Below are 114,155 nucleotides of genomic sequence, written 5' to 3' on the forward strand. Positions count from 1 at the left end.
TTTTCACCCCCCCCTCCCCCGCCCCCCCCCCCCCCCCCCCCCCCCCCCCCCCCCCCCCCCCCCCCCCCCCCCCCCCCCCCCCCCCCCCCCCCCCCCCCCCCCCCACCCCCCACCCCCCCCCCCCCCCCCCCCCCCCCCCCCCCCCCCCCCCCCCCCCCCCCCCCCCCCCCCCCCCCCCCCGCGCCCGGCGTATGCGGGCTCTCGTAAGCGGGACCTGTCGCATGCGGGCCCGCTCCTGCCCGGGGTCAGGACGTGCAGGTCCTGCCGTTCTGCGGGACCTTGCCGTCGAGCAGATACGCGTCCACGATCTCCGTCACACACCGTCCGGTGCCGTACGCGCCGTGCCCCTCGCCCTTGTTGGTGATCAGCACGCCCACGCCGGAGCCGAGCTCGTCGGCCATCTTCCGCGCGCCCTCGTACGGGGTCGCCGGGTCGCCCGTCGTGCCGATCACCAGGATCGGGGCCGCACCCTTCGCCGAGACCTCCGGCGTCTCCGACTCGCCCGGCACCGGCCAGTTCGCGCACCAGCCGGCCAGGTCCCACGCCAGGTACGGGCCGAACACCGGGGAGATGCCGGTGAACTCGGCGAGATGACGGGAGCGCACCTCCGCCGGTGACACCCGGCCCTTGGCGTCCGCGCAGGAAATGGCGCGCTGCGAGTGGTTCTGCGTGCCGTAGTGACCGTTGTCGTCCCGGTCGTTGTACGCGTCGGCCATCAGCAGCAGCCCGGTGCCGTCGCCGTCCTCGGCGGCTTCGAGCGCCTGGGTCAGATACTTCCAGCTGTCCTGGGAGTACAGCGGCTGGATGATCCCGGTCAGTGCCAGTCCCTCGGTGAGGGGGCGGCCGTCGTCCGTGGGCAGCGGCTTGCGGTCCAGCTCGGCGAGCAGCTTCACGATGCTCCCGGTGCCCTTCTTCGCGCTGATGCCCCGGCTCTCGAAGTAGTTCTCCAGGGCGCGCTGGAAGCCGCGTGTCTGGTTGCGCGAGTGCCCGGCGTAGTCGGCGGAGGGGTCGACCACGGCGTCGAGGACCAGCCGTCCGACGTTCTTCGGGAACAGGTGGGCGTAGACGCCGCCGAGCTCGGTCCCGTACGAGAAGCCCAGGTAGTGCAGTTTCCCGTCGCCGAGGACCTGCCGTATCAGGTCCATGTCGCGTGCCGCGTTCGCCGTGCCGACGTGCGGGATGATCCGGCCGGACCGCTCGGCGCAGCCCTGGCCGAAGGCCGCCGAGTCGTCCATGTAGCTCTTCTCCTCCGCCGGCGTGTCCGGAGTGGAGTCCAGAGCGATCGACTTGGCGGTCGCCTCGTCTCCGCGGCAGACCACGGCGGAGCTCTCCGCCACGCCGCGCGGGTCGAAGCCGACCAGGTCATAGCGGCTGTGCAGAGTGCCGTAGCCCTGAGCCGCTCCCGGCAGCGCGGCCACACCGGAGCCGCCGGGGCCGCCGAAGTTGAAGAGCAGCGAGCCGATGCGTTTTCCCGGGCCCTCGGCCTTGGAGCGGATCAATGCGATGCCGACGGTTTCCCCCGTCGGCTCGCGGTAGTCCAGCGGGGCGTCGAGGGTGGCGCACTGCCACTCGCTGCCCGGCGCCTTCGCATAGCTCCCGTACGCCTTGGTGGGCGCCTCGCAGGTCTCCCAGTTCAGCTTCTGGCCCGTCAGAGCGGTCGGGAGCGCGGACTCCGCAGCGCCGGGCGTACCGGTCGTGTCCGGCATGGCGGAGGGAGAGGGGGCACCGCCCTTGCGGTCGTCGCCGGTCCCCTCGTCCCCGCTGCCGCATCCGGCGGCCGCGCCGGCCACGAGGAGCGTCGTCGCGGCCAGGGCGGCCACTCTCACGGGAAGTCTCATCTCACGCCCCCAGGGCTTCGAAGACATTTTCGACATCCTATGGCGGGGGCTACTTGCACACCGTTCCGTCGGCGGGCGCCTTGCCGCTGAGCAGGTAGGTGTTCACGGCCCGCTGCACACAGGTGCTGCTGCTGTACGAGCCGTGCCCCTCGCCCCGGTATGTGATCTGGACGCCGACGCCCTTGCCCAGCGCCTCGGCCATGGCCTTCGTGCCCTTGTAGGGCGTTGCGGGGTCGCCGGTGTTGCCGACCACCACGATCGGGGGCGCGCCGGGAGCGGAGACGTCGGGGTGGTCCCAGGTGCCCGGTACCGGCCATGCGCTGCAGCTCGCCTGCCCCCAGGCGAGGTACTCGCCGAAGACGGGGGAGGCCCTGTGGAATTCGGGCAGCATGGCCTTCGCCTGTTCCATCGTGTAGCGCGCCTTGGTGTCGACGCAGCCGATGGCCGCGCCGGCCGCCTGGATGTTGCTGTAGGTGCCGTTCTCGGAGCGTCCGTTCAGCGCGTCGGAGAACGCCATCAGCAGTGCTCCGTCGCCGCCTTCGGCCTCGTCGAGGGCCTGTTCCAGCAGCTCCCAGTACTCCTGCGAGTAGAGGGCCTGGATGATGCCGTTCGCGGCCTGGCCCTCGGTGAGCATCCGCTCCCCGATGCCGGGGATGGGCTTCTTGTCGAGGCGGTCGAGGAAGGCGGTGATCCAGTCCTGGATCTCCTTGACGGTGGAGCCGGGGAGCAGACAGGCGTCGCCGCGCTCCAGGCAGTCCTCGGAGAAGTTGGTGAGCGCCTGCTGGAAGCCCTTCACCTGGCCGAGCGCGCTCTGCACGGTGTCCAGCGTCGGGTCGACGGCGGCGTCGAAGACGGCCCGTCCGACGTTCTCGGGGAACAGGTGGGCGTAGACGCCGCCGAGTTCGGTGCCGTAGGAGATGCCGAAGTAGTGCAGCTTGTCGTCGCCGAGGACCTGGCGCATCAGGTCCATGTCCCGGGCGGCGTTGAGGGTGCCGACGTAGGGCAGCTCGTTGCCGGAGTTCTCCTCGCAGGCGCGGCTGAACTTCTCGATGCCGTCCTGGTACGCCTCCTCCTCCGCCGCGTCGTCGGGCGTCGGGTCCTCGGTGGCCTGTTCGTCGAGCTGCTTGTCGTCCAGGCACTCCACGGGGACGCTGCGGCCGACTCCGCGCGGGTCGAAGCTGACGAGGTCGTACCGGGCGCGCAGCTTCTCGTAGTCCTGGGCGAGGGCGGGCAGGGTGTGCACGCCGGAGGCGCCGGGGCCGCCGAAGTTGAAGACGAGGGAACCGATGCGGTTCTTCGTGTCACGGGCCCTGGCCCGGATGAGGGCCAGCTCCATGGTCTCGCCGTCGGCCTTCGCGTGGTCGAGCGGTACATCCATGAACGAGCACTCCCACTGCGTACCCCCGGGCAGCGGCGACGGCTTCGGCCCGCCGCCCTCCGCTTCCGAGGGGGCGGGACACGGCTGCCAGTCCAGCTGCTGGGCAGCCAGATCCTTGGGCCGGTCCTCGTCCCCGTCCCCGCTGCCGCCGTCGGAGCACCCGGCGGCCAGCAGTACGGCTGTGGCGGTGGCGGCCGCCGCGGCGCGGGCGGCGGAGGAAGTTGTCGGCATGCCGCCATCGTGCGCCGCCCGCGCTTGCTCCGCATGGGCGACGGTCCATGCGGGTGGAGGTGACAGTGCTGGGCCGTACGGGTGACTTCCGGTCGGATCGTGCGTCAGCGGCCGGATCGTGCGTCCCTCCCCGCCGGGTCGCGTGGGTCCCTGGTCGGCTCGCGCGTCGGTTTGCGGCCGGTGGCCGCCCGGGTCGTGCGCCGGTCGCCGGCCGGGTCCCGCCCCGGCGCGCGTCAGCTTCCGGCCGGGCTCCGCATCACAAGTAACCCTTGCGTGTGAGGTGCGTAAAGGCGAACCAGCCCGGCAGCACCGGCAGCCAAAGCGTCATCGTCCGGTACAGCAGCACCGCGGGGGTAGCGACCGCATAGGGCACCCCCACCAGCACCAGACCGCCGATCAGTGCGCCCTCGACGGCGCCCACACCGCCCGGCGTCGGCGCGGCGGAGCCCAGCGCGTTGCCCGCGAGGAACACCACGGCGATGCTCGCGTAGCTCACCGGCTGGTTGCCGCCGTCGAACGCCCGGACGGAGGCGTCCAGGCAGAGCACGAACACGAACGTCAGCAGCAACATCCCGCCGATGCCGGTGAGCAGCTTCACCGGCCGCTGCAGCACGTCGAGCATGCGCGGCACCACACCGGCGAACAGCGAGCGCAGCCTGGTCGCCACGAACTTCCGCATGAACGGGATCGCCGTGACCACCAGCACCAGCACGGCGACCGTCAGCAGTCCCGCGATCACCGTCCTGGACGGGGTGAGCGACGCCGTCTTCTCCGTACCGGTCAGATAACCGAACGAGAGCAGCAGCAGGATGTGCGCGCCGAGACCGAAGAGCTGCGAGGCGCCGACACTGGCCACGGCCAGACCGGGCCGGACCCCCGACCGCTGGAGGAAGCGGGTGTTCAGTGCGACACCGCCGACCGCCGCCGGAGCGACGATCTTGACGAACGACCCGGCGACCTGCGCGAGCACGGTACGCAGGAACCCGATCCGCTCCGGCACGAACCCCAGCAGGCTCATCGCCGCGGCGAAGTAGCTGAGCACGGAGAACAGGACAGCGGCCGCCACCCAGCCCCAGTGGGCGTCGGCGAACATCGTGCCGAAGTCGAAGTCGGCGATCTGCGACAGCAGGAAGTACGCGGCGACGGCGCCGGCGATGAAGCTGACGAGCGTCCGCGGTCTGATCCGCTCCAGACGGACCGGCTCGACGGGGGCCTGCGGCCTGATCAGCAGTACCTGTCCGCGGATCTGGGAGAGCAGGTCCTCCTCACGGGCCTCGTCCATGGCCTCGTCCAGGGCACGCTTGTCGGCCTGCTTCTCCGCACGCTCCACCTTGCGGGCGGTCTTGCGGTCGTCGGCCGGCGGCTCCTCGTTGCGCGCCCGCCTCGCGGCCTCCGACGCCTCCAGCACCGCTTCTCGTTCGCGGTGGGCCCGTTCGCGCGCCTGCTGGCGGAGGGTGGCCCGGGTGGAGCGGCTCAGCGCGATCGGCTGGAGCAGGGGCAGGCAGTCGGCGACCTTGTCGGGGCCGAGCACCTCGACGGCAGCGGCCACCGCGCGTTCCGCACCCACGCGCAGCCCCAGGGTGGTCAGGAGCTGGGCGATGTCCATCCGGAGCACCACGTCGCCGGCGGCGATCTCGCCGCCGCGCAGATCCGTGAGGATCACCTTGCAGTCCGGGTCCACGAGGATCGCGTCCCCGGCGAGCCGGCGGTGGGCGATGCGCCGTGACTGGAGCGACTTCACCTGCCGCCAGGCGCCGCGCACGACGTCGTCCGTGATCTCCTCGTCGGGCAGGGAGTCGAGGGAGCGGCCGCCGGAGTGCTCGTACACGAGCATCACGGCGTCCGGGCCGAGCTCGGAGGTGGCGATCAGTTTGGGGGCGTTGGCGCCGGCGGCGATCGCCGCGTACGCCAGCAGGGCCTCCTGCTCCAGCGCCTGACGCAGCGACTGGATGGAGCGGCGGGTGGTGATGGAGCGCAGTGTCAGCCGGCGCCAGACCCGGTAGAAGAAGCCCTGCGCCTGCTGCTCGCGGTCGACGACGGTGACATCGAGGGGCGGCCCGTCCTCCAGCGACACCAGGTAGCGGCGGCCGCGGTCCGTGTCGGCGTTCTCCGGGGCGTCCTCCTCCGCACGCATGGCGCTCACCGGCCGGAAGCCGACATGACGCAGGCCGGCAAGCAGGTTCTGGCCGGTGGGCCGGACGTTCGGAGAGCCGACGGCGTAGAGGGTGCCGTAGGCGACGGTCCAGCCGAGCAGCACGGTGAGGATGATCGAGAACGGGGTGGTGTAGCCGGCGACCAGCATCGCGAACGCGTCGAGCAGCAGGACCACCCACAGCACCACGCGCCAGCGGGGTCTGCGGGCCATGCCGACGGCGGTCATGTAGGCGATGACCGGCGCGAGATACCCGTGCACCGGATCGGTGAGCGCACCGCCGGTCTGCGCCTGGGTCAGAGCGTCCTGGAGGCTGCCGGGCGCGCTCTTGGCGACCCAGAGATCGGTGGCGAGGGTGACCCCGTGGGCGAGGACCGCGGCGAGCACGCCGTCCGCGATCCGCAGTCCGTCCCGTTTGACGAGCCGCTCGATGGCGAAGGCGACCGGGACGAGCAGCACGGCGATGCTGGACGCCAGGCCCGCGATCTTGACCAGCAGGTCCGGGGCCTGGCCGGTGCCCTTGTTGATGTCCTGCTCGAGGCCCGTCGTGGTGCCCTGCGCGAACGCGGCGACGGCCAGGACGATCGCGATCATCATGATGCCGATCAGCAGCCGCATCAGGTCCGACGGACGGTGGACGCGCGCGGCGAGCAGCGGCTCGTCCCCGGAGACCCGGTCCGCGTGGGCCACTTCGGCGGCCGTTCCCGCAACCGGCTTCTTCGGGCCCGGCTCCGGGTCAGGGGTGCCTGCCGCCTTCGAAGGCTGCACGCCCCGCTCCTTCGCCGTCTCGGTCTCTTCTTGATCTCGTATCACCAGTCACCGCCCGCACGATGGTGGCACGACCGGACGACAGAGGGGGGCATCAGGGTGCATCGCGGCGACGCGAGGCGCGTACCGTACACCTCTTTGGGCCTTGTGCGCCGATTCACCCGCTGTGTATCGCGGACTTCTCGGCCACGGCGTTGTCGGTGCCGTGCGGCAGGATGGATCGGATGGACGAACTGCCTGAATACGCCGAGCGGGTTCTGGAGGTCGCCGAGCAGATCCCGCCGGGCCGGGTCATGACCTACGGGGACGTCGCCGAGTGGCTCGGCGAGTCCGGGCCCCGTCAGGTCGGCCGAGTGATGGCGCTGTACGGCGGCGCCGTGCCGTGGTGGCGTGTCGTGCGCTCCGACGGAGTGCTGCTGCCCGGCCACGAGCTGCGCGCCCTGGAGCACTACCGCGAGGAGGGGACGCCGCTGCGCGGGGCATCCCGCAGCGCCGAGGGGCACATGCCGCGCCTCGACATGAAACGCGCTCGCTGGGACGGCGTCGGGCCGCACGGCGACGGAGCTCACATATGACAGCTTCCGCCAAGCGGCACCTGCGCGGCGAGTGCGGAGACCGTACGGGGTACGGGACGCAGTTGCCGCCCGCACGCGACGCCCTGGCGTAGCGTCGTCGGCGCGCGGTACCCACCGCGACCTCACCACCAGCACACCCACCAGGACCGGCGAACCACGTGAGCTCCTCCTCCACCACCGGGCGTACGGCGTACCCGCAGCAGGTACGCCGGGGGTCCACGGGTGCGTACCGGCTGGTGCGAACCCCTCCGGGCCGTGTGGATCCCCCTGTGCTGGACGCAGCTCAGCGTGCGGTGGTTGACCACCGCCAGGGGCCGCTGCTGGTACTAGCCGGGCCCGGCACCGGGAAGACGACCACGCTGGTGGAGGCCGTGGCCGCGCGCATCGCGCGAGGCGTGGACCCGGCACGCATCCTGGTCCTCACCTTCAGCCGCAAGGCGGCGGTCGAGCTGCGGGACCGGATGGCGCTGCGCCTGGGGGGCACGCGCGGGCCGCAGGCGACGACGTTCCACTCGTTCTGCTACGCGCTGGTCCGGGCGAACCAGGACGCCGATCTGTTCTCCGAGCCGCTGCGGTTGCTGTCCGGACCCGAGCAGGACGTCACCGTGCGCGAACTGCTCGCCGGGCAGTTCGGCCTGCCGGGTGTGAAATGGCCCGACGAGCTGCGGGCCTGCCTCACCACGCGCGGCTTCGCCGACGAGGTGCGCGCGGTACTGGCCCGCAGCCGGGAACTGGGCCTCGGCCCGGACTCCCTCGCCCGTTTCGCTGCCCGCACCGGCCGGCCGGACTGGGCGGCGGCCGCGTCGTTCCTCGCCGAATACCTGGACGTCCTGGACCTGCAGGGCGTGCTGGACTACGCGGAACTCGTGCACCGCGCCGTGCTGCTGGCGGAGGAGGTGGCCCTGCCCGCCTACGACGCGGTCTTCGTGGACGAGTACCAGGACACCGACCCGGCCCAGGTGCGGCTGCTGCGGGCGCTCGCGGGCGGCGGGCGGACGCTGGTCGCCTTCGGCGACCCCGACCAGTCGATCTACGCCTTCCGCGGCGCCGACGTGAACGGCATCCTCGACTTTCCCGACACCTTCCCGAAGGCGGGCGGCAGCCCGTCGGACGTGGCGGTGCTCACCACCTCCCGGCGCAGCGGGGCGACCCTGCTGGAGGCGACGCGCCTCCTCACGCGCCGGATGCCGCTGACACGGCTGCCGTCCGAGAAGGTGCGGGCGCACCGCGAGCTGTCGGCGGTCCGCAAGGGCGGCCACATCGAGGCGTACACCTATCCGACGGCCTCGACCGAGCTGGACAACATCGCGGACATCCTGCGCCGCGCGCACCTCGAGGACGGCGTCCCCTGGCACGACATGGCGGTCCTCGTCCGGGCGGGCGGCCGTACGATCCCGTCGATCCGACGCGCCCTGACGTCGGCCGGCGTCCCGCTCGAGGTCGACGGAGACGATGCGGCACTCCGCCACGAGCCCGCGGTGGCGCCTCTGCTGACGGCTCTCCGCACGGTGGCCACGGCGGCCGTGCGCCGCAGGGCGGAGACGGGGGCGCGCGTGCCGGATCCGGGGACGGGAGCGGCCGAGACGGGGCCCGCGTCCGGCACGGACGCGGAGCAGCCCGGTGCGGGGGGCCGGGATGCCGGGTCCGCGGACGGGGCGAGCGGCGGGGAACGGGGGGCCCGCGAGGCCGGCTCCACCCCCCTGGACGGGTCGGTGGACGGCGTGGCATCCGCGGCCGAATCCGTGTCCGTAGCCGAATCCGCCTCTGAGGCCGAATCCGTGGCCGTAGCCGAATCCGCCTCTGAGTTCGAACCCGCCTCCGGGGCCGAAGCCACCTCCTGGATCGACACGGACACCGCGCTCACCCTCCTCGGTTCGCCCCTCGGCGGCATGGACTCCGCCGACCTCCGCCGGCTCGGCCGGGCGCTGCGCGACGAGGAACGGGCCGGGGGCAATCCGCTGCCCCCGCCGTCCGACCAGCTCCTCGCCCGCGCGCTCGCCGAGCCGGAGCGCCTGGTCGCACACGACCCCGCGTACGCCCGGGGCGCCCAGCGGCTCGGTGCGCTCCTGCGCACGGCGCGCGAGCTCCTCGAGGGCGGCGGCACGGCGGAGCAGGCCCTGTGGCACCTGTGGGACGGCACCCCCTGGCCGCAGCGTCTGGAACGCGCCGCGTTCCGCGGGGGCGCGGCCGGACGTAACGCCGACCGGGACCTCGACGCCGTCTGCGCACTCTTCGAGACGGCGGCCCGGGCCGAGGAGCGCACCGGCGGCCGCGGTGCGCTCAACTTCATCGAGGAGCTCCAGGCACAGGACATAGCGGCCGACACCCTCGCCAAGCGCGAGGTCCGCCCCGGCGCCGTACGGCTGATGACCGCGCACCGCTCCAAGGGCCTGGAGTGGAGTCTCGTCGTCGTCGCCGGAGTACAGGAAGGACTGTGGCCCGACCTCCGGCGACGGGGCTCCCTGCTGGAGGCCGACCGCATCGGGTGCGACGGTCTCGCGGAACCGCTCACGCCCGGTGCCCTGCTCGCCGAGGAGCGCCGCCTCTTCTACGTGGCCACCACCCGGGCCCGCGACCGGCTCGTCGTCACCGCGGTCAAGGCCCCGGCCGACGACGGCGACCAGCCCTCCCGCTTCCTGGCCGAACTCGGCGCGGAGCCGCGTGACATCACGGGCCGGCCCCGCCGCCCGCTCGCCGTCGCTCCGCTCGTCGCCGAGCTGCGGGCGACGACCGTGGACCCGGACGCGTCCCCCGAGCTGCGGGAGGCGGCGGCCCGCCGGCTCGCCCGGCTTGCCGCGCTGAGCGACGACGACGGTCAGCCGCTGGTGCCGGCGGCGCACCCCTACCGCTGGTGGGGCCTGTACGACGTCACGCACAGCGCGAAGCCGCTGCGCGACCGCGACCAGCCCGTCACCCTCTCCGGGAGCGCACTGGACCAGCTGGCCAACAGCTGTGCTCTCCAGTGGTTCCTGGGCCGTGAGGTGAAGGCCGACGCCCCCGCGACCGCCGCCCAGGGCTTCGGCAACGTCGTGCACGTCCTCGCCGACGAGGTGGCCTCCGGTCGCACCGCCGCCGATCTCGACGTCCTCATGGAGCGCCTCGACTCGGTCTGGAACGCGCTGGTCTTCGACGCCCCCTGGAAGTCGCAGCAGGAGAAGGGGCACGCCCGCGTCGCGCTCGAACGTTTTCTGCGCTGGCACGTGATGGACCGCGGCAAACGCGCGCCCGCCGCCACCGAGCACGACTTCGATGTGACCTTGCAGGCGGGTGAGTTCGAGGTGCGCATCCGGGGCTCCATGGACCGCGTCGAACAGGACGACCAGGGCCGGGCCTACGTCGTCGACTTCAAGACGGGCAAGCGGACGCCGACCAAGGACGAGGTCGCCCGCCATCCCCAGCTCGCGGTCTACCAGGTCGCCGTCCGCGAGGGCGCGGTCGACGAGGTCTTCGGCGGGCACCGCCCCGAGCCGGGCGGTGCCGAACTGGTACAGCTGCGTCAGCCCGCCGCCATGAAGGAGGGTGGCGATGCCCTGCCCAAGGTGCAGGCGCAGGAGGCGCTCACGGGGGAGTGGGTGGGCGATCTGCTCGCCACCGCGGCCGGCCGTGTGCTCGACGAGCGCTTCACACCCTCCACCGGGCAGCACTGTGCGCATTGCACCTTCCGCGCCTCGTGCAGCGCTCAGCCGGAGGGCCGCCAAATAGTGGAATGATCGGTGATTTGCCCCGGTTCGTCACATTCGCAGGGAATCCAATGGAGTTCAGGCCGCCGCAACGGGCTGCGGTGGCCGATCCGGATCTGCGAGGAGAAACAACATGACGGCCAAGCGGAAGTCCCTGGCGAGGGTGGTGGCCTGCGCGAGCGTCATCGTCGTACTGACGGGCTGTTCCCGGGGCGGTGACAGTGACATCAAGGCCAAGGGCGCCTCGGGGGAGCGGCAGGGGCAGGTGACCGCAACCGGCGGCGCGCTGGCCGGCCTGGACGCGGGGGAGATCGCCGACAGGGCGGTGGCGGCCACGAAGGCCGCCAAGTCGCTCAAAATGGCCGGCCGGATCGAGAAGGAGGGCGAGCCGGTCTCCATCGACCTCGCCCTGGACTCAGCCGAGAACTGCACCGGTCTCCTCGGTGCCAAGGGCGGCAGGGCGGAGATCCGCCAGGTGGCCAAGGCCATGTATCTCAAGGGGGACGAGCAGTTCTGGAGCGCCACTCTGCAGGAGCGTTCCCCCGACTCTCCCGGCGGCAGTGACAACGGGGCGGTCGTCGATCTGTTGAAGGGCCGATGGATCACGATGCCAGCCGGGACCATCGAGGCCATGGACCGCGTCTGCGACCTCAAGGCCGTCTTCTCCGAGATGGACATGGACGAGGCGGACCGCAAGCAGATGACCAAGGGGCCGGACGCCCAGGTGGACGACGTCCCGACGGTGACCCTCGTGAAGAAGGCGGAAGGCAGGACGACGACCGTCCACGTCGCCAAGGAAGGCAAGCCGCACATCCTCAAGATCGTCAAGACGGGGGGCAACGAGACCGGCACCATCCTCCTCTCCGACTACGACAAGCCGGTCGAGGTCAAGGCACCGCCGTCCGGCGAGGTCGTCGATCTCGAGAACCTGACCGGAGGCGCCGGTCTGGGCACCGGTTTCGAGGCGGGCGAGTCCCAGACGGGCGAAGCGCCGCAGGCCGGCGAGTCGGACACGGGCGGGTCGGACACGGGTGGATCGGGTGAGTCGGCGGCGGGTGACGACAGCGGTCAGGACACCGGATCGGAGCGCGGCACGGACTCGGACTCCGGAGAGAGCACCGGCAGCGAGGCCGACACGGGAACCGGCACACGATCGGAGTCCGGCAGCGAATCCAGCAGCGAATCCGGCAGCGAATCCAGCAGTGAATCCGGAACCGACTCCGACGCCCACTCCGACTCCGACGCCCACTCCGACTCCGACGCCGACACAGGCTCGGGCGCCGGTACGGCCGCGGACGGTCCGAGCGATTCCTGAACCGTCCGCCGCCCGAAGCGCTCAAGGCCGCCTCCCGGCGGGCCCGGGCCGCCCCGCACGCATCCGGCCGGACATATGGGGACCACTGCTGTCGGTGGTCCCCATTAGCCTCTACGGGGTGACCGCACGTATCTCCGATCCCGAGCAGCTCAAGGAGCTCCTCGGCATCCCCTTCACCCCGGAGCAGACGGCATGCATCACCGCGCCGCCCGCGCCGCAGGTCATCGTGGCCGGAGCCGGTTCGGGGAAGACGACGGTCATGGCGGCACGGGTGGTGTGGCTCGTCGGCACCGGCCAGGTGGCACCCGAGCAGGTCCTCGGTCTGACCTTCACCAACAAGGCCGCCGGTGAACTGGCCGAGCGCGTCCGCACCGCTCTCGTACGGGCCGGGGTGACCGACCCCGATGTCATCGACCCGGACAACCCCCCTGGCGAGCCCCGTATCTCGACGTACCACGCCTTCGCCGGGCAGCTGCTCACCGACCACGGCCTGCGCATCGGGCTGGAGCCCACCGCACGGCTCCTCGCCGATGCCACCCGCTATCAGCTCGCCGCCCGTGTGCTGCGCGAGGCCCCGGGGCCGTATCCGGCGCTCACTCGGTCCTTCCCCTCCCTGGTCAGCGACCTGCTGGCGCTCGACGCGGAGCTTGCCGAGCATCTGGTCGGCCCCGACCGGCTGGTGGCGTACGACAGCGAGCTGCTGTGCACCCTGGAAGGCGCCCGGCTGAGCAACGCCGACCTCCGCAAGGTCCCCGAGGCCGCCGAGGCCCGCCGCGAACTGCTCGACCTGACGCTCCGTTACCGCGCGGCCAAGCGTGAGCGGGATCTTCTCGACTTCGGTGACCAGATCGCCCTCTCCGCGGAGCTGGCACTCACCCGGCCCGAGGTCGGTGCCGTCCTGCGCGACGAGTTCCGGGTCGTGCTGCTCGACGAGTACCAGGACACGTCCGTGGCGCAGCGGCTCCTGCTGTCGGGCCTGTTCGGACAGGGCACGGGACATGCGGTCACCGCAGTCGGCGACCCCTGCCAGGCGATCTACGGCTGGCGCGGAGCGTCGGTCGCCAACCTCGACGACTTCCCCGTCCACTTCCCGTACGCCGACGGCAGTCCCGCCACCCGCTACTCGCTCAGCGAGAACCGCCGCAGCGGGGGCCGGCTGCTGCACCTCGCCAACGGGCTCGCGACGCCGCTGCGCGCCATGCACGAGGGAGTCGAGGCGTTGCGGCCCGCCCCCGGCGCCGAGCGGGACGGCATCGTGCGCTGCGCGCTGCTGCCGACGCACGCCGACGAGATCGAGTGGCTCGCCGACTCCATCGCGCAGCTGGTGCGCACGGGCAAGGAGCCGGGCGAGATCGCGGTCCTGTGCCGTACCGCCGAAGACTTCCCCGAGATCCAGGGCGCCCTCGTCGCGCGCGATGTCCCCGTCGAGGTCGTCGGCCTGTCCGGGCTGCTGCACCTGCCGGAGGTCGCCGATCTGGTGGCCGTCTGCGAGGTCCTCCAGGATCCGGGTGCCAACGCCTCGCTCGTCCGTCTGCTTACCGGCCCGCGCTGGCGGATCGGGCCCCGCGACCTGGCGCTGCTCGGCCGCCGTGCCCGGCTGCTGGTGCACCGCGCCTCCGTGGACGGGGACCCCGACCAGCGCCTCGCCGCGGCGGTGGAGGGAACCGACCCCGCCGAGGTCGTCTCGCTCGCCGACGCGCTCGACACGTTCCTGGAGTCGGCCGCGGGCGAGGACGACGGCCTGCCCTTCTCCGCCGACGCGAGGGTCCGCTTCGCCCGCCTCGCCGCCGAACTGCGCGACCTGCGCCGATCGCTGTCCGACCCGCTCATGGACGTTTTGCACCGGGTGCTCTCCACCACCGGTCTCGATGTCGAACTGTCCGCCTCCCCGCATGCGCTGGCCGCTCGCCGCCGCGAGACCCTCGCCAACTTCCTGGACATCGCAGCCGGTTTCGCCGCGCTGGACGGAGAAGCGACGCTCCTGGCCTTCCTCGGCTTTCTGCGCACCGCCGCGCAGTACGAAAAGGGCCTCGACAACGCACTCCCGGGCGGCGAGAACACGGTCAAGGTGCTCACCGCGCACAAGTCCAAGGGCCTGGAATGGGACGTCGTCGCTGTCCCCGGCCTGGTCGCCAAGCACTTCCCGAACGACCGGGCGCGCGAGGCCTGGACCTCGCAGTCCAAAGTCCTTCCGCACGCCCTGCGCGGCGACGCGGACACGCTCCCGGACGTCGAGTCGTGGGACGCACGGGGCCTGAAGGCGTTCAGGGAATCGATGCAGGACCACCAGCACACGGAGGAACTCCGCCTGGGCTACGTCACCTTCACCCGCCCCCGCTCGCTCCTCCTCGGCTCGGCACACTGGTGGGGCCCCACCCAGAAGCGCCGACGCGGTCCCTCGGCGTTCCTCCAGGCACTGTACGACCACTGCGAGCAGGGGTACGGCGAGATCGAGGTCTGGGCGGAAGAGCCGGCCGAGGACGCGGAGAACCCGGCACTGGGTGAGGCCACCGCCGACCACGCCTGGCCTCTGCCGCTCGACCCGACCTCGCTCTCCCGCCGCCGGGCGGCGGCGGAAACGGTCCTGGCGCACCTCGAGGCGCTGTCCTCGGCGCCGACCGCCTCCGAAGGGCCGGACGCAGTGGTGCCGCCCGCTCCCGAAGGGCCGGAGGACCGGACCACGGCTCCGGCTGCCGCCGAAGAGTGGGACTGGCCGGTGGACGTCCCGCCGGAGGACGACGCACCGCCCCCCTTCGACGACGATCCCTTCGACGAGCTCCTGGACACCTCCGTGCCGGGCCCCCGAATGCCCGTCGACCAGGCTTCGCCCCCGATCACGGAGCAGGCGGGGGCCGAGCCGGACCCGCGGCTCACACCCGAGGACGCCCGCACCATCGCGTCCTGGGACCGCGACCTCGACGCGCTCGCCGGCGAGCTGCGCCGTACCCGCGCGACCGTCCGCGACGTCCTTGTGCCGCCCTCCCTGTCCGCCTCCCAGCTCCTGCGCCTCGCCGCCGACCCCGACGGCTTCGCCAAGGAGCTCGCCCGGCCCATGCCGCGGCCCCCGCAGCCGGCTGCCCGCAGAGGCACCCGGTTCCACGCGTGGGTGGAGTCGCGTTTCGAGGAGCTTCCCCTGCCCATGCTCGGCCCCGACGAGCTTCCCGGCGGCGCCGACGAGCACGACATCGCGGACGAGCAGGATCTGGCGGCGCTCAAAGAGGCCTTCGAGCGGACCCCGTACGCACACCGCACCCCCCACCGCGTCGAGGCGCCGTTCCAGTTCGCCCTCGCGGGCCGTGTGATCCGGGGCCGTATCGACGCCGTGTACCGGACGGGGGAGGGCACGTACGAGATCGTCGACTGGAAGACCGCGCGCAACGGCACCGCCGACCCCCTCCAGCTCGCCGTCTACCGCGTGGCATGGGCCGAACAGCACGGAACACCGCTCGACGCCGTGACCGCCGCGTTCGTCTTCGTACGCACCGGCGAGGTCGTGCGCCCCGGCGGTCTTCCCGACCGCGCGGGACTGGAGCGCATCCTGCTGGGTGGGACGGCCGACGAGTCCGGTGCCCGGGCCCGTTAGGCTCAGAAGCATGAGCGACACCCCGGACAGCGCCGTCCGTACGTATATCCAGCAGCACCGCGCCGCCTTCCTCGACGACCTCGCCGAGTGGCTGCGCATCCCGTCCGTCTCGGCGCAGCCGGAGCACGACGCGGACGTACGGCGCAGCGCCGAGTGGCTCGCGGCCAAGCTCACGCAGACCGGCTTCCCGGTCGCCGAGATCTGGCCCACCCCCGGCGCCCCCGCGGTGTTCGCCGAATGGCCGTCGGGCGACCCGGACGCACCCACGGTGCTGGTGTACGGCCACCACGACGTGCAGCCCGCTGCCCGCGAGGACGGCTGGCACACCGACCCGTTCGAGCCGCAGATCGTCGACGGACGGATGTACGGGCGCGGGGCCGCCGACGACAAAGGCCAGGTGTTCTTCCACACCCTCGGGGTGCGCGCCCACCTCGCCGCCACCGGGCGCACCGCCCCGGCGGTGAACCTGAAGATGCTGATCGAGGGCGAGGAGGAATCGGGCTCCCCCCACTTCCGTGCTCTGGTCGAGTCCCACGCGGACCGCCTCGCCGCCGACGCCGTGATCGTCTCCGACACGGGCATGTGGTCGAAGACCACCCCCACCGTCTGCACGGGCATGCGCGGCCTCGCCGACTGCGAGATCGCCCTCCACGGCCCCGGTCAGGACATCCACTCGGGGTCGTTCGGCGGAGCCGTCCCCAATCCCGCGACGGTCGCCGCCCGTCTCGTGGCCGCGCTGCACGACGAGAACGAGCAGGTCACCATTCCCGGCTTCTACGAGGGCGTCGTGCCCCTCACCGACGCCGAGCGAGAGCTCTTCGCCGAGCTCCCCTTCGACGAGGAGACCTGGCTGCGCACCGCCATGTCGCACGGCACCCTCGGCGAGGCCGGCTATTCCACGCTGGAGCGCATCTGGGCCCGCCCGACGGCGGAGCTGAACGGCATCGGCGGCGGTTACCAGGGGCCCGGCGGCAAGACGATCATCCCGTCGTCCGCCCGGCTCAAGCTGTCCTTCCGACTGGTCGCCGGGCAGGAACCGGACAAGATCGAGCGCGCGGTCACCGACTGGGTCGCCTCTCATGTGCCCGCCGGTATCCGTCACGAGATCGTCTTCGGTGCGGCCACCCGCCCCTGCCTGACCCCGCTGGACCACCCGGCACTGCAGTCGGTCGTACGGGCCATGGGCCGGGCCTTCGACGGACAGAAGATCCGCTTCACCCGCGAGGGCGGCTCGGGGCCCGCCGCCGACCTCCAGGACGTGCTGACGGCGCCCGTGCTCTTCCTCGGCATCTCCGTACCGTCCGACGGCTGGCACGCACCGAACGAGAAGGTCGAGCTGGACCTGCTCCTCAAGGGCGTGGAGACCACCGCCCATCTGTGGGGCGACATGGCCGAAGCCCTTCGCTGAATCACATCCCAGAACCTCCCGGGGGAGTTGGAAGAACCGTGAGCGCCAACAGCTACGCCGACGCCGCAAGCCGTCCGATCGGTCTCACCGCACCGAGCAGCATCGACCGCGAGGCGCACAACCGCCTCGACGAGGCCTGGCTCGCGGCGGCGTGGAGTCACCCCACGACCCGGGTCTTCGTGGTCTGTGGCGGGCAGGTGCTGATCGACGACACCCCCGACGGCCGCACCGAGCTCGTCATGACACCGGCCTTCGAGGCGCCGGTCACCGAGACGCACCGCTACTTCCTCGGCACCGACGAGGAAGGCGTGCGCTACTTCGCCCTCCAGAAGGACGCCCTGCCCGGACGTATGGACCAGTCGGCGAGGCCCGCCGGGCTGCGCGAAGCCGGACTGCTGCTGTCACCGCGCGACGCGGGGCTCCTGGTGCACGCGGTCGCCCTCGAGAACTGGCAGCGGCTCCACCGCTTCTGCTCCCGCTGCGGCGAGCGCACCGTCATCGCCGCCGCGGGCCACATCCGCCGCTGCCAGGCGTGCGGCGCCGAGCACTACCCCCGTACCGACCCCGCCGTGATCATGCTCGTCACCGACGAGGAGGACCGCGCCCTCCTCGGCCGTCAGGTGCACTGGCCGGAGGGACGCTTCTCGACGCTGGCGGGCTTCGTGGAACCGGGGGAGTCGATCGAGCAGTCGGTGCGCCGCGAGGTCCGCGAGGAGGTGGGCGTCGACGTCGGAGAGGTCGAGTACATCGCCAGCCAGCCGTGGCCCTTCCCCTCGAGCCTGATGCTGGGCTTCATGGCCCGTGCCACCTCGTCGTACATCGAGGTGGACGGCGAGGAGATCCATGAGGCGCGCTGGTTCTCCCGGGAAGACCTGCGGGCCGCGTTCGAGTCCGGGGAGGTGCTGCCCCCCTACGGGATCTCGATCGCGGCCCGCCTCATCGAGCTCTGGTACGGCAAGCCGCTGCCCAAGCCCGGTGACGTCGTCTGAGGGCGCCCGTCCGGAAGGACGGGCGCCCTCACCTGTCGTGGGCGCTCACACGACGACCTTCTGTGGCCTGCAGCGCGGCCGATCCATCCATGCGCTCTACTGTGATGGTCCCTTGCTGCGTCAGGTGGTGCCCCCCTCGCCTCCGGTGACCTTGACCAGAGGGGGGGCGAAGCGCTGGAGAGCGTCAGACCGCGAGCGCCTGCTTCACCTGGGCAAGGCTCGGGTTCGTCATCACGACCTCGTCGCCGCCAGCGGCGGGAACCACCTGAACAGTGGGCACTGTCTGGTTGCCTCCGTTGGCCTTCTCGACGAAGGCCGCCGACTCCGGGTCCTGCTCGATGTTGATCTCGGTGTAGGCGATGCCTTCGCGGTCCATCTGGCTCTTCAGCCGACGGCAGTATCCGCACCAGGTGGTGCTGTACATCGTCACAGTGCCCTGCATCGTCTCTCGTGCTCCTCAGGTCTCGGGGCGGGGGGTGTCATCACCTCGGGCTAGAACGTACGTGACCCGGCGGCGATTCCCGGCACCGGTGTGACGCGGTACGTACGACCAATCCCGCACCCCTGTGGACAACCGCCGCATCAGCCCCGGCCGACCTGGCAGCATGGCGGGGTGACAGCAGCAACGCACTCCTCCCTTTTCCCGCAGGTTCCCGAGTCGGCGGACGCCGTGCTCGAGGGGCTCGACCCCGAGCAGCGCGAAGTGGCGACCGCTCTGCACGGTCCGGTGTGCGTGCTGGCAGGAGCCGGCACGGGCAAGACACGCGCGATCACCCACCGCATCGCGTACGGGGTGCGCGCGGGCATACTCCCGCCCGCCAGTGTGCTGGCCGTCACGTTCACCAACCGCGCCGCTGGAGAGATGAGAGGCCGGCTGCGCCAGCTCGGCGCGGGCGGCGTCCAGGCGCGTACGTTCCACTCCGCCGCCCTGCGTCAGCTGCAGTACTTCTGGCCGAAAGCGGTCGGTGGCGAGTTGCCCCGGCTGCTCGAGCGCAAGATCCAGCTGGTGGCGGAGGCCGCGGCCCGCTGCCGTATCCGCCTCGACCGCAACGAGCTGCGGGACGTCACGGGCGAGATCGAGTGGGCCAAGGTCACCCAGACCGTCCCCGCCGACTACCCGGCCGCGGTCGCCAAGTCGCTGCGCGACGCTCCCCGGGATCCCGCCGAGATCAGCCAGATCTACGGGATGTACGAGCAGCTCAAGCGGGACCGGTCGGTGATCGACTTCGAGGACGTGCTGCTGCTCACCGTCGGGATCCTCCAGGACCGGCACGACATCGCCGACCACGTCCGCCGCCAGTACCAGCACTTCGTCGTCGACGAGTACCAGGACGTCAGCCCGCTCCAGCAGCGCCTGCTCGACCTGTGGCTCGGCGACCGGGACAACCTGTGCGTGGTCGGCGACGCCAGCCAGACGATCTACTCCTTCACCGGCGCCACCCCCGACCACCTGCTGAACTTCCGCACCCGCCACCCCGGCGCCACCGTGGTCAAACTGGTCCGGGACTACCGCTCCACACCCCAGGTCGTCCATCTGGCCAACGGCCTGCTCGGCCAGGCCCGCGGCCGGGCCGCGGAGCACCGCCTCGAGCTGATCTCCCAGCGCGAACCGGGCCCCGAGCCGGCCTACGTGGGGTACGCGGACGAGCCGGCCGAGGCGGAGGGCACCGCACACCGCATCCGCGACCTGATCGCCGCCGGTGTCCCGGCCGGCGAGATCGCCGTGCTGTACCGGATCAACGCCCAGTCGGAGGTCTATGAGCAGGCTCTGGCCGACGCGGGCGTTCCGTATCAGCTGCGCGGGGCCGAGCGTTTCTTCGAGCGGCAGGAGGTGCGCGAGGCGGGGATCGCCCTGCGCGGCGCCGCCCGCGCAGGGGGGAACGATGCGCTGCTCGACGACGCCGAGGACCTGCCCGCCCAGGTGCGGGCGGTGCTGTCCACCAAGGGATGGACCACCGAGCCGCCCGGCGGTTCCGGCGCGGTGCGCGACCGCTGGGAGTCACTGGCCGCCCTCGTCCGCCTCGCCGAGGACTTCGTGCGGGTCAAGCCGCAGGCGAGCCTCGCCGATCTGGTCGCCGAGCTGGACGAGCGGGCGGCGGCCCAGCACGCGCCCACCGTCCAGGGCGTCACGCTCGCCTCCCTGCATTCGGCCAAGGGCCTGGAGTGGGACGCCGTGTTCCTCGTCGGCCTCACCGAGGGCATGATGCCGATCACCTACGCCAAGACCGACGAGCAGGTCGAGGAGGAGCGCCGGCTGCTTTATGTGGGTGTCACGCGGGCCCGGCTGCATCTCTCCCTGTCCTGGGGCCTGTCCCGCGCCCCCGGCGGCCGGGCCTCGCGCCGGCCGACGCGCTTCCTGAACGGCATCCGCCCTGGTTCCGCCGCGGCCGGGCCGCGGACGACGGGCGGCGCCGGCGGTGTCGAGCGCGGCAGCGGCCGTCGCAAGCGGCGCGGCCCGGTCCTGTGCCGGGTGTGCGGCAAGACGCTGACGGACGCCGGCGAGATGAAGCTGATGCGCTGCGAGGACTGCCCCTCCGACATGGACGAGGCCCTGTACGAGCGGCTGCGCGAGTGGCGCTCGGAGCAGGCGAAGGAACTGGGCCAGCCCGCGTACTGCGTCTTCACGGACAAGACCTTGATGGCCATCGCGGAGGCCGTGCCGGGCAGCGAGACCGAACTGGCGGGCATCTCCGGTGTCGGGGGCCGCAAGCTGGATCGCTTCGGGGCCGATGTTCTGGCCATCTGCGCAGGTGAAGAGCTTGAGATGGTCGCCGAGGACGACTGATACAAACTCGTCGAAAAAATAGTTTGCGCGCGCACCAGCCAGCCCCATAGGTTCTTAACCACGGGAACAGCGCTTCTCTGAAGCCCTGTCTTCGTGCTGTACTTACCCGAATAGTGTGACCGGCTCGTCCGGTCCCCGAGACGCCGAGAGGAGGCGATTCCAGTGATCAGCATCAACACCAGCTTCGTCAGCACCGCCAAAATGACCGATCGCTCGGTCGTCTCCGCCTGCTCGCTCGGCTTCTCTTCCGCGTTCGTCGCCACCGGTATGTCCGGCATCTCCGCCGTGCTTCCCGTGATCGGTCTGGGCGGTCTCCCCGTCCTGGAGCGCAATGAGCGACCGACCAAGGCACTGGAAGCAGGAGTTGCAGCGGCAGAGGCCCGGACCTATGCCTTTGCGGCAGCCAGTGCCAAGACCCGGCAGCAGACGACGCAGCACCACATGAAGTGGGCCTTCCGCGGGCTCGAACCCTGGAGTGATCCAGCCTGATCCAGCATCAGGCCGGCGCCTTCAGGGCCGCGGAACCCCACCCGGGATCCGCGGCCCTTCTGTTTTCCCCAGCGGGAGCACAGAGCGAAGGGGCCTCGGGACCAGAAGCACCCGGTACCAACTGCCACCCGGCCGACCGGCCGGAACGAACAGACGAGGAACAACACACCGTGCAACTCGAAGCGCACGCCCCGTCCGTACCGCCTTCCGAGACCATCTCCCCGCCCGCCCGTACCGAGGACTCGACCTTGACTCCCCTCACCGCGCTCACCGCGCTCGACGACGCCATCGAGAACCTCGGCGTACCCGTCCCGTGCCGCTCCTACGACCCGGAGGTCTTCTTCGCCGAGTCGCCGGCCGACGTCGAGTACGCCAAGTCCCTCTGCCGCACGTGCCCGCTGATGGAGGCCTGCCTCGCGGGCGCCAAGGAGCGGCGTGAGCCGTGGGGCGTCTGGGGCGGAGAGCTCTTCGTCCAGGGTGTTGTCGTCGCCCGCAAGCGGCCGCGTGGTCGCCCGCGCAAGAACCCGGTTGCGGCATGAACGCCATCGGAACCATCGATCGACCCTTCACGCACGACCCCAAGAAGCAGGCTCCGATGACCTCTTCCACGTGTGAGCCGCAGAGCTCCGCCACCCCAGCAGTCACCACCATCGGCGCGAACGCCTCGCGTCAGAACAGGACCCGCGAAATGCAACTCATCCCAGAAGCCCTGGCTCGTGCCCATATGCACGAGCGCATGCGTGAAGCCGACGCGGAACGCCAGGCCGTGCGCCTGGTCGCCGCCCGACGCATGCAGCGCCGCGCCGAGCGCGTGTCGATGCGCGCGCGTCGCGCCCTGGCCATGGCCGTCATGAACTGACGGCAACGCTGTCCCCGCGGGGGCCGGTCGAACGGACCGGCCCCCGCGGTGCGTTGTCTGCGGCCGGGCAGTCCGCGGCGGTATCGTCGCGAGGTGGACCAGGACAAGCCTCCTCACCCCGAGCGGCCGGATGCCGAGAGCACCGTGTGCGCCGACTGCGGCGCGGTCGCGGAGGGGGTGCCGACGACCTGGATCTTCTCCGTGGAGAACGGAGTGCGCCACTACTTCTGCGGAGACTGCGCGCGCGCCAACATCAGGGCGATCGAGGGCAGGCTCGACTCGAACTGGTGGTGACCGGCGGCTCGGAGCCCCCGGTCGGCCTGGGACGCGTAGGCTCCGACCGGTGTGGCGGGTCGGCCTGGGCCGCGAGCGCTTCCCGACCGGTGTCCCGGTCGGGCATTACGTCTACGCCTGGACTGCGGCGCTGTCCTCCGTGTCCTCCTCCGCCACGAAACCGGGCAACCACGCCTCGAGTTCGTCCCGCAGCCGCACGGTCGCGTTCAGCTGGCAGAGCACCCCGATCGTGCTCAGCGTGACGCGGTGGATCAGCAGATATGAGGGCGGCAGGTTGAGCTGCTTGCCCAGCTGGTGAGCAGGGGAGCGGATATCGGCGATCCGCGCCGCCTGGGTGCGTATCCAGCCGCGGGTGAAGGTGAACTCCTTCACCTCCGCCGGTTCGATGATCGGCAGCAGATAGTTCAGAACCGCCTCCGGGTCGAGGTCGATGGACTCCTTGACGAAGCCCTCCTCGCACAGCAGACCGTAGACGGCGTCGGCCTCGCCCTCCAGAGTCATGCGCAGACATTCGCCTATGGTGTCGGGCAGACCGCCGGCCAGCCGGTCCACCGTGCCGAAGTCCAGCACGCCGAGACGCCAGCCCTTGCCGTTGTCGGCCGGCAGCAGCCGGAAGTTGCCGGGGTGCGGGTCGGCGTGCAGAAGTCCCGTGCGCGCTGGGCCGGAGAAGAGGAAGCGCGCCAGCAGCTGGCCCGCGCGGTTCCGTTCCTCGTCAGTGCCGCCGGAGATCACCTCGGCCAGCGGTATGCCGTCGATCCACTCCGTCACGAGGACCTGGTCGCTCTGATGCACCACATCCGGGATCAGCACGTCGGCATCGTCCACGAACTCCGCCGCGTGCTCACGCTGGGCCTGCGCCTCCAGTGCGTAGTCCAACTCCTCGGAGACACGGTCCCGCAGCTCCGAGATCAGGGGCTTGATGTCCATGCCGGGAATCAGGGGACCCAACAAGCGTGCGAAACGGCTCAACTGGTTCAGATCCGACAGAAGTGCCTCGCCCGCGCCGGGGTACTGAACCTTCACCGCGACCTCGCGCCCGTCGTGCCACACGCCACGGTGCACCTGGCCGATCGACGCGGCGGCCGCGGGCTTGTCCTCGAAGCTCAGGAACAGCTCGCGCCAGTCCTCCCCGAGGCGCTCCTCGAGCACTGTGTGGACCGTGCGCGTCGGCATGGGCGGGGCGGCTTCCTGAAGTTTCGTCAGGGCGGCCCGGTACGGTCCGGCCATCTCCTCGGGCAGAGCCGATTCGAAGACGGACAGGGCCTGTCCGAACTTCATCGCACCACCCTTGAGCTCGCCGAGCACCTTGAACAGCTGCTCGGCCGTCCGCTGTTGCAGCTCGCGGGCCACGATCTCGGCGGACTTGCCGCCGATCCGTTTGCCCAGCCCCCAGGTAGCCCGGCCGGCGAAGCCCAGTGGCAGCGCTGCCAACTTGGCGGTCCGGGTGACCGCCTTCCGGGGAAGATCAGACATGCGCCCCTCCAAATCCCAGACAGCCTGCCGCGTGCGCCTACGGCATCACTCCGTCGACCGCGGTTACCCGGTCATTGTCTCGTGTGTCGAACCGACCAGTGGTGTGTGCCCCCTCTCAGTGTTCCCCGCTGCACCGCAGGCGCAGTCGAGGTGGGGTGCGACCAGTTCCGACCGCCAGGACAGTTGCGGCAGTGACACCTCCCACCGTGCGCCGGTGCTCGCGGGCGCCTCGCCGTCGAGAAAGGACAGCGCGTGACACGCTGCCATCCCGGCCACGGCGGTGGCGAGCGCGATGTCGCACGCGACCACTGTCCGGCGCCGGCCCGATCGCCACTGCGCGAGCAGCCTGGGCCTGCCCGGGTCGCGCTCGGCCCGCCCGTGCTCCATGCAGCCGGCGCAGGCCGTACAGCCCGGCAGCACCAGCGGGCCGACCACGCCTGTCGCCTCGACAACTCCCGCGTAGAGATGAGGAGTCCCTGTGGTGATCCACTCCTCGGCCTCTGCAGGAGCGGGCGCGTAGGCGGCCAGCCCGTCGCGCGGCGCCACCACGACGAGGCTGAGGCCGGGCTCGTTCACGGCCGGCTCCTGCGTCTCGGCGGCACGCGGTGGACGGTCGGGGGCGGTGCGCCGGACCAGCCGCCTGGCCGCTGCGTCCCGGCGGGTCCCGACCGCCTCCGCCGGCAGCCCGCCGGGTGCCACGTCCGCAGGCTCGGCGTATCCGCCGTCCAGTACCTCGACCCGCCCCACCCCTGCGGCCGACAGTGTCGCGGCGATCGTCGCGCCCACCCGCCCCGCTCCGCGCACCTGGACCCGTATGGCCCGCCGGGCGGCCACGCGGCCCGCCGCTCCGCCCGGTTCGGCATGGATGACGGACAGGGCGGCCAGGTCCGGTCGCAACCGGTCGTGGGCCGCGGTCCGCCTGCGCAGCGCATCGGCCGCCGGGCCGCCCGCGGTCGGGTCGTCGAGCAGCCCCGCCGTCGTCAGGCGCTTCACCAGGGCTTCCGCCCTGCCGTCCGGCAGTCCCATCGCCCGCGCCTCTTCGCGCAGCAGCGGCAGACCCCGTGTCCCGTCCAGCAACTCCATCAGGGCACCGGTGGCGGTGTCCACGGGGCCGAGAGTGACCGCATGTGCGGGCGTGACGCCGAACTGCACGGACTGACGGTCCCGCCATGCCCGCCGCAAGGCAGGCTTCATCATCGGATGCATATCCGCTCCCCCGTTCCGTGAAGGCTCGTTGGTGAGCCGTTGTCAGAATGCAGGGCCGCGGAGACGGCCGTGAAAAGTTGTCCACAGGCGCCGCGTATTAGTCGTTCAAATGGTGCAGTCATCGGGTGGATCACGTGCGAACCGTTCCGCGGGCGGGACTTCTCCCGCTGACAGCGGGTAACGTCGAGGCGTGTCCGTCGATCCATCCCCTCGCCTCGCCGGCGAGACCTCGCCGCGCGGCGCGAGGAGCCAGCAGCGCGGCGCGAAACGTCCCCTGCCGCGTGGCTCGGGGACGAGTGCGGTCGAGGTTCGCCGGAGCACCCGGCGCAGCAGGACGGTCTCCGCCTACCGGGAGGGCGACCGCACCATCGTGCTGATCCCGGCCCGGATGTCCGAGGCGGAGGAACAGCGCTGGGTCGGCGTCATGCTCGACAAGCTCGCGGCCCAGGAGAGCAAGCGGGTCCTCGGCGACGCCGAACTGACCGAACGGGCAGAGCGCTTGTCCGCCCAGTATTTCGAAGGGCGCGCGCGGCCGGCCTCCGTGCGCTGGGTGACGAACCAGAACACCCGCTGGGGCTCCTGCACGCCGGCGGAGGGCAGCGTCCGCTTGTCGCACCGTCTGCAGGGCATGCCCGAGTACGTCGTGGACTACGTGCTCGTCCATGAGTTGGCCCATCTGCTCGTACCCGGTCACGGACCCCGCTTCTGGCGGCTGCTCGAGGCCTATCCCCGCACCGAGCGCGCCCGAGGGTATCTGGAGGGCGTCGTCGCCGCCGAACGGCTGCCCCACCTGCCCGCCGCACGCGGAGAGTGACTGTCGACGGTCCTGTACCGAATGTGTACCGGCTTGGCTCAATCTCGCACGCAGCGGTTAGCCTGGCGCGACGCATTCAAATTCGGGATGGGGGACGGTCGTAACGCATGGCCAGGGAATTCCAACGCGGCCACAAGGCCAAGATCAGTGATCTCACGCCGGGAACCGATCTGTATGTAGGTGTGCAGATCGCCGCTCCTGGGCTGACCTTCGACATCAGCTGCTTCGGTCTGGATGCCGACGAGCAGTTGTCGGACGACCGGTACTTCATCTTCTTCAATCAACCGAAGTCGCCCGAGGAGTCCATCCAACTGCTCGGGGCGCAGTCCGGCGACACAGAGTCGTTCCGCGTCACGCTCGACCGCATCCCGGCGAACATCCACAAGCTCTCCTTCACTGCCACGATCGACGGCGCCGGCCAGATGTCCCAGATCGGCCCTGGGCACATCCGCATCGTCGCCGGTGGTGAAGAGGTCGTCCGATACGCCTTCACCGGCTCGGAGTTCACGACCGAGCGTGCGGTCATGCTGGGCGACTTCTATCTGAAGGACGTCTGGCGCTTTGCCGCCGTCGGCCAGGGCTTCGACGGCGGCCTCGAGGCGCTGCTGAAGAACTTCGGCGGCGAGGTCGCGGGGGAGGAACCGGCCCAGCAGCAGCCTCAGGCCGCGGCGCCGTCGTTCGCGCCGCCGCCTCAGGCGGCCGCGCCGGTTCCCGCTTTCGGGGTGCCCGCCGCCCCGCAGGCTCCGCAGCCCGCGCCGGCGTTCGGGGCACCGGCCGGTCAGGCGCCGCAGCAGCAGATGCACGCAGCACCGACCATGGCCGCACCGATGAGCCCGCCGGCCGGCACCGTGCCGCCGCCTGCCCCGTCGCCGTACGGGCAGCCGCAGCAGCCACAGTTCGGACAGCCGCCGCAGCAGCCGCAGTTCGGCCAGGTCCCGGGCCAGACGCCGCAGCAGGGCACGCCGCCGCCCTTCGGTCAGCAGGCGCCCGCCCCGTACGGACAGCAGCCGCCCGGTATGCCTCCGGGCGGGATGCCCCAGGGCATCCCCCAGGGTGTGCCGCAGACCGGCGCGGGCCTGCAGGCCGCACTGCAGCCGTACCGCGAGACCGCCACGGGCCAGCGCTGGACCCCGCAGAACCAGCAGCTGATGCGCGTCGACCTGACCATGGGAGGCACGCCCGTGCTGGCCCGCCAGGGCAGCATGGTCATGTATCAGGGCAAAGTCGACTTCAGTTACAAGGGTGCCGGTTTTGCCGGCCGTGTGGTCGGCAACGCCACCGGCCAGGAAATGCAGTTGATGCGCTGCACCGGGCGCGGCCAGGTCTTCCTCGCCGAGGACGGCGCGCATCTGCACTCGATCGAGCTCCAGGGCGACGGCATCTGCGTCTCCGCGGAGAACGTGCTCGCCTTCGACGAGTCGCTGCAGCACGAGGTGCGACGCATCGAGGGCCACGGCATCCCAGGCGGCGCGCTGTTCACGATGATGTTCCAGGGGACGGGCACGGTCGTCGTCAAGACCCACGGCATCCCTGTGGTCCTGCCGGTCACCCCGACCACCTTCGCCGACTGCAACGCGGTCGTCGCCTGGTCGGCTGCCTCGCAGGTCATCCTCTCCAGCCAGGTCCGGCTGCGCCGCAACGCGTACCCGGGACACAGCGGCGAGACCGTGAACCTCCAGTTCCGGGGCGCCCCCGGCAATTTCATCGTCGTCCAGCCGTACGAGGTCTGAGGGAGCCCGAAGAATGAACCAGCAACTCGCGGGCTTCGCCCCGACCCCGATCGCGGCCCGGATGGAGAACCACGGCCGCACCATGCTCAAGGTCGCCATGGCCAGTGGCCAGGACCTGTATGCGCGCACCGGCTCGATGGTCGCCTACGAGGGTTTCGTCCAGTACGAGCCCAACCCGCCGGCCGTGCGCCAGATCGCAGCACAGTGGGTGACCGGTGAGGGCGCTCCCATCATGAAGTGCTCCGGTGACGGTCTGCTCTACCTCGCCGACTATGGCGCCGACGTCGTCGTCATCAACCTCAACAACGACTCCATTTCGGTCAACGGCACCAATGTGCTGGCCTTCGACGCACACCTCCAGTGGGGCGTGGAGAAGGTCAAGGGCCTGGCCAAGTTCGCCGGCCAGGGACTGTGGAACGTGGAGATCTCGGGCACCGGCTGGGTCGCCCTGACCTCGCGCGGCACGCCGATCGTCGTCGACTGCGGCCGCGGTGAGGACGAGACCTATGTCGACCCCGACGCCCTCGTCGCCTGGTCCCCGAACCTGAAGGTGAAGGGCAAGCGCAGCTTCAAGGCCTCCTCGCTCATCGGGCGGGGCAGTGGAGAGGCCTACCAGATGGCCTTCTCCGGCCAGGGCATCGTCATCGTACAGCCGAGCGAGGACAGTACCGACCGCCTGCGGATCCGGCACTGAGGGGGAGCGAGAACACATCATGCAGAGCCCGCTTTTCAGCCACACAGAACAGCAGAGCCAGGACCGGTACGTCGTGCAGAACCCGCAGTTGCTGCGGGTGGCGCTGACCGGCCACGACGACATCCTGGCCCGCAAGGGTGCCATGGTGGCGTACCAGGGGCTCGTCGACTTCGACGGCGAGTACCAGACGAGCAGCCAGCGCCGCGCCCGCGCCAACACCGGTGAGGGTCTGGACCTGATGCGCTGCTCCGGGCAGGGCACGATCTACTTCGCCAACCTCGCCCAGTACATCCATGTGGTGGACGTCGACCAGGAGGGCATGACGGTCGACAGCGCCTATGTCCTGGCGCTCGACTCCACGCTGCACACCGAGGTGATCGCGGTGGACAGCCAGTACGGCATCTCCGGGTCCGGCAAGTACCAGCTCAACATCTCCGGACGGGGCAAGGTCGCGCTGATGACCTCCGGCCAGCCGCTGATGATGCAGGTGACTCCGGACAAGTACGTCAGCGTCGACGCGGATGCCATCGTCGCCTGGTCCTCCGCGCTGCGGGTGCAGATGCAATCGCAGACGCACTCCTCCGGGGTGCGCCGCCGCCGCGGCAACACCGGAGAGGGCTGGGAGCTCAGCTTCCTCGGTCAGGGCTTCGCCCTGGTCCAGCCCAGCGAGGTCATGCCCCCGCAGAACGCGGACCTCGGGCAGGGCGTCCGGGCACAGTTCGGGGTGGGCCAGCACGGCTCGCACGCGCAGAACCAGAACAACGCCTGGAACTAGCCGGATGAGCGGGGGCGGTCGAGGCGGCCGCCCCCCGCTCATCCGGCACCCAGGCGTGTCGTGCGCTGCTACGGCGACGCGCGCTGACGCACAGCAGCGCGCTGCTACAAGAGACGCCAGCTGCTAGAGAGCCGCGCGCGTGCGCTCCATCAGCCGTACCACCGACTCGTCGGCCACGTCCGGCACCTGCGCGTAGTCGAACCAACGCAGGTCCAGTGACTCGTCGCTGATCGCCTCGACCGAACCGCCCGGGGCCAGCGCCGCGTACTGCACGTCCAGATGCCAGTGGCACGGGGCGGGGATCGGATGCCGGTCGAGCGCGACCGGTCCTCCCGGCAGCAGGGCAAGGCTTTCGATCCCGGACTCCTCCGTGGCCTCGCGCAGCGCCGCCGCGGCGAGGGTCGCGTCCCCCGGCTCGCAGTGGCCGCCCATCTGCAGCCACATGCCGAGCTTCTTGTGCAGCGTCAGCAGAACCTGCCCGCGATCCGGGTCGATCACCAGGGCGCTCGCTGTGACATGTCCGGCCTCGCAGGCCTTCCACATCCCGTCCGGGTGCCGGTCCAGATGGTCCAGGTAGAGCTGCCGCAGCTCTGCCTGGTCCTCGTAGTCCTTCAGTACGAGAACAGCGTCGTCGTGCAGGCTCACTTGTCGTCGTCGCCCTTGCCGTCCGTGTCGCCGCCGTCTTCGGTCCTGCCGTCGCTGTCCTCGTGGCGCTCGTCGGCCGTGCCGCCCTTGGCGCCCTCGGCGCCGCCCGAGGCCGCCTCGCCGAGCATCTTGTCCAGCTCCGAGAAGTCGAGCTGCTCGCGGTGGACGAAGCCGTCCGGGTCGTCCAGGTCGGTGGCGGTCGGCAGCATGTCCGGGTGCTCCCACAGGGCGTCACGCCCGTCCATGCCGCGCGCGTCGGTGAGGGAGGCCCACAGCCGTGAGGCGTCCCGCAGCCTGCGCGGACGCAGCTGGAGGCCGATCAGGGTGGCGAACGTCTGTTCAGCGGGACCACCGGAGGCCCGGCGCCTGCGCAGCGTCTCGCGCAGCGCACTCGCCGACGTCAGACGGGACGAGGCGGCCTCGTGGACCACTGCGTCCACCCAGCCCTCGACCAGCGCCAGCGCGGTCTCCAGGCGGGCCAGGGCAGCCTTCTGCTCCGGCGTGTCCTCCGGCTGGAACATACCCTGCTGGAGCGCCTCCTGAAGCTGCTCGGGATGCGAGGGGTCGAACTGGCCGACGACGTCCTCCAGCTTGGAGGTGTCGACCTTGATCCCGCGGGCGTAGCCCTCGACCGCGCCGAACAGGTGCGAGCGCAGCCACGGCACATGAGCGAAGAGCCGCTGGTGGGCGGCCTCCCGCAGCGCCAGGTACAGCCGCACCTCCTCCCGCGGCACGCCGAGGTCCTTGCCGAGCGCCTCGACGTTCAGCGGGAGCAGAGCCGCTTTGCCGGCCGGGCCGAGCGGCAGACCGATGTCGGTCGAGCCGACCACCTCGCCCGCCAACACGCCGACCGCCTGGCCGATCTGCTGGCCGAACATGGCGCCACCCATCGAGCGCATCATCCCGATCAGCGGGCCCGCCATGGCCTGCATCTCCTCGGGCAGTACATCGCCCATGGCGAGGCCGACGCGCTCCGCTACGGGGTCGACGAGCTGCTGCCACGCCGGCAGCGTTGCCTCGACCCACTCAGCTCGGCTCCACGCCACGGCCGTGCTCGCGCCCGAGGGCAGCGAGGTGACGCCGTCCAGCCACAGGTCGGCAAGGCGCACGGCTTCCTCGACCGCGGTCCGCTCCACTGGGCCGACGCTCGCGTCCTTGGTGCCGTCCGGCGTTCCCTGGGAGACGGTCTGGCGCGCGATCTGCTTGGCCATGTCCCAGTTGACCGGTCCGCCCTCGTAGCTCAGCATCTGGCCGAGCTGCTGGAAGGCCGCACCCAGGTCGTTCGGGTTCAGGGAGCCGAACATGGCCGCGAAGGGGTTCTCCCCGCCGCTGTCACCGAACCCGAAGGGGTCGGCCGGGGACCCACCGGAGCCCTGGCCACCTCCGCCGGGATTCTTCTTCTTGCCCTCGTCGCCGTTCTCCGGCTCCTCCGGCGGAAGGCCGAATCCGAATGGGGTGTCACTCACGGGTTTCCTCGGCTCGTAGGGCCGCCGGCTTCCTGCCGGCGGCGGCTGCCCGACAACACCATCCAGCGTAGACATCCGAACCGCTTACGGGCTCGGTGCTCCGCCGACACTTGGCCTGCGGCAGGATGGACGCCACCTGGTGCGTATGCGTCATTCGCTCACGTACTGAAGACAACCGCTGGAGACGCCTGGTGAGTTCCCCAGATCCGCAGGTTCGCGCAGCGCGAAACCACTCAACCCCGGCTGCCCGCCGGGAGCCGTCAGGCCGTGGCCCCGTCGTCGCGGTCACCGGCGCCGCCACCGGCGTCGGTGACCTGCTGACGAAGCGCCTGGCCGCATCCGAGGAGGTCAAACAGGTCGTCGCCCTGGACGAGCGGCGGGGCGAGGTGACTGAGGCGCAGTGGCACATCCTGGACGTGCGCGACCCCGCCATCGCGGAGAAGCTCCGCGGAGCCGACGTCGTCGTGCACCTGGCTCTCGACCTCGACCTGGAGTCCGATCCCGCCGCGCGGACCGCCTACAACGTCCGCGGCACCCAGACCGTGCTGACCGCGGCGGCGGCCGCCGGTGTCCACCGTGTCGTCCTGTGCACCTCGGCGATGGTCTACGGCGCGCTGCCCGACAACGACGTCCCGCTCTCCGAGGACGCCGAGCTGCGCGCCACCGCGGAGGCGACCGGCGTCGGGGACCTGCTGGAGATCGAGCGGCTGGCGCGCCGCGCGCCACGCGCCCACCCCGGTCTCAACGTCACTGTGGTGCGACCCGCCGTCCTGGTGGGCGGCACCGACACCGCGCTCACCCGCTACTTCGAGTCGCCCCGGCTGCTCGTGGTCGCCGGATCGCGCCCCACCTGGCAGTTCTGCCATGTCGAGGACCTCGTGAGCGCCCTGGAGTACGCGGCGCTCGAGAAGGTCGACGGCGAGCTCGCCGTCGGTTGCGACGGATGGCTGGAGCAGGAGGAGGTCGAGGAACTCAGCGGCATCCGGCGCATGGAGCTGCCGTCCGCGGTCGCCCTGGGCGCGGCGGCACGGCTCCACCGGATCGGGCTCACGCCCTCTCCGGCAGGGGACCTCGCGTACACGATGCACCCCTGGGTGGTCAGCGTGAGTCGTCTGCACGACGCCGGGTGGCGTCCCCAGTGGACCAACGAGGAGGTGCTGGCCGCGCTCCTGGAGGAGGTCGAGGGCAGGCACACCGTCGCGGGACGCCGCCTGGGCCGTAAGGACGCCACAGCCGCGGGTGCCGCGGGTGCGACGGTCGCGCTGCTGGGCACGGCCGCCCTGGTGCGCCGGGCGCGCAAGGCGCGCCGCAGGATCTGACGGGCCCGGGGCGGCACGGGCGCTGTAGGAGGCTCCAACGGCGACGAGCCGCGAGCGGGCGAAAACGCTATTCCGCGTTGTCGGTGCCGTACGGCACGATGGATGGCATGGCACGCACGTACGACCACCCAGGTGAGCAGGCGGCGAAGGACCCCATCCGTCTGCTGGAGATCCGTGACACGCCGCTCTCGCTCGACGAGGTCTTCGCGGCGGTCGGCGACGACGCGGCGGGCGGCACCGCCCTCTTCGTCGGCACCGTGCGCAACCACGACGGCGGCGCGGACGTCGACACCCTTGGCTATTCCTGCCACCCGACGGCAGAAGCGGAGATGCGCCGCATCGCGGAGAAAGTCGCCGCGGATCATCCCGTTCGGGCGCTGGCCGCTGTCCACCGTGTGGGTGACCTGGCCGTCGGGGATCTCGCGGTGGTCGTCGCCGTGTCGTGCCCGCACCGGGGCGAAGCGTTCGAGGCCTGCCGGAAGCTGATCGACAACCTCAAGCACGAGGTGCCGATCTGGAAGCACCAGCGGTTCTCCGACGGTGCCGAGGAGTGGGTCGGCGTGTAGGGGTCTGGGAATACGGCGGGGCGGAGCCTGTTGAGCGTCCTGTCTTGTCGAGGTTGCATCCACTGAAACCCGGTCGGCACCCATCCGCCCGATTTGCGTAACCGCACCCCTGCCGTGAGCGTTGAAGCGGCAGATGGCTAATCTGCTGATCACTCAGTCGCTTTCGCTCATGGGGTAGGGAGGTCGCGATGGCAGTTCTGGCCTGGTTGCTGATTCCGCTGTTCGCTGCTGTCGGTGCTGCGATATGGGCGGGCTGGGCGTCCCGGGACCGCACAAGCGGCGACGTGGCCGAACTCGCGGGGTACGCACGGTTCCGCGACGCGATGGAGCAGGCCAGTCCCAAAACCGACGCCCTACGCCCCTGACCCGGACGACCGTGCACAGTCGCTGACGGACCCCGGACGGACCGGCCCCGACGGTGCGCTCACAGGCATGTCCCGTACTGTCGTTCCATGCCACGCCGCACCGCGACGATGCTCGCCTCCACCCTGATCTTCATCGCGCTGCTCTGCGCAGGCGTGTTCCTCAAGGTGCCGTACGCCGAGATGTCGCCCGGACCGACGGTGAACACCCTCGGCTCCGCCGACGGCGAGCCAGTGCTCAAGATCTCGGGCCGCAAGACGTACCCGACCACCGGTCACCTCAACATGACCACCGTCAGGGTCACCGGCGCGGACTACCAGATGAATCTCCTCGAAGCCGTCTACGGCTGGGTGGCGCACGACAACGTGGTGGTGCCGCACGACACCCTCTACCCGAACGGGAAGACGGAGGAGGAGTCGACGCAGGAGAACGCCGAGGAGTTCAGTCAGTCCCAGGAGAGCGCCAAGGTCGCCGCGCTGCGCCAGCTGAAGATCCCCGTCAAGGAACGCGTCGTGGTCTCGTCCGTCGTCAAGGACTCTCCGTCGGAGAACAAGCTGCACGCCGGCGATGTGATCCGTGCCGTCGACGGCACGCCGGTCAAGCAGCCGCAGGATGTCGCCAAGCTCGTCGTGAAGCACAAGCCCGGCCAGGACGTCGTCTTCACCGTGGTCCCCGCCGACAAGGCGGCCGCCGCGGAGAAGGCCGGCAAGGAGCCGCAGGGCACCGAGACCGTCACGGTCAAGACGATGAAGGCCGAGGACGACGGCCGCGCGATCGTCGGCATCCAGGCGGGCACCGACCACACGTTCCCGTTCAACATCGACATCAATCTGGCGGACGTCGGAGGCCCGAGCGCCGGTCTGATGTTCGCGCTCGGCATCGTCGACAAGCTCACGACCGGGGACATGACGGGCGGCAACTTCGTCGCCGGAACGGGCACGATCGACGAGAGCGGCAAGGTGGGCCCGATCGGCGGAATCGAGATGAAGCTCGTCGGCGCGCGCAATGCGGGAGCGGAGTACTTCCTGACGCCCAGCGACAACTGCGTCTCTGCTGCCTCCGAGATCCCGGATGGGCTGACGCTGGTGAAGGTCGACACCATCGCCGACGCGACGAAATCCCTGGCCGAGATCAGCAAGGGCGACACCGCGGGTTTGCCGAGCTGCGCGACCGGCTGACCCGCGAGAAGCGAGCGAGCAGTGAAAAGCGGCGCCGCACCCCGTCCGGGGCGCGGCGCCGCTGCTTGTTGCGGGGCTTACGACTCGAAGGTGGCGGCGAGGGCCTCGGCCAGGCCGGGGACCAGACCCGCCCCGGTCAGGACCTCGTTGGGGGAGTCCTTCTCACGCAGCCGCAGTGCGGACTCCCGCGAGCCGTCGCGCAGGACGGCCACCGTCATCCGGACCTCTTGACGGTCGGGGTGTTCTGCGACCCACGTGCTCAGTGCGGCGTCGTCGAGGCCTTCGGGCACGGAGGCCTCGGCGGACGACGGCAGCATCAGCCGCTCCACGGTCAGAGCGCATCCGGCCACCGCGTCGGGCCAGGCGATGGTGCCGAGGAACTCGTCCAGCGGGGCGCCGGCCGGGATCTCGTCCTGCTCGACGGGGGTGAGGGGCGCGGCTGCGTCACCGCTGTCGAGGCCGAGCTGGGCGGCGAGGCCCGGCTCCTGGGAGCGCAGCTGGGCGGTGTCGACGAGGGCGAAGAGCCGGGCCGGCTGGTCCCAGCCGAGACCGGCGGCGTACTCGTCGATTTCGAGCACGGCGCGGGTGAGCGGGGTCGCGGCCATCGGGGGGCCGGAAGGGGAGACGTTGGACATGGTCAATATCCTGCCTCCTTACTGCCCCGCGGCGGGAACTAGGTAAAGCCTCGGTAAGTTGCATGAGTGGGGCTCTACGATCGCGGGGCCCGATTCACACAACCGCGAACTTCGAGGTGCGCACGTTGGCTTTCCAGATGCCGGACCGCGGCGGAGGCCCGACCGGGCCACGGATCAGAGTGGGCCGGCCGTCCCGGCGTGTCCGCACCCTGCTCATGACACTAGGTGTCCTGGCCGCCCTGGCCATGGTGTTCGTCATGTTCTCGGGGTTCTGGACCGACTGGCTCTGGTACCGCTCCGTCGACTACTCGTCTGTGTTCACCACCACCCTGTGGACCAAGATCGGCCTGTTCGCCGTCTTCGGTCTGCTGATGGCGCTTGCCGTCGGTGTGAACATCTGGCTGGCGCACCGGCTGCGGCCGCCGCTCAGCGCGATGTCGCTGGAGCAGCAGAGCCTCGACCGGTACCGCATGGGCATCGCTGCGTACAAGAAATGGGTGCTCCTCGCGATCACCGCGCTGGTCGGGCTGATCGCCGGGGCCTCCGCCACCAGCCAGTGGCGTACGTGGCTGATGTGGATCAACGGGGTGCCCTTCGGTCAGAAGGACCCCCAGTTCCAGATGGACGTGGCGTTCTACGCGTTCGACCTGCCGTGGTACCGGTTCCTGCTCGGCTTCGGTTTCGCGGCCGTCGTGCTGTCGCTGATCGCGGCTGCGCTGACCCACTACCTGTACGGCGGGCTGCGCATCACCAGCCCGGGCGCGCGTGCGACGGCCGCGGCCACCGGACACCTGTCGGTGCTGCTCGGTCTCTTCGTCGCGCTCAAGGCTGTCGCCTACTGGCTGGACCGGTACGGACTCGCGGTCAAGTCCAGTGACTTCAAGGCGACCGACAACTGGACCGGCCTGCGCTACGTCGACGCGAATGCCTACCTGCCGGCGAAGACGATCCTGTTCTGCATCGCCGTCATCTGCGCGCTGCTGTTCTTCGCGACGCTGTGGCGCCGCACCTGGCAGCTGCCGGTGATCGGCTTCGGTCTGATGGTCCTGTCGGCGATCCTGATCGGCGGCCTGTACCCGGCGATCGTGCAGAAGTTCCAGGTCCAGCCGAACGAGCAGGCCAAGGAAGCGCCGTACATCCAGAAGAACATCGAGGCGACCCGGGACGCCTACGGGATCGACAGCGTGAAGCCCACGGACTACCTGGGCCGCGGTCAGGTCAAGGACGGCCAGCAGCAGCGCAAGGACGCCGACTCGGCGGCCAGCTACCGCATGAACGACCCGAACATCGTCTCGCCCACGTTCCAGCAGCTGGAGCAGGAGCGGACGTACTACCAGTTCCCGGCCACCCTGGACGTCGACCGCTACAAGGGCCAGGACACGGTCATCGGTCTGCGTGAGCTCAACCTCCAGGGCGTCGACAAGCGCAACTGGATCAACGACCACTTCACCTACACCCACGGCTACGGCGCCGTCGCGGCCAAGGGCACCGGCACCGCTGCGGGCACGTCCGGCTCCCCGGACTTCACGGAGTCGGGCCTGCCGTCCAAGGGCAGCCTCGGTGACTACGAGCAGCGGATCTACTACGGCGAGAAGACCACCCAGTGGTCGATCGTCGGCGGGCCGCAGAAGGAGCTCGACTACGAGGAGGACGGCGGCGGCCAGGTCACCACGAGCTACAAGGGCAAGGGCGGCATCGAAGTCTCCGGCCCGCTCAACCGCGCAGCGTACGCCGTCGCCTTCAGCGAGCCGCAGATCATGTATTCGGGGGCCATCGGCGAAGGCTCCAAGATCCTCTACAACCGCACGCCCAAGGAGCGCGTCGAGGCGGTCGCCCCGTGGCTGACCATCGACGGCGACGCCTACCCGGCGGTCGTGGGCAAGCGGATCCAGTGGGTCATCGACGCGTACACCACCACCAACGGCTACCCGTACGCGTCCCGTACGACGCTCGGTGACACCACGGCCGACTCGCTGACCGACCAGCAGCGGGCGGTGGTCGCGCAGCAGAACCAGGTCAACTACATCCGGAACTCGGTGAAGGCCACCGTCGACGCCTACGACGGCACCGTCAGGCTCTACGAGTGGGACGAGAACGACCCGGTCCTGAAGACCTGGATGAAGGCCTTCCCCGGCACGGTGAAGGCCAAGAGCGACATCCCGGACGGGCTGAAGGCCCATCTGCGGTACCCGCAGGACATGTTCAAGGTCCAGCGCGAGCTGCTCACCCTGTACCACGTCACCAAGCCGGACCAGTTCTACAACGCCAGTGACGCCTGGCAGGTGCCGAACGACCCGACCAAGGCGACGGACAACAACGCGGTTCCGCCGTACTACCTGTCGATGAAGCTGCCGGGCGACAAGGCGCAGCAGTTCTCGCTGACGACGACCTTCACCCCGAGTGGACGTCCGAATCTGCGCGCGTTCATGGCAGTCGACGCCGATGCCAACAGCGCCGACTACGGCAAGATCAGACTGCTGCGGGTGACGGACGACAAGGTCGACGGTCCCGAGCAGGTGCAGAGCCGGCTCAACAGGCACGGCCCGATCGCCACTTACGTCCGTGACCTCAAGGGCGCCGACTCGACGATCAAGTACGGAAATCTGCTGACGGTCCCCCTGGACAGCGGCTTCCTGTACGTCGAGCCGATCTACGCCCAGGGCCGGGGCTCCGAGTATCCGTTGCTGAGCAAGGTGGCGGTCGTCTACGGCGCGAAGATCGGCTTTGCCGACGACCTCTCCGGAGCACTCAGCCAGGTCTTCGGGACGGAAGGGGCTCCGGACGAGGAGACCCCGCCGACGGATCCGAACGAACCTCCGGAGGAGCCGGCCGAGCCGCCGGCCACCGGTGAGGGTGCGCTCGCGGACGCCATCGCCGACGCGCAGAAGGCGTACGACGACGCCCGGGCCGCTCTGGACAAGAAGCCGACGGACTGGGCCGCCTACGGCAAGGCCCAGGCCGACCTGGAAGCAGCCCTGCAGCGGGCCGCCGACGCGCAGAAGGCCCAGCCGGACGGCGCACCGGGCTCCGAGCCCGAGACGGCACCGGACGGCAAGCCGGAGGGAGAGGCGCCACCCGGGGACTGAGTCCCGGCCGAGGGCCTGAGCAGTCCACAGAGGCACTGAGCAGGCACCATCCCGCGTCGTGGTACGGTTGCAACACAACGACGCGGGGTGGAGCAGCTCGGTAGCTCGCTGGGCTCATAACCCAGAGGTCGCAGGTTCAAATCCTGTCCCCGCTACTGAAGAAGAGGGCCCGGATCCTTCAGGATCCGGGCCCTCTTCGTGCGTGCGCTGTCCGATTGGGGCTTCTTATGACGCCGAAGTGCGTGCCGTACGCCCTTGGTTGGGGCTGAACGTGTTTGACTTATCTCTCTGTGGGCATGTCGACAAAACGCTGAAGTGACCTCACTGGCTGCGGTATACCAGGTGTACGCGGGTTGCAGGTGGTGCGACGATGGATTTTATGGGGGACAGGGCAACTCTGTTGGAGACAGGGCGGTTTGTGCAGCCGCATGCCGGAAACGTGGCAGATGCGACCGACGCAGTGGGTCGTGCGGACCACGTCGGCAACGATGTCGGCGCCGACGACGACCACGTCGACGCCATGGAGACCGCCGGCACTGAGGCGCGCCACCGGCGTGCCGCCGACGCCGGTGACACCGCGGCCATGAGCGTCCTCGGCGCCCTGCTGCTGCGTCGCGGAGATCTCGACGGAGCAGAGCCCTACCTGCGCGGCGCGACGGCCGACGGCGACCGTGCCGCCGCCAACAACCTGGGCGTGCTTCTGTATCAGCGCGGCTACGCGGAGGAGGCCGCCGGCTGGTGGCGGATCGCCGCCGTGGCCGGCTCGGCCGCCGCGGCGCACGCCTTGGGGCGCCACTTCCGCGAGCGCGGCGACGAGCCCGCGGCCGAGTACTGGCTGCGGCAGTCCGCCGAGCAGGGCCACGCGCTGGGCGCATACGCCCTCGCGGACCTGCTGGAGCACCGTAGTGACGTGGGCGCTGAGCGCTGGCTGCGCGCGGCGGCCGAGCAGGGCCACCGCGAGGCGGCGTACCGCCTCGCCCGCGCTCTGGAGCGGCGGGCCGCGGAGGAGGCCCGCACGGGCGACGAGGCCGGCCGACTGGTCGGCAGCGACGTGGCCGAGGCCGGCGCTTCCGCGAGGCCCGTGCGGCGGCTCCCGCGGGAGGACGGCGGCCGGGGCGTGAGCCTGCCGGGGCCGCGGTCCGGGGAAGCACCGACGGGCGGCGCCCGTGCGGGTGCGGGCCCCGGCGCCCGCAGCGCGGGTACGGCTCGAGACGACGCGGCCCGCGGTGTCGGTGCGTCCGACGCGGAGCGGACCGGTCACGTCTGGCAGACGGACGCGGCCCTGCGCACGCTCGCCGACGCCGAGGAAGCGGGCCGTGCCGGTGCCGATGAGCCGGGCCGGGCCGGGCGCCGGGCGCGCGCGGACCGTGCCACCGGAGCCGACACATCCGGCATGGGCACCTCCGGCACGGGCTCGGGTACCCCGCCTGCGGCTCATTCCGGCCTGATCGACGAGGCCGCCCAGTGGTACCGCCAGGCTGCCGCGCGAGGACACCGGCGGGCCGCCCTGCACCTCGGGGCGATCCTGGAGAAGCGCGGCGAACTCAAGGAGGCCGGGCGGTGGTACCTGACGTCCGCCAAGGACGGCGAGGCCCGTGCCGCCTGCGCGCTCGCATTCCTGCTGCGCGACGCCGGTGACGAGGAGAGCGCCGCCGTGTGGTGGCTGCGTGCTGCCCAGGACGGCGACGGCAACGCCGCCAACGCCCTCGGCGCCTTGCACGCCGCACGCGGGGAGCAGCAGACCGCAGAGCGCTGGTACCGCGCAGCGATGGACGCGGGTGACGTCAACGGTGCGTACAACCTGGGGCTGCTCTGCGCCGCCCAGGACCGCACGGCCCAGGCCGAGCAGTGGTACCGCCGCGCTGCCTACGCGGGTCACCGCGAGGCGGCGAACGCGCTCGCCGTCCTGCTGCTGCAGGCCGGCGACCCGGTCGGCGCGGAGCCGTGGTTCTCCAAGGCCGCCGAGGCCGGCAGTGTCGACGCCGCGTTCAACCTGGGCATCCTCCACGCCGGCCGTGACGACGACCGCACGGCGCTCTCCTGGTACGAGCACGCTGCGGCCGCCGGGCACACGGAGGCGGCGCTCCAGGTGGGCATGGCCCTGCTCAGGGACGGCGACGAGCAGGGTGCCGAGCGTCACCTGCGCTGCGCCGCGGGCGGCGGCAGTGCGGAGGCGGCCTTCCGGCTCGCCACCGTGCTGGACGCCCGGCGCCCGGCGCCCGGTCCGCATGCCCTCGGCGAGCCGATGGCCGAGAAGAGCGAGTGCGAGGAGTGGTACGAGCGCGCCGCCGAGCAGGGGCACCGCCGTGCCCAGGTGCGTGTCGGCATGCTCGCCGCGTCCCGCGGCGACATGACGGACGCCGCGCGCTGGTACCGGGAGGCGGCAGAGGCGGGCAGCCGCAGCGGTGCCTTCAACCTCGGGCTGCTCCTGGCCCGCGAGGGCAGCGAGCGTGAGGCCGCTCTGTGGTGGGCCCGCGCCGCGCGGGCGGGGCACGGCCGGGCCGCACTGCGCATCGCGCTGCTCGCCGCCCGCAGGGGAGAGCTTGCCGAGGGGCAGCGCTGGTGCACCAGGGCCGTCGAGTTGGGGCCTGCCGAGGTGACGGAGCGGGCGGCTCGGCTGCGGGAGGCTCTGCTCCAGGAGCTCACGGCTTAAGGAATTTGCGCTGGTCGGCGGGGTACCGTAATGTTGTGTTCACCGACGCGGGGTGGAGCAGCTCGGTAGCTCGCTGGGCTCATAACCCAGAGGTCGCAGGTTCAAATCCTGTCCCCGCTACTGAAACCGAAGGCCCGGATCCTCAAGGATCCGGGCCTTCGGCGTTTGCAGGTTGGGACGCCCATCATGTCGGGCGCGAGAAACATCGGGCGGTACATGGGCGAGGCCCCCGATGCCGGAGCATCGGGGGCCTCGCCGTACGCGTGTGAGCTGGGGCCTCTCGTTCGGATCACGCCGGGCTCGCGGGCCAGGCAGACGAAAGACCCTACGCGGCAGCGCAGTTGGGGCAGGTGCCGCGGTAAGTGACCTCGACGTCGGAGATCGTGAAGCCGAAGCGCTCGGTGTCCGGGAGGTCGGCCAGCGGGTTGCCCACCGGGTGTACGTCGCGGATCGCGCCGCAGTTGGCGCACACCAGGTGCTGGTGCGGCTGGTGCGCGTTCGGGTCGTACCGCTTGGCGCGACGGTCGGTGGACACCTCGAGAACCTCGCCGAGGCTGACCAGTTCGCCCAAGGTGTTGTAAACGGTCGCCCGGGAGATCTCGGGCAGTCGCTTCACCGCGCGTGCGTGCACCTCGTCGGCGGTCAGGTGGACGTGCTCGCCGTCGAGGACCTCGGCCACCACACGCCGCTGTGCGGTCATGCGCCAGCCGCGTCCGCGAAGGCGTTCCAACAGGTCACTCATGGGGCCAGCCTAACAGTGGTGGGACCGAGTCCCGAACGGGTGTGACTTTGGATGTTCACTTGACTTAGACAAAGTCCATCGTAGGATCGAGTACGGCGCAGGCCAAGGGCAGGGCTGCGCCGGAAGACAACTGGGCAGTACATGACGCAGGAGGCGCACGTGACGCAGGGACCGCTCACCACGGAGGCCGGGGCTCCGGTCGCCGACAACCAGAACAGCGAGACTGCGGGCGTCGGCGGACCGGTGCTGGTCCAGGACCAGCTGCTGCTCGAGAAGCTCGCGCACTTCAACCGGGAGCGCATCCCGGAGCGTGTCGTCCACGCGCGTGGCGCCGGCGCCTACGGCACCTTCACGCTGACCCGTGACGTCTCGCAGTGGACCCGTGCCGGGTTCCTCTCCGAGGTCGGCAAGCAGACCGAGACGTTCCTGCGCTTCTCGACCGTCGCCGGCAACCTCGGCGCGGCGGACGCCGTCCGTGACCCGCGCGGCTGGGCGCTGAAGTTCTACACCGAAGAGGGCAACTACGACCTCGTCGGCAACAACACCCCGGTGTTCTTCATCAAGGACGCCATCAAGTTCCCGGACTTCATCCACACGCAGAAGCGCGACCCGTACACCGGCTCGCAGGAGGCGGACAACGTCTGGGACTTCTGGGGTCTGTCGCCCGAGTCCACACACCAGGTGACCTGGCTGTTCGGTGACCGCGGCATCCCCGCCTCGTACCGCCACATGAACGGCTACGGCTCCCACACGTACCAGTGGAACAACGAGGCCGGCGAGGTCTTCTGGGTCAAGTACCACTTCAAGACCGACCAGGGCATCAAGAACCTCTCCACCGACGAGGCCAACCGCCTCTCCGGCGTGGACCCGGACTCGCACCAGCGCGACCTGCGTGAGGCCATCGAGCGCGGTGACTTCCCGACCTGGACCGTGCAGGTGCAGATCATGCCGGCGGCGGAGGCGGCCACCTACCGCTTCAACCCGTTCGACCTCACCAAGGTGTGGCCGCACGAGGACTACCCGCCCATCGAGATCGGCAAGCTGGAGCTCAACCGCAACCCGGAGAACATCTTCGCCGAGGTCGAGCAGTCGATCTTCAGCCCCGCCCACTTCGTGCCGGGTATCGGCCCCTCCCCGGACAAGATGCTCCAGGGCCGTCTGTTCGCGTACGGCGACGCCCACCGCTACCGCGTCGGCATCAACGCCGACCATCTGCCGGTGAACCGCCCGCATGCCACGGAGGCGCGCACCAACTCCCGCGACGGTTTCCTGTACGACGGCCGTCACAAGGGCGCGAAGAACTACGAACCGAACAGCTTTGGCGGCCCGTACCAGACGGACCGCGCGCTGTGGCAGCCCACGCCCGTTTCCGGGTCGACGGGTGACCACGCGGCTCCGTCGCACGCCGAGGACAACGACTTCGTCCAGGCCGGCAACCTCTACCGCCTCATGTCCGAGGACGAGAAGGAGCGCCTGATCGGCAACCTCTCGCAGTTCATCGCCAAGGTGTCGCGTGACGACATCGCCGAGCGGGCGATCAACAACTTCCGCCAGGCGGACGGCGACTTCGGCAAGCGGCTCGAGGCCGCGGTCCAGGCCCTGCGCGGCTGAAGCCCTGCTTGTCGTAGAAGAAGGGGCCGGACCCTCACGGGATCCGGCCCCTTCCGCGTGCGCGCCAAAGCTTCGGTTGTGCGCGGAGAGCGGGCGCCTATGCGGCTGCGCGGCGCCTGGCCGGGACCCAGCAGCGGATGATGTCGCGGACGGAGACGATGCCGACAGGGCCGTCGCCGTCCATCACGATCAGATGGCGGAAACCGCCGTGCGCCATTGTCTCGGCCGCCTCCTCCAGGGTCCAGGCAGGGGCGGCGAAGACGACGTCGGTGGTGGTGTGGGCGCCGGCGGTCTCGAGGTCGGGGTCCTGCCCCAGGCCCACGGAGTTGAGGATGTCGCGCTCGGTGAGGATGCCGAGGCTCGAGTCGGAGTCGAGGACCACGGCCGCGCCCACACGGCGCGCGGCCATCAGCCGGGCTGCTTGGCGGAGCGTGTGTGCGGGGCCGATGGTGAGGACCACCGTGCTCATGGCGTCACGGACGAGCATGAAGGGAGCCACCTCCTTGGTGATCGGCCGTTCGAGAACCGATTCACAAGTTCACAAGTGGGGGGACTCTCAGAGTCGCAGTACCGGGCGAAGGCGGCAAGGGGGCGTGCGCGGCCTCTTCGGCCGGCACGCGCGCCTGCTGAGGGGCCGGCGTACGCCCCCCGAACGGCGCGTCGAGGCCGCTCGTGACGCTGGTCGCGGCAGTCCGGTGACGCCGGTCGAAGTCGGTCAGTACCGCTGGTTGAGGTAGCCCAGGAGTTCGTGGTGGAGGAGCCCGTTCGACGCCGCGGCATTGCCGCTGTGCGGGCCCTCCCGCCCGTCGAGGCCCGTGAACGAGCCGCCCGCCTCCTGCACCACGATCGCCGGCGCCGCCATGTCCCACAGCGACAGTTCCGGCTCGGCGCAGATGTCCACCGAGCCTTCAGCGACCATCATGTAGGGCCAGAAGTCGCCGTAGCCCCGGGTGCGCCAGACCGCCCGCGTCAGGTCCATGAAGCCGTCGAGACGACCCTGCGCCTCCCAGCCCGACAGGGACGAGTAGGCGAACGAGGCATCCTGGATGCGCTCCACCTTGGACACATGCAGTCGCGTCGCGGAGGTCAGGCTCCGGCCGGTGTACGCGCCCGCGCCCTTCGCCGCCCACCAGCGCCGGCCGAGAGCCGGGGCCGACACCACACCCACCACCGGCTGGTAGCCGCCCTCGCCCGCCTCCATCAGCGCGATCAGAGTCGCCCAGACCGGCACGCCGCGCACGTAGTTCTTGGTGCCGTCGATCGGGTCGACGACCCAGCGGCGCGGACCCGTGCCCTCGATGCCGAACTCCTCGCCGAGGATCGCGTCGCGGGGCCGTGCCCGCTGCAGCTGCCCGCGGATCAGTTCCTCGGCCGCCTTGTCGGCCTCGCTCACCGGAGTCATGTCCGGCTTGGTCTCGACCTTGAGGTCAAGAGCCTTGAACCGCTCCATGGTGGTGGCGTCGGCGGCATCCGCGAGGACATGGGCGAGGCGCAGATCATCGTGGTAGTCGGGCATGTCAGCCACTCTATCGGGGATGGGTCCGTCCCCTCCTGGGCGGCCGTGGCGGCCCTGCGGGCACTTCTCCGCCAGGGGCACGGTGTCGTCCCCGCCGGCCGCCACCGCGTGTTGCGTCTCTTGACAGTGCAGGGCTGCCCGTCAACCCTGTGACCGGAGTTGCTCTGCCGGGGAGGCGCCCATGCCTGCAGCGCGGGAGTCACTGCTGAACGCCGCTCTCGCGGCGCTGCGCGACCTGCCGTGGTCCGGGGTGCGCATGGTCGACGTCGCCTCCGCCGCCGGCGTCTCCCGCCAGACCCTCTACAACGAGTTCGGCAGCAAGGACGGCCTCGCCCGCGCCCTCGTGCGCCGCGAGGCCGACTCGTATCTGCGTGGCGTGGAACGGCTCCTCGGCCAGAGCGCCGACGCCGACGACCGGCTCGTGTCCGTCGCCGAATGGACCGTCGGCGAGGCGCGGGCGCGGCCCGTGCTGCGCGCCCTGCTCACCGGCTGCTGGGAGGAGCGGCTGCCGGTGCCGAGGCCGGTCCGCAGCGGGGCCGCGCTCTCCGGGGTGCCGGCGCAGCGGCGAGCGGACGCGCGACCGCCGCTTCCGGCCGAGCTGGTCGCCGCGGTGCGGGACAGGTCGCTGGCGAGCCTGCGCCGTGGGCGAAGCATCCGGGACGGGCGTGCGGCCGACGAACCGGCCGACCTCCCGCAGCGCTGCGAACTCGCGGTACGGCTCGCGCTCTCCTATGTCGTCGCACCCGTGGCCACACCCGTCGGCGGGAGCGTCGCACAGCTGGTGCGGGAGGCCGTGTGCGACGGGGCCGGTGTGACGAGCCCGGCAGCCGAGGCGGCCCGTGTGACGAGCCCGAGAGCCCACGCGGTCGGTGCGGCGAGGGCCGACGCGGGCCGTGTGACGAGCCCGGCAGCCGATCGGCTCAGTGCGACGAGCCCGAGAGCTGCAGACCGATGACGCCGACGATTACCAGCGTGATCGAGACGATCTTGAGGACGGATACCAGGTCGTCGAGGAAAACCATGCCGTAGATCGCGGTACCGGCGGCGCCGATCCCGGTCCACACCGCGTAGGCCGGGCCCACGTCGAGCTTCTTCAGCGCCAGCGTCAGCAGACCGAAGCTGCCCAGGGCGAACACGGCGAAGGCGATCGTGGGCCACAGCCGCGTGAAGCCGTGCGACAGCTTGAGGCAGACCGCGAAGCCCGTTTCGAGAAGTCCGGCAACCACAACCAGCAGCCACGCCATTGGTCCGGGGCCTCCCACGTCGTCGATGACTGCTCGGTCCGGGACGGCTCGGTCCGATACGGAATCGGGCCGGAACTTCTCGTCCGACTCGGTGCGATTATGCACTTGCCAGGAGTCGCGGACGGCAAACGTGGATCGCTCAGTCGCCTTCCCGTCGTTCGCGGGTGGCGAGCAGCCGGCGCAGCGAGTAGAGCCGGGCCGGATCGGCGTGGCCTTCTGCCACCCACGTGTCGAGGGCGCAGTCCGGCTCGTCGTGACTGCAGGCGCGCGGACAGCCCTCCGTGCCGGGGACCAGATCCGGGAACGCGTTGATGACCCGGGACGGGTCGACATGGTGCAGCCCGAAGGAGCGCACGCCCGGGGTGTCGATCACCCAGCCGCCCTGCTTGTCGGCGAGCGGAAGGGCGAGCGCGGAGGTCGTGGTGTGCCGGCCGCGTCCCGTGACCGCGTTGACGAGGCCGGTCGTCCGTCGCCTCTCCTCCGGGACCAGGGCGTTGACCAGGGTCGTCTTTCCGACCCCCGAGTGCCCGACGAAGGCGGTCGTCCGCCCGACCAGATACTCCCGGACGCGGTCCGCGGCAAGGCCGTCGACGAACTCCTCACGGGTGGTCACCACATAAGGGACACCGAGCGCCCCGTACATCTCCAGCAGCTCGCTGGGCGAGGCGAGGTCGGACTTGGTCAGGACGAGGAGCGGCTCGAGCCCGCCGTCGTACGCGGCCACCAGGCAGCGGTCGATCAGACGCGGGCGCGGCTCGGGATCGGCGAGTGCGGTGACGATGGCGAGCTGGTCGGCGTTGGCGACGACCACGCGCTCGAACGGATCGTCGTCGTCGGCCGTGCGGCGCAGCACCGACGACCGGGGCTCGATGCGCACGATCCGCGCCAGAGTGTCCTTGTCGCCGGAGAGATCGCCGACGATGCCGACACGGTCCCCGACGACGGCCGCCTTACGGCCCAGCTCACGGGCCTTCATCGCGGTGATCACCCGATGCCCGACGAGGCAGGTCAGCCGGCCGCGGTCGACGGTGAGGACCATGCCCTCCAGGGCGTCCTCGTGCTTGGGACGGATGTTGGTCCGGGGCCGGTTGCCCTTGCGGTTGGGGCGGGACCGGATGTCGTCCTCGTCGGTGTGCTTGCCGTAGCGGCGCATGACGTCAGGCCCCGAGCATTTCGGCCCACATCTGCGGGAAGTCGGGCAAGGTCTTGGCCGTCGTCGCCACGTTCTCGATCTGGACGCCCGGCACCGCGAGGCCGATGACCGAGCCCGCAGTCGCCATGCGGTGGTCGTCGTAGGTGCGGAAGACCCCGCCGTGCAGGGGGCGCGGGCGGATGTGGAGGCCGTCCTCCGTCTCGGTGACATCGCCGCCGAGCTCGTTGATCTCCTTGGTCAGGGCCGCCAGCCGGTCCGTCTCGTGGAGCCGCAGATGCGCCACGCCACGCAGGGTCGAGGGGGAGTCGGCGAGCGCCGCGACCGCCGCGATGCCCGGGGTCAGCTCGCCGACCTCGCCGAGGTCGACGTCGATGCCGTGGATGCTGCCGCTGCCGGTGAAGACCAGCGCCGTGCCGTTCGGCGTCGTCGTCAGTTCGCAGGAACCGCCCATCTCGGTGAAGATCTCGCGGAGCGCGTCACCGGGTTGGGTGGTCCGCTCGGGCCAGTCGGGGATCGTCACCCGGCCGCCCGTCACCAGCGCCGCCGCCAGGAACGGCTGGGCGTTGGACAGGTCGGGCTCGATCGTCAGGTCGCGGCCGAGCACCGCGCTGTGCGACACGCGCCAGACGTCCGGCTCGCCGCCGGTCTCGGGCTCGTCGACCTGGGCGCCCACGGCGCGGAGCATGTCCACGGTCATCCGGATGTGGGGCATGGAGGGCAGCCGGCCGCCGACGTGTCGCACCTCGACGCCCTGGTTGAAGCGGGGCGCGGAGAGCAGCAGGGCGGAGACGAACTGGGACGACGACGAGGCGTCGATCCGCACCGGCCCGCCCTCCAGGGCGCCGCCGCCCTGCACGGTCATCGGCAGCGAGCCGCGGCCGTCGTCGTCGATCCGGGCGCCGAGGGTGCGCAGCGCGTCGATGACACCGTTCAGGGGGCGCTCGTACGAACGCGGGTCGCCGTCGAAGCGGATCGGGCCGTCGGCGAGGGCGGCGACGGGCGGCAGGAAGCGCATCACCGTGCCTGCGTTGCCGACATCGACGGTGGCCGGGCCGTGCAGGCCGGAGGGGATTACCCTCCAGGCCTCGCCCGCCGCGACGGCGGCCTTTTCCTCGTCGGTGCCGCCGGTGGTGCTGGACGAGACGGTCTCCTCGATGCCCACGCCCATCGCCTGCAGGGCAGCGGACATCAGCAGGGTGTCGCGCGAGCGCAGCGGACGGCGCAGCCAGCCCGGCTCCGCGGCGAGCGCGGCCAGCACCAGAGCGCGGTTGGTCACTGATTTCGAACCGGGCACGGTGACCGTCGCTTCGACGGCTCCGGTCGCGAGGGGGGCAGGCCAGAGGGCGGGGTGCACGGTGCTTTCGGTCATGGCCATCACTTTAGTGGCTCGGGGCGAGCGCAGATCTTGATCAGATATGGGGAAACCGGGGCGTAACGGCGGCGTGGTAGGGCGCACGGCAGGACGGCGGGTGGCCCCGTCTCACAGAGCGAGCAGACGGCGGCCCCGCCGCACAGACCTCACACACCTCACAGACCGAGCAGCCAGCGCCCGCCGCCGATCAGCGAGCAGAGCGCGACCGCGTGGAAGAAGAAGAGCCAGATCGCCGGCGGCACATGGGTGAGCCTGGCGAGCTGGTCGGCGTCCGAGTCGGGGGCGCCGCCGTGCCGCCGCTTGGACTGGAGCTCGAAGACCGGCCGTACGCCGCCGAGCAGCATGAACCACACGGCCGTGTACGCGAAGACGGACTGCACGCCGGGCTCCGTCAGCCACGACACCAGCAGGAACGCCGCGCCGGTGACGGTCACGGTCAGCACCCCGTAGGCGTTGCGCACCATCAGCAGCAGCGCGAGCAGCAGCGCGGTCGCCAGCCACAGCAGCAGCGTGATGTGGTGCGCGGCCAGCAGCCAGGCGCCGCCGAGGCCGAGGAGCGGGGTGGCGGTGTAGCCCGCGGCGGCGGTCAGGATCATCCCGATGCCGGTCGGCTTGCCGCGGCTGACGGTCAGACCGCTGGTGTCGGAGTGCAGCCGGATGCTCTGCAGCTTGCGGCCTGTGACCAGCGCCACGAGTCCGTGGCCGCCCTCGTGGGCGATCGTGACCGCGTTCCGCGTCAGCCGCCACAGAAAATTGGGCATGACGGCGGCGAGCGCGACGAGCCCGGTAACGGCGACGAGCCACGGCTCCGGGGCGCTCTGGGTACCGAAGACGCGGTCCCACAGGTCGGTGAGCGGCGCGTTCGCTGCGCCGGCGTGTGTGGTGACCATTTCGCGGGCGGCTCCCTCGGACGGCGTACGGAAGTGGCAGTCTGGCACTTATGTGCGGACGGTATGCAGCGAGTCGTAGGTCCGAGGATCTCGTGGGGCTCTTCGAGGTCGAGAAATGGGAGCCGGAGGAGACGCTGGCGCCCGACTGGAACGTGGCCCCCACAAAAGAGGTCTACGCGGTTCTCGAACGCCCTCTTAAGGACGCCGACGACCGCCGTCCGGTTCGCCAGCTGCGCACCCTGAAGTGGGGGCTCGTGCCGTCCTGGGCGAAGTCGCCGGAGGGCGCGGCGCGGATGATCAACGCGCGTGCCGAGACGGTGCACGAGAAGCCGTCGTTCCGCAGGCCCTTCGTCTCCCGGCGCTGCATCCTTCCTGCCGACGGCTATTACGAGTGGGTGACCGGGGCGGCAGAGCGGGAGCTCGAGGTCGAGGGGAAGAAGAAGCGGCCGAAGAAGCAGCCGTACTTCGTGACGCCGTCGGACGGGTCGGTCTTCGCGATGGCGGGCCTTTACGAGTTCTGGCGCGACCGGACACTGCCGGACGACCACCCCCGGGCGTGGTGGGCGACCTGCTCCGTGATCACGACGGAGGCGGAGACGGGGCCGCTGGGAGTGGCCCCGGCCGAGGGGCCGCGATCGCTGTCGGACATTCATCCGCGGATGCCGCTGATGCTGACGCAGGAGCGGTGGGACACGTGGCTGGACCCGTCCAGGACCGACCCCGACGAGCTGCGGTCGCTGTTGGAGCCGCCGCCGGGCGGGCTGATGCGGGCCTACGCGGTGACGACGGCGGTGAGCAACGTGCGCAACAACGGGCCGGAGCTGCTGGAGGAGCTCGCGGGGCCGGAGGAAGCGATGCTGTTCTGACCCCGCGCGGCGGGGAAACACAGTCCTCCGGCCGGGGGAGAATGGCCGGATGGAGCGCAGAGAGATCGTCGCTGTCGGGGGCAAAGACGCTCGGATCACCTGGCACGTGGGCAAGGGTGCCGGCCTCGTGCTCGCGCTCGGACATGGCGCCGGCGGCGGGATCGAGGCGCGGGACCTGCAGGCCATCGCCACCGTGCTGCCACGCCACGGCGTCACCGTCGCGCTCGTCGAGCAGCCGTGGCGCGTCGCCGGTAAGAAGCTCGCGCCGGCGCCGAAGACTCTGGACGCCGGGTGGCGGGACCTCTGGCCGGTGCTCGCGAAGAAGGGGCCGCCCGTCGTCGCCGGTGGACGCAGCGCCGGCGCCCGGGTGGCCTGCCGGACCGCCGTCGAGCTCGGCGCCGCGGGCGTGCTCGCGCTGAGTTTTCCGCTGCACCCGCCCGGCCGGCCGGAGAAGTCCCGCGCAGACGAGCTCCTCGGTGCGGGGGTTCCGACGCTGGTCGTCCAGGGCGGCGCCGACCCCTTCGGGAAGCCGGAGGAGTTTCCCGAAGGGGTGTACGAGCTCGCGGAAGTGCCGTACGCCGATCACGGATTCGCCGTGCCGAAGCGGGCCGGGATCGAGGAGGCCGAGACTCTCCGCACGATCACGGACGCTGTGACGCAGTGGACACAGCAGCTCCGGGAATGACACCAGGGTCCCGGCTGTTGTGGCGGATGTCAGTACGGAGCGTGAGTAGGGAGTCCGCCGCATGGGTACGACCTTCTGCCCGACAGCCGAGCGCAGCACAGAGCTCGAGTGGACGGTGCTGTCGTCGGGCAAGACCGGGGCGGCTTCGGCGGCGGCTGATGTGAATCGGCAGCGCCCGGGCCACCAAGGTCGACTATTCTCCGATTCGAGTGGGTCCGCATTCGGCCCCACCACAGCGTTGGAGGAGGTGGGTCCGGTCGCTGGGACCGACGCAGGGACCGACGACGGTCAGGCGCAGAAGTCCGAGGAGACGACCGTCGAGCGCAACGCCCGCTTCGAGCGGGACGCTCTCGGCTATCTGGACCAGATGTACTCGGCCGCACTGCGCATGACGCGCAATCCCGCCGATGCCGAGGATCTTGTGCAGGAGACGTACGCGAAGGCGTACGGGTCCTTCCACCAGTTCCGTGAGGGCACCAACCTCAAGGCGTGGATGTACCGGATCCTGACGAACACGTTCATCAACTCCTACCGCAAGAAGCAGCGTGAGCCCCAGCGCAGCGCAGCGGAGGAGATCGAGGACTGGCAGCTCGCGCGCGCCGAGTCGCACATGTCGACCGGGCTGCGCTCCGCCGAGTCGCAGGCCCTCGACCATCTGCCGGATTCGGACGTCAAGGAAGCGCTGCAGGCGATCCCCGAGGAGTTCCGGATCGCGGTTTATCTTGCCGACGTAGAGGGCTTTGCGTACAAGGAGATCGCGGACATCATGGGAACACCCATCGGTACGGTGATGTCCCGCCTGCACCGTGGCCGCCGCCAACTGCGCGGCATGCTCGAGGACTACGCCCGCGAGCGCGGGCTCGTCCCGGCCGGTGCGGGGGAGTCGCACGACGCGAAAGGCTCGGGCTCATGAGCTGCGGAGAGCCGCACGAGACGGACTGCTCGGAAGTCCTGGACCATCTCTACGAGTTTCTCGACCATGAGATGCCCGACAGCGACTGCACGAAGTTCGAGGTGCACTTCGAGGAGTGCTCGCCGTGCCTGGAGAAGTACGGCCTGGAGCAGGCCGTGAAGAAGCTGGTCAAGCGGTGCTGCGGGCAGGACGACGTGCCCAGCGACCTGCGGGCCAAGGTCATGGGGCGCATCGACCTGATCCGGTCGGGGCAGGCCGTGCCCGACGGTGATGTGGCGACCAGTGACGTGGCGACCGCCCAGGAGTAGGGCCGTCGGCACGGGAACGCACAGAACGCGCAGAAGGTGCGCCGCGGGAACCGCGCCCCACCTTCTGCGTTCGTCCACCCTGTTTCGCTCCCATGTCACCCGTATGTGCGAATGCCCGGTGTACTGCCTCCCCTGACGTCCCGACTCGCTAGCGTGGCGCTGCTTCGAGGAGGGCGCTGAGGAGGGTGCGAGCCAGTGACGGGCATACCGACGGCAGCGCGCGCCTGCATCGCCGCCGCGGCCCTGTGCGCCGTCGCCGCCATGGCCCCGGTCGTGTCGACGGGCTCCGCCGCCGCGACGCCATGGAGCACGGTCCTGCTGCTCACCGGCCTGTACGCCGGGTGCGAGCTCCCCGCGCGCTGCCGCCAACTCGGTGACTCCGTCCCCGTGGGGGCGGGCACGTTCTTCCCGGTGCTGCTCGCCGCGGCATTTCTGCTGCCGCCCGCGGCGGCCGCGTTCGTACCCCTGCCCGGCGCGCTCCTCGGGCAGGTGGACGGTCCGCCTGCCGCTGCCCGACGGGTCTGGCGAGCGGCGCAGCTCGCGCTCGCGACATGGGCGGCCGCCCATGCGTATCTGCTGCTCGGTGGTGAACGGGCTGCGAGCGCACCGGACTTCCCGTACGCGCTGGTGCCGGCGCTCGCCGGTGCGCTCGCCTTCTGTCTGCTGCTGACCCTCCTGGACGGCGCCATCCGCGCGACGGCGGAACGGGTTCCGTGGCGCGGTGCGTGGCGGGGGTTCTCGCTCGCGTCCCCCGCCCCGCACTGTGTGCACGGGCTCGCCGGACTGATGATGGCGGTGCTGTGGGGCAGTCCGTACGGGCCGCTGTCCGCCCTCTTCGTGCTGCTGCCCATGTACATCTCTTGCTGGATCTTCGCCCAGTACCACCGCGAGCGCGCCGCCCACCAGGCGACGATCCGGGCGCTGGTGCAGGCCGTCGACATCAAGGACCGGTACACGCGCGGGCACAGCGAACGGGTCGGGCGGGCCTCGGTGCTGATCGCCCGGGAGCTGAGCATGGAGGAAGAGCGCGTGGAGGTCGTCCGGTTCGCCGGGATCCTGCACGACGTGGGCAAGCTCGGGGTGCCGACGAGGGTGCTGCGCAAGGAGGGGCCGCTGACCCCGGAGGAACGGCGGGTGATCGAACTGCATCCGGAGTACGGGCACGAGATGGTGCGCGGCATCGGCTTCCTCGGTGAGGCACGCGCCGCGATCCTGCACCACCACGAGCGGATGGACGGCAGCGGCTACCCGTACGGTCTCGTCGGCAGCCAGATCCCCGAGTTCGCGCGTGTGGTGGCGGTCGCGGACGCGTTCGACGCGATGACGTCCACCCGTTCCTATCGGCGTGCGCGGCCGGTGGCGGTCGCGCTCGAAGAGCTGGAGCGGTGCGCGGGCACGCAGTTCGATCCACGGATGGTGCGGGCGCTGGTGCGGGCGCTGGAGCGGCACGGGTGGCGGACATCGGTGATGTCGGACGAGGAGGCGGTGCCCGTGGGCCCGCCCCTGCTGCCGCGGACACCGGAGACAGGGGCTTCGCATCAGCTACGGACAGGTTGAGCGGCAGCCGCGCGTGAACGGCCTCCGGGCCTGCCGGGCCGGGGGCGTCGTGCACGCCGTCCACGCGGCCGCGGTCGCCGTGACCGCGACCGCTCTCGTCTGGGTCGTCGTCCACGGGCTGGTGCAGCCGGGGAACGCCCTCGCCTTCGGAGTGTTCATCGCACTCGGGGAGCTCGCCCGCTGGGAGGCCGTGCCGAGGGCGGCGGAGCCTGCGGTGCTCGAGGGGCTCGGGGTTCGGGAGCCCGCTCCGCTCGGGGCGGCGGGCGCGCTCGCGTACGCCCTGCTCGGCGAGTGCGCCGGGGAGCCGACGGGGCATGGTGCCTTCCAGGTCGTGGCCGTCGTCGCCGCCGCTGCACTCGTCGGCGCCGTGCCGCACGTCGCCCGTGGGCGAGGACCCGCGCTCGATCATGTGGCGCGGCGGGTGCTGACCGTCGCCTTCGCCGCGGTGTGCTTCCAACCGCTGTACATCTCCGGCGCATTGGACCTCCGGCTGGGCCACGGACCGTACTACGCGCTCTTCCTGCTGGTCCTGCTCGTGCTCACCGCCCTGTGCGACGCCGTGCTGGCCGCCGCGATGCGGCGCGCCCGCACGCTGCCCAGCGGCCTCGGACGAGCCGGCGGCGCTCCCGTCCCGTTCGGGCCGCTGCTCCGTGACGAACTGCGGGCGCTGCTGGGGATCGGGTCCGCCGTCTGCGCGACGGGCGCCGTCATGGCCCTCGCCGTGGCCGTCGCCGGCCTGTGGGCGCTGCCCGTGTTCTGCGTGCCGCTGCTGCTCACCCAGCTGTCGTTCCGGCGGTACGCGGCCGTGCGGACCACCTACGGGCAGACCATCGCCTCCCTGGCCCGCGCGACCGAGGTCGCCGGCTACACCCGGCCGGGCCACGCCCACCGGGTCGCGGCGCTCAGCACGGCCGTCGGTCGCGACATGGGCCTGTCCGGTCCCGAACTGACCGTGCTGGAGTACGCGGCGCTGATGCACGACATCGGCCAGCTGTCCCTCGTCGACCCCGTCCCGGAGGGCGCCACCGCCTTGCTGCCCGCCGCCGAGCAGCGCCGCATCGCGCTGCTCGGCGGCGCCGTGGTCCGGCAGACCGGGGTCCCCGCTGCCGTCGCCGCCGTGGTGGAGCAGCAGGCGGACCCGTACCGGGAGCAGCCCTTGGCCGCCCGGATCGTACGGGCGGTCAACGCATACGACGATCTGGCCGGGGGAAGCGAAGGAAGTGCGGGCGGGGCGCTCGCGGCTCTCGAGCGGCTGCGCCTGGGCACGGGCCACGACTACCAGCCCGAGGTGGTCGAATCCCTTGCCAGGGTCCTGGGCAGAGTCCTTGCCTGAGGCGGTCTGTCCGCGGTCCCACCGGGGTAACCCATGGGTAATGAGCGAGCCTGCGACCGGGCATGGTTGGATGCGAAAAGAAGGCACAGAAGCAGGCACACAGTCATGCGTCCGGGCAGTGACCCGAGCGACCGGCAGGCGGGAATCGTGAGGATCTTCGGGAAGGTACGGCATCGGCCGTCCGCCTCTTGGCGGCAGGCCACGGACCGCGCGTTCACGCTGATCGGCGACGGCCGGTACGAGGACGCGGGCGCGCTGCTGACGCGAGCGGCGGACCTGGAGCCGTGGCTCTCGGAGTCCTGGTTCAATCTGGCGCTGCTGCACAAGTTCCGGCACGACTGGGAGCAGGCCCGCGCCGCGGGGCTGCGGGCGGTCGCCCTGCTGGACAAGGAGACCGGCGCCCCCGACTGGTGGAACGTCGGTATCGCCGCCACCGCCCTCCAGGACTGGCCGCTGGCCCGCCGCGCCTGGCAGGCGTACGGGCTGAGGGTCCCGGGCGCGGCCGCCGCCAACGGCGAACCCGCCGGCATGGACCTGGGCAGCGCCGCGGTCCGGCTCTCTCCGGAGGGCGAGGCCGAGGTGGTCTGGGGCCGCAGGCTCGACCCGGCACGGATAGAAGTGCTCTCCATTCCGCTGCCCTCGTCGGGGCGGCGCTGGGGCGAGGTCGTCCTGCACGACGGCGTCCCGAACGGAGAGCGCACCACCGCCGCCGGGCCGTCGTTCCCGGTCTTCGACGAGATCGAACTGTGGGCCCCTTCCCCCGTCCCCACCTGGGTGGTGCTGCTGGAGGCGGCCACAGAGTCCGACCGGGACGCCCTGGAGCGGCTGGCGGCCGACGCCGGCTTCGCCGCGGAGGACTGGTCGTCCTCGGTGCGGCTGTTGTGCCGGGCCTGTTCGGAGGGCAGCATGCCGAGCGCGGAGGGCGAGGGCGAGCACCTCGACCCGCACGACCACAGCGAGCCGGGCCACCCGGGACCGCTCGGACACCGTACGGGCGGGGATCTCTGGTCGCCGGAGCGCGAGTGCGGGATCGCGGCCCCCGCCGGCCTGGTGCGGGGCCTGCTGGACGGCTGGGTCGCCGACAGCCCGGACTCCCGTGAGTGGCGGGATCTCGAGGAAGTCTGCTGACGCCTGCCCGTAGGCTGTACGGACACGTAGGTGACCGGGCAACGGGCCAGGGATCGGTACTGAGGAAGGCGTACGGCTGACATGGCGTCGCAGCAGTCGCAGCAGGAGACGGACGAGCAGGTGAACGACGGCTTCGTCGTGGACACGGAGAACTGCGAGGAGCGCGAGCTGGCGTACCGCGAGCGCGGCACCGCGCGCCCGATCACGGTCGTCGGCAACCCGGTTCTGCACAAGGAGTGCAAGGACGTCACCGAGTTCGACGACAAGCTCGCCGCGCTCATCGACGACATGTTCGCCAGCCAGAAGGCGGCGGAGGGCGTGGGCCTGGCCGCCAACCAGATCGGCGTGGACCTGAAGGTCTTCGTCTACGACTGCCCGGACGACGAGGGTGCGCGGCACACCGGCGTCGTCTGCAACCCGGTGCTGGAGGAGCTGGCTCCCGACCAGCGGGTCCTCGACGACTCCAACGAGGGCTGCCTGTCCGTCCCGACGGCCTATGCCTCGCTGGCCCGCCCCGACTACGCGGTGGTGCGCGGGCAGGACGCCCAGGGCAACCCGATCAAGGTGCGCGGCACCGGCTACTTCGCGCGCTGCCTGCAGCACGAGACGGACCACCTGTACGGGTACCTCTACATCGACCGGCTCTCCAAGCGCGAGCGCAAGGACGCGCTCCGGCAGATGGCGGAGGGCACTCCGCGGTACTCGGTCGTGCCCAACGACTGATTCGCCGCGCAGCCGGGCCCCGCTCGTTTTCGACTTCGCATCCGAGCGGGGCCCTGTTGCGCCGCCGGCAGGTCATCGAGTCGTCATTGGACCGACAAATGACGGCAGCCCGGGCGCTGTTGACGCGCGTCGACAGGGCGGCCAGTCTCTGGGTACACCGCTCCCACGGCATGGAGGCGCAATGCTCAGACGTACCGCACGACTTCTGCTGGCTATTGTCATGCTCATGGCTGCCGGGCTGGCCGGGGTCGTCGCCACGGCAGGTTCCGCCCAGGCCGACGACTGCTACACCTGGTCGCGCACCCTCTCCCAGGGAGCCTCCGGCGCCGACGTCACACAGCTCCAGATCAGGGTCGCCGGCTACCCCGGCAGCGGCGGCGTGCTCGCCATCGACGGCGACTACGGCCCCGCCACCGCGGCCGCGGTCAAGCGCTTCCAGTCCGCCTACGGACTCGGCGCCGACGGCGTCGCCGGCCCCGCCACCTTCAGCAAGATCTACGCGCTGCAGGACAGCGACTGCACGCCCGCCCACTTCAGCTACGCCGAACTCAACGACTGCAACACCACCTGGGCCGGCGGCGCCGTCAGCGCGGCGACCGCCAAGTCCAACGCCCTGCGCACCATGTGGAAACTGGAGGCGCTGCGCCACGCGCTCGGCGACCAGCCCATCAGGGTGACCAGCGGCTTCCGCTCGCAGGCATGCAACAGCGCGGTCGGCGGCGCCTCCAACAGTCGTCATCTGTACGGCGACGCCGCCGACCTCGGCGCCGGGCCGCACTCGCTGTGCAAGCTCGCCCAGCAGGCGCGCAACCACGGCTTCAACGGCATCCTCGGTCCCGGCTACCCGGGCCACAGCGACCACACCCACGTCGACCACCGGAGCAGCCGGTTCTGGTCCGCGTCGAGCTGCGGCATCTGAACCGGGGCGGCTCGCACCTCCCCCGTGCGAGGTGCGGGCCGCGCCGGTGGTTCCGGGTGATCAGAAGTCGTCGTCGAAACCGACGGAGCCCTCGACAGCCACCTGGTAGGCCGACGGGCGGCGCTCGAAGAAGTTCGTCAACTCCTGGACGCCCTGCAGCTCCAGATACGAGAACGGGTTCTGCGAGCCGTACACAGGGGCGAAGCCGAGCCGGGTGAGGCGCTGGTCGGCGACGCACTCCAGGTACTCGCGCATCGACTCGGTGTTCATGCCCGGCAGGCCGTCACCGCACAGATCCCGGCCGAACTGCAGCTCGGCCTCCACGGCCTCGCGCAGCATGTCCGTGACCTGCTGCTGGAGCTCGTCGTCGAACAGCTCCGGCTCTTCCTTGCGGACGGTGTCCACGACCTCGAAGGCGAAGTTCATGTGCATCGTCTCGTCCCGGAACACCCAGTTGGTGCCGGTGGCCAGGCCGTGCAGCAGACCGCGGGAACGGAACCAGTAGACATAGGCGAAGGCGCCGTAGAAGAACAGGCCCTCGATGCAGGCGGCGAAGCAGATCAGGTTCAGCAGGAAGCGCCGGCGGTCCGACTTCGTCTCCAGCCGGTCGATGGTCTCCACGGAGTCCATCCACTTGAAGCAGAACTGCGCCTTCTCCCGGATCGACGGGATGTTCTCGACCGCCGCGAAGGCTGCCGTGCGATCCTCGGGGTCGGGGAGATAGGTGTCCAGCAGCGTCAGATAGAACTGGACGTGCACGGCCTCTTCGAACAACTGGCGCGACAGATACAGCCGCGCCTCCGGGGAGTTGATGTGCTTGTAGAGCGTGAGCACCAGGTTGTTGGCGACGATCGAGTCACCGGTCGCGAAGAAGGCGACCAGCCGCCCGATCAGATGCTGCTCGGCCGGGGTGAGCTTGGCGAGGTCGGCGACGTCCGAGTGGAGGTCGACCTCCTCCACGGTCCAGGTGTTCTTGATGGCGTCGCGGTAGCGCTCGTAGAAGTCCGGGTAGCGCATCGGACGCAGGGTCAGTTCGAAGCCCGGGTCGAGCAGGTTCTTGGTGGTGTTCTCCGGCATTACTGGCAGGCCTCGCAGGACTCGGGGTTTTCCAGGGAGCAGGCGACGGCCTCGGGTTCGGCGGCCTGCTGGACGGGGATGTTCGCCTGTGCGGCGCGCGCGATGCGGGTCGCCGGGCGGGAGCGCAGGTAGTACGTCGTCTTCAGGCCCCGCTTCCAGGCATACGCGTACATCGAGCTGAGCTTGCCGATCGTCGGCGTCTCCAGGAACAGGTTCAGCGACTGGCTCTGGTCCAGGAACGGCGTACGCGCCGCCGCCATGTCGATCAGGCCGCGCTGCGGGATCTCCCAGGCCGTGCGGTACAGCTCCCGCACCTCGGCAGGGACCCAGCCGAAGCCCTGCACCGAGCCGTTCGACTCGCGCAGCGCCTCCCGGGTCTGGGCGTCCCACACGCCGAGCCGCTTCAGCTCCTGAACCAGATACGAGTTGACCTGGAGGAACTCACCGCTGAGCGTCTCGCGCTTGAACAGGTTGGAGACCTGCGGCTCGATGCACTCGTACACCCCCGCGATCGAGGCGATGGTCGCGGTCGGGGCGATGGCCAGCAGCAGCGAGTTGCGCATGCCGACCGAGGCGACACGGGCGCGCAGGGCGTCCCAGCGCTCGGGCCAGTTGAGCGCGGTGTCGTAGTGGTCCGGGTGCAGCACGCCGCGGGCCGCGCGGGTCTCGGACCAGGCGGGCAGCGGTCCGTTGCGCTCGGCGAGGTCGCAGGACGCCTCGTAGGCGGCCAGCATGATCCGCTCGGCGATCCGCGTCGACAGGGCCTTCGCCCTGGGCGAGTCGAAGGGCAGCCGCAGCTTGAAGAAGACGTCCTGGAGGCCCATCGCGCCCAGGCCCACCGGGCGCCACCTGGCGTTGGAACGGCCGGCCTGCTCGGTCGGGTAGAAGTTGATGTCGACGACCCGGTCGAGGAAGGTGACGGCGGTGCGGACGGTGGCGTCCAGCCGCTCCCAGTCGATGCCGTCGGCGCCTTCGCCGTTGACGAAGGCCCCGAGGTTGACCGATCCGAGGTTGCACACGGCCGTCTCGCCGTCGTCCGTCACCTCGAGGATCTCGGTGCACAGGTTCGAGGAGTGCACGACCCGGCCTGGTTCGGCGGTCTGGTTCGCGGTGCGGTTGGAGGCGTCCTTGAAGGTCATCCAGCCGTTGCCGGTCTGGGCGAGGGTGCGCATCATCCGGCCGTACAGGTCCCTGGCCGGGATCGACTTGCGGGCCAGTCCCGCGGCCTCCGCCTTGCGGTAGGCGGCGTCGAACTCGTCACCCCACAGGTCGACCAGGCCGGGGACGTCGACCGGCGAGAAGAGCGACCACTGCGTGTCCGCCTCGACGCGCCGCATGAACTCGTCGGGGATCCAGTGCGCGAGGTTCAGGTTGTGCGTACGCCGGGCGTCCTCACCGGTGTTGTCCCGCAGCTCCAGGAACTCCTCGATGTCCGCGTGCCACGTCTCCAGGTAGATCGCGGCGGCGCCCTTGCGCCGGCCGCCCTGGTTCACCGCGGCGACCGACGCGTCGAGGGTCTTCAGGAACGGGACGATGCCGTTGGAGTGCCCGTTGGTGCCGCGGATCAGCGAACCGCGGGCGCGGATGCGGGAGTAGGAGAGCCCGATGCCGCCGGCGTGCTTGGAGAGCCGGGCGACCTGGTGGTAGCGGTCGTAGATCGAGTCGAGCTCGTCGAGCGGCGAGTCCAGCAGGTAGCAGGACGACATCTGCGGGTGCCGGGTGCCCGAGTTGAAGAGCGTGGGGGAGGAGGGCAGGTAGTCGAGCCGGCTCATCAGGCCGTACAGGGACGCGACCTCGTCCAGGGCGCGGACCGATTCGTCCTCCGCCAGACCGGCGGCGACACGCAGCATGAAGTGCTGGGGCGTCTCGATGACCTGGCGGGTGATGGGGTGGCGCAGCAGATAGCGGCTGTAGAGCGTGCGCAGACCGAAGTAGCCGAACCGGTCGTCGGCTCGCACGTCGATGAGCGCGTCCAGCCGGGCGGCGTGCAGCGCCACGAACGCGGCCGTACGGCCGGCGATCAGGCCCTCGCGGTGGCCGACGGCGACCGAGGACGAGAAGGACTCCACGCCCTGCCCCGCCGCCTCGTCGGCGATCGTGCGGGTCAGCAGGCGTGCCGCGAGCCGCGAGTAGGCCGGGTCCTCCGAAATGAGGCCCGCGGCCGCGTCGGTGGCGAGAGAGCGCAGCTCGGCCTCGTCCGACCCGGCGTTCCGGCCGCGCAGCGCCGCGGCGGCGACCCTGCCCGGGTCGGTGTCGGGCAGGTCGGCCGTGAGGTCCGTCAGTGTCCGCAGCAGTGCGGTCCCGGGACCGTCCTCCTCCGTCGCTGAGACCGGATCGGCTGGCGCGATGGTCACCTGGTGCTCTCCTCGCTCGGCTCTGGGCCTTGCGGGGAGGTGAGGCCATGCGGGCAAGGGCCCGCGAGGCGGGCACGGCGCATGGCGTCCACCGGCCCAACCGCGAGGCCCGGACGTCTTTGCACCCGGATCGGTCGAACCGGATGACCGTCGGCAGGTCCTCGGACTTGTCGGATACGGCAAAGCGCACCGGATCACACCGTTGCGGGACAGTTCCGGATTCACACCGGATTCCCCTGCGGCGACAGCGAGATGAGCATACATGTGGGGGCGGTTTAGTCGGACACCCCCATATGTTGTGTCTTCGAGGGTGATGCCGATGTACGGGCGCTGGGCCTTGGCCCCCGCTATCGTGGTCGCTGAAGGGAGGGTCCATGACCGTGACCACCGACCGCCCGCACCTGGACACCGACGACTTCGACGAGGCCTTCCGGATACTGGCCCGCACGACCGAGGGCGTGCGTCTGGAACTGATCGACGGGAAGCTCAGGAGCAAAGCGGTGCCGGACGGGGATCACGGGCGCATCATCGAGTGGCTGACGCGCATCTGCATGCAGGCACGCCCGGAGCTGTGGCTCTATCCCGACCAAGGCCTCAAGGTGCAGGAGTACCGCAAGGGCCGGGCGCGTCCGGACGGCTCGCTCGCCGCCAGCGGCGCCTTCGTCGGCCAAGGCGAATGGGCCGACCCGGACCAGGTGCTCATGGTCCTCGAGGTCACTTCGTACGACTCGGACACCGATGGGCGCGACCGCGTGGAGAAGCCTCGTGCCTACGCGCAGACGGGCATCCCGGTGTACCTGCTGATCGACCGGGACAGCTGCGAGGTGACGGTCTACAGCCAGCCCGACGGCGTGCGTTACGAGAACGCCCACACCGTCCCGTTCGGCAAGGACATCAGGCTGCCTGCCCCGGTGGACATCACCCTGGCGACCGAGCAGCTCAAGGACTGGGTGCACTGACCCTCCCAAGCCGAAGGGCCGCTGCGCCTCCCACCGAGAAGGCGCGGCGGCCCTTCGCCGTGCGACCGGTCAGTGACCGGCGGGCGCGCCCGCCGTGGCCGGGGGCAGCTCCACCTTGACGCCCGGGTCGCCGGCGTCCGCCGTGTAGTCGGACGGGCTGGTCTCGTCGACGCCGTCGGGGGCCTTGGCCGCCCGCAGGACGAAGGTGAGGACCACGGTGACGACGACGTTCAGCACGAACGCGGTGAGGCCGATGTAGCCGATCTCGCCGATGCCCGGGATCTCCGCCGACGAGCCGCCGAAGTGCTTCTGCGTCGGGCTCGCCACGCCGTAGGCCGCAGCCGTGCCGTAGATCATGCCGACCGCCCAGCCGCCGATGAGCGCCCAGCGGTGGAACCAGCGGGTGAACAGGCCGCCCACCAGCGCCGGGAACGTCTGCAGGATCCAGATTCCGCCCAGCAGCTGGAAGTTGATCGCCACGGTCTTGTCCATGGTGAGGACGAAGGCGAGAGCGCCCACCTTCACCAGCAGCGACACCAGCTTGGAGACCTTGGTCTCCTGGGCCGGGGTCGCGTCGGGCTTGAGGAAGTCCTTGTAGATGTTCCGGGTGAAGAGGTTCGCCGCGGCGATCGACATGATCGCCGCCGGCACCAGCGCGCCGATGCCGATCGCGGCGAAGGCGACACCCGCGAACCAGTCCGGGAACATGTTCTCGAACAGCTGCGGGATGGCCAGCTGACCGTTGGTCACCTTCACGCCGGCCGCGATGGCCATGAAGCCCAGCAGCGCCAGCAGGCCCAGCATGAGCGAGTACAGCGGAAGGATCGTGGTGTTGCGGCGGATCACCTCGCGGCTGCGTGAGGAGAGCGTCGCCGTGATCGAGTGCGGGTACATGAAGAGCGCGAGCGCCGAGCCGAGCGCCAGGGTGGCGTAGCCCCACTGGCCCATCTCGCCGGGGATCAGCGCACCGGTCGGCTTGCCCGTCGCCTCGTTGACCTGCGAGAACTTCTCACCCGCGCTGGCGAAGATCTCGGCGAAGCCACCGAGCTTGATCGGGATGTAGATGATCGCCACCGCGATGACGATGTAGATCAGGGTGTCCTTGACAAAGGCGATGAGCGCCGGGGCACGCAGTCCGGACGAGTACGTGTAGGCCGCGAGCACACCGAAGGCGATCAGCAGCGGCAGGTCCTTGATGAACCAGTGGGTGCTCTCGCCGCCGCCGACGCCCATCACGTCGAGCACGGCCTGGATGCCGACCAGTTGGAGCGCGATGTACGGCATGGTGGCGAGGATGCCGGTGAGGGCGACCGCCAGGGACAGGCCCTTGGAGCCGAATCGCCCGCGGACGAAGTCCGAGGTGGTGACGTATCCGTGCTTGTGCGACACCGACCAGAGCCGCGGCAGGAAGGTGAAGATCAGGGGGTAGACGAGGATCGTGTACGGGACGGCGAAGAAGCCGGCCGCGCCGGCCGCGTAGATGGCCGCCGGGACGGCGACGAAGGTGTACGCGGTGTAGAGGTCGCCGCCGAGCAGGAACCATGTCACCCAGGTGCCGAACGACCGGCCGCCGAGGCCCCATTCGTCGAGGCTGTGCTCGTTCTCGGCCTTGCGCCAGCGCGCGGCCAGGAAGCCCATGACCGTGACGGCCAGGAAGAAGAAGATGAAGACGGCGAGTGCGACGCCGTTCACGCCTTCGTTGTTCATCGGGACGCACCCCCCTTGCGGGAGCGCTGGTCACGCTGCCAGAGCTTGTAGGCGATCATCGTCAGGACCGTCGAGATCAGGACCCAGAGCATCTGGTACCAGTAGAAGAACGGCATACCGATGAAGGTGGGTTCGGGCTTCGCGTAGGAGCCGACCCAGAGCATCGCCACGAAGGGCGCGAAAAGGCAGAGGGCGATGATGACGCGCACCGGCGTGATGACCGGTGGTTTCGCTTCGGGCGCTTCTGGCGCCTCGGGCACTGCGGACATGCGGCTCCGTCCCCTCACTGAACACCTGTGTAGTGCGCAGGAAATCTAGGCGAGCCGTTCGCGCCGAGTCACCCCCGTTCCGCATATCGGTACGGCAACGGCCCTGCCTTTGCATGGCCAAACGGGACATGGCGCCGCAACGGGCTGCGGCGCCACGTCGGTTGAGCTTTCCGGGGTCAGTTGTCGAGGTGAGTTGCCGGGTCTAGGGCGCGTTTCGAAAGTCCCGCCTGGCCCACGACGCCTGGCACGCACACTCGCTGCGTTGTCGGAGTCATCCAAGTACGGTCCAGTACGAGGATGATCCTCCGTCTTGCGATTGCACGCACCAGACGCCGCGAGCCCCGCCCTGCGGGCGGACGGCGCCACTTTCGAAACACGCCCTAGTCGTTCGGGCGCTTCAGCCTCGCGACGAACTTGTAGCGGTCCCCCCGGTAGACCGAGCGGACCCACTCCACGGGCTCGCCCTGGGCGTCCAGCGAGTGGCGGGAGAGCATCAGCATCGGCAGGCCCACGTCCGTGCCGAGCAGGCCGGCCTCGCGCGGGGTGGCCAGCGAGGTCTCGATCGTCTCCTCGGCCTCGGCGAGATGGACGTCGTACACCTCCGCCAGGGCCGTGTAGAGCGAGGTGTACTTCACCAGACTGCGGCGCAGCGCCGGGAAGCGCTTGGCCGACAGGTGTGTGGTCTCGATGGCCATCGGTTCGCCGCTGGCCAGCCGCAGCCGCTCGATGCGCAGCACCCGGCCGCCGGCCGCGATGTCCAGCAGCCCGGCGAGGGTGTCGTCCGCTGTGACATATCCGATGTCCAGCAGCTGGGACGTGGGCTCCAGGCCCTGCGCGCGCATGTCCTCGGTGTACGAGGTGAGCTGGAGCGCCTGCGACACCTTGGGCTTGGCGACGAATGTGCCCTTGCCCTGGATGCGTTCGAGCCGGCCCTCGACGACCAGCTCCTGGAGCGCCTGACGGACCGTGGTGCGCGACGTGTCGAACTCGGCGGCGAGTGTCCGCTCCGGCGGCACGGGCGTGCCCGGCGGCAGTGTTTCGGTCATGTCCAGCAAGTGGCTCTTGAGCCGGTAGTACTTGGGCACGCGCGCGGTGCGGGGCTGCGCCCCGCCCTCGGCCTCGGTGCCGCCCCCGTCCGTCGTCATGGTCCGCCTTCCCGACTGCTGCGCTCCTGCCGTCACCGGCTCCTCCGTCTGCTGCGGCTCACATGGTGGCACGGACCGGTCACGGGTCGTCGCCCTCCCTCAGGTGTCGGTCCGATAACGGACACGACAGCCCTTCTTATACACCCTTGACACCCCTAAAGGTCTAGGCCAAGCTCCCGGTACTGGTCTAAACCATTTGAGGCCAGGTCCCAGCCCCAGGGCAGAATCTGGCGCGCGTCCGTCAAGTGCTGCGCGACTCCCGGGTGGTGGGGGGGTAACTCTTGCATCCCTTGAGGAGGGTGGCGTGAAGCGCAAGCTCATTTCAGCAGTGGGTGTGGCGGCCATGACGGTCTCGGTCGCGGCGTGTGGTTCGGACGGCGGCAGCGGTGAATCGGCCAAGAACCCCAAGGACCGCAAGGAGAACTTGACCGTCTGGCTCATGAGCGACGCTCAGAGCACCTGGCCGGAGCTGGTCAAGGACGTCAACGCCGAGTTCAACAAGAAGTACCCGGGCGTCAAGGTCAACGTCCAGTACCAGCAGTGGGGCGACAAGACCAAGAAGCTCGACGCCGCCCTCGCCGGCGACAAGTTCCCGGACGTGGTGGAACTCGGCAACACCGAGACCATGACGTACATCCTCAACGGAGCCCTCGGCGAGATCGACCCGGCGAAGTACGAGAACTCGGACACCTGGATCCAGGGCCTGAAGGACACCTGCACCTTCGAGGGCAAGCAGTACTGCGTGCCCTACTACGCCGGTGCGCGCGTGGCCATCTACAACAAGGACATGTTCAAGGCGGGCACCGGCTCCGACGTCCTGCCCACCACCGAGGCCGAGCTGACCGCCGCCCTTGACAAGGTCCAGGAGAAGTACGGCAAGGACAAGGCGTTCTCGCCGCTCTACCTGCCCGGTCGCTACTGGTACGCCGCCATGTCCTACGTCGCCGCGTACGGCGGCGAGATCGCCACCTACGACGAGGGCAAGAAGGAGTGGAAGTCCGCTCTCTCGACCCCCGAGGCGCAGCAGGGCATCAAGCACTTCGTCGACCTGGTCGACAAGTACAACCACGGTGACAAGACGAAGGACGAGCAGGACCACGCCAACGTCATGGCCAACGAGAAGGCCGGCCTGCTCTACGGCAACGGCTGGGAGTCCGGCAGCGTCGTCGACTCCAAGGCCAACGGCAACCCGAAGCTCGAGGGCAAGATCGGCGTGGCCGGGATGCCCGGCCCGAACGGCAAGCCGCTCCCGTCCTTCATCGGCGGCTCCGACCTCGCGACCGTCTCCAAGTCGAAGGTCCAGGACCTCGGTGAGGAGTGGATCTCGATGTTCACCAGCAGCAAGTCCCAGGAGGTCCTCGCCTCCAAGAACATCCTTCCGAACAACACCAGGCAGCTCGAGCCGCTGAAGGCGAAGCCGGAGACCGCGCCGATCGCGGGCGCCGTGCCGGACGCCTGGTTCACTCCGATCGCCCCCGGCTGGACGTCGATCGAGAAGTCGGAAGTCCTGGAACTCATGCTGCTCGACATCATCAAGGGCAAGTCGGTCGAGGAAGCGACCAAGAAGGCCGATGCGGAGATCGACAAGCTGATCAACGAGAAGTCCTGACCTCTTGATCACCCGCGGGGGTGGCGGGCCCGGCTTCACACGGGCTGCCGCCCCCGCACTTCGGTACCGGTTTCCGAACGGAAGGCCCAGCACAGGTGAGTGCCGCCGACATCAAGTCAGCCGACCCGGCGGTGCCCGTTCCGCGGCACCCCGGCGAACCAGGCCCCCAGCCATCCAGCGAGCGGACGCACACGGCCGCCAGGACCCGTGGGGCGCTCCTGCCCTATCTGCTGATCGCGCCCACTGTCGTCGCGATCGCGGCGGTGTTCGTCTGGCCGCTGATCAAGACGACGGTCATGTCCTTCCAGGACGTCGGCCGCAAGGAACTGTGGACGGGTGAGCCGGCCCCCTGGGTGGGCCTCGAGCAGTTCACCGGCATCCTCGGCGACCCCGCGTTCTGGGACTCCGTCGTTCTGACCGTCCTCTTCATGGCCGCATGCGTCGTGACGACCCTGGCCCTCGGCCTGGCCGTCGCCCTCATGATGCAGCGGATGTCGACGTGGGCCCGGCTGCTGGTCACCGCAGGCCTGATCGCTGCGTGGTCGATCCCCCTGATGGTGGCGGCCTCGATCTTCCGCTGGTTCTCCGACTCCGACTACGGCGTCGCCAACATGGTTCTGACCAAGTATCTGGGCCTGGACTTCCAGGGGCACAACTGGTTCCTGGATCACAAGCAGGGCTTCCTGGTCATCGGCGCGGTCGTGGTCTGGGGCGCCGTCCCCTTCGTCGCCATCACCCTCTACGCGGCCCTCACCCAGGTCCCCGGGGAACTGGAGGAGGCCGCCGCCATCGACGGCGTCGGAGCGTTCGGCAACTTCCGCTACGTCGTCTTCCCTGTCATCAAGCCGGTCTTCCAGATGGTGGCGACCCTCTCGGTGATCTGGGACTTCAACGTCCTCGGCCAGGTCTGGCTGATGCGCGGCGGCAAACCGGAGCCCGAGTACGAGGTCCTCGGCCTCTACGCCTTCAACAAGGCCTTCGAGTCCAACTCCTTCAGCCAGGGCGCCGCCATCTCCCTCATCACGGTGCTGCTGCTCTCCGGTGTCGCCGTGTACTACCTGCGCCAGCTGCTCAAGATCGGAGAGGTCGAGTGAGCGCCGTCACCTCCACCCCGAAGGCCATCCGGTCCGACGGCAAGAAGAAGGGCCGGATCGTCTACAACGTCTTCGGGATGCTGACGTTCGTGGTCATGGTCTTCCCCGTCTACTGGCTGGTCATCAGCGCACTGCGTCCCAACCACGAGATCCGCAGCTACGACCAGACCCTGTGGCCCTCGTCGATCACCCTTGACAACTTCGGCCGAGCGGTCGACTACGCCAACTTCGGCACGGCGATCAAGTCCAGTCTGATCATCTGCGTGACGGCCGTCGTCGGCGCCATGGTGATGGCGACCGTCGCCGCGTACGCGATCGGCCGCTTCAGGTTCATGGGCCGCAAGGCCTTCATGGTCGTACTGATCCTGGTGCAGTTGCTGCCGCCGACCGCGATGCTGATCCCGATCTACCTTCAGCTCAACGACCTGGGCGCCCTCAACGAGTACTGGGGCGTGACGATCATCTACCTGGTCTCCACGCTGCCCTTCGCGACCTGGATGATCCGCGGTTTCGTGATCAACATCCCGAAGGAGCTGGAGGAGTCCGCCATGGTGGACGGCTGCAGCCAGATGGGCGCCTTCTGGCGGGTCGTCTTCCCGCTGCTCGCCCCGGGCCTTGCGGCGGCCTCCATCTACTCGCTCATCAACGCCTGGAACGAGTACCTGCTGGCCTATGTGGTGCTGCAGGACAACGACAAGTACACGCTGAACGTCTGGCTGATGAGCTTCACCACCGAGCGGGGCGTGGACTACGGCGCACTGATGGCCGCCTCCACGCTGATCGCCGTCCCGGTGGTCGCCTTCTTCATGTTCATCCAGAAGAAGATGGCCGCGGGCCTCACTTCGGGCGCAGTGAAGGGATAACGCCTCCTCATGACGACTCTGGTACGTGGTTCGTCCGGCACGCTCACCCGTGACGCCCTCACCGTCCTCCAGCCGGGCTTCGTCGGCACCACCGCTCCCGACTGGCTGCTGCGGCAGATCGGCGAAGGGCTCTCCGCCGTCGGTCTGTTCGGCCGCAACATCACCTCGCCCGGTCAGCTCACCGCGCTCACAAGCCGATTGCGGGCGGAGCGGGACGACGTCCTCGTCGCGATCGACGAGGAGGGCGGCGACGTCACCCGGCTCGAGGTGCGGGGTGGCTCGTCGTTCCCCGGCAACTACGCGCTGGGACGCGTGGACGATGTGGACCTCACCCGCGCCGTGGCACGCGAGCTGGGGCGCCGGCTCGCCGCGTGCGGAGTGGACCTCAACTGGGCGCCCTCTGCCGACGTGAACTCGAACCCGGACAATCCGGTCATCGGTGTGCGGTCGTTCGGAGCCGACACCGCCGTCGCCGCGCGGCACACCGTCGCCTACATCGAGGGGCTGCAGTCCGCCGGCGTGGCCGCCTGCACCAAGCACTTCCCCGGGCACGGCGACACCAGTGTGGACTCGCACCATGCGCTGCCCCGCATCGATGTGGATCCGGACACATTGCACGCCCGCGAACTGGTGCCTTTCCGTGAGGCGATCGCGGCAGGTTCCAAAGCGGTGATGAGCGCGCATATTCTTCTTCCCGCGCTCGATCCCGACCGCCCCGCGACGCTGAGCCCGCAGATCCTCACCGGTCTGCTGCGCGAAGAGCTGGGCTACCAGGGGCTGATCGTCACGGACGGCATGGAGATGCAGGCCATCTCGTCCACGTACGGCATCGAGCGCGGATCGATCCTCGCGATCGCCGCCGGAGCCGACGCGATCTGCGTCGGCGGCGGCCTGGCCGACGAGGAGACCGTACTTCGGCTGCGCGACGCGCTGGTGAGTGCGGTGCGCAGTGGTGACCTGCCCGAAGAGCGGCTGGCCGACGCGGCGGCGCGGGTGCGCGCCCTCGCGGACTGGACGCGACGGGCCAGGGGGGCTGCAGCGAAGCCGGGCGAGGCGTCACAGGAGGGGACCGCGCCCGGCTCCGACGAGGAGATCGGTCTGGTCGCCGCGCGCCGCGCCGTGCACGTCACCCCCGGGCGGCTGCCGTACCGGCCGGTCACCGAAGCCCCCTATGTCGCCGCGTTCGCCCCGGTCGCCAACATCGCGGTCGGCGACGAGACGCCGTGGGGCGTGGCCGCCGAACTGGCCGCCCTGCTGCCCGGCACCGGGACGGACACCTATGCCGGCGGAGCGGCTGCGCCCGCTTTGGTGGCAAATGTGCTGGAGGCGGCGGCGAACCGTAGGATCGTCGCCGTAGTACGCGACGTCCACCGTCACCCGTGGATGGCGAACGCCCTGGAAGCCCTCCTTGCGGCCCGGCCCGACACGGTCGTCGTGGAGATGGGCCTGAACCGGGCGGCCCCCAGGGGGGCCCTGCACATCGCGACCCATGGCGCGGCACGCGTCTGCGGGCGCGCCGCCGCGGAGGTCATCACCGGCCGGGGAGCCGGGACCTGACCGACGCGGACCGTTCCGTGCCCGGCGAGTGCCGGGAACCCCTGGAGCCCGGCGCTCTGGAGCATCAGCTGGAGGCATTCGGCATGTCCGCCATGACGTCGGACGACTACGACGAGCACGAGGAGTCCACGGGCCGGATCATGCCCGGCGAGATGGCACAGCAGCCCGCGGTCCTGCGGCGGATCCTCGATGAGGGCGCGCCGCGGATCCGCGAGGTGGCGGCGGCGATCGCCGCGAAGAAGCCGCGGTTCGTCCTGCCGACCGCGCGCGGCACCTCCGGCCACGCCGCGCTTTACGCGAAGTACCTGCTTGAGATCCGGCTCGGACTGCCGTGCGGACTGACCTCCAGGGCGGAGACGGGCTACAGCCGGTGTTCGACCGGCTGCGCGGCCGCGGTACGGACCTGTTCGTGATGGGTCCGGCAGCCCAGGCCGAGGCGGCGTCGGCGGGTTTCGTGCTGCCGGCCGAGCGCGCGCCGGAGGAGCTCCAGCCGATTCTCGAGATTCCTCCGCTGCAGCTGCCGGCCTGCGAGGTGACCATCGCCCGCGGGCAGGACCCGGACGTGCCCAGAGCGCTGGCCGAGGTGACGGAGACGCGCTGACGAGGGGGCCGTACGGCGGGGGCCGTGGTCGCGGGGGGGGGGGGGGGGGGGGGGGGGGGGCCCCCCCCCCCCGCTCCCCGCCCGCTGTCGCAAGCGTGTGTGCAGGGGGATGTGCATGAGAGGCGCCTGCGTAAGTATGGTGGCGGAACTAAACTCCGCCGAAGCATGGACAGCCCCAAATGGTCTAGTCCACAATAAGATGGTAGAAGCCTCCGCCCTCCCCGCACAGGAGGGTGGAACGAGGTCCCCGACGCTCTCTGCCCTGACTGCGCCGAGACCTCCACGCGGCCGAGCGGGACCGCACACCCGCCGGCCGGTCAACTCCGGGCTGCGGTGCCGGACGGGTTGAGGGTCCCGTCACGGCGCCGCGGCCCGCGGGTACCCTCGCAGACGTGCCCTCCATGAACGATCTCGTACGCCGGCAAACCGCTCTGAGTGAGACTGACCTCGAGTGGCTCCATCTGCTGGTCTCGGAGTGGCAGCTCCTCTCCGACCTCTCCTTCGCCGACCTCGTCCTCTGGGTCCCCACCCGCGACGGGACGCGCTACGTCTCCGTGGCCCAGATGCGGCCCAACACCGGCCCCACGTCCTACCAGGACGACATGGTCGGCCACCTCGTCCCCCGCGGCCGGCGCCCCCTCCTGGACGCCGCGCTCGACGAGGGGCGCATCGTGCGCGAGGGCGACCCCGAGTGGCGCGAGGAGGTGCCGGTACGGGTCGAGTCCATCCCGGTACGCCGCGAGGGCCGAGTCCTCGGCGTCATCGCGCGCAACACCAACCTGCTCACCGTCCGCACCCCCTCGCGGCTCGAGCTCACCTACCTCCAGTCCGCCTCCGACCTGGCCCAGATGATCGCCGCCGGAACGTTCCCGTTCCCCGGCGAGCAGGTCGAGATGGACTCCTCGCCGCGTGCGGGGGACGGGCTCATCCGGCTCGACGCGGACGGCATCGTCCAGTACGCCAGTCCCAACGGCCTCTCCGCCTACCACCGACTCGGTCTCGCCTCCGACCTCGTGGGACAGCACCTGGGCCAGGTCACCGCCGAGCTCGCCCCCTCCCGCGGTCCGGTCGACGAGGCGCTGGTCAAGATCGCCAGCGGCTACGCCCCCCGTGAGACCGAGGTCGAGGGCAATGGCGGTGTCATCCAGCTGCGCGCGATCCCGCTCAAGCCCAAGGGTGTACGGATCGGCTCCCTGGTGCTGCTGCGGGACGTGACCGAACTGCGCCGCCGCGAGCGGGAGTTGATCACCAAGGACGCAACCATCCGGGAGATCCACCACCGGGTGAAGAACAACCTCCAGACGGTGGCGGCCCTGTTGCGTCTCCAGGCACGCCGGATGGACTCCGTGCGGGGCCGCGAGGCTCTCAACGAGGCGGTGCGGCGGGTCGGTTCGATCGCGATCGTGCATGAGACGCTGTCTCAGAACCTGGACGAGCGTGTGGAGTTCGACGACATCGCGGACCGCGTGATCGCGATGGTGGCGGAGATCTCGCCCGGCAAGGTCGACTGCCGGCGCACGGGCCGCTTCGGCATCCTCGATGCCGAGATCGCCACACCGCTGTCGATGGTGCTGACCGAAGTGCTCCAGAACGCCCTGGAACACGCCTTCGCTCAGGGGGAGCAGGGCTCGGTCGAGGTGTCCGCGGTCCGCGGCGAGCCGCGCGCCGACGGCGCCAGACTGCTGATCACCGTTCAGGACGACGGCCGTGGCCTGCCGGAGGGCTTCGACTCGCAGCGCGCCGGGAATTTGGGGCTGCAGATCGTAAGGACCCTGGTCGAGGGGGAGTTGGGCGGGACCTTCGACATGGTGCCGGTTCCCGAGCCGGGGCGCGGCACCCGGGTCGTCCTCGACATCCCCGTACCGGCGGACAAGCGCTGAGGTCCGCCCGGCCCCGTCATGCGGCGCAGGGCGGGCCAAGGCATGTGGCCGTGCACAGCGAAGAGCCCCGGGCATGCCTGGCCGCGCACAGCGAAGAGCCCCGGACCGTATCCATGGTCCGGGGCTCGAAGCTCACGTGCTCGCATGTGCGAATGCGCATCGGGGGTACTGCGCGCTGCGGCTCGAAGGCGGTGAATGCGCACTCTCTGTACGCGCCGCCGGCGGAGGCCGGTAGCAGGGGGCGTCAGGCGCTGGCGTTACGCGCCCGGTTGCGGGCGGCGCGGCGCTTCATCGCACGGCGCTCGTCCTCGCTGAGGCCACCCCAGACGCCGGAGTCCTGGCCGGACTCGAGCGCCCACTGCAGGCACTGCTCCATGACGGGGCAGCGACGGCAGACGGCCTTGGCTTCCTCGATCTGCAGCAGCGCAGGACCGGTGTTGCCGATGGGGAAGAACAGCTCGGGGTCTTCCTCGCGGCAAACGGCGTTGTGACGCCAGTCCATGGCTGCTACCTCTCCTTGGTATTACATGCAGGGTTGCTTGTGAATGTGAACGCTTTCACGAATCCCCCGACAAGGGAAGGGCCGATCGCCAGTTGCCCGGCGCTGGGTCCTGGATTCGTAGAGGGGTTCCGGCGGTCTGTGGGGCCGATGTTGCGGGCCGTCCCGATCGCCATGTAGAGATTCGCAAACCTCGGCGGCGGATACAACCCCTTCCGGAAAGTTTTTTTTGATTCCTCGGTGTCGACTAGGTCACAGCCGTACTTCTATGGGGTGGAGCCTGGCCCATACGTTCGAGATAAAGGACTTTCGGTCCTTCTGGTCACACAATCACACGCAGTGCACGGCGTACGCCTGTGAACGTCACGCTTGTACGCAGCCCCAGGTGGTCACCGTCCATCTGGAAGGGCAGCGGGACCTTTGAATGCAAGGTGAAGTCCGTCTGGTCGTGAAGTGTGACCGCTTGCTTTCCGTGCGGTCCGCGCTCGGGACTCGAGGTGAGCAGCTGGGTCCCGTAACGGGCCACGGCCGGCGTCGAAAGCTTCTTCAGCCCGAGCACATCAAGAGCGGTGTCGAAGGATGCCTTCGGGGACGCGTAAACCGGGCGATTGCCCAGGTAGGTCCAGGGAGAGGTGTTACAGACTATGGAGAGCACCAGATCCGGGACGGGCTCCGCGCCCGGGCGCTCCAGGGTGATCGTTCCGTGCCGGCGGTGCGGATCGTCCAGGAACTGGCGCATCACCTGGCGGACGTAAAGGGCGTGCGTCGACCGCCTGCCGCGTTCGCGATGCTGTTCGACCCGGCCGACGACGCCGGCGTCGAAGCCGAGACCGGCGCAGAAGGTGAACCAGCGCTGCGGGACTCCCTCGTCCTCGGTACCGGGGGTGCCGGCCGCGAGACCGAGGCCGACCGTCTGCTCGGTCCGGTCGCGCAGCGCGTCCAGGATGGCGCCGGTCGCCTCGACCGCGTCGTTCGGCAGACCGAGGGCGCGGGCGAAGACGTTCGTGGAACCGCCGGGGACGACGGCGAGGCGGGGGAGACGGTCGGGGGCGGGCCCGTGGTGCAGCAGCCCGTTGACGACCTCGTTGACCGTGCCGTCGCCACCGAGAGCGACGACGAGATCTATGTCGTCCGCCTCTGCGGCCCGGCGGCCCAGGTCGCGGGCGTGGCCCCGGTACTCCGTGGTGACCGCCTCGAGCTTCATCTCGCTGGCGAGGGCGTGGATCAGTACGTCGCGCGTGCGGGCACTGGTGGTGGTTGCTGCCGGATTGACCACGAGAAGTGCGCGCATGCGATGCAGCGTACCTACTGGGGGGTACCGGGCCCAGCCCCGGCCTTCCCCGCCCTCTCCCGTCGACGGCAGGTCTCCCGGTGCTCCCTCGAAGCCCGTGACGGGCAGGCCCCGGGCTTCCGGGGCGGCGTGCGCCGACGGCTACCCTGCAAGGGTGAGCAGCGAAGACCAGACCTCTCCCCGCCCCGTGCAGCCCGCTCGTCCTTCCCGCCTGACCGCGGCGGCCGCGGTGTGCGCCGCCGAGGGGCTGGCGCTGGTCTCGGGTGGTGTCTACATGCTCGTGATGGGCCTGCTCGGCCGGCCCGAGAGCCCGTCCCAGGCGGAGATGGGCGGCCTGACGCTCATGGTGCTCGGCGTGATCCCGCTCGCGGCGGCGCGGGGGCTGCTGCGGCAGCGCAGCTGGAGCCGGGGCCCGGCGATCATCACCCAGCTGATCGCCCTGATCCCGGCGTGGACCCTGCTGCGCGCCTCCGGTGCCCTCATCCCGCTGGGCGCGGTCGTGGCGGCGGTGGCGGTGACGGGGCTCGTGTTCCTCGCGAACCCGGCGACGGCGGCGGCGCTGGGCATCCGCGGCAGCGCCCGCGACGAGGCGTAGCGCCATGCGCGGCAGCGTCCGCGGCGGGGCCTGACCGGTGGCCGGATGCGGCACCGGGCGGATGCGGCCGGCATCCGCGGCAGCGCCCGCGGCGAGGCGTCGCTGGTCCGGTCGTCACACCGGACGGGACGTAGCCGGCATCCGCGGCAGCGCCCGCGGCGAGGTGTAGCCGGCCGCCGCGCCACCCGAACCGGGTGGCGCGGCGGCAGCGCGGACGTCGCACGGGCCGGGCAGGGCCCCGCTGACGCGGGCCGGTCCGGGCCGGCGCTACTCCTCGACCAGCAGCCGTTCGCGCAGTTGCGCCAGCGTGCGGGCCAGGAGGCGGGAGACGTGCATCTGGGAGATGCCGACCTCCTGAGCGATCTGCGACTGGGTCATGTTCCCGAAGAAGCGGAGCAGGAGGATGCGCTTCTCCCGCGGGGGAAGGTCCTCCAGCAGCGGCTTCAGGGACTCGCGGTACTCCACGCCCTCCAGCGCCTCGTCCTCCGCGCCGAGTGTGTCCGCGACCGCCGGAGACTCGTCGTCCGTGTCGGGTACGTCCAGGGACAGCGTCGAGTACGCGTTCGCGGACTCCAGGCCCTCCAGGACCTCCTCCTCCGAGATGCCGAGGCGCTCCGCCAGTTCGTGCACCGTCGGTGAGCGGCCGTGCTGCTGGGAGAGCTCGGCGGTCGCGGTGGTCAGCGCGAGTCGCAGCTCCTGCAGCCGGCGCGGCACCCGCACGGCCCATCCCTTGTCGCGAAAGTGGCGCTTGATCTCGCCGACCACCGTCGGTGTCGCGTACGTGGAGAACTCGACACCGCGATCCGGATCGAACCGGTCCACCGACTTGATCAGGCCGATCGTCGCGACCTGCGTCAGGTCGTCCAGCGGCTCCCCGCGGTTGCGGAACCGCCTCGCCAGGTGCTCGACCAGCGGCAGGTGCATCCGTACGAGCTGGTTGCGCAGCTCGGCCCGCGCGGGCGATCCGTCGGGCAGCTTGCGCAGCTCGATGAACATCGCCCGTGCGCCGCTGCGGTCATGAGGATCGTGACGCTGATCCTTTTGCTGCTCGCTCATACGGTCCGCCCGCTCTGCCGAGGCCGTACGGCCATCAGGTTCGTCCACCACCGGGTGCGGCCGTGCCTGCTGCTCAGGGATGCCGGCAGACGCGCTCAGCACCCTGGGGCCTCGCTCCTCGTCCTCCCGCATCGGACCGACCCCGTTTCCGTCGCTCACGCCGGCCCGGGTCCCGCGCCGCGCTGTTTGTACAGGCTGATGGCGACCGTACGGTCGTCGGCGACCGACGAGTCGACCTTGCCGGCCAGTGCGGAGAGCACCGTCCAGGCGAAAGTGTCGCGCTCAGGCGCCCGGCCGTCGGTCGTGGGAGCGGAGACCGTCACCTCGAGCGAGTCGTCGACGAGCCGGAACACACAGCTCAGGACGGAACCGGGAACGGCCTGCTGCAGCAGGATCGCGCACGCCTCGTCCACCGCGATCCGCAGATCCTCGATCTCGTCGAGGGTGAAGTCCAATCGCGCTGCGAGGCCGGCGGTGGCCGTACGCAGCACGGACAGGTAGGCACCCGCAGCGGGCAGCCGGACTTCCACGAAGTCCTGGGTCCCGGGCTCGCCTGCGATCTGGGACACCCTCACCTCCAAGGTGGCACAAGCTCTTTCCGGGCCGGGGGCAAAGGCCCCGCGGCCATGCGTTACGTGGTCGATCACGCAGCCAGGTCTGGCCTGGCGACGCTATCGCGATCCATGGTGCCGTGTCGCCAGGACCCCCAGGCCGATAGGTGTCACTCAATGTAAGCCCATGAGTACGCACAGTGGCTAGAGTTCTGCGCCAGTCAATTGAGCGGACCCGGGGGATGGTTGACGTACCCACGCGTCAGACGATCGAACCGTCCACAAAACACCACCGCCACACCTGCCCCGGCTCGAAACTGCGCATCACGGCATGCGCGCTCTCCTTGAAGTGTGCGCTCGCGTGCTGCATCGGCGAGGAGTCACAACAGCCCACGTGCCCGCAGACCAGACACAGCCGGAGCTGGACGGGATGGCTGCCGGGGGCCAGGCATTCCTGGCAGGTGTCGGCCAGCGGCACCGGCTCGGGGCGCGGCAGTTCTGCTACGTGCGGACACTCGCTCATGATTGCCAGGTTACGACGGCTGTGACGGACGTGAGGTCGGTGTGATGGAAGCATTGCCGCTGGTGGGGCTGATCGCGGTGAGCGCCGCCGTGGCCGGAGCGGCCCGCAGGACGCCGATCCCGGCGCCGCTGCTGCTGGTGGCGGCCGGGCTGTTCGCCTCGTACGTGCCGGGTGTTCCGGACTACCACCTCGACCCGCACATCGTGCTGCCGCTGTTGCTGCCTCCGCTGCTGCATCTCGCGGCGCTGGACAGTTCGTACCTGGACCTGCGGGCCAACCTCCGTCCCGTAGCCCTGCTGTCGGTGGGCTATGTCCTGTTCGCGACGGTCGCCGTCGGATACCTCGCCTATCTGCTGGTGCCCGATCTGCCGCTGCCGACGGCTCTGGTGCTGGGCGCGGTGATCGCGCCGCCGGACGCGGTCGCCGCCACGGCCATCGCTCGCCGGCTCGGTCTGCCCGCCCGCATCACGACGATCCTCCAAGGTGAATCCTTGGTGAACGATGCCACCGCGATCACCGCCTACAAGGTGGCGCTGGCCGCTGCGATCGGCGCCGGCGTCGGCTGGGGCGCCGGCTTCCAGGAGTTCGCCCTGGCGTCCGTCGGCGGCGTCGTCGTCGGTCTTGTGCTGATGATCCCGATCCACTGGCTGCGCAAGCACCTGAAGGAAGCGCTCCTGCAGAACACCCTGTCGCTGCTCATCCCGTTCATCGCCTACGCCGCCGCCGAGCAGGTCCATGCGTCCGGCGTCCTCGCCGTGGTCGTCGTCGCCCTGTATCTGGGACACCACTCCTACCAGGTCGACTTCGCCACCCGGCTCCAGGAGGAAGCCGTGTGGAAGATGGTGGCCTTCGTCCTCGAGTCGTCGGTCTTCGCGCTGATCGGCCTGCAACTGGCGATCGTGGTGGAGGACCTCGGCGACTACGGTGTGGGCGAGTCCCTTCTGTACGCGGCGGGAGTCTTCGTCGCCGTGGTGGTCGTGCGGTTCGTCTGGGTCTATCCGGCCACCTTCGTGCCGCGGATGCTTTCCCGGCGTATCAGGGAACGCGAACCGGACACCAACTGGAAAGCGCCGCTGATCGTCGGATGGGCCGGGATGCGGGGCGTGGTCTCCCTGGCCATCGCCTTCTCGATCCCGCTGACGACATCGAGCGGGGAGAGCTTCCCGGCCCGGAACCTGGTCCTGTTCCTCACCTTCACCACGGTGATCGGAACCCTCGTGGTGCAGGGGCTCACGCTGCCGCCGCTGATCCGCGTGCTGAAGATCCAGGGACGGGACGTCCACGCGCAGACACTGGCCGAGGCGCAGGCCCAGAACCAGGCGTCCACCGCGGCGGAGCGACGGCTGGAGGAACTGCTCGAGGACGAGAGCAACCAGCTGCCGGGGCCGCTCGCGGACCGGCTGCGCACCGTGATGGAACGCCGCAGGAACTCGGTCTGGGAGCGGCTCGGTACGGTCAACGCGGTGACGGGGGAGTCCGCGGACGACACCTATCGGCGGCTGGCCAGGGAGATGATCTCCACGGAGCGTGACGTCTTCTTCGAGTTGCGGAACCGCCGCGAGATCGACGACGAGATGCTGCGCACGCTGCTGCGCAGGCTGGACCTGGAGGAGGCGGCGGCATACCGGGAGGAGACCGCCTGAGCCCGTCAGCCGGCGCCTTCAGTCGTCGTCGGGTGTCGCGCTCGGGCCGCATCCGGGTGCCGCGCTGTCGTCGTCGCCGGTGACGACCGCCGCGATCGTCGTGCCGCGCGGGAACGCGCCCTCTGCGGTCATCTCGACGAGTCCGTAAAGCAACTTGGCGACATAGACACGTTCCAGGCGAAGGCCGTGCCGCGCCCCGAAATCGGTGGCGAACTGTTCGAGCGCGGGGGTCGTACGGGCGTAACCGCCGAAGTGGAACCGTTCCTCGAGCGACCAGTTGCCCGCCGGCCCGCCGAAGGCCTCGTCCTGCAGGGCGGCTACCGCCGTGCAGAGGAAGCCGCCCTTCAGGACCGGGAAGCCGACGGCGCGCTGACCGCTGCCGAGTCCGGCGGCCAGCCCTGCCAGGGTGCCGCCGGTCCCGCAGGCGACGGCCACCACGTCGGCGAGGCCGCGCAGCTCGCGGCCGAGGTCGGCGCAGCCGGCGGCGGCGGGCCCGTTGCTGCCGCCCTCGGGGACCACGTACACGTCGTGGGACGCCGCGCCGTCGAGGGTCGCGAGGATGCGGGCCCGCACCTGGGGGTCGTTCTTTGCGCGGTAGGTGGTGCGGTCGACGAACAGCAGGCGCATGCCGTCCGCCGCGCACCGGGCCAGGGACCGGTTCAGGGGACGCGCGGCGAGTTCGTCGCCCCGCACCACACCGATCGTCGGAAAACCGAGCAGCCGCCCGGCGGCGGCCGTGGCGCGCAGATGGTTGGAGTACGCGCCGCCGAAGGTCAGCACCGGCCGGCCGGCGGCGACCCGGAGGTTCGGCACCAGCTTGCGCCACTTGTTGCCGGGCAGGTCGGGGTGGATCAGGTCGTCGCGCTTGAGGAGCAACCGCACGCCGTGCCGGGAGAAGCGTTCGTCCTCGATCGGCTGCAGCGGTGAGGGCAGCCGGGGCCGCAGCGCGGCACCGGGGACGAGTGTTCTCCGGGACATGACTTCATTGTGGCCGGGTGTGCGAGCCGATCCGGCCACTGCCCCGGTCCTGAAGAACCAGTCCCACTCATTTGTGTAATGGCGTACTTACACACCGCACTGGAAGGCTTTGCTCTGCAGGTCAGAACATGATCGAGAGGGAGTCCCATGACGGTTGGTTCGGTTGGTTCCGTCGGCGAGGTTGTGCGGGACCAGGCGCCGCAGCAGAGTCTCGGCACCGCAGCCGCACGGAATCTCGCGACCACCACCAAGTCCGCCCCGCAGATGCAGGAGATCACCTCACGGTGGTTGCTGCGCATGCTGCCGTGGGTGCAGGTGCAAGGCGGCACGTACCGCGTCAACCGCCGCCTGAGCTATTCGGTCGGCGACGGCCGAGTGACGTTCGTGCAGACCGGGGACCGGGTCGCGGTCATCCCTGCCGAGCTGGGCGAACTGCCGGCGCTGCGGGACTTCGGCGACGAAGCGGCGCTCGCGGAGCTGGCGCAGCGGTGCGAGCAGCGCGTGTTCGCGGCGGGGCAGGTGCTCGCGTCCGGCGGGGAGGCGGCGGACCGGATCTTCCTGCTGGCGCACGGCAGGGTCGAGAAGGTCGGCGAAGGCCCCTACGGGGACGAGGCGGTCGTCGAAGTCCTCGCCGACGGGGCGTACTTCGGCGACCACTCACTGGTGGACCGCGACGCCACCTGGCAGTACACCGCCCGTGCAGCCACCGCCTGTACGGTCCTGGTCCTGACCAGGGACGACGTGCTCAACCTGGCGGACCGGGCGGAGTCGCTGCGCACGCATCTGGCGAGTCTGGCGGCGCTGCCCCACCAGCGCACGAACAAGTACGGCGAAGCGGCGATCGACCTGTCGGCAGGCCATGTCGGCGAGGCCGTCGTGCCTCATACGTACGTGGACTACGACGCGGCGCCGCGGGAGTACGAACTGAGCGTCGCCCAGACCGTGCTGAAGGTCCACAGCCGCGTCGCGGACCTCTACAACCAGCCGATGAACCAGACGGAGCAGCAGTTGCGGCTGACCGTCGAGGCGCTGCGCGAGCGCCAGGAGCACGAGCTCGTCAACAACCGCGAGTTCGGCCTCCTCCACAACTGCGACTACGGCCAGCGGCTGCAGCCGCACGACGGTGTGCCGAGCCCAGACGACATGGACGAGCTGCTGTCCCGCCGGCGGGGTTCGAAGCTCTTCCTGGCCCATCCGCGCGCCATCGCCGCCTTCGGACGCGAGTGCAACAGGCGCGGACTGGTCCCCGACAGTGTGGAGGTCGGCGGTCACCAGGTGCCCGCCTGGCGCGGCGTGCCGATCTTTCCGTGCAACAAGATCCCGATCTCCGAGGCCAGGACGACGTCCATCATCTGCATGCGTACCGGAGAGGACGACCAGGGCGTCATCGGGCTGCGGCAGAGCGGCATCCCGGACGAGATCGAACCGAGCCTGTCGGTGCGCTTCATGGGCATCGACGAGCAGGCGATCATCTCGTACCTGGTCACGGCCTACTACTCCGCCGCGGTGCTCGTTCCCGACGCGCTCGGGGTCCTGGAGAACGTGGAGGTGAGCCGCTGGCGGTGACGCGACCTGTGCAGAGGTGACCTACCGGGGACGAGAGAGACCGGAAACGTGACCGAGTGACTCTCGTCCGGATCAGGCCGGACCGGCGAGAGCGGCGAGAGCGGCGAGATCCGAACGAGAGTCCCCGAGGGGGTGCGGCCGCGTCGTCGTGTCCCCGACCGCGAGAGCGAACCGCCACCGGGAAAGGAACGCCCACTTGACCATGTCGGACACCGTCGAGGGCCGGGAGGCAGTCGTCCTCCTGGAGCGCACGCGCAGTGCGGTCGACCCCGAACTCCGTTCCGCCATCGCCTCCTTGCCCGGCTCCATGCGCCGGGTCGCCATGTACCACTTCGGCTGGGAGCAGGCCGACGGCACACCGGCCGCCGGGTCGGCGGGCAAGGCCGTCAGGCCGGCGCTCGTGCTCGCCGCCTGCCGTGCACTGGGCGGAGACCCGGCGCAGGCCGTACGGGCCGCCGCGGCGGTGGAGCTCGCCCACAACTTCACCCTGCTGCACGACGACGTGATCGACGAGGACCCCACCCGCAGGCACCGCCCCACCGCCTGGACGGTCTTCGGTACCGCGGACGCCATCATCGCCGGGGACGCGATGTCGGCGCTGGCGCTGCGACTGCTCGTGGAGGACCGGCATGCGGCCTCGGTCGCGGCGTCGGTGCGGCTGACGGCCTGTGTCATCGAGCTGTGTGCGGGGCAGCAGGCCGACTGCGCGTTCGAGGAACGTCCTCCGCACGAGGTCACGCTCGAGGAGTGCCTCGCCATGGCGACGGCCAAGACCGGGGCTCTGCTCGGCTGCGCCTGCGCGCTCGGCGCGCTGTACGCGGGCGCGGGAGAAGAGGAGGCGGCGGCCATGGACGCCTTCGGGCGGGAGGCCGGCTTGGCGTTCCAGCTCATCGACGACCTCATCGGGATCTGGGGCGACCCGGAGCACACGGGTAAGCCGGCGGGCGCGGACCTCGCGGCGCACAAGAAGTCCCTCCCGGTGGTCGCCGCTCTCGCCTCCCGCACTCCGGCCGCAGCCGAACTGGCCGAGCTGTACCGCGGGCCGATGAGCGCGGCGGCGGTCGGCCGGGCCGCCGACGCGGTGGAGCGGGCGGGAGGTCGGGACTGGGCCCAACTGCACGCCGCGGACCGGATGTCGCGTGCGGTCGGTGAGCTCTCGAGGGCGGTCCCGGATCTGACCAGTGCGGGCGATCTGCTGTCGCTGGCCGAGTTCGTCACCCGCCGCAACCGCTGAGCTGTCAAAGGCACTTGGTCGATACAAAGGCACTTGCCTGAGGACGTCAATTGAAGCACTATGGGTGACGTGGTTTGAGGGTCCGGCGGCGGAAAGCGCCGGACGGATCGGGCCGCCTTGGGCACCCGGCGATCAGAGGATCAGTGTGCGAAAGCTCAGCTACTTCATCGCAGCTTCCATCGACGGCTTCATCGGAGCGCCGGACGGCGAGGCCGGCTTCTTCACCGACTTCGTGACCGGCGACTTTCTGGAGTACCTCAAGGTCGAGTGCGCCGACACACTGCCGACCGCGGGGCGGCGGGCCCTCGGTGTCGACGACGCCCCGAACGCGGCGTACGACACGGTCATACAGGGCCGCGCCAGCTACGACCTGGCGCTGAAGGCCGGGATCGCCAGCCCGTATGCCCATCTGCGTGAGTACGTGGCGTCGAACAGCATCCGCGAGTCCCCCGACCCGAACGTGACCATCGTCTCCGGTGATGTGTCCGGCGCTGTCCGGGAGCTCAAGAAGGAGGAGGGCCTCGGCATCTACCTCTGCGGCGGCGCGCACCTCGCCGGACAGCTGATCGACGAGGTCGACGAACTGGTCATCAAGACGTACCCGGTCGTCCTGGGCTCCGGCATGCCCATGTTCGCGGCCCCGTTCCGTCGCGCCGGCTTCTCACTCGGATCCGTTCATACCTTCGACAACGGTGTGGTCGTCAGTAAGTACGCCCGGAAGGCCTGAGGAGATCGTTGCACTGTCCGGGTCGTCCATACCGTCATATTCTGTTGATATGGGCACTGAAGGACGCGAAGTATCCCGAACCAGTCATGACCCGCAGCGCCGGCGGGTGTGCGCCACCTGCGGGCAGCCTGTGGGTTCGGTCGTGAAGCGGCACAAGACGTTCGGGACGTACGTCCCGCTGTGGGAGCCCGCTCCCTGCCGCAACCCGGACTGCGGGCAGGGCGTTCCCGGTGAGGGTGAGCCGCGGGGGGAGTCGGAAGGTCACTCGCCCGGCGCAGTCTCCCGCGGAGCGCCCGGCGGCGGCTCGACGGATGTGTCACCGGGCGAGTCGCCCGGCCAGGCCGTCGGCTCGTGCTGAGGGGCACCTGGGGAGCGGCGCGTTCGCGCGTACCGCTACAGTCCGCGCATGTCATCGGAGTCTACGGAAGCCTGGGCCGGCTGGTACCGCGACCGGCAGGGCGCGGAATCGGTCACCATATCGGCGAGCGGCGGCCAACTGCGCACCATCATCAGGGGTATTGAGTACCAAGGCACCACCTTTGCCGCCCTTCGGGCAGGGGGCGCGCCTCATGTCCTGACGTCATGCGTTCTGGAATGGGACATGCCGCTGCCTGTCCATGCGAATGGGACGGTGCAACAGGCCACGCTCAGCTGCCTGCTGACACTGGGTGAGCCCACCGAGGGGGACCCGCCCCTGGACCGGGCGGATCTCAATCTGACGCTGCACTGCGACGGCACCGCGTACGAGGCGGGTGTGGGAGACGGCGACTTCGAGGACGCGGTCGGCCGCATCCGGCGCCAGCTTCCGCCCGGAGCCCAGCTCGGGCAGCGCGCGCCGGCGGACGCCTGAGCGACCGGTGCCTGAGCGGCGGACGTCCCCGGCAAGGCAGCCTTCGCGGCAGCAGGAGGCATGGCGGGCGCCCCGCAGTGCACTGCGGGGCGCCCTTCACGGTGGTGCCACTCCTGACAGAGACGCCGGCAGCCTGCACCGAGCCGCCCGGCAGCTCGGTGTCAGCCAGCCGTCCCTGACGACCCAGCTGCGCCGCATCGAGAACTTCCTCGGCGCGGCGCTCTTCTCCCGCGAGCGGACCGGCTGCCGTCCGACACCGCTCGGCCGTTCCGTGCTGAGCCGGGCCCGGCCGCTCGTGGCGGAGACGGGCGTGCTCGTCATGGAGGCGAGGGCGGCCGCGGCGGGCGCGGGCGGCCCGTTGCTGCGCATCGGATCGACCGCCAGACGGGCGCTCGCGGGCTGGCTGCACCGACTCCGCCATCGGCTGCCGGGCACCGACATCTCGCTCCACATGGACGTGTCCGCCAACGCCCTGCTGCGGATGGTCGCCGCAGGCCAGCTCGACGTCGCGTTCGTGCACGAGGTGGAGGGCTGTCCATTGCTGGTGCCGGAGGGGCTCGGCGTCCGCGTACTCGTCGAGCGTGAGCCGCAGTTCGTCTCCATGGCGCGCGACCACCCGGCCGCGGCCGCGGCAGTCGTCGACCTCGGCGATCTCGCCCATGACCGCTGGATGGTCGACCCGACGGTCGACGGAGAATGGGACGGGCTGCGCCGGGTGCTGGGTGCGGCCGGTATCGACCCGCCCGTGCTGCTACCACACCGCGGTGTCCCTGATCGCGGTCGGCGAGGTGGTCGCCCCCTGCCAGCCGACCTCCACCCCGCGCGAGGACATGGCCGTCCGCCCTCTGCGCGGGGCCCCCTTGGCTGTGCGGCTGCTGCTGTTCTCCAGAGCGGGAGCGTCCACCGAGCTGTACGAGACGGTGTACGCGGACCTGGCCGCCGCCTACCGGGAGGCGGCGGCCAGGTCCGCCACGTACCGGCAGTGGCTGTTGCGCCACGACAGCCCGCTCCTGGGAACGGCCACGCCGACCTCCGTCCCGGCGGCCTGAGGGGCCGGGCCTGAACGGCCATCAGCCCCCCTGCAGTGCCTCTCCGCAGGACTTCGAACGGGTGTAGAGGGTCACCTGAGCCCCCTTCACCTGTTTTCGTGCGCACTCGTGGAACGCGGTGCGCAGCACCTCGCGCTTGACCGCTTCCTGCTCGAAGGCGTCCTCCGGCTGTCCCGGCGGGTCGCTCAGCACCACGATCCGGTCCATGGACGCCATGCGCCTGCCGATCTCGGCCGCCGGGAACTCCACGCCCTGGAGCGTTGCGGAGGCCCGCGGGCTCGACATCAGGGCGAGATCGACGAGTCCGGCGTACTCGTCGGGGCGGGAGAGTCTCCACTCGCGGCGTCGCGCGGGGGCGAAGACCACTCCGTCGCCCGGTTCGGAGAGGTGTTGCACCGCCTCCGCGATGGCCGTCACATCGTCCTTCCGGCTGTCGGGTGTCCTCATCTGCAACGTCACCGGAGTGAGCGCGAGCACCACGGCCACGGCCGTCGCCGTCACGGCAACGGAGCGGGCGGCCCGGCTCCGCAGCGGCGCGAGGGCGGACGCCGATGTGAGGAGTGCGCTCAGTGACGTACCGACGAGCAGCGAGAACCCGATGTTGGTGAACAGGACGTACCGGTCCACGTACATGGGCTCGTGGACCGCGGCCAGGAGCAGCACCGCCGTCGGAACGACCGCGAGCGGCAGTGCCAGGCGCGCGACGCGGGGCTGCCGTTCGAGCGAGGCGAGGTACCGGGCGCACAGGAGGGCCACGAGGGCCACTGCCGCGATCTCGAACCACTCCCTGGGCTTGGGCCCGCCGATCCACGAGACCTGGCCGGTCTGCCCCATGCCGAACAGGATCAGCGGGACGAGCCCGATGAACGCGCACCCGGCGGCCACTGCCCCGGACCGCCTGAGCCGTGGCGTCTCCCGTGAGAGGGCGACCGTGATGCCGTGTGCCAGAAGCGCGAGTGCCGCGAAGACGTGCAGCCAGCCCGCCACAAGGACGGCGCATGCGTAGCTCACCCCGACGCTCCCGGAAGCAGCGTCGGTCAGGGAGCAAGCCAGCAGATAGGTGGCAAGGGCGAGCAGAGCGCAGACCATCGCGTAGGAGCGCCCTTCCTGCGCGTACATCTGCACTTCGGGAGTGGCCGCGAACACGAGTCCGCTCAGCACTCCCGCCCGGCGCCCCGCGATGCGGCAAGCGGTCAGTCCGACGAGGGCGGCGGCCGCGGACACCGCCAGCACGGACGGCAGCCTGAGCGCGACAAGGCCGCCGTCCCATAGCGAGAAGAGGCCGTGCATGAAGAAGTAGTAGAGGCCGTGCACGGCATCGGCGTTGTCGAGCAGCTCCCATATCTCGGGGATGCTGCGGTGCGCGACCTGGTGGGTGACGGACTCGTCCCGCCACATCGACCCGTCCCGGGTCAGTCCCCACAGCCCGAGAACCAGGGCGAGGGCGGCCGGTGCCAGAACGGAGGCCGGCCGACCGGACGTTCCCGACGCGGCGTCCGGCGCCGTTCCCGGCGCCGTTTCCGCTGCCGGGCCGGGCCGCGACGGCACGGCAGGGTCTTCGGCCGGAGTCTGTTCCTGCAGGTCGATGGCTTCCCCCTCACAGCACCGGAACCGGAGGTTGCCCGTCCAGTTGCCGCCCCATACGCCCGCACCCGGCCCCCACGGTCTCCGGATGAGGAGCCTGTGGGCCGGGTGCGGGAGGCTGACGTGCAATCAGGCCTTCTTGGTCTCCAATTATATGGCCGGGTCGGCGACCTGCGGCGTTGACCGCGACAGATCGCTGACCTGGTCTCTCATGATGACCGGCGGTGGGAGCGCGGCCCGTGCGTACGCGAACGCCCCCGGCGGGGTGCGCCGGCCACCCAGCGTGCGCCGGCTGCGGGTCGGCGGACACAATGGCCGGATGCACTACCGCCTGCTCGGCCCCACCCAGGCACTTCACGACGACGGTACGCCCGTCGCGCTCGGCGGCGCCCGGCTGCGGGCGCTGCTGACCTCGCTGGCGTTGCGGACCGGGCGCGCGGTCCCGCTGAGTGTCCTGGTCGACGAGATCTGGGACGGGAACCCGCCCGCGGAAGCCGCCGGCGCGGTGCAGGCGCTGATAGGCCGGTTGCGCAGGGCGCTGGGACGGGACGCGGTGTCCTCCGCGGAGGGCCGTGCATACCAACTTCGCGCGGAGCGGGACGAGGTGGACCTGCACCGGTTCGACCGGCTCACAGACGAGGGGACGCGGGCACTGGCCGACGGCGACCCGGTCAAGGCGGCGGCACTCCTCGACGAGGCACTCGCGCTGTGGCGCGGCCCAGTACTGGCGGACCTGCCGGGGCGGCTCGCCGAGGCCGCCCGCTGGGAGACTCGGCGGCTCCATGCCCGCCGCACCCGGCTGGCCGCGGTGCTCGCGATCGGTGGCCGGGCGGAGGAGGCCCTCGCGGAGCTGGCGGAGTCGTGCGCCGCGTATCCGCTGGACGAACGGTTCCAGGAGCTGCGGATCGCGGCGCTGCGGGACGCCGGCCGCACCGCGGAGGCGCTCGCCGCGTACGAGGAGGTCCGCCGCACTCTCGCCGACCGCCTTGGCGCGGACCCCGGCCCACGGCTGCGCGCACTGCACGAGGAACTGCTGCGAACGCACGCGTACGAGCCGGGCGGTTCCCGGGCCCCCCACCCGGCGGCCGACGCCTTGCCCGGCGCGCGGCCGCCGGGCAACCTGCGCGCCAGGCTCAACAGTTTCGTCGGGCGCGAGCCCGAGTTGCGGGCAGTCCGGGAGGACCTGGCCCGGGCCCGCCTCGTCACGCTCGTCGGGGCCGGCGGCTCGGGCAAGACGCGGCTGTCCCAGGAGGTGGCCGCGCGGACCGTGGCGCGCCCGGACCATCCCTGGCCCGACGGCGTCTGGCTCGCCGAACTCGCGCCCGTGGAGGGCCCGGAGTCGGTTCCGGAGGCCGTGCTCAACGCCCTGGGAGGACGCGAGACCGTGCTGTGGGGCGCGGGTGCGGACGAACTCAGGGCGGGCGGCGAGCGGCAGAGCGGCGACTCCCTCGTCCGGATCGCCGAACACTGCGCGCGCCGGCGCATGCTGCTGCTGCTGGACAACTGCGAGCACGTCGTGGAGGCCGCAGCCACGCTCGCCGAGCGGCTCCTGGAGCGCTGCCCGGGACTCACGGTCCTGGCCACCAGCCGTGAACCGCTCGGCGTACCGGGCGAGTTGGTGCGCCCCGTGGGCCCGCTGCCCGTTCCGGTGGCGCTGCGCCTGCTCGCCGACCGCGGCGCGGCCGCCCGGCCCGGCTTCCGTGTCGACGCGGACGAGGCGACCTCTTCGGCGTCCGCCGAGATCTGCCGCCGCCTCGACGGACTGCCGCTTGCCATCGAACTCGCGGCCGCGCGGCTGCGGATGCTCACCGCCACCCAGATCGCCGACCGCCTTGACGACCGGTTCCGCCTGCTGACGAGCGGGGCGCGGACGGTGCTGCCGCGCCAGCAGACGCTGCGTGCGGTCATCGACTGGTCCTGGGACCTCCTCGACGCCTCCGAGCACTCGGTGCTGCGCCGCCTCTCGGTCTTCGCGGGTGGCAGCGACCTCGCCGCGGCGGAATCCGTCTGCCGGGACCCGGCCGACCACGCCCCCGCAGGGCACCCGGGCCCGGACGTCGCCGGGCTGCTGGGGGCGCTGGTCGACAAGTCGCTGGTCGTCGCGGTGCCCGGCGCGGACGGGGAGATGCGGTACGGCTTGCTGGAGACCGTCGCGGAGTACGCGGGCGAGCGGCTCGACGAGGCCGGGGAGCGGGAGGCCACCGAGCGCCGGCACCTGGTGCACTACCGGGAGCTGGCCAGGACCCTCGATCCCCGGCTGCGCGGCTCCGGGCAGCGTGCCGCGCTCGCCCGGCTGCAGCTGGAGCACGAGAACCTGCGGACCGCGTTGCGGCACGCGGTCGCCGCGCGCGACGAGCACGAGGGGCTCAGCCTGGTGCTGTCGCTCGCCTGGTACTGGCAGCTGAGGGATCTGCGCAGCGATGCCCGCCACTGGGCCGGTGCCGTCTCCGCCCTGGGGCCCGACCCGTTCGCGCCGCCCGTCGTACCCGCCCCGCCGCTGACGGAGCGCTGCACGGACGCTCCGCCGCCGCTGCGGCCGGAGCTGCTGGCGGAGGCGCGCCGACAGGCGCGGCTGGTGCGGATGGTCAACATGGATTACGCGATCGAGGAGTGGACGACCCCGGAGCGCCGGCGCCGGCTGGGCCGCGTGACCGAGGCCTACCACGCCGGTCTGCCGCAGGCATGCCGTTTCCCCGCCTCGCTGTGGTTCTTCGCCGTCCTCATCGCCGGCCACGGCGAGCACGTTCTGGAGGTCCTCGACACCACGGTGCGCACCGCGGAGGAGGCGGGCTACGACTGGGAGTTGGCGGCCGTGCTCCAGGTGCGCGCCAACGCCTTGGCCAACCGCACCCTGTGGGCGGGCGACGCGCGGCGCGACGCCGACCGCAGCCTGGAGATCTTCGAACGGCTCGGTGACGCCTGGGGTGCGGCGGAGGCGCTCTCCGCCCGCGGTGAGGCCCACGAGCGCAGTGGCGCGTACGAGGCGGCGGCGGACGACTTCCGCCGGGCGATCGACCGCGCGGCCGTCCTCGGCGCGCAGAGCCAGGTCTCCCTGCTGCGGGCCCGCCTCGCGGGCGTGCTCACCGAGACGGGCCGCGGGGCGGAAGCCGAGAGGATCCTGCGCGAGGTGCTGGCCGCCGGCCCCGAGAGCGGCTACGAGGCTGTGATCGCCGCCCGTCTGATCCTGGCCCTCCGGCTGACCAGGACCGGTCGTACCGCCGAGGCACGCAGCCAACTCGGGCTGCTGCTGGACGACTTCCGTACCGAGACGCTCGCCGTGTTCGAGGGGCTGGCCCACGGTGTCCTCGCCTGTGTGGATGTGCTCGACGGCGACTTCGACGACGCTCTCGCCCGCTGCCGCCGTGCGTGGGAGCTGGGCTGCACCCCGCTGTCCATGATGGTCAGCCCGCAGCTCTCGGCCTCCCAGCTGCTCACCGCGGCCCGGGCGCTGACCGGTCTCGGCGGCGAGGACCGGGCGCTGCGCGCGGCCCGGCTCGTCGGTGCGCACGAGGGCCTGCTGCCGCCCGGCCACTTCCTCAGCTCCTTCGAGCGGGAGAACCTGCGGCTCGCGGAGGAGTCCGCACGCGCCGTGCTCGGGGACACGGCGTTCGAGGCGGCGCGCGCCGAGGGCGGCGGCCTGAGTCTCGAGGAGGCCGCCGCCCTGCTCTGACCGGGGTGCGATCAGCGCTTCCCGCGGAACCGGGCCACCGCGAGCGGCGCCGTGACGACGGTGATGGCCGTAGCCCAGCCCAGCGTCATCCACACGGAGTGGGCCACCGGCCCTCCGTTGATGAGGTTCCGGGCGGCATCTGCGAGGTTGGACAGCGGGTTGTACTCGGTGAAGCTCTCCAGCCATCCCGGCATCGACGCCGGCGGGGTGAAGATCGACGAGGCGAACTGCAGCGGCATCAGCGCGAGCATGCCGATCCCCTGCACGGACTGGGCCGACTTCATCGCGATGCCCAGCAGCATGAAGATCCACATCAGGGACGCGCCGAACATCATGGACAGTCCCACCGCGGCGAGCAGGCCGAGCGCCGAGGTCCTGATCTCCAAGCCCACCAGGAAGCCGACGCCGAGCAGGACCGACGTCGCGACCAGCATCCGGCCCATCTCGACCACGATCTTGGCGATCAGCACGGAGGACCGTGCGATCGGCATGGTGCGGAAGCGGTCCATGACGCCCTTGTGGAAGTCCTCGTTCATTCCCGTGCCCACGGCCATGGCGATGTTCAGGCCCATCATGGCCATCAGCCCGGGGATCACATAGCCGGCGTACGCCTCGCGCCCACCGCCGATGAACGCGCCGACCGACCCGCCGAAGACGTAGACGAACAGCAGTGTGAACACGACCGGCATCAGCAACGCGTCGATCATGGACTGTGGATCGGCCTTGATCTGCAGGGCGTTGCGGCGCACCAGGGCCCCGATGTGGCGCAGGCCCGCCCGAAGGCCGATGCGGCCTTCCCCCGCGGCTACGGCAACGGTGCTCATACGGCGGCCTCCTGGTACACGTGTGTGCTCTTCTGACCCGTGATCGCCAGGAACACCTCGTCGAGGCTCGGCAGATGCGTGCCGACGTGAGCGAGGGCGAAGCCCCGTGATCCCATCAGGCTCAAGACAGCGGTCAGTTGCTCGTCGCTGAGGATCGGCACATGGAGCTGTCCCTCCTCCCCCAAGGCCCTCGCCCCCGCTACGCCGTCCAGCCCCGCCTCGGCGATCGCCGCCGCCATGGCCGTGAGCTGCGCCGGGTCGCTCGGCCGCAGTTGCAGGGTACGTCCACCGACCGTGGCCTTGAGCTCGGCCACTCTGCCTCCGGCGATGACCCGGCCGCGGTCGATGACCGTCAGCTCGTGGGCGAGTTGCTCGGCCTCCTCCATGTACTGGGTGGTGAGCAGCACCGTCGCACCGTCCGCGACCATGCTCCGCACCTCGTCCCAGACCTCGTTCCGGGTACGCGGGTCGAGGCCGGTAGTGGGCTCGTCGAGAAACAGCACGACGGGCCGGCCGATCATCGAGGCGGCCAGATCCAGACGTCGGCGCATCCCGCCCGAGTACTGCATCACCGGGCGGCCGGCGGCGTCCACGAGCGAGAACCGTTCCAGCATCTCGTCGGCCCGCCGCCGCGCCGCGCCGCGGGACAGGTCGAGCAGCCGGCCGATCATGTAGAGGTTCTCCCAACCGGAGAGCTTCTCGTCCACAGAGGCGTACTGCCCGGTCAGCCCGATGACCCGGCGCAGCTGCCGCGGCTGCCTCAGCACGTCGTACCCGGCGACCCGCGCCGTCCCCGCATCGGGCCGGACCAGGGTGGACAGGCAGCGTACGAGCGTGGTCTTGCCCGCCCCGTTGGGCCCCAGCACCCCGAGGACCGTGCCCTCCTCCACCGCGAGGTCCACCCCGTCCATCGCCACGGTCTCGCCGTAGCGCTTGACCAGTCCCCTCACCTCGACGGCCGGAGGCGGGCCGTGTCGGCGGTCGTCGTCGATTCGCGTCATGGCACCACCGTGGCAGCCGCCGCCGACAGATCGCCGACAAGTCGCCGACAGCCCGCCGACGTCTCTGGCGCCGTGGTGAACCTCCGACCTGTCTCAACGAGGATTCCGTGAACCTCAATACGGCGACCGCACTGGGGGCGCCGCAGGTCGAGAGGCTGCGCCGCCCGCAGATGGCGGCGAGGCTGTCGCCAAGGTCGACGTAGGTGAGGGCGTGGACGCGCTTGTACTTCTCGGGGTCCCAGCGCACGAGGGCGTCGCGGTGTTGGGTACTCGCCCGGCACAAAGCGGCCGCCCGTCCCCGGGCACCCCCGGGGGCGGGCGGCTTTTCGTTGTCTGTTGTGCGGTTCTCCCGCGTGGGAGACGCTTTGGGAGATGATCACGGGAAGCAGATGCGCACAGCTGTTGGCTTCTGCTGGTTATTGCTAGATCCCCCAGTGCTCCGCCGCACGTCAGAGGCATATGGCCTGGTGAGGCTCATGCCTTCTTGGTCTCTAGTGACGGGGCGGGTCGGTGACCTGCGGGGATCTTCCCTGTGGGGCGCTGACCTGGCCTTTTGCTGTTGGTTGGCGATGGGGTGCGACGGTCCTGATCGGGTGTCCTGCGGACTGTGTGCGGACTGCTGCGGCGGCGCACCGCCGTCGGAGCAGTGGTGGGGGCCACTCCTGGAGCGGGGTGTTGCTCCAGAAGGAGTGGGCCTTCTGCAGAAGCTCCTCGGTGGCGTCGCCGTACGATGCCGCACGGCTCAGCGCGGCGAAGGCTTTGTCGTAGAGGTCGAGCTCGCTTTGTTCCGCAATGTCCACGGAGGAGAGCCTCGCCAGCTACTGCCGACGCATCGACGGCCCAGGTCACTAGGGCTGGCGCCGCGACCTTGTTTTACGACGCGATCAGGGGCGTTTGTGGCGCGGGTCAGATGGTGAGAGTGGGCCAGGGGACGTCGGTTTCAACAGCGGCGGTGTAGTCGACGCCGGGGACAGAGAAGCCGTAGAGGCAGCGGACTTCGTCGCTGAACCAGCCGAGGTCGGCGAGTTCGATGATGGTGTCGCTGGTGGCGGTGCTCCAGCGTTCGGCGACGGCGTTCTGCACGGCGGGGTCGAGTTCCCAGGTGTCGAGGCGGACCCGGCCCTCGTCGTCGAGGTCGAGGGGGCGGGCGCCAGTCAGCTGGTCCCACAGCTCCACCAGCTGACCGATCGGGGACACCATGGCATCGCCGAGGACGCCGCGCAGCAGCCCTACGTACAGGGCGATGCCGGGGATGGCGGTGGAGGACTGGGTGACGGCGGCGGCGTTGACCGAGGTCACGGCACGGCCGCCCAGTGTCTTGGCGAGGCGTTCGTCCAACATGCGTGCGGTGGCTTCCAGGTGGGCTTTCGCGGCGCCGATGGTGCCCTGCCGGTAGATCGCCGCGGTGAGCGGCGAGCCGATGTAGGACAGGGCGGCGGTGGTGAAGCCGTCGGCGAGCAGAGACCGGTCGGCCAGGAACGTGACCCACCGCTCCCAGTCGGCGCCGCCCATCACCGCCACGGTCTGCTCGAGGTCGTCGCCCTCGGCCGGCGCGGTGGTGACCTCCTTCACCTCCGGGGCACCGTTCTCGTCGAAGACGAGCGTCTTGGTGGTGTACGCCGAGCCGATCGGCTTGAGGACCGAGGCATACACGTCGCCGGTGTCCGGGTCGGTGCGGCGAGGCGCGGCCACCGAGTAGATCAGGTAGTCGAGTCGTCCCCCGAACCGCTCGGTGAGGAGATCGGCGACCTGCTCCTTCATCGTGTCGCTGAACGCGTCGCCGTTGAGGAAGACCATGTCCCGACCGTGCTGTCGGGCCAGCCGGGCGGTGGCGGCGGTGCGATACCAGCCGGCCGTGCCGGTGCGCCGCGCGGGCGCCTTCTCGAAGCACACGCCGATGCCACGGATACCGACACGGGCCAGGCCCGCGATTGTAGCGGCCAGGCCGTACCCGGCGGACGAACCGATGACCAGAGCCACCGGCCCTTCGCCCCAGCCGGTGACCGGGGCGGGGACGGCCTCCCACATCTCGTCCACCAGCTGTCGGCAGCCGCCAGGATGAGAGTCGAGGAACAGAAAGCCCCGGCTCTTGGGCGCAATGACGCGTTCGCTCACGGTGTGGTGCCCCAGGTGTCGTCACGGACAAGGACGCGGCGGCGCCTCGGCCACCCCGGTCCTGCAAGTCTGCGACCGTGCTGATGAACACGGTGATCTTGACCGGCACAACGATGTGCAGCAGGGCTTGGAGGGTTCCCACTAGCTCTAACGGGGGGCAGTTGGTGGTACCAAGTGCCATCCCGCGGGGTAGGACCGAGCCTGCCGACCGGCAGGAACGTCGACTCAGGTCACTAGCTCCAGCCATCCAGGGAGACCGGCGGCCCGCCTCTGAGGTAGCGGTGAAGGGCGCTGGCGGTGGTCTCCACGAATTCCTCGGGGATGGCGTCGGCGTCGACCCAGCGAACCTGTGCGTGCTTGCGGGGCTCCCGGTTCTCGGGTTCGCCGGTCCATTCGTGGGCGGCGAAGACGACGGTGAGGAAGCCGTTGGGTGCTTCGACGCCCCAGGCGCCGTGGATGATGTGGGCGACCTTGAGGGACTCGGGCTTCACGGTGAGGCCCGTCTCCTCGTAGAGCTCGCGGACAGCGGTCTCCGTGATGGGCTCACCCGGTTCGCTCTTGCCGACGGGCAGGTCCCACATTCCCTGCGCGAACTTCGCGTTCTCGCTGCGCTGGAGGAGGACGACGCGGTTGGTGGCCTTGTCGTGGACGATCACGGCCGCGACCAGCAGGGTCATCGATTCGAGCGCCGGCTTGAGAGCCTTCGGCTGGTCCTCGGTCTGCTGGGCCACGGTTTTCCCTTCGTCGGGCGGGTTGTTGGGCATGTTAGGCGAGGGCCTCGCGAGCGCGGCGGGCGAGATCGGCGGCGCCGGGAACGCGGCGGCGCTGGTAGACCGCGAGGGTGGAGCGGATCGAGGTGATCGCCTTGCGGGTCCGGTCGGAGGTCATGCCCTCCATGAGGACCAGGCCCTGGGTCCAGGCGGCGACGGCCTCGTCGGCGCGGGCCTGGACGGCGAGGCTGTCGCCGAGGTCGGCGTGGGTGAGGGCGTGGACGCGCTTGTACTTCTCCCGGTCCCAGCGGGTGAGGGCGTCTCGGTGCTGCTGCTCGGTGCCGATGTGGTCGGCAAGATCGGTCAGAGTGCGGGCGGTGTGGCTGGCCACGGTGCCGGCGGCGGGGCCACTGACGCGGGAGTAGCTGGGCTGGGGGCCGTCGTCCCGTAGGAGGGCGTCTTCGGCGGCGAGCAGGGCTCGTGCGGCCGACGGGTTCTCGTCGGTGGCTGCGTAGGCGCGGGCGTGGGTGATGTGGAGGAGGGCCTCGGTCTGGCCGTCGACGCGGCCGAGGCCGCGTCGCAGGGCGCCTTCGACGAGGTCGACGCAGTGGTGGGGCTGTTTGAGGCTCAGGGCTTGGTGGGCGAGGGCGCGCATCATCCAGGCAGCGTGGCCGTGGGGGTCAGCTTCGCAGGCGAGCTTGTAGCCGACCTGGTAGTAGCGCTGGGCGGCGCCTTCCTGGCCGAGGTCGTGGTGCTTCCATCCTGCGAGGTAAGCGAGTTCGGCAACGGCGCCGAAGGCGGCCCGACGTAAGGCTTCGCTGGGGAAGCGCCCGCGCAGCATGGGGGCGGCGGTGTCGGCGAGGTACGCGGTGACGGTGGTCAGGCCGTGCCCGCCACCGAGGCGCTCGTCGGCCGCGCTGAAGGCCGCCGTGATCTGCCGGACGACGTCCACGTCCTCCGCACCGACCAGGGACGTGCCGGTACGGGCGCGGAGCATGCGGGCGGTGGCTTCGTGGTCGTAGCCGAGCGGTATGGCGACCCCGGCGGTGGTGAAGGCCGCGATGGCGAGGAAGCGACGGCGCTCGACGTCGGCGCGGCCCAAGTCGGTGACCGCGAGGACGGGGTCGGATTCCACCGGCTCCTCGGCATCACTGACGGGCAGGCCGATCTCGGTACGGGTGACCGTGCGCCCCGCTCGGCGGGACAGAGCCTCGGCCAGGTACTGACCTACTCGGCCCGAAGGGGCACGAGTGCCGTTCACCCAGTGCGAGATGGCCGACTTGTTGGTCTGGAGGATCTCGCCGTTCTCGGCGGCGATGCGCCGCACATCTCGGGCGAGAGCCTCGTAGGTGCAGTCGACCGCCGCGATGACGTCGCGCAGACGGGAATTGGGGTCTCTCTGCGCCGCCACGATCGCCTCCGCCCTGGAGCAGTAAACCGCGTATACCGCTTCAACTGCCTTCCACCGTACCCACTGAGCGTGACCACCGGTTCACTTATCAGCAGCCGCCCGGAACGGCGCGACCGTGATCCAGGCTCCCCCTTGGTCCGGGCGGCACCTCGAAGTTCCGTACGCCCACACCAGGCTCGGGCATTCCTGTGCCCGAACCTGGCCGATCAGAGACGGAGACACGGTGACCACCATCGACACCACGGCCATCACGGTCGAGCTGCCCGAGGCGTTCGACCCGCGCTGGAGCCGCCTGCCCGGCATCCAGGTCGACGGCCGGCGCATCACGATCGACCCGGCCGAGTACTTCTTCCGCTTCGAGTCGAGCACGTGGCTCGTCGCCGACTGGGAACTGGTCAAGGCCCAGCTCCTGGACGTGGACGAGACGACCGAGAGCGCGGTCGAGCAGCTCGCGCTCGACTTCATCAAGCAGCACAGCGAGTCCACCTCCGACGCGGCCCGCGTCCTGGCCACCGCGTACGAGGTGTACACGTACCTCTTCCGCGACGAGCACCTGGCCGGCCTCGGCCTGCCGCAGATCACCGCCGACCACCTGCGGATGCTCCGCGAGGCCGCCACGCTCATGGCGCTCAACAAGGTCGAGCTGGACGGGCACATCTCCAACGTCGGGCCGTGCTGGTTCTTCCCCGCCGCCACCTCCGTCGTCTTCGACCTGGACGACGAGACGGGCGGGATGCTCGACGAGGTCTACCACGGCGGCTGGTTCAACGAGCACCGGCGGATCGAGTCCATCAAGGCTCACGCCACGCTCGGCGGCCGGCTCGTGCACGGCTGCCAGTCCGTGCCGGACCAGTCCGGCGGCGTGGTCGCGCCCTACGGTGCCTCGATGGCGAACTTCCGCGACGACCTCGCCGCGTTCAAGGCGGGCTGGATCGAGCAGGTCTACGCCCACCGAGTGAACCCCGCCGCGTAACCCACCCGATCGGGCTCTGGGGCGGGCATCCCTCGCCCGCCCCGGACGCCACCGCCCATCCCCGGAGCCCTCCGTGACCACGAACCCCAGCGCCGAACTCCTCGACAACCTGCTCACCGCGACCGGCCAGACCACCGCCGCACGGAAGGAGGTACGCGTGTGGTCCATGTCTGGCGTCGAGCGCGTGGCCTTCCCCGACGGCACCACGGCCATCTTCAAGTACGCCAAGAAGCCGTTCGACGGCGAGGACCAGGCCCTCCGGCTGGCCCACACCCTCGGCGTTCCCGTCCCTCAGGTCCACGCCTCCGCCGTCCTGGACGGCTGGCTCGGCATGCTCATGGAGGACCTCGGACCGTCTGTCCGCGAGGCCGACGACCTCGACGGCGTCGCCGCGGCCGTGATCCTGCACGGAACCCGTACGGCTCCCCCTTTGCCCGTCCTCGACCAGGAGCGCCTGCACACACTGCCGGCCCGGGCGCTGGAACACCTCGGCCGGCTGCGCAAGGCCGACCGGTGGCAGGATGCCGACGACGTCGAGGACGCGCTCGACCAGATCGCCCAAGCCGCCGAGGCCCGCTCGGCCGGAGCAACGCTGGAACCGTTCGGCTGGGTGCACTCCGAGTTCCACCCCACCAGCCTCCACATCGGCGAGCGCGGTTGGCGGCTGCTCGACTTCGCCCGCGCCTTCACCGGCCCCGGTCTGCTCGACCTCGCCAGCTGGCACGGCACCATCGAGCCCCCGCACCCCGTACGCCTGCGCATCTTCCTGGAGCAGTACGTCACCGCCGGCGGCACCCCCGACGCCCTCGCCTCGCGCGGCGGGCTCACCGCTGAGAACTGGGCCTTGGGCTGGCACCGCATGTGGGCCGTCGAGTGGTTCATGGAGCAGTCGATCCGCTGGATCAACGACCCGGCAACCGACCCCGCCTACATCAAGGCCGTCCGCCGCCACCTCACCGACGTCCTCCACCTCCTGGAGATCTGACGTGCTCGCCCAGGCATCCCCCTGGCACGCCCACGCCGTTCAGCGCACCGCCGCCGGACTCGCCGAACCTCTCTCCGTACCCGCTCGTATGGAGTGGACCACGAGACCCGGCCAAGGTCCCGGCGCCGACGTCCTCAGCACTGACCTGCGCGGCAAGCGACTCCTGGAACTCGGCTGCGGCCCCGGCCACAACGCCGCCCACCTCGCCATCCGCCATGGCGCCCGTGTCACCGGCGTCGACCTGGTCGGCCTCCAGCCTGGGCGGGATCCTTGCCCGCCGGGTGATCTGGACCGCCGGCCGGGGCGGCGGCACGCAGCGCCGCTTCGACCCGGCGGTTGCTGGTCATGGATGCCGTGACGGCAGTCATCGCTAGGAGGAGGACGGCGGCGGCGTAGAGCGGGGTGCGGATGTCGTAGGTGGTGGCCAGCCCCCCGCCGAGGAAGGCCCCGATGGGGGCGGCGCACATGGCCAGCATGCGGGAGGTGGAGGCCACCCGGCCCATGAGGTCGGCGGGGACGATCGCCTGCCGTAGGGAGGGCGCGAGCACCATCGTGGCGCCCATGCCGGCCCCGCAGACGGCGAGCGCCAGCCCGGCCACGTGCGGGTTCGGGGTAGCGGCCAGGCCCAGGATGGCAAGCCCTTCGATGGCGGCGGTGCAGGTCAGTGCGGTGCCGGTGCCGAGTCGTCGGCCGAGGAAGGAGGCGATGCCCGCGCCGAGCAGGCCGCCGGTGGCCTCCGCCGTGAGGAGCAGGCCGAAGCCGTAGGCATCGATGCCGAGGCGGTCGTGCGCGAAGAGGGGGAGGACGGTCTCCACGGCGAGGAAGGCGACGTTCCCGACCGCCGGGCGGAGCGCGAGGCCGAGCAGCACCCGTTCTCGGAAGACGTACGAGGCCCCAGACCGCGCCTGCCGCAGCAGCGACTCGCGGGCCTCCGGCAAGGGCCGGGGCATGGCGGGCAGCGTACGTACGAGCAGTGCGGAGAGCAAGAACGACACCGCGTCGGCGAGCAGCGGAACCGCCCGCCCGAGCGCGAGCAAGGCGCTGCCCGCGGGCGGCCCCGCGAAGCCGGACATCGCGGTCTGGGCACCGCGCAGACGGGAGTTGGCGCGCTCCAGGAGCGCGGGGTCCCGGTCGAGTAGATCCGGCAGATAGGCCGTGGCGGCCGTGTCGAAGAAGAGCCCGCCGAGACCGAGCAGGAAGGCGACGGCCGCGAGCAGCGGAATGCTCAGCACGTCGAGCACGGCCGCCGCGGCCGGTACCGCGAGCAGCGCCGCACGGGCCGCGTCCGCGACCCACATCGTGCGCCGGCGGTCCCAGCGGTCCACCAGCGCACCGCCGAGCACCCCGAACAGCAGCCACGGCAGCGTCCCCGCGGCCGTGACGACGGCGAGCGCCATCGGATCCCGCGTCAGCGTCAGCGCGAGCAGCGGCAGCGCGGCGTGCGTCACCCCGTCACCGAGCGAGGAGACCGTCTGCGCGGTCCACAGCCGCCCGAACCCGGTCGGCAACTTCCGTATGTCCGAGGTCACTTGGCACCCCCTTCGGGCCGCTCGCCCTGTGCCGGGTGGAACAGCGCGAAGACGAGCGACGCGTCCGGAAGCGACGGATCGGACAGCTCCCGGTACTCGTCCGCCAGCGCCTGCAGCCGCGCCCCCAGTTCGGCGAACTGCTCCTCGGTGAGCCGCAGATGCGCCATCCGCACGTGCCGCTCGCCGTCCGAGGGCGACGCCTCCAGGTCCGCCACCGCGTGCCGCATCAGCACGTCGGGGCCTCCCTCGCCCGGATCCGGCAGCACGATCGACCGGGCAGCCATCGCGTAGTACCGCTCGGTGACCCCGCGGACCTTCCGCGTCCGCACCACCTTCACCAGACCGGCCCGCTCCAGCAGCCGCACGTGATAGCTGGAACTCCCCTTCGCAAGACCAACCCGCTCGGCGATCTGCGTGATCGTCGCCGGCTCGAAGCGGAGCACGGCCATGATCCGGTGACGCGTGAGGTTGGAGACGGCGCGTAGTTGCTCGTCAGTGGTGACGTGAAACGTCTCGGGAACATCATCGGTAGGCATGCGAGCAATGGTCAACACTTCTTGACCATTGAGCAAGGGGATTTCGCGCGGACTTCCAGAATCCGCTGAGGCCAAGCGAGACCTCCGCCAAAGGCTCCTACCCGCCACCTGGGCAGCGAGGTCGTCTGCGACATCGGCGTCGCACCCGTACGACCTGCCGAGTTCACCAATTTCACTGTCAGCCACGGCGCGGGTGGTGGAGCGGCGGGCGCGGTTGAAGGCCATTGCCGCTGCCCGCAGTTCCGCCTGGTGGGGGCCGGTCGTGGCGCTGGCGGTGTTGTACAGGGCGTCACCGAAGGCGGCCAGGTGGCCCTGGGCGGCGGCATCGTCACCAGAGTCGAGGACGGTGTGCGCCGCGCGTATGGCGGTGGTGGTGTGCCGCCATGGGTCGGCTGGGTCCGCCGCATACCGCGGGTGGTCGGCTACCTCCCGGTCGGAAAGGCGTTCGCGTAGGCGGTTGATGGAGAGGTCGGGGGCGAGTTTGGAGCCGCCGTACCAGACGGGTTCGCCGGCCGCGTTGGTGTCGCCGGGTGCGGCGAGGCTGTAGCCGATCACGTCGCCGGTCTCGGGGCCGAGGCGGGTTTTGACCTTGATGCCGAGGGACTGCAGGACGGTGAAGTAGTCGGCTTCGTTGTGTACGGCGTCGGCGACCGCGTACGCCTGCTCGCGCAGCCAGTGCCGTGCCGTGACCGTCTGGCCCTGGCGCTCAGCCTTGGCGCGTTCGGCGCCGGTGGGAGTGCGCGGTGCGGTGAGGTCACCGGACTTCAGGCGGCGCAGGCCGATGCGGAACCAAGCCCTCTGCGGCGCTCCGCAGAGGGGCCAGCCAGGCGGTCAGCCGGTCACGCAGCGCGTTCAGTTCCGGAACGGAGCAGCGGGAGCGGAAGGCAGCGATCTTCTCGCCGGGCTTGCGCTTCTGCATGCGCAGCACGATGGCACGGTCCATGATCGTCTCCGGCAGGTCGCAGATCCCGGCGAGCGCCGCCATGGCGAAGGTGGGAAACGCCGTCGGCTTGTGCTCCGGGCCGGAGATTCGCCAAGCGGGCCGGTTGCGCTGGTGCCCCGCGTTCAGCAGGCCGCGCAGGTCCTCCTTGTCGCCGGCTTTGGGGCCGAAGATGGTGTCGGCCTCGTCCACCAGCAGCGTCGGCGGGTCCTCACCGATGACGCGGAAGACCACCGCAGGCGAGGTGTTCACCGTCATCATCGGCCGGGACACGGTCTCGTGGAGCACGTCCAGGACACGGGACTTGCCGCACCCCTTGGTCGGCCCCACCACCGCCAGCCGCGGCGCGTGCGCGGCCGTGGAGGCGAAGGTCATCGCCTCCAGTCCGTGCCGCCGGATCACCCTTCCGCCCACGTCGGACGAGGAGGTCACCCCGCCCACGGTCGCCCAGGTCGAGGCCATGGCCCGGGTGATACCGCCGTACATCCGCGCGGCGATCGTCACGCTCGCCGGATCAGGCTTGCGGATAGGCGAGTTGCCCGGCCTCAAGGTGTCGGACGTCGACTTCAAGGAAGGCGCTATCCGGGTCGACCGGCAGCGGCTTCAGTCCGGGAAGATCGGCCCGCCGAAGACCGCGAAGTCCCGGCGTACGGTCCCTGTCGGAGAGGTCGTCACCGACGCGCTCCTCACACATCTCGCAGCGCGCCCATCCAGGGAGTGGCTGTTCACGATGGAGGAGGGGGAGCCGCTCAACTACCGCCGGTGGAAGACCGAGTGGAATGGCGCCCGCAAGGCGCTCCAGGCGGCCGAGAACGGGGCCGCCGAGCGGGAAGGCCGCAAGCCCGTCGAGCTGCCGCACATGGTTACCCACGACCTGCGGCACTTCTACGCCTCCGCGCTCATCGCCGGCGGCGCGAGCGTCAAGCAGGTTCAGCTGGTCCTCGGGCACGCGTCCGCCGTCATCACGCTGCGGATCTACGCACACCTGTGGCCCGGCGAAGAAGACCGCACCCGGGCCGTCATGGACGCCGTGCTCGGCGGCCTGCGGACCGGGTGCGGACAGCTAAGCGGCACGACCTGCGAAAGTGCAGGCCAGGCCGCCTAGAGGGAGATCAAGCCTTCTTGGTCTCCCAGAAGATCTTGTCGATCTGCGCGATGTAGTCCAGAGCCTTCTGGCCGGTCGCCGGGTCGGTGGACCCCTTGGCTGCCGAGAGGGCCTTCAGCGTGTCGTTGATGAGCTGGTGCAGCTCGGGGTACTTCTCGAAGTGCGGGGGCTTGAAGTAGTCGCTCCACAGCACCGAGACGTGGTGCTTGGCGAGCTCCGCGCGCTGCTCCTTGATGACCGTGGCGCGGGCGCGGAAGTGCGGGTCCTCGTTGGCCTGGTACTTCTCCTGGACGGCCTTGACCGACTCCGCCTCGATGCGGGCCTGGGCCGGGTCGTAGACACCGCAAGGCAGGTCGCAGTGGGCGCTGACCTTCACCTTGGGGGCAAACAGGCGGGAGAGCATTGAGCTGTCCTTCCTCGTGATCGTCTTCTCAGGTGGGACATTACTCCGTGAGGGACCCGTTTTCGCGGGTGCCCCCTTGGGCTTAGGTCAAAAGTCCGGGGTCCGTGCCGGACCGGTGGCCGAACATACAGTGGGCAGTCGGAGGTGGCCGATGACTGAGCAGGCGCGGGAGCCGAGGGCCCGGTTCGGGCTCGCCGAAGTGATGGGGCCGTCGATGGTGCCGACGCTGCTGCACGGCGACCATTTGCTGGTCGACTACCGGGCTCCGCTCCGGGCCGGCGACGTGGCCGTGCTCCGTCATCCGCTGCAGCAGGACCTTCTTGTCGTCAAGCGGCTGGTCGAGCGCCGCGGTGAGGGCTGGTGGGTGCTCGGCGACAACCCCGGCGCCGACGGCGACAGCCGGGTGTTCGGTGTGGTGCCGGCCGACCTGCTGCTCGGGCGGGTGCGCACCCGGTTCCGGCCGCTCGCGCGGGATCAGCGCTCGGTGCTCGGGGTGGTCTCCTGGCTGGCGTCCGCCGTGCGGCCCGTGCTCGCCGACCGCTCGGTCTCCAGGCGCTTGCGGGCGCGGTAGGCCGCCACGTTGGCGCGGGTGGCGCAGCGGTCGGAGCAGTAGCGGCGCGAGCGGTTGGTGGACGTGTCGAGGTAGGCGTTGCGGCAGGGGGCGGCCTGGCACAGGCCCAGCCGGTCGACGCCGTGCTCCGTCAGATGGAACGCCAGCCCCATCGCGGCGATCGCGGCGTATCCGGCGGTCGCGTTCGAGGGGTGATCGGCGAGGTGCATGTGCCACTTGGGGCGGCCGTCCTCGTCCCGGTGGTCGTGCCCGGAGATCTGCGGGCTGACGGGGAACTCCAGCAGCAGCGAGTTGAGCAGGTCCACGGCCTGGGTCTCATCGCCCGCGTCGGCCGCGGCGAAGACCGCGCGCAGCCGGGCCCGTACGGACCGGAACCTGGTGACGTCCGAGTCGGTGGCGCGGCGTGCGGCCTGGGAGGACGGGCCGAAGAGCTCGCGGACGGCCTCGACCGAGATGAGGGAGTCCTTGTTGCGAGCCGGCTCCTCGGTGTTGACCAGGCGCACGGCGTAGTCCGAGTAATAGGCCAGTTCCACTTGTAGTCCTTACCGCGGCGCTCTAGGGTAGAAGTAACGGCTGCTTAAGCTTCGAGGGTATTACGGACGGGAGGATTCCGGTGGGCGGGACGGAAACGGGTGCGGCGCCGGGTGAGGTGGCGGGCACCGACTGGACGGCCTGGCAGCAGAGCTGGGACCGCCAGCAGGAGTGGTACATGCCCGACCGCGAGGAGCGGTTCAGGGTGATGCTGGACATGGTTGAGGCCACGGTCGGCCCCGAACCGAGGGTGCTGGATCTCGCGTGCGGTACGGGAAGTATCACCGACCGGCTCCTCAGGCGATTCCCGAAGGCCACCAGTACGGGGATCGACCTCGATCCCGCGCTGTTGACCATTGCCCGGGGCTACTTCGCCGGGGACGAGCGCGTCACCTTCGTCACCGCCGACCTGAAGGACCCGGGCTGGGCGGCGACGCTGCCGCACGACTCGTACGACGCGGTGCTCACCGCCACCGCGCTGCACTGGCTCCACAGCGATCCGCTCGCCGCCCTCTACGGCCGGATCGCCGCGCTCGTGCGCGACGGCGGCGTCTTCATGAACGCCGACCACATGAAGGACGAGTCCACGCCCCGCATCAACGCCGCCGAGCGCGCCCACCGGCACACCGGCATGGACCGGGCCAAGGCGGCCGGCGTCCTCGACTGGGCGGACTGGTGGGCGCTCGCCGCCCAGGACCCGGTCCTCGCCGAGCCCACAGCCGAGCGGTTCCGTATCTACGGCGAGCACGCCGACGGCGACACCCCCTCCGCGCACTGGCATGCCGAGGCCCTCCGCGCGGCCGGCTTCGACGAGGCCCGCCCGGTGTGGGCGTCGCCCAGCGACGCGCTGGTTCTGGCACTGAAGTAGCGACGCGCGAAGGGGCGGTACGGACCCGGTCCGTACCGCCCCTGCACACGTCCGCGCTACAGCACCTTGGACAGGAACGACTTCGTCCGGTCGTGCTGCGGGTTGGTCAGGACGTCGCGCGGGTGGCCGGCCTCGACCACGACGCCGTCGTCCATGAAGACGAGCGCGTCGCCGACCTCGCGGGCGAAGCCCATCTCGTGGGTGACGACGATCATCGTCATGCCGTCCTCGGCGAGACCTCGCATCACGTCCAGGACCTCACCCACCAGCTCCGGGTCGAGGGCCGACGTCGGCTCGTCGAAGAGCATCAGCTTCGGCTCCATCGCCAGAGCACGCGCGATGGCGACACGCTGCTGCTGGCCGCCGGAGAGCTGGGACGGGTAGTTGCCGGCCTTGTCCGCCAGTCCGACCCGGTCCAGCAGTCGCAGCGCGCGCTCGCGGGCCACGGACCTCGACTCGCCCTTGACCTGGATCGGCGCCTCCATGACGTTCGCGAGAGCCGTCATGTGCGGGAAGAGGTTGAAGCGCTGGAAGACCATGCCGATGTCCCTGCGCTGCGCCGCGACCTCCTTCTCCTTCAGCTCGTAGAGCTTGTCGCCCTTCTCGCGGTAGCCCACGAGCCGGCCGTCGACCGAGAGGCGGCCGCCGTTGATCTTCTCCAGGTGGTTGATGCACCGCAGGAAGGTCGACTTGCCGGAGCCGGACGGGCCGACCAGGCAGAACACCTCACGGGGGGCGACCTCGAGGTCGATGCCCTTGAGGACCTTCACATGGCCGAAGGACTTGTGGACGTTCTCGGCCTTCACCATCGGCTGCGTCGTCTGGGAGCTCATACCTTCACGCCTCCGACGTTGCTCTGTACACGGAACGAGGACAGCTGCTTCCGCAGCCGCTGAAGCGGCGTCGGCGGGAGCGAACGGCTCGAACCGCGGGCGTAATACCGCTCAAGGTAGTACTGGCCGATGCTGAACACGGTGGTCAGCGCCAGGTACCAGAGCGAGATCACGATGTAGCCCTCCATGATGGCCAGCGTCCGGGAGCCGAACTCACGGCCCCGCAGGAACAGCTCGCCGTAGCCGATGGCGAACGCCAGCGAGGAGGTCTTGAGCATGTTGATGAACTCGTTGCCGGTCGGCGGAATGATCACCCGCATGGCCTGCGGCAGCACGATGCGCCGCATCGTCTTGCCGCCCTTCATGCCGAGCGCGTGCGCCGCCTCGGTCTGCCCCGAGTCGACCGACTGGATGCCGGCCCGGCAGATCTCGGCCATGTACGCGGCCTCGTTCAGGCCGAGCGCCAGCAGCGCCGCCACGAACGGCGTCATGACCTGGTTCATCTCGTCCTTGTAGATGAAACCGAGGTCGAGGTACTGGAAGACCAGCGAGAGGTTGAACCACAGCAGGATCTGCACCAGCACCGGGGTGCCGCGGAAGAACCAGATGTAGCCCCAGGCCACGGAGGAGAGCACCGGGTTGGGGGAGAGCCGCATGACGGCCAGGATCGCGCCGAGGACCACGCCGATCACCATCGAGTAGATGGTGATCTTGAGGGTCTCCCAGGCACCCCAGGCGAACGTGCCGTTGGTGATCTGCTCACCGACGACGCTCCACTGGATCTGGGCGTCCGCGAACGCCCTCACCAGCAGGGCGAGGAGTCCGAGCACCACGACGGCGCTGATCCAGCGCCCGTAGTGGCGTACCGGAACCGCCTTGATGGGTCCTGAGTGTGCGGCCGGGACCTTTTGGGGGGAGGCGGTCCCGCCGTCGTCCGGTGGGACGTCGGCGGGCGCCTTGTCGAGGGGGTCAGTCACAGGGTTGCTGCCTTACATGAGGGAGGTTGCGGCGAAGAGCGGTCGTCACGTGCCCGCGTTGACCGTGGCCTTCTCGATGGCGCCGCTTTCGGCCTTCCACTCCTTCAGCACCTCGGCGTACGAGCCGTCGTCGATGATCTTCTGGACGGCGGCCTGAAGGGCGTCACGAAGCTGCGGGTTCTTCTTGCTGACCGCGATGCCGTACGGCGCGGCGTCGATCTGCTCGCCCGCGACCTCGAAGAGCTTGCCGCCACCGGCGTTCAGCTCGTTGTAGAGGGCGACCGGGAAGTCGGTGATCACCGCGTCGGCACGCTTGGTCTGGAGCTGCGTGATCGAGTCGGTGTCCTGGTCGGAGATGAACGGCTTGATCTTGTCGGAGCCGCACTTCTTCTGCGTCTCCTTCAGCAGGGTCTCGTTCGCCGTGCCGCGCTGGGCGGCGACCGTCAGACCGCACAGGTCGTCCAGCGTGCTGACCTTCTCGGGGTTGCCCTTCTGGACCAGGATCGCGGAGCCGGCCTGGAAGTAGTTGACGAAGTCGGCGCCGCCCTTGGCGTCGTCGGTGGCGCCCTGCTGGCGCTCCTTGGTGTCGGTCATCGACGACATGACGATGTCGGTGCGGCCGTTGTTCATGCCCAGGACGAGCTGGTCGAAGGTCGAGTTCTGGAACTTGAACTCGACGCCGAGGACCTCGCCCAGCGCCTTGGCGATGTCGATGTCGACACCCGCCGGCTTGTTGTTCTCGTCCATGAACTCCATCGGCGCGTACGCGATGTCGGACCCGACGTTGATGACGCCCTTGTCGCGGATCTCCTGGGGGAGCTTGTCGGCGAGCGGCGCGGCCGAGGCGTTGCCCTTCGTCTCCGACTCCTTGGGGCCGCTGTCCGTCTGGTCGCCGCACGCGGTCAGCAGCATGGCGCCGGCGACCGCGATGGCGCTGACCGCGGCTATCCGGGACTTGGCGGCGGTCGTACGGCGCGTGGTGCTTGCGGTCATGATCGAGGTCCTCCGGCGGGTGAAAGTGGAGTTACCAGGTCGTACTGCACTCATCTTCGAGTGTCGCGACCTTGTGTGTTTTCGGCATCTTGCCATTCGGACGAGCCCATTCAGGGGGCCACGCATGTCAAAATCGGGTAACGGGATACCCCCGAACCCCGGCGGGCCGGTACATCAAGGCCGGACCATTCGCTGGAAAGCATCCTTCCGGCCGGAAAATCTCCGGCCGTCCTGCCTTCTGGGCGGGTTGCGCCGCACCTGGTGCGCTTGTCCGGGTTCACGGCTATGAACCACGTCACCGAGGCGATACCGACTCGTCCGGGGCGTGGTCCGTCCGGTAAGAAGGATCCTTACACCCCTCATCCGGGGCTCAGGGCGCGTGTGCGGCGCGCCCGCGCGTGCGTATCACCCCCTGCCGGGGCGGGCCAACCGTTCCAGTGCAGGTGACGGACGCGGTGCCCGCCCACCCCTCCTCAACCAGGAGTGGCCACCCTCAACTGATGAAGACTTAAGGGGTCAACCAACATGGCAGCGGAGATCGTCAATCCTCGCAGCGACAACGCCAACACGGAGAGTGCCGACGAGCCCTTCGATCCGGCGTTCGCGCTGCACCGCGGCGGCAAGATGGCCGTCCAGGCCACCGTGCCGGTGCGGAACAAGGACGACCTGTCCCTCGCGTACACACCCGGCGTTGCCAAGGTGTGCACCGCCATCGCCGAGCAGCCCGAGCTCGTCCACGACTACACCTGGAAGTCGCAGGTCGTCGCCGTCGTGACGGACGGGACGGCGGTGCTCGGTCTCGGAGACATCGGACCGGAGGCCTCCCTTCCGGTCATGGAGGGGAAAGCGATCCTCTTCAAGCAGTTCGGCGGCGTGGACGCGGTCCCGATCGCCCTCGCCACCACCGACACGGACGAGATCATCGAGACCGTCGTGCGTCTCGCGCCTTCGTTCGGCGGAGTGAACCTCGAGGACATCTCGGCACCCCGGTGCTTCGAGATCGAGCGCAGGCTCCAGGAGCGCCTCGACATCCCCGTCTTCCACGACGACCAGCACGGCACGGCGGTCGTGACGCTCGCCGCGCTGCGCAACGCCGCCAAGCTGACCGGGCGCGAGCTCGGCGAGCTGCGCGGCGTCATCTCGGGCGCGGGCGCGGCCGGGGTGGCCATCGCGAAGTTCCTGCTGGAAGCCGGTCTCGGCGATGTCGCGGTCGCCGACCGCAAGGGCATCGTCAGCCGTGACCGCGAGGACCTGACCCCGGTCAAGCGCGAGCTCGCCGAGATCACCAACCGGGCGGGGCTCTCCGGGTCGCTGGAGACCGCGCTGGCCGGCGCGGACGTCTTCATCGGCGTCTCGGGCGGCACGGTGCCGGAGGACGCGGTCGCGTCGATGGCGCCGGGCGCGTTCGTCTTCGCCATGGCCAACCCGAACCCGGAGGTCCACCCCGACGTCGCGCACAAGTACGCGGCCGTCGTGGCCACGGGCCGCTCGGACTACCCGAACCAGATCAACAACGTCCTCGCCTTCCCCGGCATCTTCGCGGGTGCGCTGCAGGTGCGGGCGTCCCGGATCACAGAGGGCATGAAGATCGCGGCGGCGGACGCGCTGGCGGACGTCGTCGGCGACGCGCTGTCCGCGGACTACGTCATCCCGTCGCCCTTCGACGAGCGCGTCGCGCCGGCGGTCACCGCGGCGGTGGCGGCGGCTGCGCGTGCGGAGGGGGTCGCACGTCGCTGACGTGTGACGACCGGATCTCGGGTCGGGCCGCGTTGTCCCCGTGCGGGGGGTGACGCGGCCCGCTTCTTTTGCCCGTGCCGGCCGCGGTGGGCGGGGGCGCCGGCCCCGGAGCCCGCGCGTGGTCGGCGGGGGCGCGAGCCTGCGCGGCTCGTAGGGGCTCGTAGGGGCTCTGCCCCGAGCCTCAATGGCCGGCGAAGGTTGGGCGGCCCCGCCGGTGGGGCCTGGTATCTCCCGGCGGGGCTGGAGTTGCCCGCGTCGGCATGCCCGGTGTTTCCCGGCGGGGCTTGAGCTGCCCTGGCAGCGGAGCTGAAAGTTCCCGGCCGGGGGCGAAGTTGCCCCGGCTCCGGCGGAGCCGGATTGTGCCGGCGGCGGGCGGGATGTCGCGCAGCGGTAGAACACGCCCGTCCGGGGGCGGCAGGCCATAAGGGAAACGACGACACCGCGCCGAGCGTGCCACGGGTCCGGGGATTGGCCCAGGGCGGGAGGCGGGGGCCTCCGCAGCCAGAAGGGTGGGTCGTGGCGGGCGTTCCCGTGAGGGACTTCTCAGGTTCATCTCGTGCTGCTGTGATACTCCGCGCCAACCCACGTCCCCCAGGAGGCGTTTGTGAATCTGGTCGTCAACGGCGATGCCGAGAGCGGTCCGGGAGGGAGCGCCGAACCTGTCGGCGCCGTGACCGGCTGGGTCGTCGCACAAGGGGCTCCCGCACTCGTCGCGTACAGCGTGGGCGGCGGCTATCCGACCGCCGCCGATCCGGGGCCGACCCACCGCGGCAGCCGGTTCTTCAGCGGGGGCAACTCCCCCCGTACCGCCCTTGTGCAGGACATCGCGTTGCCCGCCTCCGGAGCGACCGGGCGGCGGGCCGTCGACGCGGGCCGGGTGCGGTACGCCGTCTCCGCGTGGCTCGGCGGGTACGCCGGTCAGGAGGACGGCGCCCGGCTGTCCGTGGAGTTCCGGGACACCAAGGGCACACCCGTCGCCCTCAGCGTCCTCGGGCCCGTCACCGCCGCCGAACGTGGCGCTCGCACCGGCCTGCGGGAGTGCACCGCGTCCGCCGCCGTGCCGCCCGGCGCACGGACCGCTCGTCTGCTGCTGGTGCTCACCCGCAGCGGCGGCGGGGCGTCCAACGACGGCTACGCCGACGCGATATCGCTCAGCCTCACAGCCACCGGGGGACGCAAGTGACCAGGATCGACCGACGCAATCTTCTCAAGGCTGCCGCGGCCGCAGGTGCGCTGAACCTCGTGTGGCCGTTGAGCGCCGGGCTCAGTCCCGCGCAGGCCCGCGAGGCGGCCGAGGCGCTCGGCGCCGACTACGACCCCGCGCCGTTCACCCTCGGCGTCGCGTCCGGCGACCCGCAGGCGACCAGCGTTCTGCTGTGGACCCGGCTCGCACCGGAACCGCTCGCCGCCGAGCAGCGCCTGCCCGAGGTCGTCGAGGTCGAGTGGACCGTGGCCCTGGACCGGTCGCTGCGCCGTGTCGTGGCCCGGGGCGTGGCTCCGGCCTCCGCGACCCTCGGCCACAGCGTCCACGTGCCGGTCTCCGGGCTGCGCCCGGGCACCCGGTACTGGTACGCGTTCAGAGCGATGGGGCGGACCAGCCGGGTCGGCCGCACGAGGACCGCGCCGGTCGGCAGGGCCGGACGGGTCCGGTTCGCCGCCGCCAACTGCCAGGCCTTCCATGACGGTTTCTACGCCGCCCACCGCGGCATCGCCCGCGAGGACGTCGACTTCGTCGTCCACCTCGGCGACTACATATACGAGCACGGACAGGTCGGCGGCGTCCCCGCCGACCACGTACGCGACCACGAGGGCCCGTCCGTCTTCACCGTTGCCGACTACCGCCGCCGCCACGCCCTCTACAAGGGCGACGCCTCCCTGCGCGAGGCGCACGCCGCCCATCCCTGGTTCCTCACCTGGGACGACCACGAGGTGGTGAACGACTACTCCGGCACCGGCGGCGGTGCGCCGTTCATGCAGCGCCGGGCGGCCGCGTACCAGGCCTGGTACGAGAACATGCCGCACCGCGACAGCAGTGCGTTCGCCCTGCCCGACCCGGAGATCCACCGCGTCCGCCGCTGGGGCGACCTGCTCGAACTGACCGTCCTGGACCTGCGCTCCTACCGCTCCGCGCAGAACCTGGCCGGCGGCACGATCCTCGGCGGCGAGCAGAAGTCCTGGCTGAAGCAGGGCATCGACCGTGCGCCCGACGCGTGGCACGTCTGGGCCAACTCCATCATGCTCAGCCAGCTCCGTGGCCGGCCGGGCGGCTCGTACATGTTCACCGACCAGTGGGACGGCTTCCTCGGAGAGAGGAAGGAGATCCTCGGGCATGTGCACTCGAGCGGTATGGAGGACCTGGTCGTGATCACGGGCGACTGGCACTCCGCCTTCGTCGACGACATAAGGACCGACTTCGACGACACGTCGTCGCCGGTGGTCGGCACGGAGTTCACCGCACACTCCGTCACTTCAGGGGCGTACTCGGCCGACTGGAACAGGGCGAACGGTCCGCTGATGGGCGCGGCCAACCCGCATCTGCAGTACTTCGAAGGCAACCGCTACGGCTACGACGTCTACGAGGTCACCCCGGAGCGGTTCAGCGCGCACATGCGGGTGATCGCGGACCGCCGAGACCCGGCGTCGCCCGTCACCACGCTCACCACCTTCCACGTGGACCGCGGGACGGTCGGCTCGTACGAGGACCCGGCGACGAAGAACTCCCCCGCCCAGTGGAGGAGGGACTAGGGCGTGTTTCGAAAGTAGCGTCGTCCGCCCGCAGGGCGGGGCCCGCGGCGTCTGGTGCGTGCAATCGCAAGGCGGAGGATCATCCTCGTACTGGACGTACCTGGATGACTCCGACAACGCAGCGAGTGTGCGTGCCAGGCGTCGTGGGCCAGGCGGGACTTTCGAAAAACGCCCTAGGGACGCGTGTCACACCGGTGTGTGGTTCCGCCACGCACCGGGCCGTCCTATGGTCAAGGTCATGTTCGCCGCCTACGCCGCACGTATCGACCGCGACCAGCCGCTGAACGGCCTCGAACTGGGCGAACGCCCGGCTCCCGAGGCCCGGACCGGCTGGACGACGGTGACCGTCAGGGCCGCCTCCCTCAACCACCACGATCTCTGGTCGCTGCGCGGGGTGGGTCTCGCAGAGGACAAGCTGCCGATGATCCTCGGCTGCGACGCCGCAGGCGTCGACGAGGACGGGAACGAGGTGGTGCTCCACTCCGTCATCGGGCAGAGTGGGCACGGCGTCGGCCCTGACGAGCCCCGCTCCATCCTCACCGAGCGCTACCAGGGCACCTTCGCCGAGCAGGTCAGCGTCCCGACGTGGAACGTGCTGCCGAAGCCCAAGGAGCTCACCTTCGAGCAGGCCGCCTGTCTGCCGACGGCCTGGCTCACGGCCTACCGCATGCTCTTCACCAACGCCGGGGTGCGGCCGGGTGATTCGGTCCTCGTGCAGGGCGCGGGCGGCGGTGTGGCGACCGCCGCGATCGTACTCGGCAAGGCCGCAGGCCTGCGGGTGTACGCCACCAGCCGCGACGAGGCCAAGCGCAGGCGTGCCGTCGAGCTGGGCGCGGAGGAGGCATACGAACCGGGCGCGCGGCTGCCGCGGCGCGTGGACGCCGTCATCGAGACGGTCGGCGCCGCGACCTGGTCGCATTCGGTCAAGTCGCTGCGTCCCGGCGGCACTCTGGTGATCTCCGGTGCGACGAGCGGCGACCGCCCCCCGCACGCCGAGCTCACCCGGATCTTCTTCCTTGAGCTGAAGGTCGTCGGCTCGACGATGGGCTCGAAGGACGAGCTGGAGGACCTGCTCTCGTTCTGTGCGGCGACGGGCGTGCGGCCGGTGATCGACGAGGTGCTGCCGCTGGACCGTGCCAGGGAGGGCTTCGAGAAGATCGCGTCCGGCGATCTGTTCGGGAAGATTGTCCTGACGAACTCTTGATGGTGCGTCAGTTCGGCTGGTGGGATCCGTCCCATGCGTACGAGCCGAACGACTCGCGTACTGGCGGCTGTCGCCGTCTGCTGTGCCGTGCTCATGGCGTTGGCCGGTACCACGGCGGCAGCCGGTACCACGGCGGCGCCGCCCCAGGACGACGCACGGATCCTGCCGCCGCCCCAGAGCGACGCCCGGATCCCGCCGCTGACCGACGACCGCGGCCGTGTCCTCACCCTGCGCGGCTGGAATGTCGAGGACAAGGTGCACCGCGGTGACGCGGCCCTGTCCTCCGTGACCGAGCGGCACTTCCGGGATCTGCGCGCCGCCGGCTT

The 114,155-nt window shown here is 70.5% G+C and carries 94 protein-coding genes, 2 tRNA genes, 7 pseudogenes and 1 riboswitch (1 of these 104 cut by a window edge); of the genes and pseudogenes, 60 read left to right on the plus strand and 43 right to left on the minus strand.

Annotated features, from left to right (window positions below; all coding sequences use genetic code 11):
- Positions 1 to 245: 245 nt before the first annotated feature.
- The 3 genes from ACZ4SA_RS00655 to ACZ4SA_RS00665 all read right to left on the minus strand — a co-directional run bounded on the left by ACZ4SA_RS00655 (position 246) and on the right by ACZ4SA_RS00665 (position 6,367).
- Positions 246 to 1,838 carry an alpha/beta hydrolase gene (locus tag ACZ4SA_RS00655; RefSeq protein ID WP_468268452.1) on the minus strand — a complete coding sequence of 531 codons (1,593 nt, stop codon included), beginning with the start codon at positions 1,836 to 1,838 and terminating at the stop codon, positions 246 to 248.
- Between the two features lie 49 nt (positions 1,839 to 1,887).
- Positions 1,888 to 3,447, minus strand: a complete 1,560-nt coding sequence (locus ACZ4SA_RS00660; RefSeq protein ID WP_468267941.1) for an alpha/beta hydrolase — start codon at positions 3,445 to 3,447, stop codon at positions 1,888 to 1,890.
- 256 nt (positions 3,448 to 3,703) lie between these two features.
- On the minus strand, positions 3,704 to 6,367 hold the full coding sequence (locus tag ACZ4SA_RS00665) for a lysylphosphatidylglycerol synthase transmembrane domain-containing protein (protein ID WP_468267944.1): 2,664 nt from the start codon (positions 6,365 to 6,367) through the stop codon (positions 3,704 to 3,706).
- A gap of 215 nt (positions 6,368 to 6,582) precedes the next feature.
- Here ACZ4SA_RS00665 and ACZ4SA_RS00670 point away from each other — a divergent pair, with 215 nt between their 5' ends.
- The 6 genes from ACZ4SA_RS00670 to nudC all read left to right on the plus strand — a co-directional run bounded on the left by ACZ4SA_RS00670 (position 6,583) and on the right by nudC (position 17,917).
- A complete protein-coding gene (locus ACZ4SA_RS00670) occupies positions 6,583 to 6,942 on the plus strand; it encodes an MGMT family protein (RefSeq protein WP_468267946.1) in 360 nt (119 codons plus the stop codon).
- Positions 6,943 to 7,100: 158 nt separating this feature from the next.
- The gene (locus tag ACZ4SA_RS00675) at positions 7,101 to 10,652 is read left to right on the plus strand and encodes an ATP-dependent helicase (RefSeq protein ID WP_468267949.1); all 3,552 of its coding nucleotides are present in this window, start codon (positions 7,101 to 7,103) and stop codon (positions 10,650 to 10,652) included.
- Between the two features lie 103 nt (positions 10,653 to 10,755).
- Positions 10,756 to 11,937 carry a hypothetical protein gene (locus tag ACZ4SA_RS00680; protein ID WP_468267952.1) on the plus strand — a complete coding sequence of 394 codons (1,182 nt, stop codon included), beginning with the start codon at positions 10,756 to 10,758 and terminating at the stop codon, positions 11,935 to 11,937.
- 118 nt (positions 11,938 to 12,055) lie between these two features.
- A complete protein-coding gene (locus ACZ4SA_RS00685) occupies positions 12,056 to 15,520 on the plus strand; it encodes an ATP-dependent helicase (protein ID WP_468267955.1) in 3,465 nt (1,154 codons plus the stop codon).
- 10 nt (positions 15,521 to 15,530) lie between these two features.
- Positions 15,531 to 16,928, plus strand: coding sequence for a dipeptidase (locus ACZ4SA_RS00690; protein WP_468267958.1), 1,398 nt, complete (start codon positions 15,531 to 15,533; stop codon positions 16,926 to 16,928).
- Positions 16,929 to 16,966: 38 nt separating this feature from the next.
- Positions 16,967 to 17,917 (plus strand): NAD(+) diphosphatase, encoded by a 951-nt coding sequence (gene nudC, locus ACZ4SA_RS00695; protein WP_468267961.1) that lies wholly within the window; start codon positions 16,967 to 16,969, stop codon positions 17,915 to 17,917.
- 184 nt (positions 17,918 to 18,101) lie between these two features.
- Here the strand turns inward: nudC and ACZ4SA_RS00700 are convergent, their stop codons facing one another.
- Positions 18,102 to 18,359, minus strand: coding sequence for a mycoredoxin (locus ACZ4SA_RS00700; protein WP_468267964.1), 258 nt, complete (start codon positions 18,357 to 18,359; stop codon positions 18,102 to 18,104).
- A 171-nt stretch (positions 18,360 to 18,530) separates the two neighbouring features.
- Between ACZ4SA_RS00700 and ACZ4SA_RS00705 the strand changes: the two genes are divergently transcribed.
- The 5 genes from ACZ4SA_RS00705 to ACZ4SA_RS00725 all read left to right on the plus strand — a co-directional run bounded on the left by ACZ4SA_RS00705 (position 18,531) and on the right by ACZ4SA_RS00725 (position 22,344).
- Complete coding sequence (locus ACZ4SA_RS00705) at positions 18,531 to 20,702, plus strand: ATP-dependent DNA helicase UvrD2 (protein ID WP_468267967.1); 2,172 nt, start codon at positions 18,531 to 18,533, stop codon at positions 20,700 to 20,702.
- A 162-nt stretch (positions 20,703 to 20,864) separates the two neighbouring features.
- Complete coding sequence (locus ACZ4SA_RS00710; protein ID WP_468267970.1) at positions 20,865 to 21,191, plus strand: hypothetical protein; 327 nt, start codon at positions 20,865 to 20,867, stop codon at positions 21,189 to 21,191.
- Positions 21,192 to 21,361: 170 nt separating this feature from the next.
- A complete protein-coding gene (locus ACZ4SA_RS00715) occupies positions 21,362 to 21,730 on the plus strand; it encodes a WhiB family transcriptional regulator (protein ID WP_403855734.1) in 369 nt (122 codons plus the stop codon).
- Positions 21,727 to 22,050, plus strand: a complete 324-nt coding sequence (locus ACZ4SA_RS00720; RefSeq protein ID WP_468267973.1) for a hypothetical protein — start codon at positions 21,727 to 21,729, stop codon at positions 22,048 to 22,050. Before ACZ4SA_RS00715 ends, ACZ4SA_RS00720 begins: the two co-directional genes overlap by 4 nt.
- Positions 22,051 to 22,143: 93 nt before the next feature.
- On the plus strand, positions 22,144 to 22,344 hold the full coding sequence (locus ACZ4SA_RS00725; protein WP_468267976.1) for a hypothetical protein: 201 nt from the start codon (positions 22,144 to 22,146) through the stop codon (positions 22,342 to 22,344).
- 111 nt (positions 22,345 to 22,455) lie between these two features.
- Here ACZ4SA_RS00725 and ACZ4SA_RS00730 read toward each other — a convergent pair whose 3' ends face one another.
- Positions 22,456 to 23,817: an ABC1 kinase family protein gene (locus ACZ4SA_RS00730; RefSeq protein WP_468267979.1), complete on the minus strand. Its 1,362-nt coding sequence runs from the start codon at positions 23,815 to 23,817 to the stop codon at positions 22,456 to 22,458.
- A 63-nt stretch (positions 23,818 to 23,880) separates the two neighbouring features.
- Positions 23,881 to 25,023, minus strand: a complete 1,143-nt coding sequence (locus ACZ4SA_RS00735) for a ThiF family adenylyltransferase (protein WP_468267982.1) — start codon at positions 25,021 to 25,023, stop codon at positions 23,881 to 23,883.
- Positions 25,024 to 25,213: 190 nt separating this feature from the next.
- Here ACZ4SA_RS00735 and ACZ4SA_RS00740 point away from each other — a divergent pair, with 190 nt between their 5' ends.
- The 4 genes from ACZ4SA_RS00740 to ACZ4SA_RS00755 all read left to right on the plus strand — a co-directional run bounded on the left by ACZ4SA_RS00740 (position 25,214) and on the right by ACZ4SA_RS00755 (position 29,036).
- Positions 25,214 to 25,837 (plus strand): M48 metallopeptidase family protein, encoded by a 624-nt coding sequence (locus ACZ4SA_RS00740; protein ID WP_468267985.1) that lies wholly within the window; start codon positions 25,214 to 25,216, stop codon positions 25,835 to 25,837.
- Between the two features lie 107 nt (positions 25,838 to 25,944).
- The gene (locus tag ACZ4SA_RS00745) at positions 25,945 to 27,567 is read left to right on the plus strand and encodes a TerD family protein (protein WP_468267989.1); all 1,623 of its coding nucleotides are present in this window, start codon (positions 25,945 to 25,947) and stop codon (positions 27,565 to 27,567) included.
- A gap of 13 nt (positions 27,568 to 27,580) precedes the next feature.
- Positions 27,581 to 28,261, plus strand: a complete 681-nt coding sequence (locus ACZ4SA_RS00750) for an AIM24 family protein (RefSeq protein WP_468267992.1) — start codon at positions 27,581 to 27,583, stop codon at positions 28,259 to 28,261.
- 19 nt (positions 28,262 to 28,280) lie between these two features.
- Entirely contained in the window at positions 28,281 to 29,036 is a 756-nt protein-coding gene (locus ACZ4SA_RS00755) for an AIM24 family protein (protein ID WP_468267994.1), read from the plus strand.
- 123 nt (positions 29,037 to 29,159) lie between these two features.
- Here the strand turns inward: ACZ4SA_RS00755 and ACZ4SA_RS00760 are convergent, their stop codons facing one another.
- Entirely contained in the window at positions 29,160 to 29,681 is a 522-nt protein-coding gene (locus ACZ4SA_RS00760; protein WP_468267997.1) for an NUDIX hydrolase, read from the minus strand.
- Complete coding sequence (locus tag ACZ4SA_RS00765; RefSeq protein WP_468267999.1) at positions 29,678 to 31,147, minus strand: zinc-dependent metalloprotease; 1,470 nt, start codon at positions 31,145 to 31,147, stop codon at positions 29,678 to 29,680. Before ACZ4SA_RS00765 ends, ACZ4SA_RS00760 begins: the two co-directional genes overlap by 4 nt.
- Positions 31,148 to 31,338: 191 nt before the next feature.
- On the opposite strand from ACZ4SA_RS00765, the gene ACZ4SA_RS00770 reads away from it, so the two are divergent.
- The 4 genes from ACZ4SA_RS00770 (at position 31,339) to ACZ4SA_RS00785 (ending at position 34,573) form a co-directional block, all read left to right on the plus strand.
- Complete coding sequence (locus tag ACZ4SA_RS00770) at positions 31,339 to 32,466, plus strand: SDR family oxidoreductase (protein ID WP_468268002.1); 1,128 nt, start codon at positions 31,339 to 31,341, stop codon at positions 32,464 to 32,466.
- A gap of 107 nt (positions 32,467 to 32,573) precedes the next feature.
- The gene (locus ACZ4SA_RS00775; RefSeq protein WP_468268006.1) at positions 32,574 to 33,032 is read left to right on the plus strand and encodes a molybdenum cofactor biosynthesis protein MoaE; all 459 of its coding nucleotides are present in this window, start codon (positions 32,574 to 32,576) and stop codon (positions 33,030 to 33,032) included.
- Between the two features lie 188 nt (positions 33,033 to 33,220).
- Positions 33,221 to 33,397, plus strand: a complete 177-nt coding sequence (locus tag ACZ4SA_RS00780; protein WP_468268009.1) for a hypothetical protein — start codon at positions 33,221 to 33,223, stop codon at positions 33,395 to 33,397.
- Between the two features lie 87 nt (positions 33,398 to 33,484).
- Positions 33,485 to 34,573 (plus strand): YlbL family protein, encoded by a 1,089-nt coding sequence (locus ACZ4SA_RS00785; protein WP_468268012.1) that lies wholly within the window; start codon positions 33,485 to 33,487, stop codon positions 34,571 to 34,573.
- Between the two features lie 77 nt (positions 34,574 to 34,650).
- Here the strand turns inward: ACZ4SA_RS00785 and ACZ4SA_RS00790 are convergent, their stop codons facing one another.
- The gene (locus tag ACZ4SA_RS00790; RefSeq protein ID WP_468268015.1) at positions 34,651 to 35,208 is read right to left on the minus strand and encodes a PPA1309 family protein; all 558 of its coding nucleotides are present in this window, start codon (positions 35,206 to 35,208) and stop codon (positions 34,651 to 34,653) included.
- 137 nt (positions 35,209 to 35,345) lie between these two features.
- Here ACZ4SA_RS00790 and ACZ4SA_RS00795 point away from each other — a divergent pair, with 137 nt between their 5' ends.
- From ACZ4SA_RS00795 to ACZ4SA_RS00810, 4 genes are all read left to right on the plus strand, one after another.
- Positions 35,346 to 38,294, plus strand: coding sequence for a UPF0182 family membrane protein (locus ACZ4SA_RS00795; protein WP_468268455.1), 2,949 nt, complete (start codon positions 35,346 to 35,348; stop codon positions 38,292 to 38,294).
- Positions 38,295 to 38,375: 81 nt separating this feature from the next.
- Positions 38,376 to 38,449 (plus strand) — tRNA-Met (locus ACZ4SA_RS00800).
- 215 nt (positions 38,450 to 38,664) lie between these two features.
- Positions 38,665 to 40,947 carry a tetratricopeptide repeat protein gene (locus ACZ4SA_RS00805; RefSeq protein WP_468268018.1) on the plus strand — a complete coding sequence of 761 codons (2,283 nt, stop codon included), beginning with the start codon at positions 38,665 to 38,667 and terminating at the stop codon, positions 40,945 to 40,947.
- 46 nt (positions 40,948 to 40,993) lie between these two features.
- Positions 40,994 to 41,067 (plus strand) — tRNA-Met (locus ACZ4SA_RS00810).
- A gap of 205 nt (positions 41,068 to 41,272) precedes the next feature.
- Here the strand turns inward: ACZ4SA_RS00810 and ACZ4SA_RS00815 are convergent.
- A complete protein-coding gene (locus ACZ4SA_RS00815) occupies positions 41,273 to 41,689 on the minus strand; it encodes a Fur family transcriptional regulator (protein WP_468268021.1) in 417 nt (138 codons plus the stop codon).
- Between the two features lie 141 nt (positions 41,690 to 41,830).
- On the opposite strand from ACZ4SA_RS00815, the gene ACZ4SA_RS00820 reads away from it, so the two are divergent.
- Positions 41,831 to 43,300: a catalase gene (locus ACZ4SA_RS00820; RefSeq protein ID WP_468268024.1), complete on the plus strand. Its 1,470-nt coding sequence runs from the start codon at positions 41,831 to 41,833 to the stop codon at positions 43,298 to 43,300.
- 97 nt (positions 43,301 to 43,397) lie between these two features.
- On the opposite strand, the gene ACZ4SA_RS00825 is transcribed toward ACZ4SA_RS00820, so the two are convergent.
- Both ACZ4SA_RS00825 and hisN read right to left on the minus strand, forming a co-directional pair.
- Positions 43,398 to 43,787 (minus strand): CBS domain-containing protein, encoded by a 390-nt coding sequence (locus ACZ4SA_RS00825; protein WP_468268027.1) that lies wholly within the window; start codon positions 43,785 to 43,787, stop codon positions 43,398 to 43,400.
- Positions 43,788 to 44,015: 228 nt separating this feature from the next.
- The gene (gene hisN, locus ACZ4SA_RS00830; protein ID WP_468268029.1) at positions 44,016 to 44,816 is read right to left on the minus strand and encodes a histidinol-phosphatase; all 801 of its coding nucleotides are present in this window, start codon (positions 44,814 to 44,816) and stop codon (positions 44,016 to 44,018) included.
- 181 nt (positions 44,817 to 44,997) lie between these two features.
- Here hisN and ACZ4SA_RS00835 point away from each other — a divergent pair.
- A pseudogene (locus ACZ4SA_RS00835) lies at positions 44,998 to 45,612 on the plus strand (TetR/AcrR family transcriptional regulator); the annotation flags it as partial.
- Between the two features lie 124 nt (positions 45,613 to 45,736).
- Here the strand turns inward: ACZ4SA_RS00835 and ACZ4SA_RS00840 are convergent.
- From ACZ4SA_RS00840 to ACZ4SA_RS00855, 4 genes are all read right to left on the minus strand, one after another.
- On the minus strand, positions 45,737 to 46,060 hold the full coding sequence (locus ACZ4SA_RS00840) for a DMT family transporter (protein WP_468268458.1): 324 nt from the start codon (positions 46,058 to 46,060) through the stop codon (positions 45,737 to 45,739).
- Between the two features lie 139 nt (positions 46,061 to 46,199).
- A complete protein-coding gene (gene rsgA / locus ACZ4SA_RS00845; protein ID WP_468268032.1) occupies positions 46,200 to 47,213 on the minus strand; it encodes a ribosome small subunit-dependent GTPase A in 1,014 nt (337 codons plus the stop codon).
- A gap of 4 nt (positions 47,214 to 47,217) precedes the next feature.
- Positions 47,218 to 48,582, minus strand: coding sequence for a 3-phosphoshikimate 1-carboxyvinyltransferase (gene aroA, locus ACZ4SA_RS00850; protein ID WP_468268035.1), 1,365 nt, complete (start codon positions 48,580 to 48,582; stop codon positions 47,218 to 47,220).
- Positions 48,583 to 48,740: 158 nt separating this feature from the next.
- Entirely contained in the window at positions 48,741 to 49,475 is a 735-nt protein-coding gene (locus ACZ4SA_RS00855; RefSeq protein ID WP_468268038.1) for a M50 family metallopeptidase, read from the minus strand.
- A 50-nt stretch (positions 49,476 to 49,525) separates the two neighbouring features.
- Between ACZ4SA_RS00855 and ACZ4SA_RS00860 the strand changes: the two genes are divergently transcribed.
- The 9 genes from ACZ4SA_RS00860 to ACZ4SA_RS00900 all read left to right on the plus strand — a co-directional run bounded on the left by ACZ4SA_RS00860 (position 49,526) and on the right by ACZ4SA_RS00900 (position 57,907).
- On the plus strand, positions 49,526 to 50,341 hold the full coding sequence (locus ACZ4SA_RS00860) for an SOS response-associated peptidase (RefSeq protein WP_468268041.1): 816 nt from the start codon (positions 49,526 to 49,528) through the stop codon (positions 50,339 to 50,341).
- Positions 50,342 to 50,390: 49 nt separating this feature from the next.
- On the plus strand, positions 50,391 to 51,026 hold the full coding sequence (locus tag ACZ4SA_RS00865; RefSeq protein ID WP_468268044.1) for an alpha/beta hydrolase family protein: 636 nt from the start codon (positions 50,391 to 50,393) through the stop codon (positions 51,024 to 51,026).
- A gap of 247 nt (positions 51,027 to 51,273) precedes the next feature.
- On the plus strand, positions 51,274 to 51,939 hold the full coding sequence (locus ACZ4SA_RS00870) for a sigma-70 family RNA polymerase sigma factor (protein WP_468268047.1): 666 nt from the start codon (positions 51,274 to 51,276) through the stop codon (positions 51,937 to 51,939).
- Entirely contained in the window at positions 51,936 to 52,247 is a 312-nt protein-coding gene (gene rsrA / locus ACZ4SA_RS00875; protein ID WP_468268050.1) for a mycothiol system anti-sigma-R factor, read from the plus strand. Before ACZ4SA_RS00870 ends, rsrA begins: the two co-directional genes overlap by 4 nt.
- Before the next feature lie 195 nt (positions 52,248 to 52,442).
- Positions 52,443 to 53,804, plus strand: coding sequence for an HD-GYP domain-containing protein (locus tag ACZ4SA_RS00880; RefSeq protein WP_468268053.1), 1,362 nt, complete (start codon positions 52,443 to 52,445; stop codon positions 53,802 to 53,804).
- Positions 53,805 to 53,817: 13 nt separating this feature from the next.
- Positions 53,818 to 55,137, plus strand: a complete 1,320-nt coding sequence (locus ACZ4SA_RS00885) for an HD-GYP domain-containing protein (protein WP_468268056.1) — start codon at positions 53,818 to 53,820, stop codon at positions 55,135 to 55,137.
- A gap of 147 nt (positions 55,138 to 55,284) precedes the next feature.
- Positions 55,285 to 56,265 (plus strand): tetratricopeptide repeat protein, encoded by a 981-nt coding sequence (locus tag ACZ4SA_RS00890; protein ID WP_468268059.1) that lies wholly within the window; start codon positions 55,285 to 55,287, stop codon positions 56,263 to 56,265.
- 81 nt (positions 56,266 to 56,346) lie between these two features.
- Entirely contained in the window at positions 56,347 to 56,988 is a 642-nt protein-coding gene (def, locus tag ACZ4SA_RS00895) for a peptide deformylase (RefSeq protein ID WP_468268061.1), read from the plus strand.
- Positions 56,989 to 57,169: 181 nt separating this feature from the next.
- On the plus strand, positions 57,170 to 57,907 hold the full coding sequence (locus ACZ4SA_RS00900; protein ID WP_468268064.1) for a D-Ala-D-Ala carboxypeptidase family metallohydrolase: 738 nt from the start codon (positions 57,170 to 57,172) through the stop codon (positions 57,905 to 57,907).
- Positions 57,908 to 57,967: 60 nt separating this feature from the next.
- On the opposite strand, the gene ACZ4SA_RS00905 is transcribed toward ACZ4SA_RS00900, so the two are convergent.
- Together ACZ4SA_RS00905 and ACZ4SA_RS00910 are read right to left on the minus strand one after the other, a co-directional pair.
- A complete protein-coding gene (locus ACZ4SA_RS00905) occupies positions 57,968 to 58,984 on the minus strand; it encodes a ribonucleotide-diphosphate reductase subunit beta (protein ID WP_468268067.1) in 1,017 nt (338 codons plus the stop codon).
- A complete protein-coding gene (locus ACZ4SA_RS00910; protein WP_468268070.1) occupies positions 58,984 to 61,338 on the minus strand; it encodes a ribonucleoside-diphosphate reductase subunit alpha in 2,355 nt (784 codons plus the stop codon). The genes ACZ4SA_RS00905 and ACZ4SA_RS00910 overlap by 1 nt, the downstream gene beginning before the upstream one ends.
- A gap of 135 nt (positions 61,339 to 61,473) precedes the next feature.
- Positions 61,474 to 61,599, minus strand: a riboswitch (cobalamin riboswitch).
- A gap of 113 nt (positions 61,600 to 61,712) precedes the next feature.
- Here ACZ4SA_RS00910 and ACZ4SA_RS00915 point away from each other — a divergent pair.
- A complete protein-coding gene (locus ACZ4SA_RS00915; protein ID WP_468268073.1) occupies positions 61,713 to 62,297 on the plus strand; it encodes a Uma2 family endonuclease in 585 nt (194 codons plus the stop codon).
- 69 nt (positions 62,298 to 62,366) lie between these two features.
- On the opposite strand, the gene mctP is transcribed toward ACZ4SA_RS00915, so the two are convergent.
- The 3 genes from mctP to ACZ4SA_RS00930 all read right to left on the minus strand — a co-directional run bounded on the left by mctP (position 62,367) and on the right by ACZ4SA_RS00930 (position 65,418).
- Positions 62,367 to 64,004, minus strand: coding sequence for a monocarboxylate uptake permease MctP (mctP, locus tag ACZ4SA_RS00920; RefSeq protein ID WP_468268076.1), 1,638 nt, complete (start codon positions 64,002 to 64,004; stop codon positions 62,367 to 62,369).
- Positions 64,001 to 64,273 (minus strand): DUF3311 domain-containing protein, encoded by a 273-nt coding sequence (locus tag ACZ4SA_RS00925; protein ID WP_468268079.1) that lies wholly within the window; start codon positions 64,271 to 64,273, stop codon positions 64,001 to 64,003. The genes mctP and ACZ4SA_RS00925 overlap by 4 nt, the downstream gene beginning before the upstream one ends.
- Before the next feature lie 380 nt (positions 64,274 to 64,653).
- A complete protein-coding gene (locus ACZ4SA_RS00930; protein ID WP_468268082.1) occupies positions 64,654 to 65,418 on the minus strand; it encodes a GntR family transcriptional regulator in 765 nt (254 codons plus the stop codon).
- Between the two features lie 304 nt (positions 65,419 to 65,722).
- Between ACZ4SA_RS00930 and ACZ4SA_RS00935 the strand changes: the two genes are divergently transcribed.
- The 6 genes and pseudogenes from ACZ4SA_RS00935 (at position 65,723) to ACZ4SA_RS00960 (ending at position 73,022) form a co-directional block, all read left to right on the plus strand.
- A complete protein-coding gene (locus tag ACZ4SA_RS00935; RefSeq protein WP_468268085.1) occupies positions 65,723 to 67,027 on the plus strand; it encodes a sugar ABC transporter substrate-binding protein in 1,305 nt (434 codons plus the stop codon).
- A gap of 95 nt (positions 67,028 to 67,122) precedes the next feature.
- Positions 67,123 to 68,121, plus strand: a complete 999-nt coding sequence (locus ACZ4SA_RS00940; protein WP_468268088.1) for a carbohydrate ABC transporter permease — start codon at positions 67,123 to 67,125, stop codon at positions 68,119 to 68,121.
- Positions 68,118 to 68,984, plus strand: coding sequence for a carbohydrate ABC transporter permease (locus ACZ4SA_RS00945; protein ID WP_468268091.1), 867 nt, complete (start codon positions 68,118 to 68,120; stop codon positions 68,982 to 68,984). The genes ACZ4SA_RS00940 and ACZ4SA_RS00945 overlap by 4 nt, the downstream gene beginning before the upstream one ends.
- A 9-nt stretch (positions 68,985 to 68,993) precedes the next feature.
- Positions 68,994 to 70,541 (plus strand): glycoside hydrolase family 3 protein, encoded by a 1,548-nt coding sequence (locus ACZ4SA_RS00950; RefSeq protein WP_468268094.1) that lies wholly within the window; start codon positions 68,994 to 68,996, stop codon positions 70,539 to 70,541.
- Between the two features lie 83 nt (positions 70,542 to 70,624).
- Positions 70,625 to 71,142, plus strand: a pseudogene (locus tag ACZ4SA_RS00955) (phosphoheptose isomerase family protein).
- Between the two features lie 401 nt (positions 71,143 to 71,543).
- Positions 71,544 to 73,022 (plus strand): sensor histidine kinase, encoded by a 1,479-nt coding sequence (locus tag ACZ4SA_RS00960; protein WP_468268461.1) that lies wholly within the window; start codon positions 71,544 to 71,546, stop codon positions 73,020 to 73,022.
- A gap of 244 nt (positions 73,023 to 73,266) precedes the next feature.
- On the opposite strand, the gene ACZ4SA_RS00965 is transcribed toward ACZ4SA_RS00960, so the two are convergent.
- Both ACZ4SA_RS00965 and ACZ4SA_RS00970 read right to left on the minus strand, forming a co-directional pair.
- Positions 73,267 to 73,524: a WhiB family transcriptional regulator gene (locus tag ACZ4SA_RS00965; RefSeq protein WP_003953983.1), complete on the minus strand. Its 258-nt coding sequence runs from the start codon at positions 73,522 to 73,524 to the stop codon at positions 73,267 to 73,269.
- Between the two features lie 319 nt (positions 73,525 to 73,843).
- Positions 73,844 to 74,812, minus strand: a complete 969-nt coding sequence (locus ACZ4SA_RS00970) for a diacylglycerol/lipid kinase family protein (RefSeq protein ID WP_468268097.1) — start codon at positions 74,810 to 74,812, stop codon at positions 73,844 to 73,846.
- 154 nt (positions 74,813 to 74,966) lie between these two features.
- Here ACZ4SA_RS00970 and ACZ4SA_RS00975 point away from each other — a divergent pair, with 154 nt between their 5' ends.
- Positions 74,967 to 75,407 carry a hypothetical protein gene (locus ACZ4SA_RS00975; protein WP_468268100.1) on the plus strand — a complete coding sequence of 147 codons (441 nt, stop codon included), beginning with the start codon at positions 74,967 to 74,969 and terminating at the stop codon, positions 75,405 to 75,407.
- Positions 75,408 to 75,674: 267 nt separating this feature from the next.
- On the opposite strand, the gene ACZ4SA_RS00980 is transcribed toward ACZ4SA_RS00975, so the two are convergent.
- The 3 genes from ACZ4SA_RS00980 to ACZ4SA_RS00990 all read right to left on the minus strand — a co-directional run bounded on the left by ACZ4SA_RS00980 (position 75,675) and on the right by ACZ4SA_RS00990 (position 77,537).
- Positions 75,675 to 76,595, minus strand: a complete 921-nt coding sequence (locus ACZ4SA_RS00980) for an RNA polymerase sigma factor SigF (protein WP_468268464.1) — start codon at positions 76,593 to 76,595, stop codon at positions 75,675 to 75,677.
- A gap of 23 nt (positions 76,596 to 76,618) precedes the next feature.
- Complete coding sequence (locus tag ACZ4SA_RS00985) at positions 76,619 to 77,032, minus strand: ATP-binding protein (RefSeq protein ID WP_100111349.1); 414 nt, start codon at positions 77,030 to 77,032, stop codon at positions 76,619 to 76,621.
- Between the two features lie 244 nt (positions 77,033 to 77,276).
- Positions 77,277 to 77,537, minus strand: coding sequence for a UBP-type zinc finger domain-containing protein (locus ACZ4SA_RS00990; protein ID WP_468268103.1), 261 nt, complete (start codon positions 77,535 to 77,537; stop codon positions 77,277 to 77,279).
- Between the two features lie 44 nt (positions 77,538 to 77,581).
- On the opposite strand from ACZ4SA_RS00990, the gene ACZ4SA_RS00995 reads away from it, so the two are divergent.
- On the plus strand, positions 77,582 to 79,180 hold the full coding sequence (locus ACZ4SA_RS00995) for a Na+/H+ antiporter (RefSeq protein WP_468268106.1): 1,599 nt from the start codon (positions 77,582 to 77,584) through the stop codon (positions 79,178 to 79,180).
- Positions 79,181 to 79,198: 18 nt separating this feature from the next.
- On the opposite strand, the gene ACZ4SA_RS01000 is transcribed toward ACZ4SA_RS00995, so the two are convergent.
- The gene (locus ACZ4SA_RS01000) at positions 79,199 to 80,158 is read right to left on the minus strand and encodes a 1-aminocyclopropane-1-carboxylate deaminase/D-cysteine desulfhydrase (protein ID WP_468268108.1); all 960 of its coding nucleotides are present in this window, start codon (positions 80,156 to 80,158) and stop codon (positions 79,199 to 79,201) included.
- Positions 80,159 to 80,305: 147 nt separating this feature from the next.
- Between ACZ4SA_RS01000 and ACZ4SA_RS01005 the strand changes: the two genes are divergently transcribed.
- The 5 genes and pseudogenes from ACZ4SA_RS01005 to ACZ4SA_RS01025 all read left to right on the plus strand — a co-directional run bounded on the left by ACZ4SA_RS01005 (position 80,306) and on the right by ACZ4SA_RS01025 (position 85,584).
- A complete protein-coding gene (locus tag ACZ4SA_RS01005) occupies positions 80,306 to 81,724 on the plus strand; it encodes a family 2B encapsulin nanocompartment shell protein (protein WP_468268111.1) in 1,419 nt (472 codons plus the stop codon).
- A gap of 202 nt (positions 81,725 to 81,926) precedes the next feature.
- Entirely contained in the window at positions 81,927 to 82,958 is a 1,032-nt protein-coding gene (locus ACZ4SA_RS01010) for a family 2 encapsulin nanocompartment cargo protein polyprenyl transferase (protein ID WP_468268467.1), read from the plus strand.
- Positions 82,959 to 83,103: 145 nt separating this feature from the next.
- Positions 83,104 to 83,685 carry a dihydrofolate reductase family protein gene (locus ACZ4SA_RS01015; RefSeq protein ID WP_468268114.1) on the plus strand — a complete coding sequence of 194 codons (582 nt, stop codon included), beginning with the start codon at positions 83,104 to 83,106 and terminating at the stop codon, positions 83,683 to 83,685.
- A 406-nt stretch (positions 83,686 to 84,091) separates the two neighbouring features.
- Positions 84,092 to 84,535 carry a DUF6304 family protein gene (locus ACZ4SA_RS01020; RefSeq protein WP_468268117.1) on the plus strand — a complete coding sequence of 148 codons (444 nt, stop codon included), beginning with the start codon at positions 84,092 to 84,094 and terminating at the stop codon, positions 84,533 to 84,535.
- An 82-nt stretch (positions 84,536 to 84,617) separates the two neighbouring features.
- A pseudogene (locus ACZ4SA_RS01025) lies at positions 84,618 to 85,584 on the plus strand (LysR family transcriptional regulator).
- A gap of 21 nt (positions 85,585 to 85,605) precedes the next feature.
- Here ACZ4SA_RS01025 and ACZ4SA_RS01030 read toward each other — a convergent pair.
- Entirely contained in the window at positions 85,606 to 87,132 is a 1,527-nt protein-coding gene (locus ACZ4SA_RS01030) for a glycosyltransferase family 39 protein (RefSeq protein ID WP_468268120.1), read from the minus strand.
- Between the two features lie 355 nt (positions 87,133 to 87,487).
- On the opposite strand from ACZ4SA_RS01030, the gene ACZ4SA_RS01035 reads away from it, so the two are divergent.
- On the plus strand, positions 87,488 to 90,838 hold the full coding sequence (locus ACZ4SA_RS01035; protein WP_468268123.1) for an AfsR/SARP family transcriptional regulator: 3,351 nt from the start codon (positions 87,488 to 87,490) through the stop codon (positions 90,836 to 90,838).
- A gap of 11 nt (positions 90,839 to 90,849) precedes the next feature.
- On the opposite strand, the gene ACZ4SA_RS01040 is transcribed toward ACZ4SA_RS01035, so the two are convergent.
- The 6 genes from ACZ4SA_RS01040 to ACZ4SA_RS01065 all read right to left on the minus strand — a co-directional run bounded on the left by ACZ4SA_RS01040 (position 90,850) and on the right by ACZ4SA_RS01065 (position 96,899).
- Positions 90,850 to 91,662 carry an ABC transporter permease gene (locus ACZ4SA_RS01040; RefSeq protein WP_468268126.1) on the minus strand — a complete coding sequence of 271 codons (813 nt, stop codon included), beginning with the start codon at positions 91,660 to 91,662 and terminating at the stop codon, positions 90,850 to 90,852.
- On the minus strand, positions 91,659 to 92,663 hold the full coding sequence (locus ACZ4SA_RS01045) for an ATP-binding cassette domain-containing protein (protein WP_468268129.1): 1,005 nt from the start codon (positions 92,661 to 92,663) through the stop codon (positions 91,659 to 91,661). The genes ACZ4SA_RS01040 and ACZ4SA_RS01045 overlap by 4 nt, the downstream gene beginning before the upstream one ends.
- 491 nt (positions 92,664 to 93,154) lie before the next feature.
- Positions 93,155 to 93,463: a hypothetical protein gene (locus tag ACZ4SA_RS01050; RefSeq protein ID WP_468268132.1), complete on the minus strand. Its 309-nt coding sequence runs from the start codon at positions 93,461 to 93,463 to the stop codon at positions 93,155 to 93,157.
- A 106-nt stretch (positions 93,464 to 93,569) separates the two neighbouring features.
- Complete coding sequence (gene fabV / locus ACZ4SA_RS01055) at positions 93,570 to 94,778, minus strand: enoyl-[acyl-carrier-protein] reductase FabV (protein ID WP_468268135.1); 1,209 nt, start codon at positions 94,776 to 94,778, stop codon at positions 93,570 to 93,572.
- A 233-nt stretch (positions 94,779 to 95,011) separates the two neighbouring features.
- Positions 95,012 to 95,542, minus strand: a complete 531-nt coding sequence (locus ACZ4SA_RS01060; RefSeq protein ID WP_468268138.1) for an NUDIX domain-containing protein — start codon at positions 95,540 to 95,542, stop codon at positions 95,012 to 95,014.
- 1 nt (position 95,543) lies between these two features.
- On the minus strand, positions 95,544 to 96,899 hold the full coding sequence (locus ACZ4SA_RS01065; RefSeq protein WP_468268141.1) for a tetratricopeptide repeat protein: 1,356 nt from the start codon (positions 96,897 to 96,899) through the stop codon (positions 95,544 to 95,546).
- A gap of 223 nt (positions 96,900 to 97,122) precedes the next feature.
- Here ACZ4SA_RS01065 and ACZ4SA_RS01070 point away from each other — a divergent pair, with 223 nt between their 5' ends.
- From ACZ4SA_RS01070 to ACZ4SA_RS01080, 3 genes and pseudogenes are all read left to right on the plus strand, one after another.
- Positions 97,123 to 97,872: a hypothetical protein gene (locus ACZ4SA_RS01070; protein WP_468268144.1), complete on the plus strand. Its 750-nt coding sequence runs from the start codon at positions 97,123 to 97,125 to the stop codon at positions 97,870 to 97,872.
- Positions 97,873 to 97,945: 73 nt separating this feature from the next.
- A complete protein-coding gene (locus ACZ4SA_RS01075) occupies positions 97,946 to 98,857 on the plus strand; it encodes a phosphotransferase family protein (protein WP_468268147.1) in 912 nt (303 codons plus the stop codon).
- Position 98,858: 1 nt separating this feature from the next.
- A pseudogene (locus ACZ4SA_RS01080) lies at positions 98,859 to 99,122 on the plus strand (SAM-dependent methyltransferase); the annotation flags it as partial.
- Here ACZ4SA_RS01080 and ACZ4SA_RS01085 read toward each other — a convergent pair.
- From ACZ4SA_RS01085 to ACZ4SA_RS01100, 4 genes and pseudogenes are all read right to left on the minus strand, one after another.
- Complete coding sequence (locus tag ACZ4SA_RS01085) at positions 99,085 to 100,386, minus strand: MFS transporter (protein ID WP_468268150.1); 1,302 nt, start codon at positions 100,384 to 100,386, stop codon at positions 99,085 to 99,087. The pseudogene ACZ4SA_RS01080 and the gene ACZ4SA_RS01085 sit on opposite strands and share 38 nt — an antisense overlap.
- A complete protein-coding gene (locus ACZ4SA_RS01090; RefSeq protein ID WP_468268470.1) occupies positions 100,383 to 100,922 on the minus strand; it encodes an ArsR/SmtB family transcription factor in 540 nt (179 codons plus the stop codon). The genes ACZ4SA_RS01085 and ACZ4SA_RS01090 overlap by 4 nt, the downstream gene beginning before the upstream one ends.
- A 186-nt stretch (positions 100,923 to 101,108) precedes the next feature.
- A pseudogene (locus ACZ4SA_RS01095) lies at positions 101,109 to 101,702 on the minus strand (relaxase/mobilization nuclease domain-containing protein); the annotation flags it as partial.
- Positions 101,680 to 102,213: pseudogene (locus ACZ4SA_RS01100) on the minus strand (DUF3631 domain-containing protein); the annotation flags it as partial. The pseudogenes ACZ4SA_RS01100 and ACZ4SA_RS01095, both read right to left, overlap by 23 nt.
- A 1-nt stretch (position 102,214) precedes the next feature.
- Here ACZ4SA_RS01100 and ACZ4SA_RS01105 point away from each other — a divergent pair.
- A pseudogene (locus ACZ4SA_RS01105) lies at positions 102,215 to 102,967 on the plus strand (tyrosine-type recombinase/integrase); the annotation flags it as partial.
- 7 nt (positions 102,968 to 102,974) lie between these two features.
- On the opposite strand, the gene sodN reads toward ACZ4SA_RS01105, so the two are convergent.
- Positions 102,975 to 103,370: a superoxide dismutase, Ni gene (gene sodN / locus ACZ4SA_RS01110; protein WP_100109020.1), complete on the minus strand. Its 396-nt coding sequence runs from the start codon at positions 103,368 to 103,370 to the stop codon at positions 102,975 to 102,977.
- A gap of 130 nt (positions 103,371 to 103,500) precedes the next feature.
- Here sodN and sodX point away from each other — a divergent pair, with 130 nt between their 5' ends.
- Complete coding sequence (gene sodX, locus ACZ4SA_RS01115) at positions 103,501 to 103,941, plus strand: nickel-type superoxide dismutase maturation protease (RefSeq protein ID WP_468268154.1); 441 nt, start codon at positions 103,501 to 103,503, stop codon at positions 103,939 to 103,941.
- Here the strand turns inward: sodX and ACZ4SA_RS01120 are convergent.
- Positions 103,845 to 104,474, minus strand: coding sequence for a CGNR zinc finger domain-containing protein (locus ACZ4SA_RS01120; protein WP_468268157.1), 630 nt, complete (start codon positions 104,472 to 104,474; stop codon positions 103,845 to 103,847). The genes sodX and ACZ4SA_RS01120 overlap by 97 nt on opposite strands.
- Positions 104,475 to 104,548: 74 nt before the next feature.
- Here ACZ4SA_RS01120 and ACZ4SA_RS01125 point away from each other — a divergent pair, with 74 nt between their 5' ends.
- Positions 104,549 to 105,340 carry a class I SAM-dependent methyltransferase gene (locus tag ACZ4SA_RS01125; RefSeq protein ID WP_468268472.1) on the plus strand — a complete coding sequence of 264 codons (792 nt, stop codon included), beginning with the start codon at positions 104,549 to 104,551 and terminating at the stop codon, positions 105,338 to 105,340.
- 56 nt (positions 105,341 to 105,396) lie between these two features.
- Here the strand turns inward: ACZ4SA_RS01125 and ACZ4SA_RS01130 are convergent, their stop codons facing one another.
- The 3 genes from ACZ4SA_RS01130 to ACZ4SA_RS01140 are packed head-to-tail and all read right to left on the minus strand — an operon-like array spanning position 105,397 to position 108,143.
- Positions 105,397 to 106,173, minus strand: coding sequence for an amino acid ABC transporter ATP-binding protein (locus ACZ4SA_RS01130; RefSeq protein ID WP_356636204.1), 777 nt, complete (start codon positions 106,171 to 106,173; stop codon positions 105,397 to 105,399).
- Positions 106,170 to 107,150, minus strand: a complete 981-nt coding sequence (locus ACZ4SA_RS01135; RefSeq protein ID WP_468268161.1) for an amino acid ABC transporter permease — start codon at positions 107,148 to 107,150, stop codon at positions 106,170 to 106,172. Before ACZ4SA_RS01135 ends, ACZ4SA_RS01130 begins: the two co-directional genes overlap by 4 nt.
- A 45-nt stretch (positions 107,151 to 107,195) precedes the next feature.
- On the minus strand, positions 107,196 to 108,143 hold the full coding sequence (locus tag ACZ4SA_RS01140) for an ABC transporter substrate-binding protein (RefSeq protein ID WP_468268164.1): 948 nt from the start codon (positions 108,141 to 108,143) through the stop codon (positions 107,196 to 107,198).
- Positions 108,144 to 108,668: 525 nt separating this feature from the next.
- Here ACZ4SA_RS01140 and ACZ4SA_RS01145 point away from each other — a divergent pair.
- The 5 genes from ACZ4SA_RS01145 to ACZ4SA_RS01165 all read left to right on the plus strand — a co-directional run.
- Entirely contained in the window at positions 108,669 to 109,880 is a 1,212-nt protein-coding gene (locus ACZ4SA_RS01145; protein WP_468268168.1) for an NAD(P)-dependent malic enzyme, read from the plus strand.
- Positions 109,881 to 110,484: 604 nt separating this feature from the next.
- On the plus strand, positions 110,485 to 111,063 hold the full coding sequence (locus tag ACZ4SA_RS01150; RefSeq protein ID WP_468268171.1) for a phosphoesterase: 579 nt from the start codon (positions 110,485 to 110,487) through the stop codon (positions 111,061 to 111,063).
- Entirely contained in the window at positions 111,060 to 112,625 is a 1,566-nt protein-coding gene (locus ACZ4SA_RS01155; RefSeq protein ID WP_468268174.1) for an alkaline phosphatase D family protein, read from the plus strand. Before ACZ4SA_RS01150 ends, ACZ4SA_RS01155 begins: the two co-directional genes overlap by 4 nt.
- Before the next feature lie 238 nt (positions 112,626 to 112,863).
- A complete protein-coding gene (locus tag ACZ4SA_RS01160; protein ID WP_468268177.1) occupies positions 112,864 to 113,829 on the plus strand; it encodes a zinc-binding dehydrogenase in 966 nt (321 codons plus the stop codon).
- A gap of 33 nt (positions 113,830 to 113,862) precedes the next feature.
- A protein-coding gene (locus ACZ4SA_RS01165) for a glycoside hydrolase family 5 protein (protein ID WP_468268180.1) crosses the window boundary here: on the plus strand, positions 113,863 to 114,155 show its 5' portion. Its footprint extends 1,165 nt past the window's final position; only the first 293 of its 1,458 coding nucleotides appear in the window; its start codon is at positions 113,863 to 113,865; the stop codon falls past the right edge of the window.

The sequence above is a fragment of the Streptomyces sp. NPDC027962 genome, assembly GCF_055566095.1.

What these genes read in the sequence shown, in the direction of transcription:
- ACZ4SA_RS00655 (WP_468268452.1), bottom strand. Translation starts at nt 1,838, where the DNA reads ATGAGACTTCCCGTGAGAGTGGCCGCCCTGGCCGCGACGACGCTCCTC.
- ACZ4SA_RS00660 (WP_468267941.1), bottom strand. Translation starts at nt 3,447, where the DNA reads ATGCCGACAACTTCCTCCGCCGCCCGCGCCGCGGCGGCCGCCACCGCC.
- ACZ4SA_RS00670 (WP_468267946.1), top strand. Translation starts at nt 6,583, where the DNA reads ATGGATCGGATGGACGAACTGCCTGAATACGCCGAGCGGGTTCTGGAG.
- ACZ4SA_RS00680 (WP_468267952.1), top strand. Translation starts at nt 10,756, where the DNA reads ATGACGGCCAAGCGGAAGTCCCTGGCGAGGGTGGTGGCCTGCGCGAGC.
- ACZ4SA_RS00690 (WP_468267958.1), top strand. Translation starts at nt 15,531, where the DNA reads ATGAGCGACACCCCGGACAGCGCCGTCCGTACGTATATCCAGCAGCAC.
- ACZ4SA_RS00700 (WP_468267964.1), bottom strand. Translation starts at nt 18,359, where the DNA reads ATGCAGGGCACTGTGACGATGTACAGCACCACCTGGTGCGGATACTGC.
- ACZ4SA_RS00720 (WP_468267973.1), top strand. Translation starts at nt 21,727, where the DNA reads ATGAACGCCATCGGAACCATCGATCGACCCTTCACGCACGACCCCAAG.
- ACZ4SA_RS00730 (WP_468267979.1), bottom strand. Translation starts at nt 23,817, where the DNA reads ATGTCTGATCTTCCCCGGAAGGCGGTCACCCGGACCGCCAAGTTGGCA.
- ACZ4SA_RS00735 (WP_468267982.1), bottom strand. Translation starts at nt 25,023, where the DNA reads ATGCATCCGATGATGAAGCCTGCCTTGCGGCGGGCATGGCGGGACCGT.
- ACZ4SA_RS00745 (WP_468267989.1), top strand. Translation starts at nt 25,945, where the DNA reads ATGGCCAGGGAATTCCAACGCGGCCACAAGGCCAAGATCAGTGATCTC.
- ACZ4SA_RS00750 (WP_468267992.1), top strand. Translation starts at nt 27,581, where the DNA reads ATGAACCAGCAACTCGCGGGCTTCGCCCCGACCCCGATCGCGGCCCGG.
- ACZ4SA_RS00755 (WP_468267994.1), top strand. Translation starts at nt 28,281, where the DNA reads ATGCAGAGCCCGCTTTTCAGCCACACAGAACAGCAGAGCCAGGACCGG.
- ACZ4SA_RS00775 (WP_468268006.1), top strand. Translation starts at nt 32,574, where the DNA reads ATGGCACGCACGTACGACCACCCAGGTGAGCAGGCGGCGAAGGACCCC.
- ACZ4SA_RS00780 (WP_468268009.1), top strand. Translation starts at nt 33,221, where the DNA reads ATGGCAGTTCTGGCCTGGTTGCTGATTCCGCTGTTCGCTGCTGTCGGT.
- ACZ4SA_RS00785 (WP_468268012.1), top strand. Translation starts at nt 33,485, where the DNA reads ATGCCACGCCGCACCGCGACGATGCTCGCCTCCACCCTGATCTTCATC.
- ACZ4SA_RS00790 (WP_468268015.1), bottom strand. Translation starts at nt 35,208, where the DNA reads ATGTCCAACGTCTCCCCTTCCGGCCCCCCGATGGCCGCGACCCCGCTC.
- ACZ4SA_RS00795 (WP_468268455.1), top strand. Translation starts at nt 35,346, where the DNA reads ATGCCGGACCGCGGCGGAGGCCCGACCGGGCCACGGATCAGAGTGGGC.
- ACZ4SA_RS00805 (WP_468268018.1), top strand. Translation starts at nt 38,665, where the DNA reads ATGGATTTTATGGGGGACAGGGCAACTCTGTTGGAGACAGGGCGGTTT.
- ACZ4SA_RS00815 (WP_468268021.1), bottom strand. Translation starts at nt 41,689, where the DNA reads ATGAGTGACCTGTTGGAACGCCTTCGCGGACGCGGCTGGCGCATGACC.
- ACZ4SA_RS00820 (WP_468268024.1), top strand. Translation starts at nt 41,831, where the DNA reads ATGACGCAGGAGGCGCACGTGACGCAGGGACCGCTCACCACGGAGGCC.
- ACZ4SA_RS00825 (WP_468268027.1), bottom strand. Translation starts at nt 43,787, where the DNA reads ATGCTCGTCCGTGACGCCATGAGCACGGTGGTCCTCACCATCGGCCCC.
- hisN (WP_468268029.1), bottom strand. Translation starts at nt 44,816, where the DNA reads ATGCCCGACTACCACGATGATCTGCGCCTCGCCCATGTCCTCGCGGAT.
- ACZ4SA_RS00840 (WP_468268458.1), bottom strand. Translation starts at nt 46,060, where the DNA reads ATGGCGTGGCTGCTGGTTGTGGTTGCCGGACTTCTCGAAACGGGCTTC.
- rsgA (WP_468268032.1), bottom strand. Translation starts at nt 47,213, where the DNA reads ATGCGCCGCTACGGCAAGCACACCGACGAGGACGACATCCGGTCCCGC.
- aroA (WP_468268035.1), bottom strand. Translation starts at nt 48,582, where the DNA reads ATGACCGAAAGCACCGTGCACCCCGCCCTCTGGCCTGCCCCCCTCGCG.
- ACZ4SA_RS00855 (WP_468268038.1), bottom strand. Translation starts at nt 49,475, where the DNA reads ATGGTCACCACACACGCCGGCGCAGCGAACGCGCCGCTCACCGACCTG.
- ACZ4SA_RS00860 (WP_468268041.1), top strand. Translation starts at nt 49,526, where the DNA reads ATGTGCGGACGGTATGCAGCGAGTCGTAGGTCCGAGGATCTCGTGGGG.
- ACZ4SA_RS00865 (WP_468268044.1), top strand. Translation starts at nt 50,391, where the DNA reads ATGGAGCGCAGAGAGATCGTCGCTGTCGGGGGCAAAGACGCTCGGATC.
- rsrA (WP_468268050.1), top strand. Translation starts at nt 51,936, where the DNA reads ATGAGCTGCGGAGAGCCGCACGAGACGGACTGCTCGGAAGTCCTGGAC.
- def (WP_468268061.1), top strand. Translation starts at nt 56,347, where the DNA reads ATGGCGTCGCAGCAGTCGCAGCAGGAGACGGACGAGCAGGTGAACGAC.
- ACZ4SA_RS00900 (WP_468268064.1), top strand. Translation starts at nt 57,170, where the DNA reads ATGCTCAGACGTACCGCACGACTTCTGCTGGCTATTGTCATGCTCATG.
- ACZ4SA_RS00905 (WP_468268067.1), bottom strand. Translation starts at nt 58,984, where the DNA reads ATGCCGGAGAACACCACCAAGAACCTGCTCGACCCGGGCTTCGAACTG.
- ACZ4SA_RS00915 (WP_468268073.1), top strand. Translation starts at nt 61,713, where the DNA reads ATGACCGTGACCACCGACCGCCCGCACCTGGACACCGACGACTTCGAC.
- mctP (WP_468268076.1), bottom strand. Translation starts at nt 64,004, where the DNA reads ATGAACAACGAAGGCGTGAACGGCGTCGCACTCGCCGTCTTCATCTTC.
- ACZ4SA_RS00925 (WP_468268079.1), bottom strand. Translation starts at nt 64,273, where the DNA reads ATGTCCGCAGTGCCCGAGGCGCCAGAAGCGCCCGAAGCGAAACCACCG.
- ACZ4SA_RS00930 (WP_468268082.1), bottom strand. Translation starts at nt 65,418, where the DNA reads ATGACGACGGACGGGGGCGGCACCGAGGCCGAGGGCGGGGCGCAGCCC.
- ACZ4SA_RS00950 (WP_468268094.1), top strand. Translation starts at nt 68,994, where the DNA reads ATGACGACTCTGGTACGTGGTTCGTCCGGCACGCTCACCCGTGACGCC.
- ACZ4SA_RS00960 (WP_468268461.1), top strand. Translation starts at nt 71,544, where the DNA reads ATGAACGATCTCGTACGCCGGCAAACCGCTCTGAGTGAGACTGACCTC.
- ACZ4SA_RS00965 (WP_003953983.1), bottom strand. Translation starts at nt 73,524, where the DNA reads ATGGACTGGCGTCACAACGCCGTTTGCCGCGAGGAAGACCCCGAGCTG.
- ACZ4SA_RS00970 (WP_468268097.1), bottom strand. Translation starts at nt 74,812, where the DNA reads ATGCGCGCACTTCTCGTGGTCAATCCGGCAGCAACCACCACCAGTGCC.
- ACZ4SA_RS00980 (WP_468268464.1), bottom strand. Translation starts at nt 76,595, where the DNA reads ATGCGGGAGGACGAGGAGCGAGGCCCCAGGGTGCTGAGCGCGTCTGCC.
- ACZ4SA_RS00990 (WP_468268103.1), bottom strand. Translation starts at nt 77,537, where the DNA reads ATGAGCGAGTGTCCGCACGTAGCAGAACTGCCGCGCCCCGAGCCGGTG.
- ACZ4SA_RS00995 (WP_468268106.1), top strand. Translation starts at nt 77,582, where the DNA reads ATGGAAGCATTGCCGCTGGTGGGGCTGATCGCGGTGAGCGCCGCCGTG.
- ACZ4SA_RS01000 (WP_468268108.1), bottom strand. Translation starts at nt 80,158, where the DNA reads ATGTCCCGGAGAACACTCGTCCCCGGTGCCGCGCTGCGGCCCCGGCTG.
- ACZ4SA_RS01005 (WP_468268111.1), top strand. Translation starts at nt 80,306, where the DNA reads ATGACGGTTGGTTCGGTTGGTTCCGTCGGCGAGGTTGTGCGGGACCAG.
- ACZ4SA_RS01010 (WP_468268467.1), top strand. Translation starts at nt 81,927, where the DNA reads ATGTCGGACACCGTCGAGGGCCGGGAGGCAGTCGTCCTCCTGGAGCGC.
- ACZ4SA_RS01020 (WP_468268117.1), top strand. Translation starts at nt 84,092, where the DNA reads ATGTCATCGGAGTCTACGGAAGCCTGGGCCGGCTGGTACCGCGACCGG.
- ACZ4SA_RS01035 (WP_468268123.1), top strand. Translation starts at nt 87,488, where the DNA reads ATGCACTACCGCCTGCTCGGCCCCACCCAGGCACTTCACGACGACGGT.
- ACZ4SA_RS01040 (WP_468268126.1), bottom strand. Translation starts at nt 91,662, where the DNA reads ATGAGCACCGTTGCCGTAGCCGCGGGGGAAGGCCGCATCGGCCTTCGG.
- ACZ4SA_RS01045 (WP_468268129.1), bottom strand. Translation starts at nt 92,663, where the DNA reads ATGACGCGAATCGACGACGACCGCCGACACGGCCCGCCTCCGGCCGTC.
- ACZ4SA_RS01060 (WP_468268138.1), bottom strand. Translation starts at nt 95,542, where the DNA reads ATGCCCAACAACCCGCCCGACGAAGGGAAAACCGTGGCCCAGCAGACC.
- ACZ4SA_RS01090 (WP_468268470.1), bottom strand. Translation starts at nt 100,922, where the DNA reads ATGCCTACCGATGATGTTCCCGAGACGTTTCACGTCACCACTGACGAG.
- sodN (WP_100109020.1), bottom strand. Translation starts at nt 103,370, where the DNA reads ATGCTCTCCCGCCTGTTTGCCCCCAAGGTGAAGGTCAGCGCCCACTGC.
- ACZ4SA_RS01130 (WP_356636204.1), bottom strand. Translation starts at nt 106,173, where the DNA reads ATGAGCTCCCAGACGACGCAGCCGATGGTGAAGGCCGAGAACGTCCAC.
- ACZ4SA_RS01140 (WP_468268164.1), bottom strand. Translation starts at nt 108,143, where the DNA reads ATGACCGCAAGCACCACGCGCCGTACGACCGCCGCCAAGTCCCGGATA.
- ACZ4SA_RS01145 (WP_468268168.1), top strand. Translation starts at nt 108,669, where the DNA reads ATGGCAGCGGAGATCGTCAATCCTCGCAGCGACAACGCCAACACGGAG.
- ACZ4SA_RS01160 (WP_468268177.1), top strand. Translation starts at nt 112,864, where the DNA reads ATGTTCGCCGCCTACGCCGCACGTATCGACCGCGACCAGCCGCTGAAC.